This window comes from Ruegeria sp. HKCCD3925 (assembly GCF_057221175.1).
The window spans coordinates 57,100-166,843 of record NZ_JBWVBI010000010.1; the positions used below are offsets into that span (position 1 = coordinate 57,100).

Genomic DNA, 109,744 nt, shown 5'->3' on the forward strand with positions numbered 1-109,744 from the left:
TGAGCGTTTCGGGAGAGTAACTCCGCCAACAGGTTTACAGACGAACTTCGAAATGCCGCAGCCCCTGCGGCCTTTCGTGCGATTGATTGACATTGTAATCAGCGCCACTTTGGGGAAAACCGGTAAGGCCATGTGCACCGGAGATCGCCAACAGGAGACGACAGATGGGAATCTTGATCCCGGCTTGGGTTGAGGGCGAACTGACACCCGTCGACAAGCTGGAGGCGCATGAAAAGGGGCTGCGACACAAGGCTGTGTCCGTGTTTGCCGTGCGCGGGACCGAGATATTGCTGCAACGCCGGGCGATGGGCAAATACCACACGCCGGGTCTATGGGCGAATACCTGTTGTACGCATCCGGATTGGGACGAAAGCGCTTCGCATTGTGCCGTCCGGCGCCTGCGCGAAGAATTGGGCATCACCGGGCTCTATCCCGAATACCGGCATCGATTAGAGTATCATGCCGATGTCGGCAACGGAATGGTCGAGAACGAGGTGGTCGATGTCTTTCTGGCCCATGTGCGTGGGGCCCTGAAAATCGAGCCTAACCCGGAAGAAGTGATGGATATCCGCTGGGTCGATTACCACGATCTGCTGGCCGAGGTGAAACGGCATCCCGACCGTTTTACCCCGTGGCTCAAGATTTATCTGCACAATCACGCTGACACGATATTTGGACCTGACCTGATAATCTCGGCCAATTCGTAACCCTGCCTTGCAAGGCGGACGCAAGCGGCATACATCAACGCGCCATGGCCAAGCAGAAGCAGAACACTGACCCGAATTACAAAGTGATCGCCGAAAACCGGCGTGCGCGCTTCGATTATGCGATCGAAGACGATCTCGAATGCGGTATTGTCCTGGAAGGGTCCGAGGTCAAATCCATGCGTGCCGGTGGGTCGAACATTGCTGAAAGCTATGCGTCGGTTGATGACGGAGAGCTATGGCTAATCAACAGCTATATCGCGCCCTATGAGCAGGCCAAGGTCTTCAAACATGAAGAACGCCGCCGCCGTAAACTGCTGGTGTCACGCAAGGAACTGTCGAACCTGTGGAACGCGACCCAACGCAAAGGCATGACGCTGGTGCCGCTGGTGCTTTATTTTAATCACAAGGGTCGGGCGAAGCTGAAGATCGGCATCGCCAAAGGTAAGAAGCTGCACGACAAGCGCGAAACGCAGGCCAAGCGCGACTGGTCACGGCAGAAACAGCGCTTGATGAAGGACCACAGTTAGAACGCCATGGCCGCCTGAACCGCGCGTTGCCAGCGTGCATAGGCCGCGTCTCGGTCAGCTACGGGTTTTGCAGGCTCAAACCGCCGGTCCAGATCCCAGGTTTCGGCGAATCCGGCCTGATCCGGGTAGACACCCGCTTTCATGCCCGCCAGCCATGCGGCACCAAGCGCGGTGGTTTCCTGCATCACCGGGCGGTCGACCGGGGCGCCCAGAATGTCGGAAAGCCCCTGCATGGCCCAGTCCGAGGCGCTCATTCCGCCGTCGACGCGCAGGATCACGTCAGTCTCTGCGCCCCAATCGCCCTGCATGGCGTGCCACAGGTCGCGGGTCTGGAACGCGATGCTTTCCAGCGTGGCGCGCGTGATTTCGGCGCGGCCTGAATTGCGAGTCAGGCCAAAGATTGCGCCCCGGCAATCGGGTTTCCAATAAGGCGCGCCCAGCCCAGTAAAGGCAGGGACGAGAACAACGTGCTGGTTCGGATCAGCTTTGGCGGCCAGTTCACCGCTTTGCGGTGCGGTTTCGATGATTTGCAACGCATCGCGCAGCCATTGCACCGCCGCACCGGCAATGAAAATCGAGCCTTCAAGCGCATAGGTTTTCTGCCCGTCCAACTGATAGGCAATTGTCGTTAGCAGCCGGTTTTTCGATTCAACTGGCTGCGTACCGGTGTTGAGTAGTGCGAAACAGCCCGTGCCATAGGTGGATTTCATCATGCCCGGCTGGAAACAGGCCTGTCCGATGGTGGCAGCTTGCTGATCCCCCGCCACGCCGAGAATTGGAATATTACCGCTAAACAGGGAGGTCGATCCGAAGTCAGCGGCGCAATCGCGCACGTCGGGCAACAAAGCTTGGGGGATGTCCAGCAAGTCGCAGATCTCGGTACTCCATTCCCCTTTGTGAATATCGAATAGCAATGTGCGGGCCGCATTGGTGGCGTCGGTGGCGTGCACGCGCCCTTCTGTCAGTCGCCAGATCAGGAAGGTATCGATTGTGCCGAACAGCAGCTCTCCGGCGGCGGCACGGTCGCGTGCGCCGGGGACGGTATCAAGCAACCATTTGACCTTGGTGCCTGAAAAATAAGGATCTAGCAGCAGACCGGTCTGGGCAGTTACGTCATCCTCGCATCCCGCTTTGCGAAGACGCTCGCAAATCTCAGCGGTGCGACGGTCCTGCCAGACGATTGCGTTGTGAATGGGGCCCCCAGTTGCGCGATCCCAGATGACAGTGGTTTCGCGTTGGTTGGTAATCCCGATACCAGCGATCTGTGCCGCGGATACACCTGTCGTTTGCATCACTTCACGGCAAACCGTCAGAACGCTGTCCCATATCTCCTCGGCATCATGCTCAACCCAGCCTTCCTGTGGGAAATGCTGTGTAAACTCGTGCTGCGCAGTGCCGACGCGCTGCATTTGCGCGTCGAACAGGATTGCACGAGACGATGTGGTGCCCTGATCGATTGCCAGAATATAGGTCATTCCTGCGCCCCTCCCGCTTTGGTTTTGCAGGACTTTAGCGCAAACACAACCAAACGTGCCAGAGGAGAAATCAGACCGGAGACACCGGTAGATTGTCGATCAGCCGCACGCCGTCGACCAAGGCTGCCGCAAACAGTCGTGCGGGTCGTTTGGCATGGGTCATAGGCTCCAGCGTTTCAGCGCAGCGTAGTTGCAGATACTCCACTTCGTTGAAACCGGCGGCCAAAAGATCGGCCTGTGCCTGAGAAGCCAAAGCTTCAAATTCTTCGCCTTTTTCCAGCGCCTGAACGACTGCACGCATGATGCGATGTTTTTCGGCTGCGATGGCCAGACCATCCTCGGATAGCCTTTGATTGCGCGAAGACATTGCGAGGCCCGAAGGTTCACGCACCGTGGGGCAACCAATCACCTCGATAGGGATATCGAGGTCGCGGGCCATCCGGCGGACGATCATAAGCTGCTGATAGTCTTTTTCCCCGAAATAGGCTCGATCCGCTTGCGTTTGCAGGAACAGCTTGGCGACAACTGTTGCCACACCATCGAAATGACCCGGGCGGAATTCTCCCTCCATCGCGTCGGTCAGACCCGAGACCGAGACTGTGGTGGCGAAGCCATCTGGGTAAATCTCATCCGGGTCGGGCGTGTAGATCGCATCGACGTTGTAAGGCGTGAGTTTATTTGCGTCTTCTTGTTCGGTGCGCGGATAGTTGGCGAGGTCTTCGGGGTTGTTGAACTGCTTGGGGTTTACAAAGATCGTCACGATCACCCGGTCGCAAGCCGTCTTCGCGGCTTCGGCCAGCGACAGATGCCCCTGGTGCAGCGCACCCATGGTGGGGACAACTCCGATCACCTCACCATTCAGATGCCAATCACGGGTCAGAGCGCGCAAGTCTGCCAGTCGACGCAGAATAGGCGCGGTCATGACTTGGGTCCTTTGACGGGTACGGCATCGGCAAAGACATGTTCGTCTGCCGGGAAGCTTCGCGCACGAACCTCGGCTGCGTATTCAGCAATGGCGGCTTCGGCCAACGGGCCAAGATCAGCATAGCGTTTGACGAATTTCGGTTTGAAGGCGGTGAAAAAGCCAAGCATATCGTCCACCACCAGAATTTGCCCGTCACACCCGGCCGAGGCACCAATGCCGATTGTGGGGATCGCAATCTCAGCGGTAATCCGGTTGGCCAAACCCTGCGGAACTTTCTCTAACACGACCGAGAACGCGCCTGCTTCGGCGACGGCCTGGGCGTCGGCCAATACGGCATCGGCCTGTTCGTCGCGCCCTTGTACCTTATAGCCACCCAAAGTGTTTATCGACTGCGGTGTCAGGCCAATATGTGCCATCACCGGGATCCCGCGTTTGACCAGAAACCGGATGGTTTCAGCCATCTCGACGCCACCTTCCAGCTTAACCGCCCCAGCTCCTGTTTCCGACATCAGCCGGGCTGCGTTGCGGAATGCCTGAGCCGGATCATGCTCGTAGCTGGCGAAAGGCATGTCGATCACCATCATTGCCTTGTCCAGACCACGGGCAACGGCCTGACCGTGCATGATCATCATCTCCATCGTCACACCAAGAGTCGACGTCAACCCGTGCAACACCATGCCGACGCTGTCACCGACCAGAACGAAGTCACAATGCGCATCCATCAACTGCGCCATCGGTGTTGTGTAGGCGGTCAACGAGACCAGAGGATCAGTACCTTTCCGGGCGCGGATATCCTCGGCGTTCGGGGCTTTCTTGCGGGCGGTGGCGCTCATGCTCGCTCCTCGCAGGGTTCATGTTGCAGCGCGGCATAGCAGATGCGGCAGGCGCAAAGAAACCCCGGTTGCGCCAACAATTCCTTGATTGACCTCGGGTTTGCGAGGACATTGGTCGCAGATCGGCCCGAAAAAAGCAGGGCTAGCCAATTTCAGTGGGGAGAGATTTTCATGACAAAGCAGCGCTTTCGCTCGTTCGCGTCGGCCCTGGTCCTTGGCGCGGGCCTGTTTGCCACGCAGGCCATGGCCAAATCTGACATCACCATCGCCATGCAGCTTGAGCCACCGCATCTGGACCCGACCAGCGCTGCGGCGCAGGCTATCGATTCGGTTGTCTACACCAATATCTTCGAAGGCCTGACCCGGTTCATGGGGGATGGCTCGGTGGTGCCGGGGCTGGCCGAAAGCTGGGAAATCTCGGATGACGGTACCGTTTACACATTCAAGCTGCGCGACGGTGTGACATTTCACGATGGCACAACGATGGATGCCGAGGACGTCAAGTTCACCCTTGATCGCGCCACGGCAGAAGACAGCGCCAATGCGCAGAAGGCTTTGTTTGCGGGCATTAAAAGTGTCGAGGTGGTGGACCCCCTGACCGTTCAGGTGACGTTGAATGAGCCGAACGGGAACTTCCTTTTCAATCTCGCCTGGGGTGACGCGGTGATCGTTGCGCCCGAAAGCATCGAGAATATCAAGACCAATCCGGTTGGCACGGGGGCCTTCACCTTCTCTGACTGGCTGCAGGGTGACAGCATCATCCTGAATCGCAACCCCGACTATTGGGGCGAACAGCCCGCGTTAGAGACCGCAACGTTTAAGTTCATCTCGGATCCGACCGCCGCCTTTGCCGCCATGATGGCCGAGGATGTGGACGTGTTCGACAACTTCCCCGCACCCGAGAATCTGCCGCAGTTCGAGGCTGATCCGCGCTTTCAGGTTCTTGTCGGCTCGACCGAGGGGGAAACCATTCTGTCGACCAACAACAAACAAGCCCCGTTTGATGACATATTGGTCCGACAGGCATTGGCCCACGCGATTGACAGGCAGGCAATCATTGATGGGGCTATGTTCGGCTATGGCACACCCATCGGTACGCATTTTGCTCCGCATAATCCGGCTTACGTCGATCTGACCGGCAATTCGGCCTATGACACGGAAAAAGCCAAGGCGCTGCTGGCCGAGGCCGGGTATCCCGATGGGTTCGAGACCACGCTGCACTTGCCGCCGCCTTCCTACGCCCGACGCGGGGGTGAAATTATCGCTGCCCAACTGGCCGATATTGGCATCACCGCCGAGATCATCAATGTGGAATGGGCGCAATGGCTGGAAAGCGTGTTCAAGGGCAAGGAGTTTGGCCTGACCATCGTCAGCCATACCGAGCCGATGGATATCGGTATTTATGCCCGGCCCGACTATTACTTCCAATATGACAGCACCGACTTTCAGGCATTGATGGACACGCTGAATTCGACCACGGACCCTGATGAGCGCACACGTTTGCTGGGTGAGGCTCAGCGCTTGATTTCGACCGATTACGTCAACGGGTATCTGTTTCAACTTGCCAAGCTTGGCGTGGCCAAGGCCGGTGTTGAGGGGCTATGGGAAAACGCACCCACGGCAGCGATCGATCTGACCGGGATCAGTTGGTCCGAATAGAAGAACAGAGTTGGACCGGGGCAATGGCCAGCGCCCCGGCGCGAACTGTTGCACCATGAAACCCACAAGGATTCTGGTTTGGCGGGTTTCTTTTTGTCTATCTTCTCGTGCCTTAGGCGCTGGACCCACACGGGATGTGACCCTAACGTTTCCAAATGCTCCGCTACGCCCTCAAACGTCTGCTGTCGCTGATCCTGAGCCTGGCCGTCGCCTCGGTTGTCATCTTTGCAGTGATCGAGGTCGCGCCCGGTGATCCGGCGTCGTTCATGCTGGGCGTGAACGCGCAGGCCGATACATTGACTGCGCTGAGAGCTGAACTGGGCCTCGATGTCTCGAAGATCGAGCGGTACTTTAACTGGGTCGGCGGGATGCTGGTTGGGGATTTTGGTACGTCCTACACCTATCGCACACCCGTGTCGCAGATGATCGCAGATCGATTGTGGGTGTCATTGCCGCTGGCTTTATACGCGCTGACCCTGTCCACGCTGATTGCTTTCCCCGCCGGTATCTACGCAGCCTCACGGCGGGGCAAACCGGGTGATCTGACCGTGATGGGTGCGACTCAGCTTGGTATCGCGGTGCCGAATTTCTGGTTCGCGATGATGCTGGTGCTGGTCTTTGCCATCAATTTGCGCTGGTTCAATGCCGGCGGTTTCGCGGGTTGGGAGAACGGCATTTGGACCGGTCTACATTCGCTGACCCTTCCAGCCATTGCATTGGCCCTGCCGCAAGCGGCGATCCTTGCGCGGGTTATGCGCTCGGCTCTGTTGGATATTCTGGCCGAGGATTTTATGCGCACCGCACGTGCCAAGGGCCTTTCGCGTCGGCAGGCGCTTTGGCGACACGGAGTGCGGAATGCTCTGATCCCGGTACTGACGATCATTGGACTCCAATTTTCCTTCCTGCTGGCGGGTTCGATCATCATCGAACAGGTGTTTTATCTACCCGGCCTCGGGCGGCTGGTTTTTCAGGCCATATCGGCGCGCGATCTGATTGTCGTGGAATCGGTCGTTATGCTGCTGGTCTTTGCCGTCATCATGGTGAACTTTTTTGTCGATCTGGCCTATGCCGCAGTCGATCCAAGGCTGAGGAGCAGGACATGAGCCGCAACCTGATCCTTGGCGCGACGCTGTCCTCACTGGTGGTGCTGGCAGCGCTGGTGTCCTTTGTCTGGACCCCATACGACCACGCCGCGCTGAACATTCCCGCCAAGCTGGAGCCACCCAGCGCGCAGTACTGGTTCGGTACCGATCATTTCGGACGCGACATGTTCTCGATGATCATGGTTGGTGCGCGCACCTCGATTGCGGTGGCGCTGGTCGCGGTCGGGATTGGCATGGCGCTGGGCGTTCCCTTGGGTCTGGCCGCCGCTGCGCGCAGTGGATCGTGGCTAGATGAATTCATCATGCGCGGCAATGATCTGGTCTTTGCATTCCCCTCTCTCGTCATCGCCATTCTGATCACCGCCGTCTTTGGTGCCGGGGCCATAAACGCGATCATCGCCATCGGTATCTTCAACATCCCCGTTTTTGCCCGCATCACCCGAGGCGCAGCTTTGTCTCTTTGGGAGCGCGAGTTTATCCTTGCCGCCCGCGTGTCAGGCAAAGGCGCGGCACGGATATCGGCTGAACATATCCTGCCCAATGTCGCCAATCTGCTGATCGTTCAGGGAACAATCCAGTTCTCACTTGGCATTCTGGCCGAGGCTGGGCTGTCCTATGTCGGTCTTGGTGCGCAACCGCCTACGCCAAGCTGGGGCAGAATGCTGGCCGATGCGCAGACGATGGTTAGTTTTGCCCCGCATTTGGCTCTGATTCCGGGTCTTGCCATCATCGTGACGGTTTTGGGCCTGAACCTTCTGGGTGATGGCTTGCGCGATTGGCTGGACCCTCGGATACGGGTGGCCCGCGCATGAGTCTTTTGCAGATCAAGGACCTCTCGTTGGCTATCCATGGCACGCCGATTTTAAAGAAGATCAACCTGTCGATTGCCCCTGGGCAGATCGTGGCTGTGACCGGCGAAAGCGGTTCGGGCAAATCAATGACAGCCTTTGCCGTGATGCAGTTGCTGCCAAACGATGCCGAAGTAGATGGGGTGCTAGAGTTAGAGGGCCAGAACCTGCTGAACCGGTCTGAGGCCGAGATTTGTGCGTTGCGGGGCGCTGCGATCGGAATGGTTTTCCAAGAGCCGATGACTGCCCTGAACCCGGTGAAGACCATCGGCGATCAAGTTATGGAGACTATCCTGATCCACAAGGCCATGCCCCCGGCCAAAGCGCGCGCTCGGGCCGAAGAGGTTCTAGCCCGGGTTGGATTGCCAACCGACAGGTTTCCGTTGAAGCGTTATCCTCACGAACTGTCAGGCGGTCAGCGCCAGCGAGTGGTGATCGCCATGGCGATTGCACTGCGCCCCCGACTGTTGATCGCGGATGAGCCGACAACGGCGCTTGATGTGACCACGCAGGCGCAAATCCTTGATCTGCTTAAAGGGCTCGTGTCGGAGTATGGCATGGGTCTGCTGATGATCACGCATGATTTGGCGGTGGTTGCAGACATGGCGGATCAGATTGTGGTCATGCGGCGTGGGGAGGTTGTTGAAACGGGCGCAACAGATCATCTCCTGCGCCATATGCAGCACCCTTACACCCGTATGCTGTTCGAAGCTTCGGGGCATCAAGTCAACCTGCCGACCTCTCCTGCACCGCGAGCGTTGCTTGAGGTCGAGAACGTGGTGCGGGACTACCGTCTGCCCCGAACGCGCCTGTTTGCCACGCCCGGTCATCATCGGGCCGTCGATCAGGTCAGCTTTACCCTGAATCGGGGGGAGCGTTTAGGGCTAGTCGGAGAGTCCGGTTGTGGAAAATCGACCCTAACACGAGCCATTTTAGGCTTAGAGGAGGTGCAGCAAGGCCGCATTTCCCTTGATGGCCAGCCTGTTTTCACCGGCCACAAACCCAATCTGGCAGTGCGACGCAAGATGCAGGTGGTGTTTCAGGACCCCTATGGCAGCTTCAATCCTCGCCACCGGGTCGCGCGCCTGATCACCGAGCCATTTCATTTGCTGGACACCCCGCCAACCGGTTCTGAACGGCAGGATCGCGTCGCTGAGATGCTTACCGCCGTTGGCCTAAGCCCCGATGATGCGGGCCGCTACATTCACGAATTCTCGGGTGGGCAGCGGCAACGTATCGCTATTGCGCGCGCTTTGATTATTCGACCCGAGTTGATCTTGTTTGATGAGGCTGTCTCGGCGCTGGATGTCTCGGTCCGCGCCCAAGTTCTCGACCTGCTGGCCGAGCTTTGTGCGGCTTACGATCTGACTTACCTGTTCATCAGCCATGACCTGAGCGTGGTTCGAACCATCACCGACCGTGTGCTGGTGATGCAGGCCGGCAAGATTGTGGAACAGGGTGAAACCGAGCAAGTCTTCACAGAGCCTCAGCATCCTTACACACGAACTCTGATCAATGCGGCACCGAAATTGCCGGAGACTGGACGAGGCGCTGCATGAAAAACCCTTGTATAGAGCTTGATATTGGAGCTTCCGATGACTAACCCCCTCTGGTTCGATCCCAACCTTTGCCTGATCGGCGGAGAATGGAAAATGCCCGCGTCAGGTCAAACCTTGCCGCTGGTGAATCCCTCGGACGGTTCCGAAATTTGCCAGATCGCTCGAGGTGGCGAAACCGATATCGACGCTGCGGTGCAGGCCGCCCGATCCGCGTGCGATGGCGATTGGGGTCGCATGACGGCCCTGGAGCGTGGGCGTATTCTCACCCGACTGGGGCAACTGGTTCTGGACCGAGTGGATGAACTGGCACAGCTAGAGGCGATGGATGTCGGCAAACCGCTGACCCAAGCGCGGGCAGATGCGGTAGCATTGGCGCGGTATTGCGAATTTTATGGTGGTGCTGCGGATAAAGTGATGGGCGAGACCATTCCCTATCTGGATGGCTATACCGTCTACACGTTTCGCGAGCCGCATGGTGTGACCGGCCACATTGTGCCGTGGAATTATCCGATGCAGATCATTGGCCGTTCTGTCGGGGCGGCGCTGGCAATGGGTAACGCCTGTGTTCTGAAACCGGCGGAAGAGGCCTGCCTGACCGCACTGGCCTTCGCGCATCTGGCGATACAGGCGGGCCTTCCGCTTGGTGCCCTGAATGTGGTGCCCGGCCTGGGGGCTGAGGCGGGCGCGGCCCTGTCGGCACACCCGGGTGTGGATCACATTTCATTCACCGGTTCGGTCGCGACAGGCGCGTTGGTTCAGCAGGCGGCGGGACGAAACGTTGTTCCGGTGACACTGGAACTGGGCGGCAAGTCGCCGCAACTGGTTTTCGATGACGCCGATCTGGATGCCGCGCTGCCGTATCTGGTGAATGCGGGTATACAGAATGCGGGCCAGACCTGCTCGGCCTCTTCGCGCATTCTGGTGCAGCGCGGTGTTTATGATGCGGTGAAATCCCGTATGGCGACTGCCTATCAAGAACTCACCGTTGGTCCGGCGGTCCGGGATTTGCGCGTCGGTCCGCTGATCTCAACACGGCAAAAAGAAATCGTGACCGGTTTCCTTCACCAAGGCTCGGACTTGGCGATTGCCGCCGAGGGCCAGATTGCGGCTGGCGCACCCGAATCCGGCGCATATGTCCGGCCCACATTGTTCTCGGATGTGCCGCCCGATCATGCCTTGGCGCGGGATGAGATCTTTGGCCCCGTACAGGTTCTGATCCCGTTTGACACCGAAGAACAGGCTCTAACCATAGCAAATAGCACCGAATATGGCCTTGTTGCCAGCGTCTGGACCCGAGATGGTGGGCGGCAGATGCGGCTGGCCAAGGGTTTGCGTTCGGGGCAGGTGTTCATTAACAACTACGGCGCGGGCGGAGGTGTCGAGCTGCCTTTTGGCGGCGTTGGAAAATCCGGCCATGGCCGCGAAAAAGGGTTCGAGGCGCTTTATGGGTTCTCACAACTGAAAACGGTTGCGGCCTACCACGGCTAAACGATCACTTCGATCGGCTCCTGCGCTCCAACGCCAAAGACGCGCTTGTACCGCTCAATCTGCTCGGCGGGTCCCATCGCCTTTTCCGGGTTGTCAGATAGTTTGACCGTCGGGTAGCCATTGGCCGAGACCGCCTTGCAGACTAGCGAAAAGGGAGCCAATGCGTCATTCGGTACAAGTTCGCGGAAGTCATTGGTCAGCAACGTACCCCAGCCGAACGAGACATTGGTTTGATCCGCGAACTGAGCGTGCAATTCGCGTATCTTGTCCACATCTAACCCGTCCGAGAAAATAACCCGCTTCTGCGTCGGGTCTTCGCCGCGTGATTTCCACCAGTCTATTGCGATTTTTGCGCCGGTTGCGGGGTCGCCGCTGTCAACGCGAATGCCGGTCCAGCCTGCCAGCCAGTCAGGCGCGCGGTCCAGAAACCCTTTGGTGCCATACGTGTCGGGCAGAATGATGCGCAGATTTCCATCATGTTCCTCGTGCCAGTCGCTGAGGACGTCATAGGGCGCCTGCGCAAGCGCGGCGTCGTCTTCGGCGAGCGCAGAATACACCATAGGTAGTTCATGTGCGTTGGTGCCAATAGCCTCAACTTCGCGTCGCATTGCGATCAGACAGTTGGACGTTCCGGTAAAGGACGAGCCCAAACCTTCAATCATGGCCTGCACACACCAGTCCTGCCAAAGGAAGGAATGCCGCCGCCGCGTACCGAAATCCGCGATCCCAAGCCCCTCAATAGTGCGAAGCTGGGCTATCTTTTCCCATACGCGTGTCATTGCACGGGCATAGAGCACCTGTAGTTCGAACCGGCGCATATCGTTCAGAACCGCGCGTGAGCGTAATTCCATCAGTACGGCCAGCGCCGGGATCTCCCATAGCATGACCTCGTGCCACTTACCCTCAAAGGTCAGCTCATACTGATCACCCTTACGCTCCAGATGGTAAGGGGGCAGGCGCAGGTTCTCGAACCATTCCATGAAATCCGGGCGGAACATCTGACGCTTGCCGTAGAATGTATTGCCCCGCAACCACGTGCTTTCCCCACGACTCAGACTTAGCGAGCGGATGTGATCCAACTGCTCGCGCAGCTCGCCTTCATCGATCAAACGGGCCAATGGCACGTGATTCGACCGGTTGATCAGCGAAAACACCACATCGGTTTGGGGCTTATTTCGAAACACTGACTGGCACATCAGCAGTTTGTAGAAATCTGTGTCGATCAATGACCGGATAATCGGGTCAATCTTCCATTTATGATTGTAGACCCGCGTCGCGATATCGACCATGGGGACCTCCTGCAATTTCCGTTGTTAGATCAATCGGAGCACGAAATGGCAAGAGTCGCGGAATTGGGAACAATGCCCACGACAGAACACATTACGGGCTTATTGTGGGTTTCCTTCACGCTTTAGTGAGGGGTGGGGATGGAACTGAAGGTTGAAGTTAGTGAATGAGTCTCGAGTACGATTTTGACATTGTTGCAATAGCTCCGGATGAGGTTGATCCTGAGCATGGGCAAACATCGATAACTGGGCGGCCCCCGGTGCGGGCGCGGTTCAGGGATATCAAGACGGCAGACGCTTTGCGCGCTGCATCGCCCAAGATTCGCAGAATATTTCTGGAATCAGGATTTAGCCTGAACGAGTCGGATGGGCATCTTGCCCGCGGTTATTTTCGACCAGAAGACGCTGAAGATCGCCTCCTGATCCTAAAGCGGCTTTTTGCGAATATCCGGAATATGGGTGTCCAGGGAGAGTATAGTGGTGAGTTCGATTTCCATCACTTCTTGGGCCATATCAGGTCCGCAAAGCCCGGGACCGTGAACCGGAAAATGCCCGAGCGACCATTGCAAGCGCCACGCCCAAGACCAGTGCGTCCAAAGCGTCGCACGGTTTCTGGGCGTATCGGTTTCGCGTTAGGTCTTGCCGTGATCCTGTTTGTGTTTCTGAAACTGCTGGCCGAGCATGGTGCCGCGCTTTGATCCTCAGGCCAGTGTCACACCTGCTGCGCGCATTGCCTGCTCTGCGACAGCCAAAGATCCGTCCATATCAATGGCGCGGCACAAGTTGCTTAAGACAGTGACATCAAACCCCAGCTGTGCCGCATCTACCGCCGAATAATGCACGCAGAAATCTGTTGCCAAACCGACCATGGTCAGCTGCGTGATCCCGCGCGTCTCAAGATAGCCTTTTAGACCAGTGGGCGTGGAATGGTCGTTTTCGAAGAACGCGCTATAGCTATCGATAGCGCTGCGAAATCCCTTGCGGATGATCAGATCGCCATCTGTTCGCAAATCCGGATGGAAGTTCGCGCCTGCGCTGCTCTGAACACAGTGATCGGGCCACAAGACCTGAGGGCCATAAGGCATGTCGATCATCTCGAACGGCGCTTTGCCAGTATGAGAACTGGCGAATGAAGAATGCCCCGCCGGGTGCCAATCCTGTGTCAGGATCACCGTATCGAAGGTATCCATGATCGCATTGATCGGTGCGACGATCTCGTCCCCTCCGGCTACGGCAAGCGCGCCGCCGGGGCAGAAGTCATTCTGAACATCGATAACGAGCAGGGCGTGGGACATGCTGGCCTCCTAAAGTCGTGTTATCGGTATGGTGCGCAGCGGGTATCGTCAATCCGGTCTCTTGTGTGTTTTTGCCAAGGGCATTAGATCGCCCACATGTACACAATCGCTGCCCTATATCATTTCACGCGTTTTCCCGACCCAGATGCGCTGCGCCCAGCTTTGCACGAGCTTTGCCGCGCGCAGTCGGTGAAAGGCACCCTGCTGCTGGCGCAAGAAGGGATCAATGGCACCATCGCCGGACCCCGCGCAGGTATCGATGCGGTTCTGGCGCATATCCGTGCGTTGCCAGGATGCAGTGATCTTGAGTGGAAAGAGGCGACTTCGGACCACCCGCCCTTCGGCAAGATGAAGGTGCGGTTGAAGAAAGAGATCGTGACGATGGGCCAGCCCGATGTCGATCCCCGCGCAAATGTCGGGCATTACGTCGAGCCTGAGGACTGGAACGCGCTGATCCGTTCAGATGATGTGGTGGTGATCGATACCCGCAACGATTACGAGGTGGCGATTGGCACATTCGAGGGTGCAATAGACCCTAATACAGCCAGTTTTCGCGATTTCCCGGCGTGGTGGGAACAGAACAAGGAGCGCTTTCACAACAAACGCGTTGCCATGTTCTGCACCGGTGGCATCCGGTGCGAAAAATCCACCAATTATCTGCTGGGGCAAGGGGTCGAGGATGTCTATCACCTGAAAGGTGGCATCCTGCGGTATCTGGAAGAAACGCCACCCGAAGACAGCACTTGGCAGGGTGAGTGTTTTGTCTTCGACAACCGCGTCTCAGTTGGTCATGGTCTGGTCGAAGGCCCACACAAGCTGTGCCATGGTTGCCGTCGCCCGATCCTGCCCGAAGATGTGAAACGCCCTGCATACGAGCATGGCGTATCCTGCCATCGGTGTATCAATGAGACTTCAGAACAGGACAAGGCGCGGTTTCGCGAGCGGCAAAAGCAGATACAGCTGGCCCGCGCGCGGGGCGAGGAACATCTGGGCTCTGACTGAAATCAGCTTGCAGGCTGCGTTTGAAATCGGATGATTGTGCGCAAGCCCAACCGACGGAGCGCTCATGACCCACGAACCCAGAACCCTGGAAGAATGGAAATCAACTTTGCTGGCGGCGCTTGGACTTGTCTTGGCAAGCTTTCTTGCGTGGTACGGTCTGTCGCGCCTGAACGAAGCTACTGCAGGCGACACCATTGGCACGCTTTCCTCGGTAGGCCTTCTGATCTGGATCGCCTCGCAGTCCTGGTACTACATGACCCAGGTGAGATCCCCCCGGAGGTTGTTGTTCCTGATGGGGGTGTCCTTCATCCAGGTCGTGCCATTCCTTTTCGCAGCCGTCTACGGCGCGTTTGGATATAACGACCATTGTGTGATCGGCGCCGAAGGGCCAGCCGATATTCTATATTTCTCATACGTCACCTTCACAACGGTCGGATATGGGGACATGTCCCCAACCGGCTTTTGCCGTGGGCTGGCTGTGGCCGAGGCTGTGACGGGTTACATCCTGTTGGGCATGTTTGTGGCCGCCGCCGTCGCGCTATACGCGCGCAACCACGGCAAATAGAGCGATTTATTTATTATGATCGATCCAGCGCGACATCATTTGTTTGTCGCGGAAACACTCGGACGGGATCGGGCGGCGCTTGCTGCGCGAGATACGTTCGGCAAAAGCAACCTGCTTACCTGTTGGGTAGTTTGCAAAGGGCGACGGATCATGCGGCTTATGGGCTGAAATCCAGTCCGACAGGGATTTGCGGTCACGCTGGGCCTCGACCGGAATCTCAAGCGCTGATTGTTGCGCGATGGCGCGGGCAAAGCGCATCTGCCGATCTGTAACTGGCAGCAGGTGATAGTCGTTTGTCGGGCCGCTCAGGGCGGAATTTCGCATGTTCTGGGCCATCGGGTAATCCTCTGACTATGTAGAACATAAATAGAACATTAACCTTTCGTTTCAAGGGAAGACCCTTTGGGTTAGGCGAGAACCTGCCAATTTGCGGCTTGATTGACTGATCAGTCAATAATCGATAATTCGATCCTCAACGCACGCGATCTCTTTGCTTAAAGAGATTTCTGAACACAGAGGGAACCGGCATGAAGTTTCAACCTAAGGCCAGCCATTTCATCGATGGCGAGTATGTCGAGGACACCAATGGCGCGCCCATCGACGTTATCTACCCCGCCACCGGAGAGGTCATCGCACGGCTACATTCCGCCACGCCTGAGATTGTTGAAAAGGCTCTAAACAGCGCAAAATCGGCCCAAGCGGCTTGGGCTGCCCTATCGGGCACCGAGCGAGGCCGTGTGCTGCGACGCGCGGCCGACATCATGCGGGATCGCAATCGTGACTTATCGATCATCGAAACCCATGATACCGGCAAACCTCTGCAGGAAACGCTGGTGGCCGACGCTACCAGCGGCGCGGATGCGCTGGAGTATTTTGGCGGTCTGGCGGCCTCGCTGACCGGCGAACATATCCCTCTGGCAGACGGGGATTTTGTCTATACCGTCCGCGAGGCGCTGGGCGTTTGTGTGGGCATTGGGGCATGGAACTACCCGACGCAGATCGCTTGCTGGAAGGGTGCCCCGGCGTTGGTGTGCGGAAACACAATGATCTTCAAGCCTTCCGAGACTACTCCGCTGTCGGCATTGCAAGTAGCCGAGATTTTGATCGAGGCAGGTGCACCCAAAGGCGTCTATAACGTTGTTCAGGGCTACGGTGATGTAGGCGCCAGCCTGGTGACCGACCCCCGAGTGGCCAAGGTCTCGCTAACAGGGTCGGTTCCAACGGGCCGCAAGGTGTACGCTGCTGCCGCCGATGGCATGAAACATGTCACCATGGAATTGGGTGGCAAGTCCCCGATGATCGTGTTCGACGACGCCGACATCGAAAATGCCGTGTCAGGCGCCATTCTGGGAAATTTCTACTCCTCGGGACAGGTCTGTTCCAACGGCACTCGAGTTTTTGTGCAAAAGGGAGTCAAGGAAGCGTTCCTTAAGCGCCTGTCTGAACGCCTTGCTACGGCGAAAATCGGCGACCCGATGGATGAAGAGGTCAACTTTGGCCCGATGGTCAGCGAAAACCAGATGAATATCGCGCTTGGCTATGTCGAAAAGGGGAGGGCCGAAGGCGCGCGGCTGATCTATGGCGGCGAACGGGTCCAAGGCGATGGTTTCTACATGCAGCCCACGGTTTTTGCCGATGTTAAGGACGATATGACAATCGCGCGCGAAGAGATTTTCGGCCCCGTGATGTCGGTGCTGGACTTCGACACCGAAGAAGAGGTTTTGGCCCGTGCCAATGACACCGAATTCGGTCTGGCCGCCGGCGTCTTCACCAACGACCTAACCCGCGCCCACCGCATCGTGGCAGGTTTTGAGGCGGGGACTTGTTACATCAACACTTATAACCTGGCCCCGGTAGAGGCGCCTTTCGGCGGCTCCAAGATGTCGGGCGTCGGTCGCGAGAACTCGAAACTGGCAATCAACCACTTCAGCGAGATGAAGACAGTTTACGTCTCGATGAATGATGTGGAGGCCCCATACTGAATAAATCCGGTTGAATAGTCTCTGTTCTTGATGGTTCACGTCGGGGACAGAGCACATGCCGGTTCGTACATATGACTAAATTCCTCAAGACGCCTCCTCCGCAAACCGGAGATCAGCCTGTGAAAACACACGCCCAAGCTTTTGTGATCGGTGCAGTTTGATCCTTTATCATCTGGCCAAGTTTGGTTGGATTGACGTAGCGATGCTGGAAAGGGCGAGCTATCTTGGGGCCAACCCAAGACCATGTCCCCGGCACAATACGCAATGCCAATTGTAGCGATTGTTTTGGCGATGCATGTTCGCATCTGGGCTGAACACATTTCTGGGGCGGGTCTGCCGGATCCCGATGTGGCAACCGTAATGCCCTGGAATACGGTTTCAGAAAGTCTGAGTCACTCGGCCTGGTTTACCAAGGGCAGATGTGGTGATCGTAATTTCAGATAGAGTTGTCCAAGAACCAGCACACTTGAACGCGTGCGGTGGTCCTGAATGATCATTGAGCCAGCTGTAGATCTTCGACACGTACACTGAGTTTACCGCCACTGTCCTATGGGCATCATGGATTGGTGCACAGGAAGGCCAAATGAATTCAATACCTTTGTTAGAGGCTGATTTTGGCGTCTATCAGCCTACAGGTCAAAGCAGTTACGACTGTCTCTGCAAGAACAGACATCCAAGGTTCAGTTCGGGTCGATTGTGCGCACTGTCTCAAGCATTTCAATGATCTGCGCGCGTGCGATGGTGCTGTCCTGTAATAGCATTGCGGCGTCCGACAACGGCTTGTCCGGCTGCCGCGCAACGGGCTTGATCAGGGACGTTCGGATGCGGGACAAATCGGTGAAGGTGTTTGACCTCTCTTCATCCGCACCGCCGGAGCCCGCCAACCAGTTGTATCGATCGGCCATCTCGTGCTTCCCGCCTGCCTGCAATGCGCGCGCGGCGGCATCGAAATCCTGTGTTTGCATCATGGCCTGGGCGCGCAACTCTTGCGCGGTGTCCGAGGAATCGTCCGCGATTTCCAGCAGCGCCTGACGGGGGCGGTTGCCCATCAGAGCCGCCTTTGCCCGAAGCCGAGCACGATCACGGCTGCGTTCCCGATCTTGCGGTCGGTTTGCCAGCGCGTAAGCCTGCGCTGAAAACCCAAGGTCAGCCAATCGCTCTGCCATGGACACGGCAGTTTCGACCGCCAGCGCGTTGCGTCGCTTGTCCTTCAATTCCATCACATGGCGCAGGAAAGTGATGTCGTCCGCCCGCTCCGCCAGCAATTGGAACACCTGATCTCGTGTCCTCTGCCATTCGTCGGAATCCGAGACATCCTCAAAACTGGCAAGAGCTCCGGTAAAATCCTGCGACAAAGCCATCGCCAAAGCGTGTGCACGCGCCAACATCGGGCCAAGATCGGACTTCCGAAGCTCGCGCGCATAACTTGCAGCTAAATCGAGGTCGCGGGGCGAGACCGTACCCCGGTCCGACCACCGCTTTTCGATCAACCGCGCAAGTGCCAACGGCGCATCGGTCGCGGCATCGGGCGCCGATATGATCTCGGTCAACAGCGTTTCTGCGGTATCGGTATCCCCTGCAGCATCCGCGATTTTGGCTTGGGCAAAGGTTACATCAGCGGGTTCGTCCTCTAAGATCCGTTCGACCGCACGCAAGATCCGGCGCGATGCTTCAAGCCGGCCTGCCGAGACAAACATCTCGGCGATATCCGGGCCGAGATGTTGCCTGAGATGCCACGGCAACCGACCAAAACTGCGTTCGATCGCTTTCACATGCGCATCGGATTGAAGTTTACCCTCACTCAAAAGCGCCCAGAGTGCGGCGGTACCATCGCATCTTTGCTGCCCTGCCAAAGGGTTCGGCGTCGGTGCAGGCAACCCGTCCATCACTGATGCGATGGCCGCTACTCTGCGCTGCTCAACCGAGGTCTCCGACAACAAAGACAGGGCTTGGTGCGCTTCTACACCGAACCCGAAATACGTATAGAGCTTCGCCAAATCCATTGCATAAGCCTGGTCGACACGATCGAATTCCTGAAATAGCCCGACCCGCAATTCGGCCACATCCTCGGAAAATGATCGAGCGCCCGACCATGTCTCAAAACCCAGTTCGCTGTTCGTGATACATTCCGGTTTGCTATCAATCTGAGGAACTGCCAGATTGCCCAGCCCCGAAACCTCATCGAGCACCGAAGACAGTCGCAGATTTGGCACCAGCTTTTCCGAAGATCGCAGCGGACCAAAACTGGACGATTCCCTGCGTCCGACACCTGCCAGTTCAAGATCAACAACCTCTCGATCAGCGCTTTGCAATATACGTGATGCCAACTGCTCCTCGAAATTTCGTTGATTTAATTGCAGCAAAGGCAAGGCCAGTTCGGTGGCTGGAATATCAGTAGGTAAGGGTTTTTGGGCCGTGATACTCGCAGTCCTGGGAAGTGCCTCTGGCTCTACCGGGTCACTTGCAGGTGTACCCTGGCCGGGTGCGATATCTATGACAACCATAGTTTGGCGATGCAGAAATGCCGTTGCCACGCAGTCGCACCCAAATGTCATCTCCAACGCTGCACCTGGCCCGGCCTGTTGAAGCGATTGCAGACGGTTCCCCGACAGGCGGTCGAAGACAGCTGCAGTGTTGAATGTCGCATTATCGATGCCAATGCTCAGCCGCGCGCCGTTCTCGACCGGATCCAACATCCAACCGGTGCCAGAGGGGACCTGTACCACCAGTCGCGTGTACCCCTCATGCTCGCCCGATCGCACGGTCAAAGCCTGTGCTGACGCGCTTGTGCCCCATGCGAGCAAGACCAAAGACAATGCGCGGATCATGCTGCAGCCTGCTTGAGTTCCTTAAGCGCGTCTTCAAGTTCCGAGAAACCGGGCCGGTTGTGGGTCGGTGTGTTCTGGCGGCCGACCTCAATACACATGGCCGCGTTGTGGTTGTGAAGATTAGCCACCAGAACCTCTTTGATGAGTTGGTAAAAGTGATTGTCTTCTTCAACAACAGATTTCAGCTTGCCCGCGAAAGGACCCACCAATCCATAAGCCAGAAAAACCCCCAGAAACGTCCCAACCAACGCGCCGCCGATCAGCTTACCTAGGACTTCCGGTGGTTGGTCGATTGATCCCATCGTCTTGATCACACCCAGAACGGCGGCCACGATCCCCAGAGCGGGCAACCCGTCAGCAACGGTTTGCAGCGCGTGGCTTGAATGCATGGCATGGTGGAAGTTCGCCTCCATCCGCTTCTCCAGCACCTCCTCAACCTGGTGCGGGTCGTCATAGTTCATCGCCGCCGAGCGCATGGTGTCACAGATCAGGTCCACCGCTTCTTTGTCGGCTTGAATCTTGGGATATGCGGAAAATAGCGATGAGCTTCCTGGCTCTTCAATGTGCTGCTCTACCTCGACCGGGTTCGCGCGTGCGATCCGGATCAGAGAGAATAACAAGCATAACAGATCGCGATAATCCTCGGGCTTCCATTTGGGTCCTTTAAAAACTTTCACGATATCCTTGGCAGTGTGTTTTACGCCGCCGATATCATTGCTGATCAGAAATGCGCCGACTGCGGCCCCTCCGATCATCATCATCTCGAAGGGCAGTGATTTCATAATGATGGCCATCTTGCCGCCTGCGGCAAGGTAGCCGCCGAATACCATGACAAAGATGACGGCAATTCCGATGAGCCCGATCATGAAAGGTCTCCAGCGTTGAGGGTGCAGATAGATATGGCCATGAGGGTCATTCCTGTGGGGCACGTGCATTGCGTCCGGCCATGATCACGCTGATGGTGTAAGCAGCCTCGGGGCTGAGACCGGCCATAACTTCAGCGGCAGCTTCCGGTGGCATGCGAGACAGGAAGCCAGCGGCGAATACCGCGTCCATCGTTTCGAACAACGCGGCGGCATCTTTGGGCTTCATGCTCTGATACACGTCAGTCAGTTGTGTCAGATCGTTTTCGGCGGCCTTTTCGGCAATCGCCACCGTTTCACGCAGAGCGTTCTCGGCGTCCTCCAGCATGGAGAGCCGGGTTTCGATGGCCTGATCGGCAATGTCGAGCGCCCGTTCCCGGTCCAAAATCGTGCTTTCACGCTGGTTTAGAGTCTTTTCACGGCGTAATAGTTCCGTAAGCAGCAATTGTAGATCTGCCGCATTCGCCTCTTTGCGTTCACCACCGACGGGCGAGGCCATGTTTGGTTCCGCGCCGCGGGCAAGTGCAGGCCCGGCCTCAAGCCCGATGCGAATAATCGCAGAGCCGACCATCAGCAAGGAAATGACGGTCAGAACACCGCCGCGCGCTCGGCGATCAGGCGCTTTTGCCCGGTTGCGACTCATTTCGCTGCTCCGCCAGATGGAGCGGCGTGCCGAAAGAACATCAGGCCTTCTGGTTTCTTTGCGGGCGGCTCTGGTGGTGCTTCCGATGGCTCAGTCGAGACCTCAGTTGGTTCACCAGACGGATCGGATGCAGTTTCTTGTGCTTCGCCGGGCTGCTCAGACCTGTCCTCAGCAGGTGCGTCATCTGGCTGATCCATGGGAACGTCCGGCTCAGAGGGCTCTTCCTGAACGACATCGTGCATCGAGGCCATCATAAGCTCCAACCGTTGTGCGACGGTTTCCGCCCGTTCGGTCAGCGTCTGCAACGCGGTGCCGGAATCATCCGAAGCCTGACGCGCGCTATCCAGCGATTTTCGCAACTCTTCTGCTTGCGAGGACAGCACGGAAACGGCGCCACCCACACCCTTCTCAAGATCGGTAAACCGCTTCAGGCGTCGCGACAGAACGAAACAATACAGACCAGCCCCAAGAGCGCCCGCAACCAGCAGAATATCGGCAATCAACTCCACCATCGCCTCCTAATTCAGTACAAATTCCATGACCAGAACGTCACGCACGCGGCCTTCGCCAACGACGATCCCAATGCGTCGTAGCAGGTGTCCGCGGATCCTCATCAAAGCCAGAGAATCTTCCAGATCGGTTAACTCAAGGGCGCGCAAATAGCTGTTCAGAACGTCCATGATTCGCGGCTGCATCTTTTCAACCTCGGCGGCGTAGCCCGCATTCACTTCAAGCTGCGCGTGAAATTTTAAATGTCGCGAATCATCTGACTTGACCGAGATGATCACCGGCGGAAGATCGACAAATTTCAAATCGGGAAGTGCCTTTACGGAAGCGTCTTCGCCTTTCTTTTTGGCCTCTTTCACCATCTCGGACCCACCTATGGGAAGCAGGCCGGATGCAGTTATGAAATAGCCACCAACACCGCCCGCGACAGCCAGAATCAGCCCAAGCAGAAGGCCTTTTTTCCCTGATTTTTTAGGGGCTTCCGCCTCATCTGCAGTTGCGTCGGTCATGCGGTCCTCATGAATCTGTTCGGCAACCGTCATAACCCCTCAGGGACTAACCGATTGTTAAGGGCAATCGTCCAAACAAGGGCAGAGCCGCACAGAATGTCGGTGAGTCGGAGGTAAGCGTGCAGCAGATCGGAACTGTCTGGGCTAGTTTGGACAGGCGCAAACAAATTATCGTGGCCGGTGCCGTGGCACTGGTGTTTCTGGGTGTGCTTGCGATGTCACGGATTGTGACAGTGCCGTCGATGACGCTGCTTTATGCGGGGCTCGAAAGCGGTGCAGCCGGGGATATCGTGCGGGCGCTGGACCAGCGTGGTGTGAATTATGAAATAAGGGGTGGCTCGATCTACGTCCCCGGCGTTCAGCGGGATGAGTTGCGGATGACTTTGGCCAGCGAGGGCCTGCCTGCGAACGGCAATCGCGGTTACGAACTGCTGGATTCGCTCAGCGGCTTTGGCACTACGTCGCAGATGTTTGATGCCGCCTATTGGCGCGCAAAAGAAGGAGAGCTGGCGCGCACGATTGTGGGCAGCCCGCATGTCAGCAAGGCCCGGGTGCACATCGCCAACAGCTCCTCCAACCCGTTTCAGCGCAGCATAGCACCAACCGCTTCGGTTTATCTGGTCCCGTCGGGTGCACCGATTAACGGAGATCAGGCAAAGGCGATCCGGTTTTTAGTGGCGTCGGCGGTTAGCGGGCTGGCACCGGAAAACGTCACTGTGATTGATTCAAACGGGGCCGTGATTGGCGCGCAGGACACGGCGGTGGCAGCCGATACTGCAGATGATAAGGCGCGCCAATTGCGTGAGAAAGTCCTGCGTCTGGTCGAAGCCCGGGTCGGGGCCGGCAACGCGGTGGTTGAGGTCAGCGTAGATACGGTGACCGAAACCGAGTCTATACGGGAACGTCGCTTTGACCCCAAAGGCCGTGTTGCGATCAGCACAGATGTTGAAGAACGGTCGGACAGTGCGCGTAATCAGTCAGCGGATGTGACAGTGGCGTCGAATCTGCCGGATGGCGACGGGGCAGGAGGCGATGAATCCAATTCGAATGCCACTCAGACCCGCGAACGGGTGAATTATGAGGTGTCAGAGACCGAGTTGGAAGTTCATCGCGCGCCAGGTGCGATCAAACGTCTGACTGTCGCGGTGCTGGTCAATGGTGTTCGAGCGGCAGGCACAGATGGCGTCGAGATTTTTGAACCCATGCCGCAGCCCGAGCTTGATGCACTGCAAGAGCTTGTGGCTTCTGCGGTCGGGTTTGATGCTGAACGCGGCGACGTCATCACACTGAAATCGCTCGACTTGCCCATGGTTGAACCCCAGGGCGAGTTGGTGTCCGGGTCGATCTGGCAGAACATGCATATCGACGCTATGTCGCTAATCCAGATGGTGGTTTTGGCGCTGGTTTCCCTTGTTTTGGGTCTGTTTGTGATACGGCCAATTCTGACGAAATCTGCGGCATCGGCGCTGCTGCCAGCAGGTGCACCGGTCGAGGTCGCCCCAGCGCCTTCCCTGACCGGGGAAATTGCGACCGCAGATGCGCCGGACTTTGCACCGCTCGCGGATGCGGCGCAGCCGAATGTTCCGGCGATTGCCGCTGCGCGAGGGGAAGATCCTGTCGACCGTTTGCGCGCCATGATCGGCGACAAGCAGGAAGAGACGGTAGAGATCCTGCGCAGCTGGCTCGAAGAAGGCGAGGAGAAGGTGTGATGTCGATCGCTCATCTTCTTGAAGACTTCACCGCCCCTGCGGCTGGGGTGGCCGTACATCTACTGGATGAAGACGCACTGGAAGAACAGCGGCTTGCTGCATTTGAACAAGGCTATGGGGCGGGCTGGGAAGATGCGGTTCAGGCGCAGGAACAGACTGGTACACAGCTAAGCTCCGATCTGTCGGCGACGTTATCCGACCTGTCTTTTACCTATCAAGAAGCATTGACCCGCATGACCCTGTCGCTGGAACCGATGTTCCAAAGCCTGGTTCAGACTATTCTGCCTGAGACGATCGAGCATGGCTTTGCGAAGCGATTGACCGAGCAGCTTTGCGACATGGCGCGTGAGCAGGTCGACCAGCCACTGCAGCTGACTGTTCCGGCGGGCACCTCGGATCAGGTCGAGGCGATGCTGCCGCAGGATATCTCGCCGCGTCCCCAGGTCATCGAGGATGTCTCGCTCCAGCCGGGACAGGCGCGATTGCAGGTGGGGATCGCCCAACGCGAGGTGGACTGCGCTGCCTTGCTCTCATCCATTGCTGCAACGTTCGACGCATATCTGTTTGAAGCAAAAGAGGCTTTGTCAAATGAGTGATCCTCAACCACCGAAACCCGAAAAACCCAACCCGTTCGAGACTGTTCCGATCGAAGTCACCGTCTCGGTCGGGCGTGCGCGGCCTTTGATCCGTGACCTGTTGAGCATGGGCGAAAATGCCGTACTGACACTGGACAAGCGGATCGAGGATCCGGTTGACCTCTATGTTGGGGACCAATTGGTCGCGCGCGGTCTGTTGGAAGAGATGGAGGGCGATCAGTCCGGGCAACTGGCTGTACGGCTGACCGAAATCTCGGATCTGCAGAACGGGATCGGATGATGCGCTACCTTTTTTGGCTGGCATTTTTGCTGGTCATACCCTCCGGTGGCGCGGCGCAAGAACTGTCGCTGTCCCTGGGCGAGGGCGGGTCGATCTCGGCCCGGACCATCCAGTTGATTTTGCTGATCACGGTGCTCAGCCTGGCACCGGGACTGGCGATCATGATCACCTGTTTCCCGTTTTTGATCACGGTTTTGGCGATCCTGCGGCAAGGAATCGGCTTGCAGCAGTCACCACCAAACATGTTGATCGTCAGTTTGGCGCTGTTTCTGACCTATTTCGTCATGGAGCCGGTTTTTACCGAGGCGTGGGAGACAGGGATTCAGCCGATGGTCGAGGAAACGCTTGACGTAGAGCCTGCGCTGGAACGCGCGCTGGTGCCGTTTCGCAGTTTTATGGCAGCGCGTATTGATGCCGACACGTTTCAGGCCATGGCAGACCTGCGCCCGGATGGTGCTGCGATTCAACTATCGCCCGAGGCCCCGTTATCCGTGCTGATGCCGTCCTTCATGTTGTCGGAAATCGCGCGGGCCTTTCAGATCGGGTTCCTGATTTTCCTGCCTTTCCTGATAATCGATCTCGTTGTCGCAGCGGTTTTGATGTCGATGGGAATGATGATGGTGCCCCCGGCTACGGTCTCGCTGCCTTTCAAATTGGCGTTTTTCGTCATCGCTGATGGCTGGGCCTTGATCGCCAGCGCCTTGGTGCGCAGCTATGCGCCATGACTATTGCCGGGTGATCTGAAGTCGGGCGCGCAGGCCCTGATCTCCGGCCTCGAAACTCAGCGTTCCGCCGTGTTGTTCGGCAACGGTGCTGACAATTGTCAGGCCCAATCCGAACCCATCCGAAGATCCGATGTTTGATCCGCGCTGGAACGGTGCCAGTAGCGCCTCGATATCCGCGACCGATAGGTCGGTGCCCTTGTCTTCGACGATGATCGTGGCGGTCTGAGCATCAGTTTCTAGTTCAACCTCGGCGTGACGACCGTATTTCAGGGCATTGTCGATCAGATTGGACAACGCTCGTTTCAATGCGATCGGTTGACCCGTCACCAGGATGCGCCGCGTTTCCGGTAGCGACGCATGCCCACGGCGTGACATGAAAACAGACGACGCACTTTCGACGACAACGGGATCAACGGCTTTCAACGACACAGGCCGGTCCATATCCTGATAATCGGCCACAAGCGATTCAACCAGCGAGGTCAACGATATCTGGCGCGGTTCCTCGACGCTGAGTTCCGATCGCGTGTAAGTAAGCACGCTTTCTATCATGCCGGTCATCTGGTCCACGTCGGCCTCGAGCTTTTCGCGCAACTCGCCATCGGGAATCAGCGCCGCACGCAGCCGGACGCGGGTTGCAGGGGTCCCCAGATCGTGGCTGACACCCGACAGTACAATGGCGCGTTTCTCAAGCTGCGCACGTTCGGCATCGAGGTGATCATTCACCGCAGTCACGATATCGCGCAGCTCTTCAGGCCCGTCCGCGTCATAGCTTTGCGGCCCGCCGCGACGTCGGCGGTCACCAAGTGCCTGAGCAAAGCGTGCGAAACTGTCAGAAACATTCCCGACCGAGGTCAGAAGCACCGCCAAGGACACAATGCCCAGCAATATTGCGGGCAAACGCAGATCAACCGGCGCAGCCTTACAGCCCCAGATTTCGGTGCCGTCGACTTGCTGCCAGACCCCGCGCCCGAATTGTGCGATCAGGATAGGTTCGCTGCAATATGTGGCCAACAGACGGGTCAGGTTCCCCATCTTCTCGGGGCCGGTCTGATCGCTGCCGGATACGATGTCTGAAACCGGATAGACCAGTCGATCCGATAACACCGCAAGCGTCAATTCGCGGCCACTCAGGGGGGCTGAACTGTCGGTCAGAATCGAAAGATTGGTGACAAAGCGGCGATCTGCAAAGCCGGGCATTTGCTGGAACGCTCCCCTGTCAGCAAGCGCGGCTGCCTCGGTTGGCAATGGGTTGATCAATAGGCCGGGTGGCGGCGCCATCCCCGTTCGCAAATCTTCGTATATGGTGAAACCAGCAACAAATGCTGCGGTCTGATACCGGTTCCAAGCCTGTGCCGAGGTGAACCACATCCCGGCAGCCACCAGCCCCGCGACAAAGGCGGACAGGGTCCAGAGCCACCCAAAACTGCGCAGGCGCAGGGTCATGCGTCCTCATCCACCATAACGTCAGCGGTAAACAGATAGCCAACACCGCGCTCGGTGCGCAGCATCTGGGGGTCTTTCGGGTTGGCCTCGATTTTCGACCGCAACCGCCCCACCAGCATATCTATGGCACGGCCTTGCGCCTCGGGCTTGTCGGCCTCACCGGTTACATCCAGTGCGGCGGCGATCTCATCACGGGTCAGCGGAATATGCGGGTTCGCCAGCAAAACCTTCAGCAGGGCGGTCTCCCGTTGGGACAGGGAAACCAGATAGCCTTCGGGCGAATGCACCTCGTCCCGTTTGCCGTCAAAGACCCAGCCGTCAAAGTGAAAGGTGCGCGTGCGGCGGCGGTATGCCAGCGAAGGCGTGCGTCGGGCGCGTTGCATCACCGCACGGACGCGGGCCAGCAACAGTTGCGGGTTGAATGGTTTGGCGATGTAATCGTCTGCTCCAACCTCATATCCTGCCATGCGCTGATGATCCGCCGACAGGGCCGAGACCAGAATGATCGGTACATCCTGTTCGGCCCGCAACCGGGCACAGATCTCGACGCCGTTTTCATCGCCCAGCATCACGTCCAACAGGATCAGGTCGATCCGCCCCGAGGTTAGATGCGTGCGTATTTCACTTTCGGAACTGGCAGGCAGAGCAATATACCCGTTCTGCTGAAAGAACTGGGTCATCATCGACCGCATCTCCGAATCGTCGTCCACCACCAGGAGCCGGGGAATGCCCACTCTGTTTCTCCTCCTCAGGGTTCTCCGTCGCCGCCAATTGTAACGAATGGAAACGGATTCAAGGCCAACGTAACACGGGGTAACAAAAGCGGTGAAAATTTCCACCTTGTCAGGATATTGCACTGCATTCTGCGTTGCCATGCAGCAATTCGTTAGCGCTATATCGCGTATGGCCGCCCTTGGGGTGGCACCGAATTCTCAGGGAGGAGAACAAAAAATGAAGCGTTTTGCATTTGCCACCGTGTCGACATTGGCCGTTGTGGCCGGGTCGGCTGTTGTGGCTGAACCAAAGGCCGAAGTTCTGCACTGGTGGACGTCCGGTGGTGAGGCGAAATCGGTCGCGGTTCTGCAGGAAGAGTTCGCCTCGAACGGCGGCACATGGACCGATATGCCGGTCGCAGGTGGCGGCGGCGATGCGGCCATGACTGCGCTGCGGGCCCGGGTTCTTGCGGGTAACGCGCCGACTGCCGTTCAGCTGAAAGGACCTGCCATTCAGGAATGGTATGAAGAAGGCGTTTTGGCTGACATTTCATCCGTGGCAGAAGCCGAAGGCTGGGCCGATGTGCTGCCAGCATCGATTGCAGGCCACATGATGTGCGAAGGTACGTGGTGCGCAGCACCTGTGAACGTGCACCGCATCGACTGGATTTGGGCCAATGCTGACGTTCTGGCCGCCAACGACATTGAAATGCCCACAACATGGGAAGAGTTCAACGCCGCTGCCGAAAAACTGCAGGCTGCCGGAGTGATCCCTTTGGCCCATGGTGGCCAGGCATGGCAAGACGCCACAGTGTTCGAAGCGGTTGCGCTGGGTCTGGGTGGCCCCGAATTCTATCAAAAAGCCTTTGTTGATCTGGACCCCGAGACGCTGACCTCGGACACCATGGTGCAGGTCTTTGATCAGATGCGCACCCTGCGCGGTTATGTGGATGAGAATTTCTCGGGCCGCGACTGGAACCTTGCCACCGCCATGGTGATGAATGGCGAAGCTGCGTTCCAGATCATGGGTGACTGGGCCAAGGGCGAATTCCTTGCGGCAGGTAAGAAACCCGGCGAAGATTTCTTGTGCGCCTCGACCCCCGGCGACGGATATCTGTACAACGTCGACAGCTTCGCCATGTTCGAAGTGGAAGGTGACGACAACCGCGCTGGTCAGGAATTGCTGGCCAAGCTGATCGTCGCGCCGAAATTCCAGGAAGTGTTCAACCTGAACAAGGGCTCGATCCCTGCGCGGACTGATGTAGCGCTGGATGCGTTCGACATCTGCGCGCAAATCTCGGCCGAAGACATGGGTTCGACCTCGGCAGGCGGTTCGCTGCTGCCGTCTTATGCCCATGGCATGGCGCTGCGCGGGTCGCAGGCCGGTGCGATTACGGATGTTGTAACCGCACATTTCAACTCGGATATGTCCTCGGCTGACGCGGTTCAGCAACTGGCGGACGCGGTAGCAAACAGCTACTGATCCAATACGCTCTGCCCCCTATAGTGAGGGGCAGAGCATCTTTCCCCGGAGGCTAAAATGTCCGAATGGCTGGAAAACCACCTGCCCAAGGTGGTGCTGGCACCGTCGTTCATCGCCGTATTGATCTTTGTCTACGGATTTATCGGATGGACCGCATGGGTGTCGCTAACCCGATCGAAACTACTGCCGAAATACGAGATCAAAGGCTTCATTCAGTACGAACGCCTGTTCGACTCACCCCGCTGGGATACGGCGATCAACAACCTGTATATCTTTGGCGCGCTGTTCATCGTGATCGCGATGGTACTGGGCCTGTTGCTGGCCATCCTGCTGGATCAGAAGATCCGCGTCGAAGGCGCGATCCGGACGATCTACTTGTACCCGATGGCGTTGTCGATGATCGTGACCGGTACGGCGTGGAAGTGGATTTTGAACCCGGGCCTGGGCATCGAATCCATGGTGCAGGGTTGGGGCTTTTCGAATTTCGAATTCGACTGGCTGGTGAACCCTGACTATGCGATCTACACTATCGTGATCGCCGCGATCTGGCAGAGTTCCGGCTTCGTCATGGCGTTGTTTTTGGCCGGTTTGCGTTCGGTCGATGGCGAGATCATCAAGGCCGCACAGGTCGATGGCATCCCCACGTGGCGCATTTATACGGCGATCATCATCCCTTCGATGGCACCGATCTTCCTGTCTGCTTTCATCGTGCTGGCGCACCTCGCAATCAAAAGCTTCGACCTTGTCATCGCCCTGACTGGTGGCGGTCCGGGCTACGCAACCGATCTGCCCGCTACTTACATGTACGCCATGGCGTTTTCGCGCGGCGATATTGGTCAAGCAGCCTCGTCCGCGATGATCATGATGCTGGTCGTCTTTGCCATCGTGGTTCCCTATCTTTACTCAGAGCTGAGGGCGAAAAATGACTGATCTGTCGATGCCCCAAACACAAACCCGCACCCAAAGCACTACGGGCAAGATTGCCCTGCGTTGGTTGCTTTATGTCCTGCTTGGCCTGTTTGCACTGTATTACCTAATGCCGCTCTTCGTGATGTTGACGACATCATTGAAAAGCCTTGAGGAAATCCGCACCGGCAGCCTGATTTCGCTGCCGCGAGAGGTCAGCTTTGACGCTTGGAAAACCGCATGGTCCGGCGCTTGTACCGGTATCCAGTGTGAAGGTTTGCGACCCTATTTCTGGAACTCGGTTCTGATCGCGGTGCCTGCGGTATTTTTGTCGACCCTGTTGGGTGCGCTGAACGGCTATGTCGTGGCGCAATGGCGGTTCAAAGGGGCCAATATCATCTTCTCGCTGATGCTATTCGGTTGCTTCATCCCGTTCCAAGTTGTTCTGCTGCCAATGGCACGTCTGCTGGGTATGATGGGGATTGCCGGGACCATTCCGGGCCTGATCTTTGTCCATGTGATCTACGGGCTGGGCTTCACCACGCTGTTCTTCCGCAACTACTATGTCACCATTCCGGCCGAGCTGACCAAGGCGGCGCGGGTTGATGGGGCTGGGTTCATGCGGATTTTCTGGTCGATCTTTCTGCCGCTGTCGCTGCCCATCATCGTGGTGACTGTGATCTGGCAGTTCACGCAGATCTGGAACGACTTCCTGTTTGGCGTGTCGTTCAGCCAGGCGGGGACACAGCCCGTGACTGTTGCGCTCAACAACATCGTAAACTCCACCACCGGCGTCAAAGAATACAACGTCGACATGGCTGCCGCGATCATCGCGGGGCTGCCGACGCTGCTCGTCTATGTCGTTGCCGGTAAGTATTTCATCCGCGGCCTGACCGCTGGCTCTGTGAAGGGATAAGACCCATGGCTCCCATCCTTGATATCAACAAACTCTACAAGAATTACGGCGCGACCGAGATTCTGAAAGACATCAACATCTCGATTGAACCGGGCGACTTCCTGGTGCTTGTCGGCCCCTCGGGCTGCGGTAAGTCTACGCTGCTGAACTGCATTGCGGGACTGGAAGAGATCACCGGTGGCACATTGTCCATCGGCGGCAACGATATGACCCATGTCAGCCCCAAGGATCGTGACATCGCGATGGTGTTCCAGTCTTACGCTTTGTACCCGACCATGTCCGTGGCCAAGAACATCACCTTCGGCATGAAAGTGCGTGGGGTTGATCAGGCCACGCAGGAAGCCAAGCTGAAAGACGTCGCCTCCTTGCTGCAGATCGAGCCATTGCTGAACCGCCGCCCCAGCCAACTGTCGGGTGGTCAGCGTCAGCGGGTCGCGATGGGCCGGGCGTTGGTGCGCGACCCCAAGCTGTTCCTGTTCGATGAACCGCTGTCGAACCTTGACGCCAAGCTGCGGGTCGAGATGCGGACCGAGATCAAGAAGCTGCACCAGACACTGGACGCCTCCATTGTTTATGTCACCCACGACCAGATCGAAGCGATGACGCTGGCCACCAAGATCGTGGTCCTGAAAGGCGGGGTCGTGCAGCAGATCGGTACTCCGGCCGAGATCTACAACAACCCGGCCAACCTGTTTGTGGCGGATTTCATGGGCTCACCTGCGATGAACCTGATCCCGGCACAGGCATCGAACAATGGCTCGGGAACGCAAATCTCTATTGCACGCGAATCCGGTGAAACGCTGGTTCTGAACGATGCACGCGACTTGTCTCTGCCGCAGGATGTCATCCTTGGTCTACGCCCTGAAGATATCGCCGAGGCGGGGTTCCGCGCTGGCGCAGGCGTGCAGGAAGCCGCCTGCATGGTCGATATGGTCGAACCCGCAGGGGCAGATACCTATGTGGTGTCGGAATTGGGTGGCAAGCAGGTCACGGCGCGGCTGCATGCTGAAACCAGCGCGCAGGCCGGTCAATTGCTGAACTTGGCGTTCGACATGAGCAAGGTTTCCTACTTTGCCAAGGAAACGGGTGAACGGCTGAACTAAGGGACCGTTGGCCCGCACCAACCCGGGGTGGGCCATAGCAATCACGGTCGGTTTTGGCCGGTTAATTTGAAATATGCTATCTTGGGACGTAGCGAAGGGAGGCGCGCTATGTCCGATCCGTATTCCGATCTGGCCGGGCAGGATATCTCGGTCCAAGAGCGTATCGCCGAAGCTATGGAAGCGCGGTGTCTGGAGCCAGCGCAGAAAGAGATCAGGGATAGCTATCTAAGTGATTTGATTGTCCCTGAGGGCGGGTTCGCGGTTGAGCTGGGTTCAGGCACCGGGCACATCACGCAAGAGCTGCTGTCTGTCGGCGGGGTGGAGCGCGCGCTCGGCATTGAGCCCTCACCGGTTATGGTCGAACGTGCGAGAAACAGCTTCGCCAGCGAGAGCAATCTTGTTTTTGAAACCGGCGATGCAAAGGCAACCAGGCTTGAAGATAGCTCAGCAGACCTTGTTCTGGCGCATACACTGTTGTGCCATGTACCCGGCCCCGAGGATGTGGTTTCCGAGGCCTTTCGGATACTGAAACCGGGCGGGATATTCGCGATTTGCGATGGGGACTACGATACCGCCACAGCGCAGATTGCCGATTTTGATCCTCTGGATCAACTCATTCGGTTCATGATCAATCAGAACGTCACAAACCTCTGGATCATGCGCCAGATTGGCGGTGCACTCTCTCAAGCAGGTTTTGAGTTGGGCCGTCGCCGGGGACACGGTTATGTGGCCGAAGGAGAGGCGACTTACTTTCTGACCGTTATCGACCGTGGCGCGGATCGAATGGCCGAGACCGGGTTGTTAGCACCTGAAACGGCACAGGCGCTGAAATCCGAGGCCCGGGCGCGTGTGTCCGCAAACACGTTTTTTGGCTACATGTCTTATGTCAGCCAGATCGCGTGCAAGCCTGCAAACTGAACAAAAAAAGCCACCGCGCGAACGGGTCGGGCGGTGGCTGGTGTAGGGCAATCCCTCAGATCAACCCGTCTTTTTCAGATCCTTGATCAGGCGATTCAGGTCGCCGCCGCGCGCATCCAGCATTGCGCCAATCTCTGTGCGCTCGGTCAGCAACAAATTTACACCTTCGATGAACATGTTGTAGAACTTGCCACGGCCCGATTTGTCGGACACCAGGAATGTCACTTCGAACGGGGATGAGCCGCGCAATTTGACCGAGGTTCTGACCTCGTATCCGGTCTTGATCTTGCGCGCGTTACGCACGGTGACCTCACCGCCGATGAACTCGCGGAACCGGCGACCATATTTGCGCGAAATATAGCCTTCGAACGCTTTGGTGAACTGACGCAGCTGTGCGGATGAGGCTGTGCGTGCATCCGCCCCCAGCGCATAGCGGGCCATGATCGGCACATCACCGTATTGCACAAAAATCTTCTGAAAATCACGCAGCATGGCATTTTCGGATTTACCCGAGTCAATGATACGCGTGATATCGGCCACAACGCTGTTGACCAGCTGTTTGGCCTGCGCTTCGGTCAGCGCGAACGCGGGCAGAGGCAATGCGGCAACTGTCATCCCGGTCAGGGCGGTGGCCACAAAACGGCGTCGGTTCAACAGGTTATTCGGCATAGGGGTCCTCGTACGGGTCAAGATAGGGGTCTCTGACAGGGTCGGTCCCGGTGGTGGCGTAGGGATCGTCATAAAGACCCAGATAGGCGTCTTCATCATCCCTTGCCAGTTCAAAGCGGCGATTTTGCAGGTAGATCGTGCGCGCTTGCGCGTAACTGTCTGCACTTTCGTACAGAATCGAATCAACTGTATCCGAGAACCGACCGCGATCTCCCATCCGCCGCACGACCTCGGCATAGACACCAATATTGTCGACCGGGCGGGTCGGGCTAAAGTTGATCGGATTCGAGAACAGGTTGACCACGACGCCGACCGCATCGCGCGCAGTGGACGGGCCATAGAAGGGCAGTTCCACATAAGCACCTTCGCCCACGCCCCAGACATGCAGGGTTTCGCCGAAATCAGTGTCAACAGGCGGCAGGTTCAGCTCATCCGCCGGGGCTGACAGGCCAAAGCCGCCCACGGTCGAGTTGATCAGAAAGCGCAGCAGCGCATTGCCGGACTGTTTCAGATTGCCTTGCAGCAGATAGTCCAGCGCCTGCCCGGGCATCGTCAGGTTTTCGGCAAAGTGATTGAAACTGGTAACCATCGGATCTGGTACGATCTTCACATAGCCTTTCGAGGCCGGTCGGAACAGGAATCGGTCCACACCCAGATTGAACTTGTGAATGCCCCGGTTGGTCCCTTCATAGGGGTCAAAAATCTCACCCCGCGCCGCTGCGTCCTGAGGCTGCGTCGCGCATGCCGATAGGACCGTCAGGATGGCGAATATGATCAGGTGCTTCAGACGAATGTAACTTGGCACTGTCTTCGTTACTCCGAAAATTGCCCAGCGGTATCCGGGCCTTCAATCAATACAGCCTTTGCACCCTTGGTGGCGCAATTGGTCTCACATAGAGGTTTCGCGCAGGATTTGAAACAACAACTCGCGTTTACCTCAGCCGATGGGGCGACGTAAAGTGACACGAATTCAACACTTCCTGAATAAGAGAAGACCTGCCCAGTTTGCAGGCAATGGGAAAAATCCCGCTTTCACGCTTTCGGAAACAGGTTTTCCCGGTTAGCGTCCGCGCGGAATCACTATGAGATGAGGATAATCCACATGAGCATCGCAGCAAAACTGGACAGCCTGGGTGTCAGCCTGTCGGACGCACCTGCTCCGGCAGCGAACTACGTTCCTTTCGTGCGCATCGGCAACATTGTCTACGTGTCGGGCCAGATCTCCAAGGCGGATGATCTGATCACTGGCAAGCTCGGTGATGATATGGATGTTGAGGCAGGCGCCGCTGCAGCCAAAGTCTGCGCCATCAACCTGTTGGCTCAGGTCAAAGCGGCTTGTGGTGGCGATATCGACAAGCTGGTGCGCGTGATCAAGCTGACCGGTTTTGTAAACTCGACCGCTGATTTCACAGAACAGCCGAAGGTGATCAACGGGGCCTCCGACTTCCTGGTCGAAGCGCTGGGCGATGCCGGTCGTCATTCGCGCTCGGCCGTCAGCGCAGCCTCATTGCCTTTGGGTGTTGCCGTCGAAATCGAGGGTATTTTCGAGGTTCAATGAAACCGTCCCTTCCGTCTGAGTTCCTGCAGCGCCCGATAGCACATCGCGCGCTGCATGACATTTCTGATCAGCGGCCCGAGAATAGCCGGGCCGCCATTCGTGCCGCAATTGACGCCGGTTATGGGGTCGAGATTGATCTGCAACGCACCCGTGACAATCGGGCCATGGTGTTTCACGACTATGACATGACACGTCTGACCGGGCAGCCCGGACCGATCCAACAGATCACCGAGACACAAGCGCGGGCCCAGACGCTTCTGCATTCTGCCGGTGAAGGTATCCCCTCGCTGGAAGAGGTGCTGGCCATTGTTGCAGGACGGGTGCCCTTGCTCATCGAGTTGAAGGATCAAGATGGTGCAATGGGCCCCGATATCGGTGCTTTGGAAGCAGATGTTGTAAGCGCACTGAAAGACTATGAAGGCCCGGTCGCGCTGATGTCGTTCAACCCGCATTCAGTCGCAGAGATTGCACGCCTTGCGCCACATTTGCCGCGCGGTCTCGTTACCAGCTCTTACGAGCCCAAAGTCGAGCTTCTGCCGCAAGCCGTCTGCGATCATCTGCGCAACATCCCGGATTTCGACCGCGTTGGAGCCAGCTTTATCAGCCATGAAGTCATCGATCTTGACCGCCCCCGGGTCGCTGAGTTGAAGGCACAGGGTGTGCCGATCCTGTGCTGGACCGTGCGTTCGCTTGAACAAGAAGCAGAGGCACGCAAGGTTGCCGATAATGTTACGTTCGAAGGCTATCTGGCCGAACATCCCGCTTGATCCCGGCGCGCGCGATCACAGATAAAGGTGTAGCGCGGAGGGGATATGGATCAGGCACAGATTGAGGTTCGGGTTCTGACATCGGTCTCGCAGATTTCCGCGAGCGACTGGGACAGTTGCGCCTGCCCCGAGGTTGCCGATGGCGGGCGACCGTTTGATCCGTTCACGACACATCGGTTTTTGCATGCCCTGGAAGAAAGCGGCTCGGTCGGGCGCGGTACTGGCTGGCAGCCGCAATACCTGACGGCCTATCTGGACGGGATGCTGATTGCGGCAGCCCCGATGTTTGCCAAGTCGCACTCCCAGGGTGAATACATCTTCGACCATAGCTGGGCTCATGCCTATGAAAGCGCGGGCGGGCGATATTATCCCAAGCTGCAGATCGCGGTGCCCTTCACACCCGCGACTGGCAGGCGTTTTTTGGTGCGACCCGGCTACGATGCTGTCGGGATCTCGGCGCTGGTGCAAGGAGCGGTGCAATTGGCCGCCGAGAATCGAATTTCATCGCTGCACGCTACGTTCTGCACCGAGGCCGAAGCGCTGGCAGGTGAGCAGATGGGCCTGATGGTCCGCCACTCGCAGCAGTTTCACTGGCTCAATGATGATTACGCCGATTTTGACGAGTTTCTGGCTGCGCTGTCCTCGCGCAAACGCAAGAATATCAAGAAGGAACGCACGCAGGCCTGTGATTTCGGTGGGCAGATTCGAACAATCACCGGCGATGATCTGCGACCCGAGCATTGGGACGCGTTCTGGCGGTTCTATCAGGATACCGGCGCACGAAAATGGGGCTCACCCTACCTGACGCGACAATTCTTTGATATCGCTCAGGAAACCATGACGGATGACATCGCCTTGGTGTTGGCCGAACGTAATGGATACCCCGTCGCCGGTGCGTTAAATTTTGTCGGGCGGGAAACGCTGTATGGCCGGTATTGGGGCTGTGTCGAACATCACCCCTGCCTGCATTTCGAACTGTGCTATTATAGGGCGATCGACTTTGCCATTGCGGAAGGTCTGGCGCGGGTTGAGGCCGGTGCGCAGGGCGAGCACAAGCTGGCGCGCGGCTATCTGCCAACCCGCACGCATAGCTTGCATTGGGTTGGCGATCCGGGTTTTGCTGATGCGGTTCAGAAATATCTGGACGCCGAGTCCCACGCAGTGGGAGAAGAGATCGAGATTCTGACGGATTATGGTCCGTTCAGGAAATCGAACCCGGAGGAACAGCAATGACCGAACTTCTGTCAACCGAGACCCGCGGCCCGCTGCTGGACCCGCTGTTCAGAAATGGCTGGACCATGGTCGAAGACCGCGATGCGATCACCAAGACCTTCATCTTCGATAATTTTGTCGCCGCCTTTGGCTGGATGACGCAGGTGGCGATCTGGGCCGAGAAATGGAACCACCACCCCGAATGGTCGAATGTATACCGCACGGTCGAGGTGGTCCTGTCGACCCATGATGTTGGCGGTCTGTCTGCACAAGACGCCAAGCTGGCGCGTAAGATGGACAGCCTGCTAACGGTCTCCGCGTGAACCCGTCCCACCGGCCAGCAATGTTGCCGTTCCCAGCTGCTTGAATTCTGCCGGGGTGATCGTGCCGTCGCTGACATTGATATTGCCCGGAATTCTGATCGTACGGGTGCCGACGGACCGCACGCTGCGGGCCGACGGATTGATGTCGAGACACCGATTTTCATAACAGGTCAGACCGCTGGTATTGATCTGAATCTGCACCTGACCATCAGGGCCGCTGATCACCGGGGATTGCTGTACGTCACATGCGGCCAAAGCCACCAGGCTACCGAGGCAGATCCATTTATTCATGACACGCTCCTGCCAACCAAGTTGGCGTTTAATCTAAGAGACCGTTGCCATCCTTATCCGCAGCGTCAAAATCGTTCTGCATCTGGCTGACATACTCTGCCTTTGAGATAAGACTGTCGCCATCCCGGTCAACGGCTTCGAACTGTTTGATATCCAAGAACGGTTTTGCTTCGCTCAGGCCCAGAGTGCCGTTCTTGTCTTCGTCCATTGCCTGAAATGCATAGTCCGAGAAGGCGTTGAATTCGTCCTTGGACAGGAAGCCGTCATTGTTGGTGTCGATGTTATTCAACTCGGCCTCGTGCAGTTCTGCGACAGTCTCTGCGTTTGCAGCAGCAGCCATCACGAATACGGTGGTGATAATCAATACTCGTTTCATCTCAAATCTCCTCAGCACGCGTAACGTTCGCCAGACACGCCACCCGCAGCGGCGCCCGCCGCCGTCAGGATGGTCTTGCCTGAACCACCGCCAAATTGATTGCCGATCACTCCACCGATCAGGGCGCCGCCTATGGTACCACTCAGGCAGGCGATCTCGTGCTGTCGCGCAGCCTGTTGTTGGGGTGTGGGTGCAGGTCCGCACGCCGCCAGGGCCCCGGCGGTGCCAAGAAACAATGTAAGAAATTTCAGTCGCATCAATGAACTCCCCAGTTGTATGGGCCAAGTATTGGCGCATCGGGGCGTTGCATCAAGTTAAATGCGTTTCACGTGGCCCCGGTCAAACCGGGGCCGACAGGGATCAGATACTATCAAGCAGGCCTTCACCAGCCGAGACCTCACAGACACCGGGGTTTTCTTCCAGATTCATCGCCACAACCTTGCCGTCTTCAACCAGCATTGCATAGCGTTTGGAGCGTGCAATCAGGCCTACGGGCGGGGCGTCGAAATCCATGCCGATGGCCTTGGTAAACTCGGACGCTGCATCGGCCAGCATGGTCAGCCCGGCCGCTGTTGCACCGGTGCTTTCTCCCCAGGCGCCCATCACGAAAGGGTCGTTGACCGAGATACAGATGATTTCCTCTACACCCTTGGCATCGAACTGGTCCTTGGTCCGCATGAAGCTTGGTACATGAGCGGTTGTGCAGGTTCCGGTGAACGCACCGGGTACAGCAAAGATCACAACCTTGCGCCCTTTGGTCTTGTCTGAAATCCGAACCTCCTCGGGGCCTTCGGCACCCATCTGGATCAGCGTGGCCTCGGGCAGCATGTCACCTGTTGCAATCATTTTTACGCTCCTGTCATTTGGATTTGCAGAGTCGGGCTTTGCCGCAATATAGGTGGTCGAAACAAAGTAACCACGTGAATTCTGCAGGGTGAGCGAAACATGAGCCATATTGTCGTGATCGGGGCAGGGCAGGCCGGTGCTTCTTTGGTAGCACGGCTGCGCAAGGACGGGTTCGAAGGTGACATCACCCTGATCGGAGCCGAGCCGCATTTGCCCTACCAACGCCCGCCCTTGTCCAAGGCTTACCTGTTGGGCGAGATGGAGCTGGAGCGCCTGTTCTTGCGGCCCGAGAGCTTCTATGCCGAAAACAATATCACCCTACGGTTGGGTCAACGTGTGACGGCGATTGATCCAAAGGCCAAGACGGTGACCCTCGGCGATGAGGTGATCACCTATGATGAACTGGCGCTGACCACTGGGTCCGACCCACGCCGCCTGCCCGCAGCGATCGGGGGCGATCTTGAGGGTGTCCATGTGGTGCGAGATCTCGCCCATATCGACGAGATGGAACCTCGGGTATCGGATGGCGCCCGCGCGCTGATCGTTGGTGGCGGCTATATCGGGCTTGAAGCCGCCGCCGTTTGTGCCAAGCGCGGGGTCAAGGTGACTTTGGTCGAGATGGCCGACCGCATCCTTCAGCGTGTCGCGGCCAAAGAGACAAGCGACTACTTTCGCACGCTGCACACCGAATACGGGGCCGACATTCGTGAGGGCGTCGGGTTGGATCGTCTGGTTGGTGAAAGTGGCAAGGTGACGGGCGCCGTCCTGACCGATGGCACCCAACTTGAGGTGGATTTTGTTGTCGTCGGCGTCGGCATCGCGCCGTCGACTCAACTGGCTGAAATGGCCGGGTTAGAGCTGGATAACGGCATCAAGACCGACGCCCATGGCCGCACCTCAGATCCGTCGATCTGGGCGGCGGGCGATTGCGCGTCGTTCCCGCATGGCGAAGGCCGTATCCGCCTGGAAAGCGTGCCGAACGCCATTGATCAGGCCGAGATCGTGGCCCAGAACATGTTGGGCGCGGCTAAGGATTACACTGCAACGCCATGGTTCTGGTCCGATCAGTATGACGTCAAGCTGCAGATCGCCGGGCTGAATACCGGCTATGACCGTGTGGTGACTCGCAAGGGTGAGGGCGCGACGGTGTCTTTCTGGTACTACAAGGGAGATCAGCTGATCGCGGTCGACGCGATGAATGACCCGCGCGCTTATATGGTTGGCAAACGCCTGATTGATGCCGGCAAGACCGCTGATCCGGCTGTTGTTGCCGACCCAGAAGCGGACCTGAAACCGCTGCTCAAAGCGTGAGGATCATCGCCGGAGACTTCCGGGGCCGGGCTCTGACTTCGGTTGGCAAAGGCGATGCCGGTGCGCATCTTCGGCCAACCACTGACCGGGTAAGGGAAAGCCTGTTCAACGTTTTGAATCATCAGATCGACTTCGACGGCTTGCAGGTTCTCGACCTTTTTGCGGGCACCGGTGCATTGGGACTAGAAGCGCTGTCTCGCGGCGCGTCCCACGTCACGTTTGTCGATGATGGGAGGGTCGCGCAGGGTCTGATCCGCAAGAATATCGCCCTGACCGGAAGCGCCAGCCAGACCACTTTGATCCGGCGGGATGCGACCCGTTTGGGCGAAAACCCGGGCACTGTTTGTGATCTGGTTTTTCTGGATCCGCCTTACGGAAAAGCTCTGGGTCAAAGGGCACTGGCCGCGGCTACCCAAGGTGGTTGGTTGTCTGATGACGCTCTGATCGTCTGGGAAGAAAGCACCCCCATGCTCGCGCCCGAGGGCTTCACGCTGCACGACGCGCGGAAATATGGCGACACGCATATCTCGCTGATGTGGCGCACAGGGGGCTGAGATGCACGATCTGGTTATCTTTGATTGCGACGGCGTTCTGGTCGATAGCGAGGTTTTGTCCAATCAGGTCATGGTCGACAATCTCGCTGGCCATGGTCTGCACTTGTCCTTAGCCGAATGCATGTCCCTGTTTGTTGGCGGCACCATGACCGGTGTGCGCGACAAGGCGCGCGAGCTGGGGGCTGATCTGCCGGATGACTGGACTGATCAAATCTATGCGGAAATCTACGAGACGCTGAAAGCAGGCACGCCTCTGGTCGCGGGTATCCGTGAATTGCTGGCGCAACTGGATGCAAGCGACATTCCCTACTGTGTCGCCTCAAATGGGCGGCCTGAGAAAATGAAGATCACTTTGGGCCAGAATGGTCTTTGGGAGCGTTTTCAAGATGTGATGTTTTCGGCGCAGGTGCTTGGAACGGGCAAGCCCGACCCGACCCTGTTCCTGACCGCTGCACAGCATTTCGGCGCAACGGTGCCGGTTGTGATCGAAGACAGCGAAAACGGTGTCACCGCAGCAATCCGCGCCAATATGCGCTGCCTGGGCTACGCGGCCCATGATGATGGTGTGCGATTGGAAGAACTAGGGGCCGAAGTGTTCTCCGACATGTTACATGCGCCCAAGCTTTTGGGACTTTGAGCCATAAACGTGTTATGCTTGGTCCATGGACCGCGCTATCACACCTCCGCTCTGGGCTTTTTCGAAAGACGCCGACACCACAACTGGGCCTCCGCCCAAACCGATGCGCGCGTCGGTGTTCATTCACGACGCGGTCATCCCGTGGCGGGATGAAACCTTGCTGCTGAAGCTATTACGCGATCAGGCGACCGATCAGGACGAATAGGTCGGGTGATATTTGCCGCCCGGTGACAAGGTGAAAATCTCAACCCCATCTGCGGTCACACCGACCGAATGCTCGAACTGCGCCGACAGCGATTTGTCGCGGGTCACGGCAGTCCAGTCATCGGACAGTGTCTTGGTTTCAGGACGCCCCAGATTGACCATCGGCTCGATGGTAAAGAACATGCCCTCTTCCAACACAGCTCCGGTACCCGGACGACCATAGTGCAGGACATTTGGTGGCGCGTGGAACACCCTGCCCAGACCGTGGCCGCAGAAATCGCGTACAACGCTCATCCGATGCGCCTCGACATAGGCCTGAATGGCGTGGCCGATATCGCCGAAGGTATTGCCCGGCTTGACCATCTCGATACCCTTGAACAGCGCGTCGTGGGTCACCTGAATCAGCCGTTCGGCCTTGCGCGGCAATTTACCCGCCACATACATGCGCGACGTATCACCGAACCAGCCATCAACGATGACGGTCACGTCGATATTCAGAATGTCGCCATCCTTCAGCTTTTTGTCACCCGGAATGCCGTGACAGACCACGTGGTTCACGCTGATGCAGCTGGCGTGCTGATAACCCTTGTAACCAATGGTTGCCGATTCCGCGCCTGCATCCTCGACCATCTGAGTGATCAGCCCGTCAATCGCACCGGTGGTCTGGCCGACAAAAACATGTTCAGCAATGTCATCCAATATCCGCGCAGCCAGCGCCCCTGCCGCATGCATGCCGGCAAAGTCACTCTGTTCATAGATGCGGATACCGTCTTTGGTCAGACGGCCACGATGTTCTTTCATCGGTGCGGGACTCCAAATATTTCACGCAGCACTTCTTTTACGCTGCTTGTGCAGAAAGTACCAGAGGGCTCGGTTTTCAACTAGTAAATAGGGTCTATCAAAGAAGTTTCTAGCCCGCGCCCCATTGCCGAGCGGGCTCAACCCAGACGCCTTCGGGCGTGATCCGAGTTCCAACGACAAAGCGTTCAACCCCTATCGCTGCCTCAAACGCCGCCGCATAGGCTGGGTCAATATCATCGGCCAGTGCAAACCGATCGCAATCGGTCCTTTGCACCAGATAAAGCATGATCGCCCGATGGCCCTGTACGGCCATCTTTGCCAGTTCGCCCAAATGTTTGGTGCCGCGTGCGGTGACGCTGTCGGGAAACTCGGCGAGGCCCGCTTGGCGTGAGAGGGTGACGCTTTTGACCTCGACATAAGCATCGGGTAGGCCCGGCCCGGTCAGTAGGAAATCGATACGGCTGTTTTCACCGTATTTGACCTCGGGGCGCACGGTTTCATAGGCGGCCAGCTCGGGGATTTCACGCGCCTCGAGCGCCAACCGAAGCGCCTTGTTGGGGACTGATGTGTCGACCCCTGTGAAATGCCCGTTCTCATGATCGACCAGCCGCCAGCCGTATTTCAGCTTTTTCTTCGGATCGTCGTTGGGCTCCAGCCAGATTTTCTCACCCGGTTCTGCCAGCCCCATCATTGAGCCCGGATTGGCGCAATGGGCTGTCACCTCGCGCCCGTCTTCCAGCCTGCAGTCTGCCAGAAAGCGTTTGTAGCGGCGGATCAGTCGAGCGGGGACAAGGGGGGTTTCAAATCGCATGGCCAAGGGCCTATACCTGCCCTAACGGTCGATCAAGAGGGAGGGCGCGTCATGGCCAATCCAACCGCTGCAATGTTGGTGATCGGGGATGAGATCCTTTCGGGCCGCACCCGCGATGCCAATATGCATTATCTGGCTGGAGAGCTGACCAAACACGGCATTGACCTGAAAGAGGTGCGCATTGTCAGCGATGATGCACCCGCGATTGAGGCAGCCGTAAGGGCGCTATCAGAGGCCCATGACCATGTGTTTACCAGTGGTGGTATTGGTCCGACCCATGACGACATCACCGCTGACTGCATCGCCCGTGCCTTTGGCGTGCATATCGATGTTCGCGACGACGCGCGTGCATTGCTTGAGGCGCATTACGAGAAATCCGGGCTGGAGCTGAACGACGCTCGCCTGCGCATGGCGCGTATTCCGGAAGGGGCCGAATTGATCGACAACCCGGTCTCGACCGCGCCCGGCTTTACCATCAACAACGTCCATGTCATGGCCGGGGTGCCTTTGGTTTTTCAGGCCATGGTTGCGAGTGTTCTGCCTTCGCTCATCGGAGGTAGCCCGCTTTTGTCGCAGACGCTGCGTGTGGATCGGGGTGAAGGCGATATTGCAGCAACTTTGGCCGCACTGGCCAAAGACTTCGGCGATCTTTCGATCGGCTGTTATCCGTTTCAGACGAATGGCGTCTTCGGAGCCAACGTCGTCGTGCGCGGCACCGAGGGTGGACGGATCGATGCCGCCATGACCCGCCTTGCGAAAGAGATCGAGCTTTGAATCCCGATTGGGCCGCCGTTGTCGATGGCACATGGCCTGCCGCCGGCTATCAAACGCAAGGCCCATTTCGACTGCGGCAAGGACAGGGCGGAGGTTCACGCGTTTCTGCCGCCAATCGCACCGGGGACGTCACCAGCGCCGATATCGATGCGGCCGAAAGCGCCATGCAGGCGATGGGTCAAAAACGCATCTTCTGCCTGCGTCCGGGGGATGAGGCGCTGGATGCAATGCTTGCGCAACGCGGCTACGACATCCTTGATCCGGTCAATATTTATTCCTGCCCGGCGCAGCAGTTGACCGATATCCCGATCCCGCGCGTGACTGTTTTCAACATCTGGGAACCGCTGGCCATCATGCGTGAGATCTGGACGCAGGGCGGTATCGGCCCCGAACGGATTGCGATCATGTACCGGGCACCGGGCCCAAAGACCGGCCTTTTGTTGCGCCACAGCGATCAGCCCGCAGGAACAGGCTTCGTGGCTATCCATGAAGGTATCGCAATGGTTCACGCGCTGGAAATCCTACCGGATCACCGCCGCAAGGGGTTGGGCCAGTGGGCCATGCGCGCCGCGGCCTTTTGGGCGCTGGACAATGGCGCGCAGACGCTTAGCGTGATCTGTACCAAGGCGAACGCGGGGGCCAATGGCCTCTACCACTCGCTTGGGATGAAGATCGTCGGAGAATACCACTATCGCCAGCGCGTCTGAGGAGGACGAATTGACCAAACAGGACATGCCCACTGCCCTGGATCTGCCAATGGTGGACCCACTACCGTCAGAGACGCAGAAATACTTTGATATCTGTGTTGAGAAACTGGGAATGGTGCCGAATGTCCTGCGCGCCTATGCCTTCGATATCGACAAGCTGAATGCCTTCACTTCGATGTATAATGATCTGATGCTGGCCGATAGCGGGCTGACCAAGCTGGAACGCGAGATGATTGCGGTCGTGGTGTCCTCGATCAACAAATGCTTCTACTGCCTCGTGGCTCATGGCGCAGCGGTGCGGCAGCTTTCGGGCGATCCGCAGCTGGGTGAGATGCTGGTCATGAACTACCGCGTCGCCAAATTGGACGCGCGCCAACGTGCAATGCTGGATTTCGCAGCCAAGATGACTACCGCCAGCACCACAATCGAAGAGCCCGATCGCCAGCTTTTACGTGATGTCGGGTTTTCGGATCGCGATATCTGGGACATTGCCAATGTCACCGGTTTCTTCAATATGACCAACCGCGTGGCCAGTGCCACTGCCATGGTCCCGAACCCAGAGTATCACGCGCAGTTCCGATGATCCGTTTCCTGTTCCTTAGCCTCCTTTTGGCTGTGCCTGTGCAGGCGCAGGAACTGACGTTGCCCGCCAGCGCCCGGCAGATTTCGGATCGCACCAGTGCATTGGACAGCTACGACCTGCCAACCGGCGTGTTTGCCGACGGCGCGGTTCCATCCCGCACTGTCGAAGGGCGTGTCGAGCGGCTAACATGGCGTCTGCAGGCCGGGTCCAGCACGACGCTGCAAATTCTTGCACCGCTTCGGGATCAGCTTCAGGCGCAAGGTTTCGAGATCGCGTTTGAATGCGAGGCACGCAATTGTGGCGGGTTCGATTTCCGCTTTGGCACCGAAGTGGTGCCGACGCCTGACATGTATGTGGCGATCCACGATTACCGTTTTCTATCCGCTTCCCGCGGTGACGAAGTGCTGAGCCTGCTGGTCAGCCGCAACCCGCCGGATGGCTATGTGCAGATGATCCGGGTGACCCCGCAAGGTACGCAGCTTGCGCAGCCACTTGTGATCGAGGAAACCGTTGAGGGCCCTGCCGGGTTGCTAAACGATCTCAGCAGTACCGGACATGTCATCCTTGATGACCTGCACTTTCGCACCGGCGAAGTCGCGCTGGGCGAAGGGCCGTTTGCCTCGCTGGCGCTGCTTGCGGGCTATTTGGCCGACAATACTTCGACCCGTTTGGCGCTGGTAGGACACACGGATGATACGGGCGCATTGCAGGCCAATATTGCGGTCAGCACCAAACGGGCGGAAGCCGTGCGTGCGCGCCTGATCGAAGCGCACGGTGTTGCCGCCGACCGGATCGAGGCGCAGGGCGTAGGCTATCTTGCGCCCATTACCTCTAACGCTACGCCCGAGGGCCGCGATCTCAATCGACGGGTCGAGGCGGTGTTGCTGGTCAACTAACAGGCGCGAGCACCGCGGACGCCCTGTGTCCCCCTTGCCCTGATGGCGCGGCCTGATGCACACTTGCAGCTAATCGGTGCGTCTGTCTTGCCATCAGGCCTGTTGGCAGGCAGTCCCACCAGTCACCATGCTTTGGGAGGAATGCGTCATGGCATCCAAAACCGAAGATACCACTCCGCCGGATAACACGGTCCCACAGCAATCCATGCCCGAGGTTAACAGGCTGACGGCCGAGGATATTACCGCATCGCTGAAGGCCGGGTTTTCCGACTTCCTCGCACACCCGGTCATGAGCGGCTTTTTCGGCCTGTTCTACGCGGTTTTCGGCATCCTGTTCGTTTGGTGCCTGGTCGGGCTTGGCAAGATCTGGATGATCATTCCTGCCGCCGTAGGCTTTCCGCTGGTCGCCCCATTTGCGGCCGCCGGGCTTTATGAAATGTCCCGTAGGATGCAGAAAGGGGAAAGCTTCGGCTGGTCCGAAATCCTCAGCGTGATGGCCCATCAACGCAAGCGCGAGATGGGTTGGATGGCCTTTGTCACCCTGTTCATTTTCTGGGTATGGACCTACCAAATCCGCCTTTGGCTGGCGATCATCCTGCAAAAGGCGTCCTTCTCGGATTTCGAAGGGTTCATGAACACCGTCTTCTTCACACCGCAAGGCTGGACCTTTCTGGCGGTCGGCACCTGTATCGGCGCTTTTTTGTCGGCGGTCCTGTTCTCGGTGACTGTGGTGGCCATGCCCATGCTTCTGGATCGGGAAACCAACTTTGTTTCCGCCATGCTCACGTCCATTCGCGTTGTAGCTGAAAGCCCGGTGGTAATGCTCAGTTGGGCGGCGATCATCTCGGTCACCATGCTGTTGTCGCTGGTTCCGGCGTTTCTGGGGCTGATTTTCACACTGCCGATCCTGGGCCACACCACGTGGCATCTGTATCAGCGGGCCGTATCACCAGAGACTAACTGATGCATCGCTAGACAAAAAAAGACCCGTGCCATTCAGCACGGGCCGTTTAGGTGCCACAGGGAGAATTCTACCAATCCATCGGACCCTTTTCAGCAAAGGACTCGACAAGAAAATCAATGAACGCCCGCACCTTGGGCTGGGTGAACCGGCCCGGCGGGTAGACCGCATAGACGCCCTGAACCTCATCCGGTAGCGATGGCATGGCGTCTACCACCTCGCCCGATTTCAGTGCTTCGGCATATAGATAGCTGGGCAGATGCGCGATCCCAAGCCCCGAGATTGCGGCGTTCAGCAGCGACTGCCCGTCATTCACGCTCAGCCAGCCAGCAGTGCGGACCTGACGCTTCTCGCCCGAAGGCGCCGTCAGCTTCCACACGCTGCCCGAGGATTGGCTGGAGTAATGCAGCAGTTTGTGTTCGTTCAGATCGTCGATCTTCTGCGGGCGTCCGAACTGCTCGATATATCTCGGCGACGCGACCATGCGTTTCACTGTTTCGGTCAGCTTGCGGGCGCGCAGCGTGCTGTCTTCCAGCTCGCCAATGCGCACGGCCACGTCAAAGCCTTCGGAAATCAGCTCAACATAGCGGTTATTCAGAACCATGTTCACGGTGATGTCCGGATAGGCCGACAGGAAGTCCGACAGGACCGGCGACAGGTGATTGACGCCAAAATCTGTCGCCACAGAGATCCGCAGCAGACCAGAAGGCGCAGATTGCATCGAAGTCACCAGCGCATCCGCTTCGCCTGCGTCGTTCAGCACGCGACGGGCGCGATCATAATAGGCCAACCCGATCTCGGTTGGCGAAACCCGGCGCGTTGTCCGGTTCAAAAGCCTTGCCCCCAACCGCGCCTCAAGGCTCGAGACGTGTTTAGACACGGCTGATTTGGAGATGCCCATTTTCTTGGCCGCGTCGGTGAAACCACCCTGGTCCACCACGTTGGAAAAGGCCTCCATTTCAGTTAGTCGATCCATTCTCGTTCCCCAGGTCTTCCGTTCGTTGTCTCTTTATCGCGATCAATCTGGGCAAGAACTGGGCAGACATGGGATAATATCAGGGTTTTGAATCGGATCGTTTGCAACTAGGAAACGCCCGGACCTATATGCCGCGGACCATGCCTTTCGATACAAAACCCCGTTTTCTGGACTTTTTTCCAATCGTGCTATGATGAGAATGGCATTTTTGTGACCACGGAGGAGACTATGAAAGCCCTATTTGCTATCATTACCCTGTGTCTGACCGCCAGCCTCGTGTGGGCCGGGGGGGAAACACCATCGAATCCAGATGCGAAGGTCTATTTCGTGAACTTGTCTGACGGGGACACCGTGCAATCACCTGTGACCGTAGTCTTTGGCCTCAGCGGCATGGGCGTTGCCCCTGCAGGAACCGAGAAGGAAAATACAGGGCACCATCACCTCCTGATTGATCGCCCACCACTTGGGCAGGGAGAAGACGGTGCGGACGAACTGTCATACGGTCTGCCCGCAGACGACAATCACATTCATTTCGGTGGCGGTCAGACTGAGGTGACTTTGGAACTTGCTCCGGGTGAGCATACTTTGCAGCTGGTGCTTGGGGATGCAGGCCACGTCCCTCATGCGACGCCCATTGTGTCCGAGGTGATTACGATCACAGTGGAGTAACAATTCACCTCCGCCGCAAAACGCGATTATGCGGCGGCAGGCAGCAGGAATATATCGCGGGCAAGCTGCGTGTTGAGACGGTCCGCAGAATACCATTGGTTGAGTACTGACTTGGCCATCAGGTCGGAATTTTCCTGTGCGAAACTCTTAAAGTCAGTAGCTTGCGTGTTGGCCAGCCGCTCTGCGATCAGGCTCATGAATGCGTAGGTGATTGTCAGATTGAACTTGTTCGGTGCGCCTGCGTTCGCTGCTAACGTGCGAATTCCCTTGGCGTAGATCGCTGCGGCATCGATGAAATCATACTTGCGTAGCAGGTCATAAGCGACTTGCACATGTTCGGCGTGTCCGAACGTTGCGTTGTCGATTGCGTGTGCTTCAAATGCGATGGTGACGTCGGCGTATCGCGATGCGCTCATTCTTCATCCTCCTTGAAACGGTGGCTGTCTTCAGCTGTCCAATCGAAGTCGTAGACACTTTTGAGTTGTTTGATCTTCTTCAGCGTCTCTTCAGAGAAGGCTGGCTTGTTCTCAAAGCTGTGCAGCGCGATGCCCTCAATCAGGTCGCCAAGGGTCATGTCCAGCGATTCTGCCAGCCCTTTGAGAACTTTCAGAAGCCGCTTCTCGATTCGAATTCCTGTTTGGGTGCGTTCTATTTTCTGACTCATGTGGTACATATGTATATTGATAACAGTTGAGTCAAGGAAAACGAAAAAAGCCGCCTCTTCCGGGGCGGCTTTCTCCAGCGCACTGGCATTACAACGTCAGAACGCTGCCGCCAGACGTGTGCCCTGATTGATCGCACGTTTGGCGTCCAGCTCGGCTGCCACATCTGCGCCACCAATCACATGCGGGGTCATTCCACGTTCGATCAGCTCATCCGCCAGCGACCGGTCCGAGACCTGCCCGGCACATAGGACGATCGACTCGGCTGCGATCACGGTTGGATCATCGCGGGTTTCGCCAAAGCTGACATGCAGGCCGTCCTCGTCGATGCGCTCATAATTCACACCACCAACGAAACTGACGTCCTTCATCTTTAATGTCGCGCGGTGGATCCAGCCCGTTGTCTTTCCCAGCCCCTTGCCGTGACGCTGTGCCTTGCGCTGCAGCAGCGTGACCTGCCGTGCTGGTGCTTCGGGCTGCGGGCCCTCGGGGGCCAGGCCCGAGCGGTGTTCTGCGGGGTCGGTCACGCCCCATTCCTTCATCCACAATGGAAGGTCCGTGGTTGGGCTGTGACCGTCTTCCAGCAGGAATTCGGAGACATCGAACCCGATGCCTCCGGCCCCGATCACGGCGACAGTGCTGCCGACCTCGGCCTTGTCGCGCAGCACGTCGATGTAGCTGAGCACATTGTCCCGATCCTGGCCGGGAATCTGTGGATCACGAGGAGTGACACCGGTGGCGATGACCACCTCATCATAACCGGTCAGATCATCCGCGCTGACCTCGCGGTTCAGTTCGACCGTCACGCCTAGGTCGTCCATCATGGTGCGATACCAGTCAACCAGTCCCCAGAACTCTTCTTTCCCTGGCACCTGTTTGGCCATGTTCAATTGCCCGCCTATCTCGGCGGCGCGATCAAACAGGGTTACATCATGGCCGCGCTGGGCAGCTGTCATCGCGGTGGACAAACCTGCAGGGCCAGCGCCGACAATGGCCACGGTCTTACGTGTCTCGGCCTTGCCGATCACCAATTCAGTCTCATGACAGGCGCGCGGATTCACCAGGCATGAGGTCAGCTTACCGCTGAAAGTGTGGTCCAGACAGGCCTGATTGCATGCGATGCACGGGGCGATCTTCGCGGCTTCATCTGCAATCGCCTTGTTCACGAAATCCGCATCGGCCAGCATCGGCCGCGCCAGAGACACCATATCGGCGCAACCGGTCGATAGAACTTCTTCGGCAACCTCAGGCGTGTTGATCCGGTTCGAGGTGATCACCGGAATCCCGACTTTACCCATCAGCTTCTTGGTAACCCACGCAAATGCAGCACGGGGAACGCTGGTGGCAATCGTTGGAATCCGCGCCTCGTGCCAGCCGATACCGGTGTTGATGATCGTTGCCCCGGCCTGCTCAATCCGCTGCGCAAGTTCAACGACTTCGTCATGGGTCGACCCATTGGGCACAAGATCAATCATCGAAAGGCGATAGATGATGATGAAATCGCTCCCCACGGCTTCCCGCGTGCGGCGCACCACCTCAATGGGCAGACGCATCCGGTTCTCGTATGACCCACCCCAGCGATCCTCGCGCTTGTTGGTGTGGGTCACGAGGAACTGGTTCAGGAAATACCCCTCGGAGCCCATGATCTCGACCCCGTCATAGCCCGCCTTCTGGGCCAGAACAGCCGCGTTGACGATATCGCCGATCTGCTTCTCGATGCCCTCTTCGTCCAGCTCATGCGGCGGAAACGGAGAAATTGGAGATTTCACCGGGCTGGGGGCGACGCATTTCGGCCCATAGGCGTACCGCCCCGCATGCAGGATTTGCATGGCGATCTTGCCGCCAGCCTCATGCACGCGTCGGGTGACGATGGAATGGTTCGCCACCTCTGTATCGTTGGTCATCATCGAAGCCCCCGGCAGCACCGAGCCTTCAAGGTTTGGGCCAATCCCACCGGTCACCATCAGCGCCACACCGCCGCGCGCCCGGTCTGCGTAGAATTCAGCAACCCGATTCCAATCGCCAGTCTCTTCCAGCCCGGTATGCATCGAGCCCATCAGCACGCGGTTCTTCAACGTGGTAAAGCCCAGATCCAGCGGGGCCAGCATATTTGGGTACGCAGTCATGGCAAACTCTCCCTCCCGACTTCGACCGTCAGATTGACCTTCGCGTCACCTTTGTCACGCGAAACCTAACGTCATTCCCTTTGCCTTTACCGCGGCGCTTGCTAGAGACGCAGCAAAGCTTAATCACGAGGCCGCGCATGACCCCTGATGAAATCGCCAAACTGCCCTATCGCCCCTGCGTGGGACTGATGTTGATGAATGCCGAGGGTCTGATCTTTGTCGGCCAACGCAATGATCGTCACAAGGACGCCTGGCAGATGCCTCAGGGCGGCGTGGACAAGGGCGAAGACCCGCGCGATGCGGCCCTGCGCGAGCTTTGGGAAGAAACTGGTGTAACCAGCGATCTGGTCGACATCATTGCCGAGACCGACGGCTGGCTGCCCTATGACCTACCGCATGACATTGTGCCGAAAATCTGGAAGGGCCGGTATCGCGGGCAGGAGCAGAAATGGTACCTGATGCGGTTTCTGGGCCGGGATGATCAGATCGACATCGCCACCGAGCACCCCGAGTTCACCCATTGGAAATGGCAGACCACGACGCGGCTGGTCGATGAGATCGTGCCGTTCAAAAAGGACGTCTACCAGCAGGTGCTTTCTGCGTTTCAGCCGCATCTCGGGTAGTTCGGGTTAGGAACCAAGCGCCGTAATCACCGCTTTGGCCAGCGGCAGCGGGGAATAACCGGTATCGGACGGTGTAAGCCCCATTCGCACGATCACCAGATCACGCGAAGGGAATATCCCGACCGATTGCCCATCGTGTCCGGCCATCCAGACCGCATCTTCGAACGGGGGTTCTCCACCCGGCACGTCGCGCCACAAGTGACCTTTGGCATATGCCCCGCCCGAGACAGCAACCGGTTCGAACATCCAGTCAGTGAACCCTTCGGGCAGAATTTGCTGCCCGTCCCATGTGCCGCCCTGCAGCAGGAATTGCCCATATCGTGCCCAATCCCGCGCTGTGGCGTACATATAGCTTGAGCCGACAAAGGTGTCAGAAACATCAGTTTCAAGTATGGCCGAGGTCATGCCCAGTGGCAGCAGGAGTGCGCGCTGCGGATAGGACAAGCTGTCATCTTTGACCTGATCCTGCCAGACCCGCGCCAAGACGGTGGATGTGCCCGACGAATAGTTGAATTCAGTATTTGGCTCAGCCTCGGCCTCAAGCGAAGTGACAAACCCCGCCATGTCGTCGCTCAGATATAACATCCGAGTCACGTCCGAGACGTCACCATAGCCTTCGTTCCATCGCAGGCCGCTGGACATGGTCAACATATCCTCGACGGTAATGTGCTGCCGGTTGTCCTCTGCCCAATCGGGAAATGAATCGACCAGTGTATCCGTCAACTTCATCTGACCGGATTTTATCAGCGTTCCAATCAATCCAGAGGTTATGGTTTTGGTCATTGACCAGCCCAGAAGAGGGGTATTTTCGTCGAATCCATCCGCATAAGCCTCACCAATGATCCGGCCATCATGCACCACAACTACGGCGCGGAAGCCCTTTCCCAGAATGGTCGGGTCCGACAGAACCATTGCCAATTTGGAGTTCTGCGCTGGAGCCACGGTGGTGCCTTCCGGCCAAAGTGCATCAGACAGCGCGGGCAGAGTGTTTAGCTGGGCGTTGACCGGTTGGGCCTCATGCGTATTCGCACATCCAAGCCCCTCGCGATATTGGCTGGTCGCAGGGGCGAAGATCCCGAGTAGCTTTGCGGATACTGATTGCGCCTCGGGGTCTACCGAGACCGAGACGTGTTTCAGCAACGGATGCCCGGGCGCCTGCACATCAACCGCCAGTACTTCCTGCGCATCCCGCCTGGCGATGAACACGTTAGAACAGACGATCTTGGCAGAATAGTTGGTCCCGACTCGCAACAGGTCGGGCGGAGAGATCAGCAGGTACCCAACGCCGGCCACAAGCCCCAACGCCAATGTTCCTGCGGTGATCCTGAGTGCTCTGCCCAACATGAATTGGCTCCCCCCTTACATCCAAAAAAAGGGTAGCCATTCCGAAATGTGACGCACCAGCGTTACGTTGCGTTTCGCGGGATCAGAGCAATCCCTCAGCCTGCAGCAACTCCTGCATGTTCGCCTCAGGGCGCGGGCCGATATGGCTGATCACCTCGCGGGCACAGACATTGCCGATCCGCGCACAGGTCTCGTAATCGCGGCCTGTTGCCATGCCATAAAGGAACCCGGCGGCGAATTGATCGCCCGCGCCGGTCGCGTCCACGGGGACGATCTTTTCAACTGGTACGTCGATGCGCGCGTCGCCGTTCAGAACGGTCACCCCGTCGCCAGACCGGGTGCAGACGACCAGAGGGCAAATCTCGGCGGTTTTGGCCAGCGCCTCCTCAAGATCGTCGGTTTCGAACAGCGATTTGATTTCGGCCTCGTTGCCGATTACAAAATCCAGCTCATTCTCGATCAGCAGCAGGAAATCGACCCGGTGCCGTTCTACACAGAACGGGTCAGAAATGGCGATGCCCGCCTTGCCGCCACCCTTGTGGCAGTTGCGCGCGGCCTCCAGGAATGCCGCCTTGCCCTTTTCCTTGTCGAACAGATAGCCCTCGAGGAACATGATCTGGCTGTTGCCCGCGACGTCTTCCGAGACATCCCGAGAAGACAGCTCGGACGAAATACCCAGATAGGTGTTCATCGACCGCTCGCCATCTGGTGAGACAAAGATCATTGAACGCGAGGTCGGCAGCTCGCCCCCCGGCACCGGCGGGTTCACGAAATCCACCCCGTCTTCGTTCATCGCATCCGCATAGAACCGCCCCAGCGCATCATCATGCACCCGCCCGATAAACGCCGAATCCAGACCCAGTGCACCCGCACCCGCGATGGTGTTGGCAACCGAGCCGCCCGGCGTCTGTACCCGGCCTTCCATAGAGGCATACAGTACCTCGCCGCGCTCCTGTTCGATCAGCTGCATGATGCCCTTTTCGATGCCCATCAGCTCAAGGAAACTGTCATCGGCTTGGGAAATCACGTCCACAACGGCGTTTCCGATGCCGGTCAGTTGGTAGGTTTTCATTCGGTTTTGTCCTCAAATTCGCAGAGATCGCGGATGATACAGGTAGGGCACTGCGGTTTGCGTGCCTTGCAGTGATAGCGGCCATGCAGGATCAGCCAGTGATGCGCATGCAGCTGAAAGTCGGTCGGTATGTTGTCTTCGATGGCGCGTTCGACGGCGTCCACATTCTTGCCCGGGCAGATGCCGGTGCGGTTGCCGACGCGAAAGATATGCGTGTCCACGGCCTGCGCCGGATATCGCCACCACATGTTTAGGACAACATTGGCTGTCTTGCGCCCCACACCCGGTAGCGATTGAAGCGCCGCGCGGGAGTTGGGCACCTCACCGCCATAGTCTTCGACCAGAATGCGACTCAGCTTGATTACGTTCTTGGCCTTCTGGCGGAACAGGCCGATGGTCTTGATGTGTTCGATCAGACCTTCTTCGCCCAGATCCAGCATCTTCTGCGGCGTGTCGGCGATCTTGAATAGCGCGCGCGTAGCCTTGTTGACGCCGGCATCGGTCGCCTGCGCTGACAGTGCGACGGCAACGACCAGAGTATAGACGTTTACATGCTCCAACTCGCCCTTGGGTTCAGGGTCGGCGTCGTGAAAACGCGTAAAGATCTCGCGGATCTTGTGGTATCCGAGTTGTTTGGCCATCCGAGCCTTAATGCCCTGCCAGACAAGCGGTCGCAATTGAAAAGGTGCGTTTTGGTTTTGCCTAGGCGCGGGTCTTGGTCGATTTATCCCTATGCCTCACTTCTGCAGTCGGAAATCCACCCCCGCCGTTGCAAGTTGATCCCTGATCCCCTGCCACCGGTTCGGATCAGCCGCCAGAACGGCTGCCGAATTGATCTGAACCCGGTATCCTCGATTGAGCGCGCCCTGCGCGGTCTTATTCACGCAATGACACCCGTCCAACCCTGTCAGAACCAGCGTTCCGATCCGTTTGTCTTGCAGGAACCGTTCAAAGCCCGGCGAAGAAAAGGCGTCACCTACGGATTTTACAAACTCGGCATCGGGATTCAGCGCAAGACGCGGATCCAACCCAACTCCGTCGGAACCTGCGTTGCCGCGCCCCTGATTGAACCACCCGTTCAGCAAGTTCGCCAGCCGTCCCTTGAATTCATGACGGATGGCAATCACGGACCAGTCAGACTGGCGGGCGCTGTCCGTCGTTGACCGGATCGTCGACAAGGCACCCTCAATTTGTGCGTCATCCCAGGTGGGTATCGAGGTAAAATCTGTTTGCATATCGATCACCAGCAGCGCCGTTTCAGGCCGCGATGCCAGGTCTATTTTGGCTCCGGTTGTCGGAGTGCCAATCTTTCGGATTTGCAAGAGGATGTACAACACGGCGATCATGATGCTTGCCGCCATTATCCAAAGGACGGTCATGTCAGGCCTCCTTGGCGAGTTCTGCGAAATAGCGGGTCAGGGCCAGCTGAACCTTGTGATAGGCGACAAGCTCTGACGCAGAAAAATCCTGTGCAAAGCGTGTCAGCTTGGCCATCTCATCCGCTCTGATTGCCGTGATCGTCTCTTCGCCCGCAGGGCTCAGCCGGTAGCAGTAGGTGCCTGCACGTTTGGGATTGGGCTGGCTTTCGATCAGCTGTGCGCCCATCAGCTCTTTTAAGATGCGCGAGACATATTGTCGTTTCAGCTGCAACTCGGCGCACAGCAACGGGGCTGTCGCGCCGGGAGATAGCGACAGACCTTCCAAAAGGGCACGTTGCCCGACGGTCACGCCTTTGCGCTGGCTGCCCTGCTCAACCGCTGCCGTGATGTTCCGCAGCAAAGGCCGGGTGGCCTGAACTGCCTGATAAAGCTGATCCAACCTGTGTCCCATACCTGAATGGTAGGAGAAATCGATTTGATTCGTCAACTCAGTTGACAAGATAAAGCGCAGGTTCCGGGTCGCAAGATCGACAGGGGCAAGTTACTGTTCCTGTAACTGATGAGGTGACCGATGAACGTCCAGACAGCAGAAAGCGGATATCATTATAACGTCATGCGGCGCGCGATCGAATTGATCGATCAAGGCGGAGAGAGTCTCAGTCTTGATGAGTTGGCTCGCCAGATGGATATGAGCCCTGCCCATTTTCAGCGTCTGTTCTCACGCTGGACCGGGGTCTCTCCGAAGCGATACCAGCAATACCTGACCCTTGGCCATGCCAAAGCTCTGTTGCACGAGCGTTTCACCACGCTGGAAACCGCTCATAATGTGGGGCTGTCCGGCAGTGGGCGGCTTCATGACCTGTTCCTGAAATGGGAATCCATGAGCCCCGGTGAATATGCCCGCAAAGGCGCAGGTCTCACGATCTACTGGGGCTGGTTCGAATGCCCCTTTGGCCCTGCGCTGGTTATGGGAACTGACAAGGGAATCTGTGGAATCGCCTTTGGGGCCGAGACAGGCGAGGAGGCGGCGATGGAAGACATGATCTCTCGTTGGCCCAATGCTGATTTTGTCGAGGACCCGATGCGCCTGCGGCCTTGGGTGCTCAGCGCCTTCGGTGCGGCCAGCGACCGGTTGGAGCCGACCCCACTCTACCTGATCGGCTCACCACTGCAGATCAAGGTATGGGAAGCGCTGATGCACATCCCTTCGGGGCAGGTCACCACCTATTCCGAGATCGCGCAGCGGGTCGGCTCACCCCAAGCGGTGCGCGCCGTGGGCACCGCAGTTGGGCGCAACCCGGTCAGTTGGCTGATCCCCTGCCACCGTGCCCTACGCAAATCGGGCGGCCTGGGTGGCTACCACTGGGGACTGCCCGTCAAGCGCGCCATGCTGGCCTATGAGGCGGCGCAGGCCGACGCCTGATTGACATTCTGGCGCGTCGTTGCCATATGCACGGCAGGTTCGGGTACCCTGCCGTTCGCGGCCTTAGGCTTTGGTGAAACCCGATTGAATCACATCTGTTGCCCTTTCCAGGCGCGCGGATGGCAATGCGAACCCCGTCCAGATTTCGCGCCCGTTTCAGGAAACGAGGCACACCATGACACATATTCAGAACATCGCTCCGGTTGCGGAGCTGAAAGAGCAGGCAAAACGCCTGCGCAAACGCCTGCAGGACGCCGGAGTGAAGCTATCACATAGCGAGGCGCTGGAACTGTTGGCGCATCAACTCGGTGCGCGGGATTGGAACACGTTGCACGCGATGGCAGGAAATCGAGTGCAGCTGCGCGTTGGTGACCGGGTTGAGGGCCGATATCTGGGTCAGCCCTTCACCGCCGAAATCCGCGGTCTGACCATGATTGGGGATGGCGGACATCGCCGGGTGACCCTTCAGTTCGACGTGCCCGTAGATGTGGTCCGGTTCGACAGTTTTTCGTCCCTTCGCCAGCGGGTGACAGGTGAGATTGGCTGGGATGGTCGATCCACCCGTCACACGTCGGACGGAGAGCCGCAGCTTATCGTCCGACCTGCCTAAGAAACAAAGCGAGGCACCCTTAGGGTGCCTCACATTTTGATACCACCAAAACCGGGTTATTCGGCGGCCCAACCGCCAACGGCTTTGACTTCAAGGAAGTCCTCCAAGCCCCAAACCCCGCCTTCGCGGCCATTGCCGGACTGTTTCATCCCACCAAACGGGGACCCAGCGCTGCGCGACTGGCCGTTCATCTCAACCATGCCCGACCGCAAGACGCGAGCCATTCGGTTGGCGCGTGCACCGTCTTGGGTCTGAACATAATTGGTCAGCCCGTAAGGTGTGTCATTGGCAATCTCGATGGCTTCTTCTTCGGTATCGAAGGGGATCATGGTCAGAACCGGGCCAAAAATCTCCTCGCGCGCGATGGTCATCTGGTTGTTGGCATCTGCAAAGACCGTAGGACGCACATAGTAGCCCTTGTTCAGTCCTTCAGGGCGACCGGTACCGCCGGCCACCAGACGCGCGCCGTCATCAATTCCTTTCTGGATCAGGTCCTGAATTTTGGTCCACTGCACTTCGTTCACCACCGGTCCGATATGTCGGCCTTCCTCGGTGGCACTGCCGACGGTGACCTTGTTTGCCACTTCGGCGGCTGTCTCAACCGCCTGATCATAGATCGGACGCTGCACCAGCATCCGGCTGGGCGCGTTACAGCTTTGACCGGTGTTGTTCATCATGTGCAGGACGCCGCGTTTCACCGCCTTTTCGTCGGCATCGGCGAAGACCACATTGGCCCCTTTGCCGCCCAGTTCCAGATGCACTTTCTTCAGTGTATCCGCCGCATTCTTGGAAATCGCCGTGCCCGCGCGGGTCGAACCGGTGAAGCTGACCATATCAACATCTGCGTGCCCCGAGAGCTGAGAGCCCACGCCCACGCCATCGCCATTTACCAGGTTGAAAACACCAGCCGGGAAGCCAGCCTCATCCATCATCTCAGCAAAGATCATCGCGTTCAGCGGGCTTTGCTCGGACGGTTTCAGCACCATCGTGCAGCCCGCAATCGCCGCCGCGCCGACCTTGAGCGTGACCTGATTCATCGGCCAATTCCATGGGGTGATCAGGGCTGCCACACCCACCGCTTCATAGATGATCCGGTCATTCGGCGCATGATCGCCCAACGGACGTTCGAATTGGAACGCCTTGGCGGCACGGATGAAGTTTTTCAGGTGATAGATCCCCGCGCCCGATTGCTGGCTGCGCGCCATATCGATCGGTGCACCCATCTCCATCGACATCGCCTGGGCCAGATCCTCTGAGCGGATGGCGTAAATATCGACCAGTTTCTCGACCAAAGCGATGCGCTCGTCCACCGGGGTTGCCATCCAACCAGGCAGAGCAGCTTTGGCCGCGGCGACCGCTGCGTTAGTGTCAGCCTCTGACCCTAGCGAGATCACCGCGCATGGTTCTTCGGTCGACGGGTCGATCACTTCGAAATCATTCGGCTCTGATGGGGCGACCCATTTGCCGTTGATATAGAAATCGCGTTTTTCGATCATGGCTCATCCTCCGGATCAGGAATCAATCGACCGAACGGTCGGTTTTCATTCGCACTCTGTCACCCACCCGGGTGTCGGGCAAGGGTAAAACATAATTTGATCAAATTATCTACCTACTGAATCTTCTGACAGCGCAACATGAATGGTTTAACCTCTGCGCAAAGTGATTAGGTTGGCAGCAATCGACTCGCGATTTTTCACAGGAAAGGAGTTTCCCAATGGGTTTGCGCATCAATGATACGGTCCCGAATTTCACCGCAGAGACAGATCAGGGCACCGTCCAGTTTCATGACTGGATTGGCGATAGCTGGGCCATCCTGTTCTCACACCCCAAGGACTTCACTCCTGTTTGCACGACCGAGTTTTCGGCAGTTGCGCAGCTGAACGATGAATGGGCGGCGCGGAACACCAAAGTGATCGGCGTGTCGGTCGATGGTGTCGAAGATCATAAGAAGTGGAAAAAAGATATCGAGGCCTATGGAAACGCCAACCCCGGCTTCCCGATCATCGCCGATGACGGTCTGGCTGTTTCCAAAGCCTTCGACATGCTGCCGGCCGAGGCCTATATGCCCGACGGCCGCACGCCTGCCGACAGCGCAACTGTACGCTCTGTCTTTATCATCGGACCCGATAAGCAGTTGAAACTGTCCATGACCTACCCGATGACCGTGGGCCGCAACTTTGCCGAGATTCTACGTGCGCTGGATGGCCTGCAGATGAGCGCCAAGGGCGTGGCAACCCCCGCAAATTGGGTGCCGGGTGAGGATGTGATCATTCCACCTGCGGTCTCCAACGATGAGGCAAAAGAGAAGTTCGGCGAGTTCGAGACGATCTTCCCCTATCTGCGCAAAACCAAAGCGCCGTCGTAATCGGATCAACGGGCAGGGGGCGAAAGCCCCCGCCTTCTTCTAATGCGCAAACGCCGAGGTTGCGCCGCAAGGGGCAGATAGCTCCGGGCGCAGCATCTGCACTTCGTACGGTTTCAGAACCGGCAGCACCGTATCACCATAGCCGCCTGTATCGGAATGAAGCTCAGGGAACAGCTCGAATAGTTCCTCCTTCACTGCACTGCTCATCGCGTCCAGCGTATATCCGCCGGGATAAAACGATTCCGACCACAATCCTTCGACATTCACCAGCTCATGCTGGTCGAATAGAATGTGAATGTACTCGACGCCCCCGCTTGGCGGTACTTGCGTGATAGACTTGCCGTTGAGCAGAGACTTGGCCGTCGCCAACATCAGCGGGTGACTATGATGCAATTCCAATGCAGGTGAGGACACGACAACCCGATGCTGAGGTGACAGCAGCAGATCTCGCGATGGTGTCTGCGGCCCAAGACTGCCCGCACTGATCCGGATCGGGCAATGCTTAGGGGTCTGTCTCAGATCCGCCTCACTCAGCCGTCGCCGACCCACCCAGCGCACGGCCCGACCGGTGCCATCTGCGGTGATCACATGATCGCCTGCTTTTACTTCTTCGATCAGACGCTGGCCCGACGGTGTCAGAATATGTGACCCCGAAGTAAAGCAGACAAAGCTGGGAAGGTTATCATATTCGACCGCAGGTGCAGTACTCTGGGCCAGTGAGTTGCCTGTCAGTACATCATTAACAGCAACGTTTCCCGAGGTCACAACGATGTATTGCGTACCCGAGAATTGCAGCAGTGTGTAGGTGACCGGTGCACCTCCGACCGTCGCGCTGTAGCCTTCAAATATCTGAAAGCTGCCGGAGTTGCTCAGCCCGGGGATTGGGAGGGTATCGAACTGTTGGCTGCCGTTGTTGTCCGGATTTTCGAGAAAATTATCATCATCAGTAATGGTGACCTGAAACCCCTGGGTCACCGTCACACTGGGGTTGCCAAACGGATCTCCGTCGATCTCAAAGATGGTGATAGAGGCCAAAGCGCGGCGACGTCCCAGATGATTTGGATTTCCTTAACTTTGAGCTAACTCAACTTAGAAGTGTTAACATATCGTTTACCGTGACGCGCAGGGCTCGAAAGCGGCACTGATCGAAAAAGGCAGATTGGCTATGGTTGGATCGACTGTGTGCACGCCCGCCGAGGCGGTGGTTGGGATCGGATACGTCAGTTGAACGCGGTCTCGCTGCCAAAGGATTGTAGCTTCTGATGGAAACTGAAAGCCGCGCTGACTGCGCTGACCAGGCGAAACATTGCCTTGATGTTCGATACCACAGAGCTGCGTATCTCGAGGCGATCAACTGGGATCCGATTTTGGACGTCGAAAGGTTGCGTTGAAGGCAACCGTGACGCGGCTTTCTTTACTTTGGTTTGGGTGGACCCAATGGGTCAGATAGGATGGAAAAAGGATCATTTCGCCGGCTGCCGGGCGCAGCTTCTTTTTGTTCCGAAACGCACTCGCCTGAAGTATGCGCCAGTGAGGCAACTCGTTTCGAGGGTCGAGAAACTCAATCATTCCAGACGAACCTTCTTCGATCTCGGGTTGAGAAACATAGTACACTCCAGACCAATGCGCGCCGGGATGAGTATGCGGCGCATTGTACCCGCCGGAAGGATTGTCGTTTATCCACCCGAACAGTTTCAGGCGAAGTTTATCCAGTTCAACCTTGTCTGAGACCTTTCGCGTTATTTGAAACACCGCATCTTCGGCCGCGTCTCGCAAATTCTGAATAGCGGGCGTATCGCGATCAAAGAGGTTTCCGTTTGAGTGCCATCCGCCGCGATTGGATTTTGAGGCACCCTCGTCTTCCTCACGCATCTTTTCGGCCTCAAACAGAATCGCCGCATTAAGCGCTGCACTGTTAGGCACCACAAATCGCATCATTGGAGTAGAGAAGAGCTTTTCGAATTTCTTGGCTTCGGGCATATCCTCGGTGTCACCTTCAAAAACTACATGGCTGTAAATTCAGATCGGTCCGAGATCAAATTCAGGAATTTGCTCCTGAAAAATTTTTCGGCGCTCTCCAAATCCACGTTCCCGCACATTGCGCGCATTACCCAGTACCGTTGAGGATATAGTTCTTTGGTTCAAGTCTGGCCTAACCAACCTAAGTTATATTCCCATCGCAAAGCGCCGATGTTTTAGTTCAATTGGCAATTCCTTTGAGGATGGGAACATGAACAAGAAAACTATCGGTCTGACATCAACTTTCGTTCTGATGGCCACCACGGCGCTTTCGCAAACCACCAAGCAAGACATCATCGACGAACTCACAGAACAAGGTTTCCAACGAATCGAAATAACCAACACGCTGTTTGGGAATCTTCGCTTTGAAGCGACTGGACCTGGAATCGAGAGAGAAGTGGTGCTGGGGAAAGACGGAACCATCGTTCGGGATCGTTCAGAGCGAGACGATGAGTTCGACGATGAGGAAGATGACGACGAAGATTTTGATGACGAAGATGACGACGAAGATGACGACGAAGGATTTGATGACGAAGGTGACGATGACGAAGGCGATGGGGAAAACGATAGCGAAGGTGACGATGGCGAGCGCGACAGCGAAGGTGACGATGGCGAGCGCGATAGCGAAGGCGACGATGGCGAACGCGATAGCGAAGGCGATGACGGCGAACGCGATAGCGAAGGCGACGATGGCGAGCGCGACGGTGAAGGTGACGATGGCGAAGGGGATGACGAAGGCGACGATGATTAATTCAGCTTCCAACTTGAGCCCAAGCGAGATTGGGGTTTGAACAAATGGTTTAAAAAAGAAGCCATGTTCAAAGCGGGGATCGCTGTATATGCGATCTCTGCTTTGACGTTTGTGATCGAATTGATTGGCGAAATAACAGGGTACTACATTTTTTCCGCGAGTTGGGTGGTCCATGAAATCACGGCTCTCATCACCCTATTTGGGTTTATTCTTGGGGGGCTTTTGATTTGGCAAAGCCACAGGCTGTTTTTGCGACGTCACCAAGAAGTCAAACAGAACCTGCGGAAGGCTCAAGGCGAGTTTTTTCGAATGCTGGAACTACAGTTCGACCGTTGGGGCCTTAGTGCTGCGGAACGAGATGTTGCACTTCTCACCGTAAAGGGCCTGTCCCTCGCAGAAATAGCTAAACTGCGCGAGACCAGCGAGGGAACAATCAAGTCCCAGAACAATTCAATCTACAAAAAAGCCAAGGTCAAATCGAGGACGCAACTGTTAGGCGCGCTCATAGAAGAGCTTTTGATCGAAGAAAAGAAATAAACCAAGAAACGATCGGATATCGTCGTAAATTCATTCATTTATCGGCAATGAGTAGAAAAGAATGCCCAAGTAGATGCCCCGGGCCTGTAAAGCCAACGTTATAAGTGGTTGCGAGGCTCTGTTTCAGGGCAATGCACTCAACAATCAGAATTGTAGCCTCATCAAAATTGAAGCCTACCCCAGCAAGCAGATGGTCGGCACATTCCACAGCATCGCTACGGCACTCGTCATTCGCCCAAAGAAAAAGGCCCCGGCGGATTACCGGGGCCTTCGTTCTTGCAAAAGAGGCAGATTACTCTGCGCTTTCCTCTTTCTTTTCTTTCTTCTCGGGAACGATCTCTTCGCCGGTTTCCTGATCGACAACTTTCATCGACAGGCGCACCTTGCCGCGATCGTCAAAGCCCAGCAGCTTGACCTTTACTTCCTGACCTTCTTTCAGAACATCCGACGGATGGTTCAGGCGTCGGTTTTCGATCTGGGACACGTGCACCAGACCGTCGCGCTTGCCAAAGAAGTTCACGAAGGCACCGAAGTCGACGATCTTGACCACTTTACCGGTGTAGATCTGGCCTTCTTCCGGCTCAGCCACGATCGAGTGGATCATCTCATAGGCCTTCTTGATCGATTCACCGTCGGGCGACGCGATCTTGATGACGCCGTCGTCATTGATGTCAACCTTGGCGCCCGAAACCTCGACGATCTCGCGGATGACCTTACCGCCCGAGCCGATCACTTCGCGGATCTTGTCGGTGGGGATGTTCATGGTCTCGATGCGCGGCGCGTGGACCGAGAATTCGTTGGTTTCGGACAGGGCTTTGCCCATCTCACCCAGAATGTGCATCCGGCCGTCCTTGGCTTGCGCCAGGGCTTTCTCCATGATCTCAGGCGTGATGCCCGCAACCTTGATGTCCATCTGCAGCGAGGTGATGCCGTTTTCGGTACCCGCAACCTTGAAGTCCATGTCGCCCAGGTGATCTTCGTCACCCAGAATGTCCGACAGGATGGCGTATTCGCCGTCATCTTCCAGGATCAGACCCATGGCCACACCGGCAACCGGTGCTTTGAGCGGAACGCCCGCATCCATCATCGACAGCGAACCGCCGCAGACCGACGCCATTGAGCTGGAGCCGTTGGATTCCGTGATCTCCGACACGATGCGGATCGTGTAGGGGAAGTCGGTCGCCGCAGGCAGAACCGCCTGCAGGGCACGCCATGCCAGCTTGCCGTGGCCGATCTCACGACGGCCCGGACCACCCACGCGGCCAACTTCGCCAACCGAGTAGGGAGGGAAGTTGTAGTGCAGCAGGAAGTTCGATTTGAAGTTGCCGTGTAGCGCGTCGATGAACTGTTCGTCGTCACCGGTGCCCAGCGTGGTCACGGCCAATGCCTGAGTCTCACCACGGGTGAAAAGGGCAGAACCGTGTGTACGCGGCAGCATCGAGGTTTCTGCGACGATCGAACGGATATCGGTGGTCGAACGACCGTCGATACGCTTGCCGCCTTTGACGACGTCACCGCGCAGAATGCCAGCTTCCAGCTTCTTCATAGCGGAACCGAGATTGCCGTCTTCTAGTTGCTCTTCGGTCAGCGCTTCCTTGATCGCTTCACGGGCCGCGGCGACAGCGGCGGTGCGCTCTTGCTTGTCGGTGATCGCGAACGCGGCGCGCATCTTCTCTTCACCGGCAGCCGAAACAGCGGCGGACAGCTCCGAGTAATCGGGGGCGACGAATTCGAACGGCTCTTTCGCGGCTTCTTCGGCCAGCGAGATGATCAGGTCGATCACGGGCTGAATTTGCTCATGCGCGAAGTTTACCGCGCCCAGCATTTCCGCCTCGGACAGTTCGTAAGCTTCCGATTCCACCATCATCACGGCGTCTTTGGTACCGGCAACAACCAGGTCCAGACGCTGTTCAGGGTTCAGGCGCAGGTCCTGCATGTCGTCGACGGTCGGGTTCAGAACGTATTCGCCATCCTCGAAACCAACGCGGGCACCGGCGATCGGACCCATGAACGGCGCGCCGGAAATGGTCAGAGCAGCGGATGCCGCGATCATCGCAACGATGTCGGGGTCGTTGACCAGATCGTGGGACAGCACGGTGCACATCACCAGAACTTCGTTTTTGAAGCCGTCAACAAACAGCGGGCGGATCGGACGGTCGATCAGACGCGCGGTCAGCGTCTCTTTCTCGGTCGGGCGTGCTTCGCGCTTGAAGAAGCCACCCGGAACCTTACCGGCGGCATAGTATTTTTCTTGATAGTGTACGGTCAGCGGGAAAAAATCCTGACCGGGCTTTTGAGCACGGGCAAAGGTCACGTTTGCCATCACGCTGGTTTCGCCCAGCGTGGCAATCACGCTGCCGTCGGCCTGACGGGCAACCTTGCCGGTTTCCAGTGTCAGCGTCTCTTCGCCCCACTGAATCGATTTCTTTGTTACATCAAACATATGCGTATCCTAGAACGGAGCACTCCCGCCCCTGCGGGTCTCCGGTTTGCATGGCGGCCCCATTGCCGCCGACCCCACTTTATCTTCCATTCGAGTGCCGGGGTCAGGGCACAACGTCTCAGATGACAGGCCCATACATCAGTTTGCAAGCTTTGGAAAGTCGGGAGTTTTTGGGGGGCAGGGGATTGCCTAACCCCCGCCCAAGCTGGGCAGGGGCCGATGTATCAAAGGATAGCGTGCGCCAATATCATCACCACGCCGCAGCCCAGCGCATATCCGGTGTCGACTGCGATGGCGAAGCCGCTTTTCTGCGCCCATGCCCCGACCGATGCGGCCTGAGCAGCCACTGCGAGGATCGCCAGCACCGCAACGCCAAGGCTGTTGTTGGTCTCGGTCACCGCGATCACAGCGGCTAGCAGGATCAGGAAAACGATCTGGGCCGCCATCTGCGGCAGGGGTGGAGATTCGGGCGGGGTGGGGTCGATCCGTGTTCCCTCGGCCCAGCGTTTCTGAAAGCCGACGGGTCCGTAGACCAGCCAGCCCAGCAGAAAGGCGGCGATCACACCCACGCCAAGGGCGAGCCAGTTGATCACAGCGCACCCTCCAGCGTCTCAAGGATTCGGGTCCAGCCACCTTCGTGATTGTTGCGGCTTTCTTGCGAAGGGAAACGGATGTGATGCAGGCGCAATTCCGTGCCCTTATCGGTTGGAGTGAAATCCAGCGTCACGGTGGAATCGTCCTGACTGTAAGGAGAGTTCCAAGTGAATTGCAGCCGATTGGGCCGGTCGATCACTTTGTATTCGCCCTCATGCGGCAGGTCCCCGGCCTCGGGCGCGCGCATGATGATCTTGAACCGGCCCCCTACCTTGGCGTCAGAATAAGCTTCGGGCACTGACATGTTGGGACCGGGCAGCATGAACTTGGCCAGCATTTCCGGGTCTAGCCAAGCATCAAACACCTTTTCCGGCGGGTGCGGAATGGCGCGGGTTATTTCAAGGGACAGTTCCGTCATCTTCTGGGTCCTCCAAAGCAGTTTCCAAGGCGTCCAGCCGAAGCGCCCAGATCGAACGCAGCCCGGCGAACCAGTCATCCACGGCTGACAAGGGGGCCATCTGCACCTCGATCAGATGCTCGCGCCATTCCGTCCGACGCCGCACCAGCCCGGCATTCTCGAGCACCTTGATGTGCTTGGACACCGAGTTGAGGCTCATATCGAATTGCCGTGCAATATCCGTCACCCGCAAGGGGCCCTGCTGCGCGAGCATCGTTAGGATGACGCGGCGGGTTGGGTCGGACGCGGCCTTCAATATAGCGCTTAGGTCATAGCGATTCTCTCGTTCAACCATTTGGATGAATTACATGCCTTTTCTGCTTCAGTCAACCATTTGGTTGAATAACAGGATATTTGCAGCTCTGAAAGCTAATTCGGTCGCTCCCACCGCCTAACTATTCGCGAAATCGAATATATTTGGTGAAAATTTAGTATCCGTATAGGCTGAAACCACCATACCTGCGGTCGAAACGACGGAAACGCGCCAAGGGAATACGAATATCACCTCCGTCCGCCGGTCGAATACCTTGGCGTTTGCACGTAGCGAACAGAAGGGCAGACGCATGGCACAAACCAAGAAAATGCTGGATCCGGATCCCCGGATTTATGACTTTGAGACCGAATATGAGCTTGGACAGGACAATGTCCGGCCTTTCGGTCTGGACATCCATAACCCGGTCTTTTTGATCTCTAGTATCCTGATCTTTGCGTTCGTCCTGATCGCGCTGGCGAATCAGGAATCCGCAGCCACGTTCTTTGGCTGGCTCCGGCCATGGCTGACCAGCACGTTTGACTGGTTTCTGGTGCTGTCGGTTGACGCAATCACCCTGTTCTGTCTGGTGTTGATCATCTTGCCGGTGGGCAAGGTGCGGATCGGCGGCAAGGACGCCAAACCCGACTATTCCTACGCCGGATGGATCGCGATGATGTTCGCGGCCGGGATCGGCATCGGGCTGTTGTTCTTCGGCGTGATGGAGCCGGTCTATTACAACTTTGCAGAAGACGGCAACGCCCGCCCACTGGGCATCGATATCGCTGTGCCGGGTAACGAATATATCGGCATTGTCGGCACGATCCATCATTGGGGTCTCGAAGGCTGGGCGGTATATGCGGCCGTTGGTCTGGCGCTTGCAATCTTCAGCTATAATCTCGGGCTACCATTGACCCTGCGTTCGGCTTTTTATCCGATCCTGGGCGAGCGCGTCTGGGGCTGGTGGGGCCACATCATCGATACTCTGGCAGTATTCGCGACCCTCTTCGGCCTGACCACATCATTGGGTTTGGGCGCACAACAGGTGGCCGCCGGGCTGTATGAGGTCTTTGGCATCGAACCCAGCCCCACCGTCACCGTCCTGCTGATCATAGGCATTACGATGATCGCACTGGGCTCGGTCCTGATGGGCATGGATGCAGGTGTCAAACGGTTGAGTGAGATCAACATGATCATGGCCGTAGGACTGTTCATCTTCGTCATTGTAGTTACCGGTGTCGGCACCGCCATTGCACGGTACTTCAACGTGATGGTGGATTACGTGACGCACCTGCCTGCTCTATCCAATCCGTTCGGTCGGGAAGACACCAGTTACTTCCACGGCTGGACAACCTTCTACTGGGCCTGGTGGATTGCGTGGTCACCTTTCGTGGGCATGTTCATCGCCCGCATTTCCAAAGGTCGTACGGTGCGTGAGTTCGTGATCTGCGCCTTGCTGGCACCCACTGCGGTATGTGCCTTGTGGATGTCGACCTTTGGCGGCGCAGCCATCGACATGCTGAACGCAGGCGGAGCAGAGGGCGTCCGCGCCACAGTGATCGAAAGCTATGCCCCCGAGGGCGCGCTGTTCGGCTTCCTGAAAGAGCTGCCGCTTTACGGCATCATTGCCCCGATCGCTCTGATCCTGATCGTTGTGTTCTTTGTCACATCGTCGGACTCAGGCTCGCTGGTGATCGACACGATCACGGCAGGCGGAAAGATGGACGCACCGGTTGTGCAACGCGTGTTCTGGTGCACGCTTGAAGGCCTCGTCGCAATCGCACTGCTGCTGGGCGGAGGTCTCTCTGCCTTGCAAGGGGCAGCGGTGTCGACTGGAATTCCGTTTACCTTGGTGGTTCTGATCATGTGCTACTGCCTGTGGCTGGCGCTTAAATCAGAAAAGGCCAAGATGTAACTGGGATTATCCTGAGAAAACCGAAACGCCCGCCAATTCGGCGGGCGTTTTTGGTCCGGAGCGGCCCCTGTAGCGCGTACCCATGCAGCAGTCGTCGGGAGCGTACCAAACGGCGGTCAGTGCAGCGAATCCTCGCGTTTGCCTTGGGTTGGATATTCCATCTTTTCATCTTCTAGGATCCCGCGAAGAACCGCCGCTGTCTCAACCTTCGAAATTGCCTTCTTATGGTCGTAGGGATTATTCAAAATCGACCGCGCATTTGTGGCGTTGGACGTCTCAGACATCTTGGTTGCAAACACCCGGCTCAGAATTGTCTTCAATGGCATCATTCAACTCCCGCAACATATGGTCATCAAATCCTTGCCGCTGCGGGTCAGGTCCAAGCCACTTGAGGGAAGGGCTCAAAGACCAACTTCCGTGAGTGTGAACCCGCAGCGACACCGTCCATGTAAGAAAAATGGGGTGCCGAGAAAGGGGGAAGAAATCTGCTGTTTGCATCATTTTTTTGACCGCTTGGAAAAAAATCACGGCACTGCTTACGCTTACGTCAACCTTCTAACCTAGGGCCCGGCTTTCGCGACGCGGCGTCACAATTCGAAACCCAAGGTCAGCCCCCCGGATACCGCCCGTCGCCGCGCCAAATTGGACAGAAAACAAAACAGCCCATACCCTGACTCCGGGCAAATCTTGGCGCAGCGCGTGATTCTTGTGATGTGGCCGGCCCCCTCGACGTTTTGAAATTGGATTATTCCGGGACCGTAACGAGGATGCTGTTATGAACCTTTCACGATTGTCTCTGTTGCTGGTCGTTTTCATTGACGTGATGGGTTTTGGATTGATCGTGCCGATTTTCAACACGATCCTGCTGGATCCACACCAAGCTTTCCTCGCACATGGAACAGCGACGAATATCCGCCAGCTCGACTATACGATTCTGATTGTCGTCTTCTTTCTGTTCTACTTTTTCGGGGCGGCCTTTATCGCTAAGTTGTCGGATTATATCGGGCGTAAAGCAGGCATCATGATCTGCCTTACCGGTGCACTGATCGGCTATGTTCTGACTGTGGCCGCGATCATGACGTCCAGCTATTGGCTGTTACTTTTGGGGCGCGCCATTTCCGGGTTTACGACGGCCAACCAACCCATTGCGCAGGCCGCATTGATCGACATCAGCCATGACGATCAGGAGAAATCAAAAAACCTCGGGATGATTGTTGCGGCATCCGCGCTGGGCCTGCTCGGGGGGCCACTGATTTCAGGATTGCTCAGCGACCAAAACCTGATGGGGTCATTCGCGTCACTGGAGCTGCCTTTCTACGTCGCCATTGCCCTGATCCTGATCAACATGGCACTGATTCTGTTCTTCTTCTCCGAACCCGGATTCAAAAGACAAAAAATTGACTTCGGGCTTTTAGATGTTGTTTTGAACCTGTGGAAAGTCTTCTCGCACCCGGTCGTTTTGCGGCTTTCGGTCGTCATGTTGTTCTCGCTGATGTGCCTGAATGCGTTTTTCTTCTTCATCGACACGTATCTGCTGACCCGGTTCAAGTTCAGTACGCTTCAAAACAGCATGGCCCTCGCCGTGTTCGGAGGCTCCATGGCCTTTGGCAGTGCCTACCTCACCGCACCGCTGCACGAGCGCTATAAAAAGTTCCCGATTCTATATGTTTCCATTGCCGCAATGGCGCTTGGGATATTGGCCTTCATGCTGAACCCCATGGCCGATCTGTCCTATGTCCTGATTGTTCCGATAACCATCGCGTTCGCGATCATGTACCCGACCATGCTTTCGTTGTTTTCCGCGAGCGTCGGCCCAACCGAGCAAGGTTGGGTCATGGGTGTGACAGTCGCTATCTACGCGTTGGGCTCCGGGACCATTGCGGCCCTCAGCGGGTCCCTCATGGCTATCAATTTGCGGATGCCTTTCGTGCTCGCGGTCATCTGCGGTGTACTGGCATTGATTGCGATGGCGAAACTGTTTCGCCATCCCGGCGTTCAGGCGCTTGATACCAAGGGCAAGTAGCTTTCATCAGTGTGTCCCGAACGAAAATGGGCGCGCCCGATACAGGCACGCCCAGTAAAAAAGGGAGGACTATGAAAAACCTGACGCTCGAAACAAAAGAAGCGCCTACTCACTAACATCCTCAGAATGGCGCAATCTTTGACCGCGTTCAGTGAAGTGGTTCACAGGAAGTTAAAAAAAGTTTGCGCTTCTTTGCGTAGCGGTAAGGTTTGGGCCGCAGGTATGTGTGTGCCGTCTCTCATGAACATGGCGGGAAATTCGCGCGCCGCACAGTTCACTAGATTAGACAGTGACCAAAACAAATACGCCCACCAAATGGCGGGCGTACAAGATGTACAATTTGTACGAACAGGGCCTCAGCGCCTGTACAACATGAACAAAACGCGTTTAGCGGCGGATGCCCAGCTTTTTGATCAGGTCCTGATAGCGTGCTTCTTCTTTGCCCTTCAGATAGTCCAGCAGCTTACGGCGCTGAGCAACCATCTTCAGCAGACCACGACGACCGTGGTTGTCTTTCTTGTGGGTTTTGAAGTGCTCGGTCAGGGTGTTGATGCGCGAGGTCAGGATAGCAACCTGGACTTCAGGCGAACCAGTGTCGCCGTCCTTGGTTGCGAATTCTTTCATGACGCGTGCTTTATCAGCGGCAGTAATCGACATCGGGGTCTCCTTTAAAGGTTAGAGTTGATGGCGCAGGCCGGGATGTCGTCCAGCACAGGCCCATGGAGAAAACCGCACCGATTCCGATGCGGATGGGCGCGTATAGGCGCATTCACCGCAAATGACAAATGGATTCTGCAGGCTCAACTGGTGAAGGCGTACTGCTCCAACTGGGCTTCGGTCACGAACTGAATATCTTCAACAGTCAGACCCTCTGCGCCAAAAAGCTGAGCGACGTCTTCGCCATTGACCCGAACATGGGTCAAGCTGTTGTTTTCACTGTCCTGTTCGATCGTCAATTCCGGTTCTTCCGGGTTGTCCCAGGTGATCAGAAGCTTGTCGTGACCGATCTGGAAATCCATGATTGTCGTGGCTTCCTGCTCGGGGTCGGACTGCACAACGATCTCGTCCTCACCCTCTCCACCTGTGACCACATCGCCGTCTTCGGCAAGAATGACGTCGTCCCCAGAGCCCCCGTTTAGGAAGTCGCGCGCAGGCTCGTCCGGGCCATCTTCTCCGGACAAGATGTCATCACCATCTCCGCCAAACAGGGCGTCTTCACCGGCACCCCCAACAAGGTAGTCGTCGCCATCTCCGCCTTGTAGCGCGTCGTCGCCGTCATCGCCGCTTAACGTGTCATCGCCCTGACCACCAAAAAGCCGGTCATTCCCATCACCGCCGCTCAGATCATCTGTTCCGAAATGACCATACAGGTCGTCATTTCCTGACATTCCGTCCAGCGCGTCGTCACCATATTCACCATGGAGCACATCATTCCCGAGGTTGCCAAACAGGACGTCCCCGCCACCACCGCCATACAACACGTCGTTGCCGGCGCCGCCGTCGATCCAGTCGTCCCCGCCATATCCGTTGATCTGATCGTTGCCTTCCTGCCCGGTCAGAACATCCGCATCCTCATCGCCCGCAATGACCAGATCGCCTTCATACTCGGACACAATCTCAGCAGTGTCAGAGTCGGTTTCCTCGGTAGAGCTGGGCTCGTCGACATTCTCGTCCGCGTCAAGCAAATTGCCTTCCGACAGGTCGTCGTCGGTCGTTTCCTCGATGCGATCGTCTTCCTCCTCGTCATCGCCTTTGTCTTCTGGCACAAGTACGTCGCTGATTGCGTAGGCCGCACCACCCATGGCGGCCATTCCGAATAATCCGATCAGAAACATATCTACCCTCCGCAAGCACAATGGCTCCGAGTGTAAAACCTCTCATGCAAACAATGGCTTGGTCAAAGCGAAGCTGAGAGCTTGGTTAACCCTTTATCACCAGGCTTCGGGCTGCTGAGTGTACGCAATGTAGAGAGGATGCTTCGGATGTCCGTCCTTGGTCAGCCCAAGGTGGAACAAGGGCTGGCCCGTGCCGCGCAGCAATTCCTCAACTGCGGGGCCGCGTTCCAGATGTGCGCCATGGGTGCCCCAGGCGGCGATGACCTGATCCGCCCATTCCACGCCGTCCAGGATGGCTGCGTCATTCTCAGGCCCCACCGGATCTGAAGATGCACGCATCTTGCGCGGATCAGTGTCGCGCCAGGCAAAGATATTGGTGACCTGAAAAGCTCCGAAACCCAGTGTGCGTGCGCGACGCTCGCAACGTTCCACCGTGGGGTCGTTCTGCACCTCGGTCGCCGTCGACGGATTCAGCATCACAAACAACGCCTTGCGGCCCGCCGGGTTCCAGATACGGGTCAGGCTATAGCGGTATTTTTCGCAATCGGAGTAGATGGCAGTCGAGGGCGCGTCGCCCTTGGTGTGAGAACGGGTGATCATGCAGTCGGGTTTGGCTGGAATTAGGCCCGTTTACAAGGGGCGATGTCCTGATCCTTAACTTGTGCTATACCTGCCTTCATTTGAACGGCTTATTCTGGGGGGAAGACATGACATTCGAGACATTGGATCCGGCGGATTGGGAGCAGACCCGCAAATTAGCACATGAGATGTTGGATATGGCGTTGGATCATACGCGTGATGTGCGTGATAGGTCGATATGGAAAGATATGCCGACTGCGATACGCAACGGGTTCGAAACGCCTGCACCTCAGCAGGGTATGCCGTTGGGTGATTTGATGGATGATGTCCAATCTCAGGTCATGCAGTATCCGATGGGTAATATCCATCCCCGGTTTTGGGGCTGGTATATGGGCGCGAGCAATTTCACAGGCGCGATGGCAGATTTTCTGGCTGCGGTTCAGGGTTCGAACCTTGGGGGTGGGAATCATGCGGCAGCCCTGATCGACCGACAAGTCGTCGACTGGCTACGCGAGATGATCGGTCTGCCGGAGGGGGCCAGTGGGACATTGGTCAGCGGCGGCAGCGTGGCAAACTTGATCGGGCTGACGGTGGCCCGCAACGTCAAATCCGGGATCGACATGCGCGAAGAGGGCATCGCCGCCATGGATAAGCCGATGCGGTATTACGGATCGGATCAGATGCACAGTTGTCACCAAAAGTCGCTCGAAACACTGGGTCTGGGCAACAAGGCGCTGCGGCGTGTTCCTACGCAAGACGATTTGACGATGGATCTTGAAGCGCTTGCCGGCATGGTCGCGCAGGATCGCGCAGACGGCCTTAACCCCGCTTGTGTGATTGCTACCGCCGGAACCGTGAACACAGGCGCCATCGACGACTTGTCGGCGATTGCCGATTTCTGCCGCGAGGAAGGCCTGTGGTTTCATGTTGACGGCTGTATCGGTGCGTTAATTGCAATCGCCCATGATAACAGTTGGCGAGTGTCCGGCATCAAACGCGCGGATTCCGTCGCGCTCGACCCACACAAATGGTTACATGCGCCTTTCGAAGTGGGTTGCGCGTTGGTGCGAAGCCATGATGCCCACCACGCGACATTTACTCTGACCCCGGAATACCTGGAACCGCAATCCCGAGGCGTCGCCGGGGCGGCGTTTTTGCACGATTACGGCATTCAGACTTCGCGTGGGTTTCGAGCGCTCAAGGTCTGGATGTCCTTGAAGGAGCACGGCGTTCAGAAATTCGGCAGGCTCATTGATCAGGATATCGAAAAGGCGCGTTATCTGACTTCGCTGATCGAGGCAGAGGATGACCTCACCTTGATGTTCCCCACCAATATAAACATCGTTTGTTTCCGCTATGACCCGGGCGGTCTCAGCCCCGAAACTCTGCGTGCGATTAACAGCGAAATCATGTTGTGCCTGCAAGAGGAAGGCACTGCGGTTTTGTCGGATACAACGGTTCAGGGGGCGCATTGCCTACGGGTGGCGGTCAACAATCACCGCACGCAAAAGCAGGATCTGGATCTACTGGTGTCCGAGATACTTCGACTGGGTCACAAATTGCGTATCGCCGCCTGAACAGTCGTCAGTTGGCGGCAAAGACGCGGCTTGGGTGCAATTCGCCCGACTTGTAAATTCCTACGGCCACGGCCTTGCCATCCAGCGAGGCCCAGGCCTCGTCGCCGTATTCCACGTCAGAGGCGAGCACCATGCCCGGATTGCCATTCCGCAGACGGGTGGCTCCTTCAGAGGTGCATTTCAGCTCGGGTAGGTCCGACAAGCCGGTTTCCAGCGGATGCAGATAATCATCCAGAGCGGTGGTTTTGGCCATCTCGTCGATCTGTTCGATGGTCAGGCCATCCTCGGCCTCAAACGGGCCGGACCAGATGCGGCGCAGTTTTTTCACGTGGCCGTGGCAGCCGAGCGCCTCACCCAGATCACGCGCAATGGAACGGACATAGCCACCTTTGCCACAGGTCATCTCCAGCACGACGTGGTCTTCGTCGGGGCGGTCGATCAGCACCAGTTCCTCTACCCAAAGAGGGCGGGCGGTCAGTTCTACATCCTCGCCATCGCGGGCCAGCTTATAGGCGCGTTGACCGTCGATTTTCACGGCCGAGAACTTGGGCGGCACCTGTTTGATATCGCCCAGAAACGGGCCGAGCGCTTGTTTGATATCCTCATCCGAGGGGCGCGCAATGCTCTCAGCGATGACTTCACCCTCAGCATCATCGGTGTTGGTGGCCTGCCCCAGCCGCACGGTGAAGGTGTAGGCCTTCAGCGCATCGGTTATGTAGGGGACGGTTTTGGTTGCCTCACCCAGCGCAACGGCCAGAACGCCGGTCGCCTCGGGGTCCAGCGTGCCCGCATGGCCGGCTTTCTTGGCGTCCATCGCCCAACGCACCTTGTTGACCACCGCGGTCGAAGTCATGCCAGCGGGCTTGTCCACCACCAGCCAACCGGAAATGTCGCGGCCCTTGCGTTTGCGTCCCATTCTACACCTTGAGTCTTGCTGAGGCGCGCGAGTTAGCGGATCGTTTCGATGCTGTCAATTTGCCGGAACGTCCTCGACGACACCCACGATGGGTCCCAGCGAAAACCCGATATCCGACCGGTTGCTGGCGCGATCATACATGCGGGAAATGTTGCCATCCAGAAACAGCGCATTCGGTGTTTTTAAGACATCGCGGAATAGGCTGCCGAATTCGTGGAAAGTGACGTAATCGTCCGAGATCGCAAACACCGCACGCGTGCCATCGGCGCTGGTGCCCACCCCGTTTCGGGTGTAGCGCGAGGTAGAATCAGGCAGAAAGCGAGGGTGTAACTCTCCGTTGATCACCAGCATAGGGCCCGATTGTGTCGCAAAGCGGCACTGCGGCGCCTGATCGACGAAATCCAAAGTCTCGAACACATCGGCACGGTTTTCACGGATGCAGAACACACCGTTGGGCAGCAGGCCGAAATTGCCGGGTCCGGCATTCGGTATCACGCGCATCTGCTCTTGCCCGTCTTCGACATAGTGGCCGACGGGCGAGCGGTCGTCATGGTACATGCCCGCATTCATCGCAAAGACGAGCCTTTTCCCCTGAGGCTCCAACGCCTCATTCACCGAAGAGAAATGACCCAGCAGATCGCCATTTTCATCGTTCAGAAACAGGCGCAAATCTTCCGAGGTATCCACCTCGCAAACCGTATATCGCTTGTCCTCATGAGTCAGCTTCTCGCAAGTGACTGCAGAGACTTGCGCGGCCCAAAGGACCGCACACAGCGTGACAAGGGTACGGATCACTCGTCCAGATCGCGGCGTACCGCGTCCTGATTAAACATACGGCGGGTGTCGTCCAGGCGATCAAACGTGTCGTCCAAACGGAACCGCAGGTCGGGTGAGAATTTCAGGCCCACCTTCTTGCCCACTGCGCGCCGAAGCTCACCCTTGTTTCGAGCGAGCAGTTCGATCACGTCCTCCTGCCCCTTGCCGCCCAAGGGCAGCACATAGGCGGTGGCGATCTTCAGATCGGGCGAGGTGCGCACCTCACCCACGGTGATCGACATGCGGTTCAGGTCGGGGTCGTGGACATCTCCGCGCGCCAGAACCTCGGACAGGGTGCGGCGGATCAGTTCGCCGACGCGCAGCTGTCGTTGGGAAGGGCCGGGGCCATCGTGGAATTTGTTCTTTGCCATGCCCCCCGATCTAAGCCCAAAGCGGGGCTTTGCCAAGCGGGCGCGAACGGGTTAGGAGGCTTTGAGCCGACTTTAGAAAGGACCAGCGCAATGACCCATATTCCGGGGATCGTCATCACAGGGGCTTCGGGCCGTATGGGGCAGATGCTGATCAAGACCGTGTCTGAGAGCGATCAGGCGCGTCTGGTTGGTGTGGTCGAGCGTAAGGGCCATGACTGGATCGGTCAGGATGTGGGTCAGGCAATGGGCGGGCAGGCGCTCGGTGTTACCGTTACTGACGATCCGCTGGAGGCATTTGCACAGGCGCAGGCCGTCATCGACTTTACTGCGCCCGAAGCGACACTGGAATTTGCCGCACTGGCCGCGCAGGCGCGGTGCGTTCACGTAATTGGCACTACCGGCATGAGTGACGAACAGAGCGCCGCGCTGGAACCTGCCGCGCGCCATGCTGTGATTGTGCGGGCCGGGAATATGAGCCTTGGGGTCAATCTGTTGGTGCAGCTCACCAAAAAGGTTGCCGCCGCGCTGGATGAGGATTTCGATATCGAGGTCATCGAGGGGCATCACCATCACAAGGTCGATGCGCCTTCAGGCACGGCTTTGATGCTGGGCGAAGCCGCCGCAGAAGGGCGCGGTGTCAAGTTGGCGGATGTGGCCGATCGGGGTCGCGACGGTATTACCGGTGCGCGAAAACGCGGCGATATCGGCTTCCACGCGATTCGTGGCGGAGACATCGTCGGCGAACACGATGTCCTGTTCGCGGCACCCGGTGAGCGTATCGTGTTGCGCCATCTGGCTACTGACCGTGCGATCTTTGCCCGTGGGGCGCTCAAAGCCGCGTTGTGGGGTCAAGGCAAGGCGCCGGGCCAGTATGACATGGTGGATGTTCTGGGGCTGTAGGCTTCAGGATCAAGAGCCAAGAAAATTCGACGAATTTTCTTGGCTCTATCGATCGGGCGGATGAAAGCTGTCTCAGCTTGCCTGAATGTGCCGGTCGACCATCCGTTGTACCATCGGTGCGAAATGGGCGAAATCCGGGGTCTCCATATCAGCGCGTTTTCCCGCTTCGTCCAGATAACGGACCTGAATGATCTCTTTCAGGTTCGGATTTGCCTCGAACTCGGCTATCTCCTTGGCACTCATCGGACCACCCTGCAGTTCCAGCGTATGGACCGAGGCTGCGGACAGGCGATTGAAATACTCCGGCTTGGTGGCGCAGAGATACCGCTTGGCTGCAACGTGATACCGGCAGCAATCGGTGATGACCGACGGAAAGAACTGCTCCAACACCTCTGCACCTGCATCTTCATGATATCGGTCCTCGGTATCGTCCGGATGGTAAGTGCCGAATTCCGACGTAAAATGGCCAATGTCGTGCAACAGCGCACCGACGATGATTTCTTCAGACTGTCCGTTCTGTTCCGCAATCGTGGCACCCTGCAGCATGTGCTGGGCCATGGTGACGGGTTCCCCCAGATATTCCTCACCCCCCCGACGATCGAAGATGTCACCGATAAAGGCCACGATATTGTCCCGGTTTAAGGTCGAGAAATCGGGTTTCATTCCGCCGCCTCCGGTTGTGTCATCTGCATGGCGGCCAGTGTCGAAAGCAGCCCATCCTTGTCAGCATAGCATCCCTGCAACCAGCGAGACCCGGCCCCGGAATAGCCCAGCCGTGCATGCATTACGCGAGTGTTGTCGACGATGAAACTTTCGCCCGGTTCCAGCTTGAAAGACACGCCCATAGCGGGATCGTCAATGATCTCGCCCAGCTGGCGATAGGCTGCATAGTAGGCTTCCATCTTGTCAAAGGGTACATCCACGAACGGCGCAGACGAGCGGTTGTTGAAGCGAATGCCGATCAACTCGCCATCGGGGGAAAGCTCGATCATCGGGCGACGTGACCGCAAACAGACCCCGTCCGAACCTTTATACTCGAACCGTGCCGGATAGCCTGCAAGCAAGGCGAAGCCCTCGGGGTTCAGATCGCGCAGACGCTCAGCCGCGCGGAAACCATCGACAACGATGGAATCGCCGCCTTCGGCCGAATTCTCAAGGCAGTAGAGGATTTGCAGTGTCGGTACCGGGTCGCGATAAGGGTTGTCGGTATGGGCCTGCAACCCCAACCCGGTATAGGCGAGGTTGGTCGGGTTCACCTCGGTCCGAACCTCGAAATAGGGGCCATAATTTGTCTGGCGCACGTAGCCGAACAGATCGGCCACTTTCAGCAGCGATTCCGGCTCGGTCGGGCCACCTGTCAGCTTGGCAAAGCCGTACTCCGCGACGGCAGCCAGCCAGCTGCGCTTGGCCTCCGGGTCGGTGTGCACCATTTCCCAGTCACCGCTGGGGGCGCTGATACCACGCTCCCATGTGGTGACGCCGGATGCGGTGCGGCCAACGTCTTGCGCCTGTTCGCGGTCATAAACGTGATCGGCCAGCCAATCGGCAGGGAACATCACGGATTTGTTTTCGGGCTGAAAGGTAACACTCAGATCGCCATTTCGGATCTCGGCAGCGCTGACCGAGATATTGGAGGGGATATCGCCGATTGTGATCAGGCGCTGCCCGTTGCCGGGGGCGCGGGTCTCGGGGTCCAGCGCATTGTCGCGCAGCCAAATGGCGTGGAAGCGGGCCTCGGTACCATCGGAAAACGCGATAGTGACCACAGATGGGTCGAAAGTGGCTGAGCGCAGCATGGGGTCTCTCCTGTTCGGCGCGGGCTTTGCTTGAGGAGATATGCGCTTCGTGACATTACTACAATTAAACCTTATTGCCTCTGAGACTTGGAAAATCTTATGGATAAGAAGAAGATTGGACTACCTCCATTGGACTGGCTGCGTGTGTTCGAAGCCGCCGGGCGGCTGGGTGGTTTTTCTGCTGCTGCGCGCGAATTTGGTTTGACGCAGGCGGCGGTCAGTCAACGGATAGGCAATCTTGAGGCTTGGCTGGGCCGGTCATTGTTTGTGCGCGAAGCCCGCGGTGTTTCGCTGACCATCGAAGGCGAAAGCTATCTGCCATTGGTGCAGGACAGCCTGCAAGCACTGGAACGCAATACTGAGGATCTTTTCGGCAAAACCCCGCGCGAGCTTCGGGTCGCGGGACTTTCGTCGCACATCCACGCGCTGGTTCTGCCAGCCTTGCCCACGTTCCTTGAGGCGCAGCCCAATGTGCGTGTGATGACAGATTCCATGGCGCGCCGGGCCTCATTGGAGGAAGAGCGTACCTGGCTGCAGATCCGCTATGGCAGAGGCGTTTGGCCTGGACGAAAGGCAAAGCTTATTGCGCCTGAAGTTCTGGCACCGATGGCCGCATCTGGCATCAAGTGGGGTGCGCCGCTGATTGATTTGCGCGGAGAACGCCCCGGTTGGAAGGACTGGGCGCAGGTAGCGGGGGTTGATGAATTACCGGCTGGCCGGATCAGTTTTGACTCGGTAGGTCACGCGATCACGGCGGCGCGTCAGGGCATGGGGATCGCGTTGGGTTCACTACCGTTGGCTTCGGGCAGCTTAAAGACTGGTCAATTACACAGATTGGATATGCCCGAGCTTAGGACAAAGGATGGCTATTGGCTGACATGGCCCGAGGATCGGGCAAGGTCGAAACGGCAAAGGGCGTTGATAGACGACTTTCTGCAAGCGCTGCGGGGCGGGGCCTGATCAGAAGTCGATGGCGATGCCCTTTTTCTCCCAATCGCCATAGCGGGCCGGATCAGGACCGTCGCGCCCACCCAGTTCCTTGGGCTGCGCCTTGGCTTCCGCTTCGGCCTTTTTGCGACGTTCCTCAGCCTCGGCCAATGCGCGCTGAGCGGCGGGGGGCAGGTCTTTGCGCTCGTCACTCATGACATCGGGTTCCTTTCTGTTCAGGGCCTTGATATACGCCCTCGTCCGCCCAAGGCAATGCGGCAAAGGTCACGAGAGGCACTCAGCATCATGTCAAACTCTGCAACCGCCGCGCGGCGCAGTGCAATCTATCTGCTGGATCAGATATTGGGCGAGGGGCGGCTGTTACCTGAATGTCTGGCGGCGGGCGCATTGGATCGTCTGGTACCCGAGGATCGCGCGCGCGCGCAGCGGTTGACGATTGAAACCCTGCGAGGGCTTGAGCGTGCCGACCGGCTGTTGGCCGATCACCTGCGGCAGACACCAGCGCTAACGGTGCATAACGCACTGCGGCTTGGAACGGTCGAGCTGTGTCAGGGCGAGGCCGCGCATGGCGTGGTCAATTCGATGGTCGAGATCGTGGGACGCTCGCGCAAGCATGGGCGGCTCAAGGGGTTGGTGAATGCAGTCTTGCGCAAGATTGCCGCCGATGGACCGGATGCTTGGCCCAAGATGCGCGTGCCCCGTCTGCCCGACTGGCTGCGCGATCCTCTGATCATGGCGTGGGGCGATGACGCAGTAAAGGGTATGGAACAGGCCCATTTCAATGGTGCACCGCTGGACGTGACGCTGAAACCGGGCGCTGAGGCGCCGGGCGGAGAAGCCCTGCCCACCGGCTCAGTCCGTTTGCAGGATGCGGGGCAGGTGTCGGCTTTGCCGGGCTACAAGCGTGGAAACTGGTGGGTTCAGGATGCGGCAGCGGCGCTGCCTGTGCGCGTGCTGGCCCCGAAAGCCGGGGAAAAGGTATTGGACCTTTGCGCCGCGCCCGGTGGCAAGACGTTGCAATTGGCTGTGGTAGCGGCAGAGGTCACGGCGCTGGATATCTCCGAAACACGGTTGGAGCGGGTGCGCGAGAACCTGAAACGGACAGGTTTGAAGGCCAAGGTGATCGCTGGTGATGCGCTGGACCATCAGGGCCAGTATGATGCCATCCTGCTCGACGCGCCGTGTTCGGCCACGGGCACGATTCGCCGCCATCCTGATTTACCCTTCGCCAAGGATGGCTCGGAATTCGGGGGATTGATCGAACTACAGGCCCGGATGCTGGCCCATGCCTGGACCCTGCTCAAACCCGGAGGCCGATTGGTATATTGCACCTGTTCCTTGTTGCCGGACGAAGGAGAGGTGCAGATCGAAGAGGCGCTGGATCAATACCCGGATATGCAGATTGACCGTGCGGCGCTTGAGATTGCGGGCGTTGAACCAGACTGGATTACAGAAGAAGGTGGCTTGCGTTTGCGCCCGGATTTCTGGGCGGACAAGGGTGGCATGGACGGGTTCTATATCGCCTGTCTGAACAAATCCGCTTGAGGCGACGCTTTTCGATGACTTGACGCGCGGACCGGTCTATCGTGTGTTCAAGCGCCCGCAGAGCGCAAGGGGCAGAGTCGCAAGCGTCATGTCAGAATCGGACACAATGGCCAATCGCTGGATGCGGTTTCAGAACCGCCTTTACGCGCGCCTGAGCCAAAGGCGGAAGGCGGTTTCGGGATTCGTCAGCCAGCCTGAGCCGCGCACCGTCGGTTCGTTTGCACGCGGGCGACAACTGGTGGCCGGGAATCTCCTTTTCGCTGGATATCTGGTCGAGGCGGATGACACCGATCTCTGGGATGTTGCTGCGCCCAGTCCGGATTTTGATGATGAACGCCACGGTTTCATCTGGCTGGATGATCTGGCAGCCGTCGGCGATATGCGCGCCCGTGAAAAGGCGCAGCGATGGGTCTGGGGCTGGATCACCGCACATGGGCGCGGGAAGGGGCCCGGCTGGGCGCCGGACCTGACCGGGCGCCGGGTGATGCGCTGGATCAACCACGCGCAATTTCTGCTACGCGGCGCTGACGGAGCGCAAAGCAGAGCTTTCTTCCGCTCCTTGGCACAACAAACATGGTTTCTTTCCAAACGCTGGACAGCAGCAACACCAGGATTGCCGAGATTCGAAGCGCTCGCAGGGCTGGTTCAGGCTGGATTGGCCCTGGAGGGGTTGGAGCAACTGGCTGATCCCGCATTGCGCGCACTGGCCCGGGAATGCGACCGCCAGATCGATGCCGAGGGCGGCATTCTCACCCGCAACCCTGAGGAATTGCTGGAGGTCTTCACTCTGCTGGCCTGGACCTCTGCTGCACTTGGTGAAGTTGGCCGGGGCACGCCTGCCTCTCAGACCGGGGCGATCAAGCGCATTGCACCTACTCTGCGAAATCTGCGTCATGCAGATGGATCTCTGGCCAGATTTCACGGGGGCGGGCGTGGGCTTGAAGGGCGGCTGGATCAGGCACTGGCACAAAGCGGTGTCAAGCCGCAGCAGCATTCGGACCTGTCAATGGGTTATGCACGATTGGCCGCCTCGAGAACCACGGTTCTGGTGGATGCCAGCGCGCCCCCCAAAGGTGCAGCGTCATACAACGCCCACGCGTCCTCGCTTGCATTTGAGCTGACCTCAGGCCGCCGTCCTCTGATCGTGAACTGTGGATCAGGCGGCAGTTTTGGGCAGGATTGGCGCAGGGCAGGGCGCGCGACCCCGTCGCATTCGACCCTATGCGTCGAAGGGTATTCCAGCGCCCGGCTTGCAGAAGGCGCAAATGGGTCGTCGCAGGAAGCATTGGTGGATGGCCCGCAGGATGTGCCCGTGGATTTCGAGGATGCATTCGAAGGCACCCGCTTCATGGTGGGTCATGACGGCTACGCCAAAGTGTTTGGCCTGACCCATGCCCGCACGCTTGAACTGCGCTTTGACGGGCGTGAGCTGGTGGGCGAGGATATTCTGCTGACCGCAACCGACAAAGCCAAACGGCAGTTCGATCGCGCGATGGACGGGGCAGGTCTGCAGGGGATAGCCTTTGACATCCGGTTTCACCTGCATCCTGACGTTGATGCGGCACTTGATCTGGGTGGCGCTGCGGTGTCGATGGCGCTCAAAAGCGGTGAGATATGGGTTTTCCGCCATGATGGCGTTGGAAAGTTGTCAGTTGAACCAAGCGTTTACCTTGAAAAAGGCCGTTTGAAGCCACGCGCGACAAAACAGATCGTTCTATCTGGGCGCGCAATGGAGTATGCGACGCGCATCCGGTGGACGCTCAGCAAGGCTCAGGATACAGCCTATGCCGTGCGGGATACGCACCGGGACGAGCCCGTTTTCGACTGACGCCAAAAGGACCTTTGGACCCATGACCGACCTTCACCCCGTGCGCCGCGCGTTGCTTTCCGTTTCCGACAAAACCGGGCTGATCGAGCTGGGAACGGCGTTGGCCGAACGCGGGGTTGAACTGCTTTCGACCGGCGGTACCGCGAAGGCGCTACGCGATGCGGGGTTGGAGGTGAAAGATGTCAGCGAGATCACCGGCTTCCCTGAGATGATGGATGGCCGGGTCAAAACGCTGCACCCGATGGTCCATGGCGGGCTGCTGGCTCTGCGCGATAATGACACCCATGTCGCCGCGATGAACGAACATGGTATCGGCGCAATCGATCTGCTTGTGGTAAATCTCTACCCATTTGAAGCGACCGTGGCCAAGGGCGCTGCCTATGATGAGTGTATCGAGAACATCGATATCGGCGGCCCAGCCATGATCCGTGCCGCATCGAAGAACCATGCTTTTGTAAACGTGGTTGTGGATGTCGAAGACTACTCGTCGCTGCTGGATCAGCTGGAAGAGAATTACGGTAAGACTTCTCTGGGCTTCCGTCAGTGGTTGGCGCAAAAGGCCTATGCCCGCACTGCCGCTTATGACACAGCCGTGTCCAACTGGATGGCCGATGCGCTGGAGCTTGAGGCGCCCAAACGCCGCGCCTTTGCCGGTGAGCTGAAACAGACCTTACGATATGGCGAGAATAGCCACCAGTCGGCAGCGTTCTATGTAGATGGCTCGGGTCGTCCGGGCGTGGCGACGGCGGTACAGCATCAGGGCAAGGAACTGAGCTATAACAACATCAACGATACCGATGCCGCCTTTGAGCTGGTCGCTGAGTTCGACCCGGCCGAAGGGGCAGCTTGTGCGATTATCAAGCATGCCAATCCGTGTGGTGTAGCGAAAGGTGCGACGTTGCTTGAGGCCTATAAAGCCGCGTTCGACTGCGACAGGACGTCGGCATTCGGCGGTATCGTGGCGTTGAATCAACCGCTGGACGCGGAAACCGCGCAGGAGATCACGGGGATTTTCACCGAGGTTGTGATCGCTCCGGGGGCGTCAGACGAGGCCAAGGCGATCTTCGCCGCCAAGAAGAACCTGCGCCTGCTGACGACCGAAGCTCTGCCGGATGTGACCGCCGGTGGTAAAACTGTGCGACAGGTGGCCGGTGGCCTGCTGGTGCAGGACAAGGATAACGGCTTTGTTGGTATGGATGATTTGAAGGTGGTCACCAAAAAAGCGCCATCTGAGGAGCAGATGCGCGACCTGCTGTTCGCGTGGAAAGTGGCGAAACATGTCAAATCCAACGCCATCGTCTATGTCAAAGACGGCGCGACCGTAGGTGTCGGCGCGGGGCAGATGAGCCGCGTTGACTCGGCACTGATCGCGGCAAAGAAAGCCGAGCGTATGGCTGATGCGCTGGGCTTGCCCCAGCCGCTGACCATCGGTTCGGCCGTAGCTTCTGATGCATTCTTCCCCTTCCCCGATGGGCTTATGGAGGCCGCCGAGGCAGGCGCAACATGCGTTATTCAGCCCGGCGGTTCGATGCGTGATGATGAAGTGATCGCGGCGGCGGATGAAGCCGGTCTGGCCATGGTCTTCACCGGCATGCGGCATTTCCGTCACTGATGCGCGGTTCGTTCATCCTATGGGCCGGATTGGCGGCGTTTTTGATCGACCAGATCAGTAAGTATCTGGTCGTCCACGTAATGCGCGTGGCGCAGGGCGATATCGACGTGCTGCCACCGCTTCTGGTTTTCAGATACGGCGAGAATCGCGGCATCAATTTTGGCCTATTTCAGGGCGACGGTGACGCCGCCCGCTGGGTGCTGATCGGGGTTTCCGTGGCGATCTGCCTGGGCGTCCTGATCTGGCTGGGCCGCATCGCTCCTACGAAGCTTCAACAATTCTGCGGCGGTCTTCTGATCGGCGGGGCGCTGGGAAATGTCGTGGACCGGGTGCTTTACGGCTATGTTCTGGACTTTTTGAACATGTCCTGCTGCGGGATCAGCAACCCTTTTGTGTTCAATCTGGCGGATGTGTTCATATTTGCGGGAGCTTTGGGATTGGTCCTGTTCGATGGCAAAAAGCCCTCGTGACCTGCCGGACGATATGCGATAAAAGCGCCTGAAACTGGCTGGAGACACTGATGCGTATGCCACGCGCCATTCTTGTTCTGACACTCGCCGTTGTCGTTGCGGGCTGTTCCGATATTGGTTTGCGCAATCTTGATCCGCCCGGAGCGGGGCCGGATGAATTTTCGGTATTGCCCGTCAAGCCGCTGACCCAGCCCAAGGACTACGCCTTTCTTCCAGCGCCGACCCCCGGCGGTGCAAACCTGACCGATCCTAACCCCAAAGCGGATGCCGTTGTGGCGCTGGGTGGTAGTGAGGCAGCGCTGAACCCGAATACCTCAATACCGGCCAGCGATGCCGCGCTGGTGACGGCCTCAAGCAGATATGGCGTTCCTGCCAATACGCGTCAGGTAACGGCCGAAGAGGATGCGGCTTTCCGTAAAAATCGCGGTCGCTGGACCCGCCTGCGCCTGTTCCCGGTTGATCGGTACTCGCAGGTCTATGAACGTCAGTCAATCGATGCGAACGCGACCAATGAAGCGGCGCGTCGTCGTGGGATCGAAACGCCGTCGGCCCCGCCGCTGGAATGAATTCTTCTTAACTTTCCGTCATTGGCCTTGAACCCCGGCGGCACCACCGTAGTTTGAATATCAGAAATGAAACGGAGGATGCCCCATGGTTCGGGCCTTGGCATTGTCGGCTGCCCTGATCGCCGCCACCCCCTTGTTCGCGAAAGAGGGTCAAGAGGCTGTCACCACATTTACCCTGGAAAACGGCATGGACGTCGTAGTGGTCGAGGATCATCGCGCTCCTGTTGTGCAGCATATGGTCTGGTACCGGGCCGGATCCGCCGATGAACCGATCGGATCCTCTGGCGTTGCACATTTCCTGGAACATCTGCTGTTCAAAGCCACCGACACAATGGAAGCGGGCGAGTTGTCAGCCACTGTCGCGGCCAATGGCGGCAATGACAACGCTTTCACTTCTTACGACTACACCGCCTATTTTCAGCGTGTCGCCGCTGACCGGTTGGAACTGATGATGCGGATGGAGGCAGATCGCATGCGCAACATCCGCCTGACTGAGAATGATATCACCACCGAACGCGATGTGGTTCTGGAAGAGCGTAATCAGCGGACCGAAAACAATCCACGCGCTCTGTTCGGAGAACAGATGAATGCAGCGCAATATTTGAACCACCGTTACGGAGCGCCGATTATCGGCTGGCGCCACGAGATGGAGGCGTTGGATATGGACGACGCCCTGTCCTTCTACCAGACCCATTATGCACCCAATAACGCCATATTGGTCGTCACCGGAGATGTTGACCCCGACGAAGTCAGGGCGTTGGCCGATCAGTACTACGGTGTTATCCCAGCCAACCCTGATTTGCCCGAGCGGATACGCTCGCAAGAACCACCCCAGACTGCCGAACGTCGCCTGACCTTCAAGGATGCGCGTGTCGCACAACCCTACGTGCAGCGCAGCTATCTGGCCCCTGAACGGGACGCCGGTGAGCAGGAGAAGGCCGCTGCCCTGTTTCTTTTGGCGGAATTGCTGGGAGGAAGCACAACCTCATATCTGAATGAAAAGCTGCAATTCGAGCAGCAGAAGGTGGTCTATACCGGTGCGTTCTACAAGGGGGTCTCATTGGATGACACGACCTTTGATCTGATCGTTGTGCCGGCTGAGGGCGTTTCACTTCAGGATGCGGAGGATGCCATGGATCAGGCCGTTGCGGATTTCATCGCGGAAGGTGTCAAGGATGAAGACCTGGAGCGCATTAAGATGCAGCTCCGCGCCGCGCAGACCTATGCGCGCGATAACGTGGACGGTATTGGAAACCGCTATGGTCGTGCGTTGACCAGCGGGTTGACGGTCGAAGATGTGCAGGCCTGGCCCGACATCCTGCAGGCTGTGACGGGTGACGAGATCATCGCGGCTGCCCGTGAGGTGCTGCAACCTGAAACCTCGGTCACTGGCTGGTTGATGCGTGACGATGAGGTGACACAATGAAACGGTTTGCCGCAACGCTGATTGCGCTGATCATTGCCCTTCCCGCCTGGGCCGAGATTAAGATCAAAGAGGTAACCTCGCCCGGTGGTATTACCGCTTGGCTGGTCCAAGATCATTCGATCCCCTTCACTGCGCTGGAACTGCGGTTTCGTGGAGGAACGTCGCTGGATGATCCCGATAAACGCGGCGCGGTTTATCTGATGAGCGGCCTGATTGAGGAAGGCGCCGGCGACATGGATGCCCGCACCTATGCACGCGAACTTGAATCTCTGGCTGCATCCTTCAGCTACAGGGCAACAGATGATACGGTCTCCATTTCGGCGCGGTTCCTGACTGAGAACCGGGATGAAGTGATTGATTTGCTGCAGACCACAATTCATGAACCGCGTTTCGATGAGGATGCGATCGATCGGGTGCGCGCTCAGGTGATTTCGGGTCTGAAGTCCGACCAGACTGATCCAAGCGATATTGCCGGACGCAGCTTTGCTGAAATGGCATATGGGGATCATCCTTATGCGTCGGACGGTAAAGGTACGATTGAAAGCGTTTCAAGCCTGACCCGCGACGATATCGTCGCTGCCTACGACAATGTCTTTGCCAAGGACAGACTGTATGTTGGGGCTGTTGGCGACATCACGGCAGAAGAGCTGGGCGTTCTGTTGGACAAATTGCTGTTGGATCTGCCAGCAACCGGGAAACCCATTCCAGACAAGGCGAAGGTCACCATTGACGGCGGTGTCAGCGTAGTGGACTTCAACACTCCGCAATCCGTCGCCCTGTTCGGGCAAAGTGGCATTGATCGTGACGATCCCGATTTCTTTGCGGCCTATATCCTGAATCACATTCTGGGCGGCGGCGGATTCGAAAGTCGCCTGATGCAGGAAGTACGTGAGAAACGTGGCCTGACCTACGGTGTGGCGACCTATCTGGTGCCCAAGGATCTGGCGTCGGTGTATCTGGGCTCGGTCTCATCTGCCAATGACCGTATCGCCGAAGCGGTCGAGGTGATCCGACAGGAATGGGCGCGCGCGGCTGCGGAAGGTGTGACGCAGAAAGAATTGGATGACGCCAAGACCTATTTGACCGGGGCCTATCCGCTGCGTTTTGACGGCAATGGCCAGATTGCCGGAATCATGGTCGGGATGCAGATGGAAAATCTGCCTATCGACTACATTGCGACTCGCAACGACAAGGTGAATGCAGTGACCTTGGAGGATGTGAACCGGGTGGCGTCTGAACTGCTGGACCCCGAGAGTCTGCATTTCACCATCGTCGGCAAACCGGAAGGGGTGGACGGCTGACGTCGTCCATCTACCCGCTGCCGAACAGGATTATTCGTTGTTATTGAATAATTTTTCTTGGAATTGACGGCAGTGGGTGATGCGAACCACTGGCGAAAACAACGAGTTTGTGACCTCTTGCAGGGCGCAGCGCCAGACAGAAGATCGGCAATTCTCCGCCTTAAGTAATCGTTAACTCGCCTTGGCCATACTTTGGCCAGAAATGTCGAGAATTCTATGTTAGTCGGGAGCGGAGATGGGGTTCAGAAGATCAACATCTCCTGAGACGAGGCTTGGGACGGATAGCGGCACCATGATAGTTGCGATAATGGGATTGGGAATACTTGCAGGGTTGTTAACCTTTGCTGCCGCTTTGATTGTCGGTCAATCTCTGCTCAGCGCTTTCGCACTTTACGTGGTGGCCGGTACGCTGACATCGCTTTTGTTAGCAGCGGGTATCTATTTCAGAAGCTCTTGAATTTGGTAGGTTGGAAATAAAGCCCAGCGACTGAAAAGTTTGCCACCAATCGGATTCCTGTGTTCTAACCTAAGCCTGGCCCTTTTTCGCTGCGCGCAGCATCTGACCCATCATCTGGCCAAACTTGCCCGAGCCGCGCTGATACAAAGCCCCGTCAACGGCCATGACTGTTCCGCTGATATAGCTCGCCATATCAGAGCTAAGGAATAGGCAGGCATTTGCCACATCCTGGGGTTGACCCCAGCGACCCAGCGGGACGTCCCGACGCAGCTCTTCATGGGCGTTTTCGGTAGGGGCCAGCCGTTTTGCGCCTTCGGTTCCTTCGATAAAACCCGGAACGACCGAATTCACGCGAATCCCTTCGACGCCCCATTCCATTGAAAGGGTTCGGGTGATTTGATCAACGCCCGCCTTGGCGGCGCAAACATGAGCCTGCCCTTCGTAAGGCAGATAGGATTGCGGGGCCGAAATGTTGATAATGCTGGCACCGGGACGTTTGAGATAGGGGTAGGCCCCTTTCATGACGTGGATCGTGCCCATCAGATCGATATCTATGACCGCCTTGAATGCATTGACCGACATTTCAGATGCCAGCGCTGGAAAGTTGCCGGCAGCACCAGAAATCAGGACATCGAAATCTCCAAAAGCGTCGTGGAATTGCTTAAGGCCTTCGGCTACGGCCTCTGGATTGCGAACGTCGAACGCCGCGCCGATGGCGTCGGATGCGCCTGCTGCTTTCAACGCAGCCACGGTATCATCGACCTTTTCCTGCGACCGGCTGGCGACAGCCAGATTAGCACCCGAGGCCGCAAAGGCCTCGGCAATGCCGCGATTGATACCGCTGGTGCCACCAATGACGATGATGGTCTTACCTGAAAAATCCATTTAGGCCTCCGGTGGTACGGGGGCCTTACTCTCCGTAGGGCACCCAGATGTTTTTCACTTCGGTCGCAGCCTGCAGGAAGCGGCGCGAATGGTCCACGCTCCAGTCAAATGCCGTCGCGTTATTGACCCAAGTCCGCTTCAGATTTCCGGCCGAGACGACCTCGATATCTTTAGACAGATCGGTGGACGAGAACGACCAGACCGCATCCACGTTCAGATGCGAGGCCAGCGGCTTTGCCAGCTCTGCGTGGCTGCCGGTCAGGATGTTGACCACACCGGCTGGCACGTCCGAGGTTTCTAGGATCTGGTAAAAATCCGTTGCTGCCAGCGGGTAGGGCTCACTTGCCGCCAGAACCACCCGGTTGCCCATCGCAATCGCTGGCGCCATGGCCGAAACTAGACCCAACAGGGGTGCTTCATCCGCACACAGGGTGCCGATCACGCCAACCGGCTCTTTCATGGCAATGGCGACGCCCCGGATCGGAACACCATGTACTTGACCATCATACTTGTCCGCCCAAGCGGCGGCGGTGAACAGTCGCTGGATCGAGGCCTCAACCTCTTTCGCGCCTTCTTTCTTACCGATCATCGCATCAATACGAGCAGCGAACTCGCCCGCACGTGCCGAGAGGTTTTCACCGATGTAATACAGGATCTGAGCCCGCAGATGGCCGGTGGTCTTGGACCAGCCTTTTGCACCCGCTGCAGCCTCAACCGCGTTGCGCACGTCCTTACGGTTGGCCAGACCCACATGGCCAAGTAGGCCGGATTTGCCCCAGACGGGTTTCGAATAGCCGCCATCGGGCCGCGCCTGCTTACCGCCGACATACATCTTGGCGGTGCGGTCAATAGGATCGACTGGAGCGCCTTCGCCCATTGCCGCCTCAATCTTCGTCAGCGGTTTGGCCTTGGCTTTGGGCTTGGTATAAGCCGTCAGCCCTTCCCAACCGCCTTCACGGCCAAAGCCGCTTTCGCGTACACCGCCGAACCCGGCAGCAGCGTCGAACAGGTTAGTTGCGTTCACCCAGACCACGCCCGCAACCAGCTTGGGCGCGATATCCAGCGCGAGGTTCACGTTCTCGGTCCACACAGTCGCGGCCAGCCCGTAGCGGGTGTTGTTGGCCAACTCGACCGCTTCTTCCGGGGTGCGGAAGGTCGAAGAAACCAGAACCGGGCCAAAGATTTCTTCCTGCATCAGCGGATCGGAGGTTTCGAGTCCTGAAATCAAAGTTGGTGGATAGTAGCAGCCATTCGAGGGCAGCTCACAGGCCGCCTGATGAACATGCCCAACCGTGTTGCTTTCGATCATGCCCTTGATGGTCTGTAACTGCACGGGGTCCACAACCGCACCCACGTCGATGCACTTGTCCAGCGGATCGCCGATGCGCAGCTTGTCCATACGGGCACGCAATTTGTCGTGGAAGCGATCAGCGATACCCTCCTGCACCAGAAGGCGCGAGCCCGCACAGCAGACCTGGCCCTGGTTGAACCAGATCGCGTCGACCAAGCCTTCGATCGCTGAATCAATATCGGCGTCGTCAAAGACGATGTAGGCGGACTTGCCGCCCAGTTCCAACGTCAGTTCCTTGCCAGAGCCAGCGGTCGCTTCACGGATGCGACGGCCCACGACGGTCGAGCCGGTAAAGGCGATTTTGTCGACGTCCGAAGACACGATCATCTCACCAACGGCACCATCACCTGTGACGATGTTGACCACACCTTTCGGCAACCCGGCCTGCATGCAGATGTCGGCAAACAGCAGCGCGGTCAACGAGGTGTACTCGGCCGGCTTCAGAACCACCGTGTTGCCCATTGCGATTGCAGGCGCGATCTTCCACGCCATCATCAGCAGCGGGAAGTTCCACGGGATGATCTGGCCGCAAACACCCAGTGCTTCGGCATCGGGCAATTCGCTTTCCATCAACTGCGCCATGCCCGCGTGATAGTAGAAATGCCGCTGTGCCAGAGGGATGTCGATGTCGCGGGATTCTCGGATCGGCTTACCGTTGTCGAGGCTTTCGAGCACAGCAAACAAACGCGAGTGCTTCTGCAGCAGGCGCGCAATCGCGTAGAGGTAGCGCGCACGACCGGCACCGCCCAGCTTCTCCCATTTCGGTTGCGCTTTACGCGCTGCAGAAACGGCGGCGTCTACGTCAGCCTGTTTGGCTTGTGTCAGCTTGGCCAGCACCTCTCCGGTTGCTGGGTTGCGGCTGTCGAACCCTTTGCCGGGTTTGGTGAACGCGCCATCGATGTAGTGGCCGAACTTGTCGCCCTGATCGACCAGCCAGGCCAGTGCCTCGGCTGCGCTTTCGGGGGCAGGGCCGTAGTCCATGGTCTCGAAAATCTCTTTGACTGTCATTGTTTTTGTCCTCAGCCCATCGAGTGACGGTAACCGGCAGAGTAAGCGCCGGTGACATAGTGTTCCAACTGCCGCTCAATGTCGCCCAGCAGTGATGAGGCGCCAAAGCGGAACAGATCCGGCTCCAGCCAGCGGTCGCCCAGCTCGTCCTTGATCAGCGACAGATAGACCAGCGCATCCTTGGCTTTCGAAATCCCCCCCGCAGGCTTGTAGCCTACGCGATAGCCGGTGCGGTCATAATAGTCGCGAATAGCTCGGATCATCACCAGCGACACAGGCAAGGTGGCGTTGACGCTTTCTTTGCCGGTCGAGGTCTTGATGAAATCGGCGCCCGCCATCATGCACACCAGCGAAGCACGCGCGACGTTGCGCAGGCTGCCCAGCTCGCCGGTCGCCAAAATGGCTTTGACATGTGCATCGCCGCAGGCGACGCGGAAGGCCTTCATCTCATCATACAGGGCCTGCCAGTCGCCAGACAGCACATGACGGCGCGAGATGACGATGTCGATCTCCTCGGCTCCAGCCTTCACGCTTTCTTCGATCTCTGCCACACGCAGATGAAACGGAGAGAGCCCGGCCGGGAAGCCAGTGGATACAGCCGCAACCGGAATAGCAGTGCCTTCCAATGCGTCCACAGCCGTTTCGATCATGTCATGGTAGACGCAGACCGCTCCAGTTGTGATTGGCGGCATATCCAGCGCCTGTAGAACTGAAGACGCGATAGGCTGACGAGCCTTTGCGCACAGGCGACGAACCCGCCCAACCGTGTCATCGCCCGATAGCGTGGTCAGGTCGATCATTGTGATCGCCTTGAGCAGCCATGCGGCCTGGTATTCTTTTTTCACTGACCGCCGACCGGGCAGCGTCGCTGCGCGGCGCTCGATGGCCGAAGTGTTGGCCTGCACGGCCCGCACCCAATCCAGATCCAGATCCATTCCTGGGTTCCGGGGCTCGGTCACTTGCGGCAGATGCGGGGTGCGCACGGTGCTTTCTGAGCTCTGCGTTTCCATTATTCCGTCCTTTTGGAGGTTCGCGTCAAAATCGCATGGGTCGCAGCGAAAGGGAAGGTGTGCCAGCGTCGTAAGGGGCAAATTTTTGACCAAATGGACAAATATAGTCGCTTTCTTGCGAGTAATTCGCATTTGCATTGACTTAGTTGCGAATGGTTCTCATATTTTGACTTAACAGGATAACCGTTCGGAGTCTGAAATGATTCGTCGATCGCTAATTACGGCATTGGCTCTCGTGCTTGTGTGGCCCGTCGCCGCAATCGCTCAAGCGCCGCTGAAAGTCGTCGCCACCACCGGGATGATTGCAGACGCTGCGCGCCAGGTCGGCGGTGAACAGGTCGACGTGAAAGGCTTGATGGGACCCGGTGTCGACCCGCACGCCTATCGCCAGACCCGCACCGATATTGTTGCGATGACCCGCGCTGATCTGGTGCTGTGGCACGGCCTCTATCTAGAGGCTCAGATGGAAGGTTTCTTTGACGATCTGGGCCGCAAGCGGACAGTGGTTGCCGTGGCGGATGGCATCGACACATCGAAACTGCGCGCTCATGACAATTACGCTGACAAATTTGACCCGCATGTCTGGATGAGCCCGGTTCTGTGGCGCGATGTCGTGATCGAAGTGCAGGAAGCTCTGACCGAAGCCCGACCCGAAGCGGCAGATGAGTTCGCAGCCAACGCACAAGTTTTTCTGGCCGAGATCGATCTGCTGGCCGCCTATGGAAAGCAGGTTTTGGCGGCCGTTCCCGAAAACAACCGCGTGTTGGTGACTGCGCATGATGCATTTGGCTATTTCGGTGATGAATATGGCTATGAGGTGCTGGGTATTCAGGGCATCTCGACCCAATCCGAGGCAGGGTTGAACCGGATCGGTGAGTTGGTCGAAACTCTGGTAGAGCGCCAGCTGAACGCCGTGTTTGTGGAGAGTTCCGTTTCAGATCGATCCATGCGTGCCTTGATCGAGGGTGCTTCGGCCGAAGGTCACAAAGTGGGTGTCGGCGGAGAGCTTTATTCCGACGCCATGGGCGAGCCGGGCACTTATGAGGGCACCTATATCGGTATGCTCGATCACAACATTACCGTGATTGCCGGCGCGTTGGGGGCGGATGTGCCCGAACGCGGCATGAACGGAAAACTGTCGGCGGGGTTTTGAGCCATGATTGAACTCGCCACAGTTCAAGGGGTTTCTATCGAAGGGCAGGACATTGATCTCTGTCCTCTCGCCATACGGGGTTTGACCGTCTCGTACGGTCAGAAACCCGCAGTCTTCTCGGTGGATATGACGGTACAGCCCGGCGCGATGACGGCGATCATCGGGCCGAACGGGGCTGGCAAATCAACCTTGCTTAAGGCCGCGTTGGGGATTGTGTCGCCTCTGTCGGGTCAGGTGACCGTTTTTGGTCAACCGCTTGAAGATCAGCGTGCGCGCATCGCCTATGTACCGCAACGCGCCAGCGTGGACTGGGATTTCCCGACGCGCGTGATTGATGTGGTGCTGATGGGCTTGTCGCGTCAATTGGGCCTGCTGGGTCGGGTTCGTGCCCGCCATACCGCCCGTGCCATGGACTGTCTGCACCGTGTCGGTATGCGGGAATTTGCCGACCGTCAGATCGGGCAGCTTTCTGGTGGTCAGCAACAGAGGGTCTTTCTTGCGCGCGCATTGGCACAGGATGCCGACATGTATTTGTTGGACGAACCTTTTGCAGGCGTGGACGCCGCGACTGAAAAGGCGATCATCGCCGTGCTGAAATCGTTGAAAGAGGCTGGCAAGACCGTTGTTGTAGTGCATCACGATCTGGCCACGGTCACCGACTATTTCGATCATGTGTTCCTGATCAACACCCGCAAAGTGGCCGAGGGACCGGTGGAGCAGGCCTTTACCGCTGAAACGCTGCAAGCCGCTTATGGCGGACGTCTTGCAACGGCCCAGATCGATCAGATTTCGCGCGCGCTGGGGTAAGCATGCTTTGGGAGGCTTTGACCTTACAGCTTGGCTATAACGCCACGCTGGTTGCCATTGGTGCGACGTTACTGGGCGTTTCGGCAGGTGTGACGGGCACGTTCTTATTCCTGCGTAAACGCGCGCTGGTTAGCGATGCCATCAGCCACGCGACCCTACCGGGCGTTTGCCTTGCCTTCATGGTGCTGGTGGCTTTCGGTGGTGATGGGCGTAACTTGATCGGACTGCTTGCAGGTTCGGCAATATCCGCATGGGTTGGTTTGCTCTGTATGAACTGGCTGACCAGTCGCACACGTTTGGCAGAAGATGCAGCGATCGGCGCAGTGTTATCGGTGTTCTTCGGTTTTGGTGTCGTACTGCTGACCGTTATTCAAACCATGGGGGTTGGACGCCAGGCAGGATTGGAAGGATTCTTGCTGGGTTCTACTGCGGGGATGCTGTGGGCGGATGCTCTGGTCATCGCGATCGGGGGCGCTGCAACTTTGGTGCTGGTGATGATCATCCGCCGCCCGATGACGATGGTCGCCTTCGATCCTGAATATGCCGCCGCGCGCGGGTTGCCCGTGCATCGGATTGATCTGGCGATGATGGGGCTCGTGATGGCGGTGACCGTGGTCGGGCTAAAGATCGTTGGTCTGATCCTGATTGTTGCTCTGCTGATCATCCCACCTGTGACAGCGCGGTTCTGGACGGAGCGATCCGACCGCGTGGTCGTTCTGGCCGGTTTGGCCGGAGGTCTTGCAGGGTATCTGGGGGCAGGTATTTCGGCCTCGGCTCCGAACCTGCCGACCGGACCGATCATCGTTCTGGTCAGTTTTGGGTTCTTTGCCCTGTCGCTCCTGTTCGCGCCGGTTCGGGGCGTGTTGGCAGCTATTCTCAGCCACCTTCGGTTCCAGCGTCGAGTGCACATTCGGCAGGGACTGCTGGCACTGGCGCAGGGGCAGCAAATCTATGAACCCCTAACCATTCGCCTGTTACGCCGCACCGGCCTTGTGCGCGCCGATGGAGTTGCAACAGAGGAAGGGAGGGCGCGTGCGGCCAAGGCCCTACGAGACGAAAAGCGGTGGGAGATCGTCCGCGCGGATCAGGCGCATGAGGCCACTGCGGCGCTGTACGATGGGCTGCGCGATATCGAGACCGTGCTGACTCGCGATCAGATCGCCGAGATTGATCGTCGTGTCGGCGGCCCGCAGGAGGTCACGCCATGAGCGGAGAAGAGTTCGTACCCCTGTCGCTGACGCCTTTGTTGATTGGGACATTCGCGGCCATCGCATGCGCTCTGCCCGGCAACTTTCTGGTGCTGCGCAAACAGGCGCTGATTGGCGACGCGATCAGCCATGTGGTGTTGCCCGGTATTGTCGTCGCGTTTCTGCTGACAGGCGCAATTTCAACATGGCCGATGATGCTTGGCGCAGCAGGGGCTGCTGTGGTCGCCGTGGTTATGATCGAAGCGATCCGGCGATTGGGTCAGATCGAGCCGGGGGCAGCGATGGGTGTCGTATTCACGACCATGTTCGCCGGTGGTGTCCTACTGCTTGAGCAGACTGACACTTCGACCGTCCATTTGGACGTTGAACATGCGCTTTACGGCAATCTGGAAAGCTTGATCTGGCTGGATGCAACGGACTGGTCGTCGCTGCTGGATTTACAGGCATTGGCAGGGTTGCCACCTGAATTGCCGCGCATTGCGCTGACACTGACGGGGGTCTTGCTGTTCACGTGGTTGTTCTGGCGACCGCTCAAGATATCAACCTTCGATGAAGGCTTTGCGCGCACAATTGGTATCCGCACTGGTGCGTTAGGGATGGCGCTGGTGATCATAGCTGCGATTGCTGCTGTCGCGGCATTTGATGCAGTGGGGTCGATCATCGTGATTGCAATGTTCATCTGCCCGCCAGCTGCGGCACGGATGATGACCAACCGGTTGGAAGTCCAGATCGTCTGGAGTGTCCTGTTCGCAACCCTTTCCGCCGTGTCCGGTTATGTTTTGGCAGGCTATGGCCCATTGTGGTTGGGGGCTGCGGATGCTGTCAGCGCCGCAGGAATGATCGCCACGATATCAGGCCTGATTCTGGCGCTGACCGCTGCTTTTGGCCCATGCCGAACCCGCAGCGGAGCGCCCAGTCAGGCTTGACTTGGCGTATTCACGCCAACGCCCATCACGCAGTTTCGGCTGAACTTCGCCAAGTGGAAACAATCACGAATTCTTAACAAGATTTATTCCATTTTCGGTGATACCAAACTTTCAATTGGAAACCACAAGACCACCACTCACTCTGGTATATCCGGCCAGTTCTGACCTTAGTCGCTACCCCCTTAACGGCGCGGTCAAACTGGCCGGATACCTCGTTTAAAGCCCGCTCTTCACAATTCAAACCAGTGGTCGAATCGCGTGCGCCTATGCTAGGTCTAGCGGTATGGTGTATGCGAACCCCAATATCAGCGACAATCAACCGGTCATCCGGCAGCTTGATGACGCAGCGATCAACCGGATTGCAGCGGGTGAAGTCGTGGAACGGCCTGCTTCTGCCGTCAAGGAACTGGTCGAAAACGCCATCGATGCCGGGGCCACACGCATCGCTATTGAGGTCGCGGATGGCGGCAAGACCCTGATTCGTGTCACCGATGATGGGTGTGGGATCGCAGCGGGGGATTTGCCTCTGGCGCTGTCGCGCCATGCGACATCGAAGATCGACGGGTCAGATCTGTTGAATATCCACACATTTGGATTTCGCGGTGAAGCACTGCCCTCGCTGGGGGCGGTCGGGCGTTTGACCATCACCAGCCGTGTCTCGGGTGCTGATGCGGCCTCGATCCAGGTGTCCGGTGGCAAAATGGATGCAGTGAAGCCAGCAGCCTTGCGCGCTGGGACTGTGGTTGAGTTGCGAGACCTGTTTTACGCCACCCCGGCACGGCTGAAGTTCATGCGCACGGACCGGGCCGAGGCGCAGGCGATTTCAGACATTGTGAAACGTTTGGCGATGGCCGAGCCTTCGGTCGCGTTCACCCTGCGCGATGTCTCGGGTGGGGGAGAGGGCCGCGTGACCTTTCGTGCCGACCGCGAGAATGGCGATCTGTTTGATGCGCTGCATGCCCGATTGGCGCGCGTTCTTGGCCGTGAGTTCGCCGAGAACGCTTTGCAGATCGATGCCACACGCGAAGGGCTCAGGCTTTATGGCTATGCCGCGCTGCCGACCTATTCGCGCGGGGCTGCAGTGGCGCAGTATCTGTTCGTCAATGGGCGACCCGTACGGGACAAGATGCTGACCGGTGCGCTGCGAGCGGCCTATTTCGATTTCCTCAGCCGCGACCGGCATCCGGCGGCGGCGCTGTTCATAGATTGCGATCCAACGCTGGTGGATGTGAATGTACATCCGGCAAAATCCGAGGTTCGGTTCCGCGACCCCGGCCTCGCGCGTGGCTTGATCGTGTCCAGCCTGCGTCACGCGTTGGCCGAGGCCGGGCACCGGGCATCTTCGACCGTGGCCAACGCAACCTTGGGTGCGATGCGGCCCGAGCCCGCACCCGCAACCCCGGCGCGGGTGTATCAAATGGATCGCCCGTCACCCGCGGCGCGTCAGGCGGCCTATCGGGCGCAATCTCCGGGTTTTGCGGAACTGTCTCAGGACTATAGTGGACGCATCGTGGAACCGGTGCCCGAAACTGCACCGGAGGATGAGCCGCAAGACCTGCCCTTGGGGGCGGCGCGCGGGCAGGTGCACGAGAATTACATCATCGCCCAAACGGCAGACGGCATGGTGATCGTGGATCAACACGCCGCACATGAACGGCTGGTGTACGAAAAGCTCAAGGCTCAGATGGCCGAAAATGGCGTTGCCGCACAAGCGTTGTTGATCCCCGAAATCGTCGAACTGACAGACGGTGACTGCGCACGTCTGATGGCCGTTGCAGAGGACCTGTCGCGCTTTGGATTGACCATCGAATCCTTTGGTGGCGGAGCAATCGCCGTGCGCGAAACTCCGGCCATTCTTGGCGAGGTCGATGCCCGCGCGATGATCCTCGATATCCTTGATGAGCTCTCCGATCAGGGCGAAAGCCAGATGGTGCAAGCGCGGATCGAGGCGATCCTGAGCCGCGTGGCCTGCCATGGCTCGGTTCGGTCTGGCCGTCGGATGCGGGCCGAAGAGATGAATGCCCTGCTGCGTGAGATGGAGGCGACGCCCCATTCCGGGCAGTGCAACCACGGGCGGCCAACTTATGTGGAACTGAAGCTGAGCGATATCGAACGCCTGTTCGGCCGCAGTTGATCCGCTGGCCCGCTCGGGCTATGAAGAATAAAACAAGAACATCTGAGGCGATATGATCGAGATTGCTGGCACCCAATATGCATTGAATGACCCTATCATCCTGATTGCAGGCGGGGTGGTGGTGTTGATTCTGCTGCTTCTGTTTCTGTCACTTCGAGCGTCACAGCGTTCAGCTCGGATGGCGGAGCCGCTGGCCCGGCAGATGGCGCACCTTGGGCAGCATGTGCAGCAACTGGGCCAGGGGCAGGAACAACTGCGGGGTGGCCTACAGCATGTCTCGGACACGCAAGCCAACGCGCAGGTGCAGGTGATCCAGACCGTTGAATCCCGCCTGTCATCGGTGCAACAGCAGATGAATGACCGGCTGGCCGATAACGCGATGAAATCGGCGCGCGCTCTGGCTGAGATGCAGGAGCGGATGAAGGAATCGCTGCATGGTTCGTCGAAACAGACGGCGACCTCGCTGACGCAATTGCAGGAACGTCTGGCAGCCATCGACAAGGCGCAGGACAATATCACCAAGCTTTCAGGCGACGTGCTGTCGCTGCAAGATATCCTGTCGAACAAGCAGACGCGCGGGGCATTCGGGGAAATCCAGCTGAACGATATCGTTTCAAAGGCGCTGCCATCAGATAGTTTTCAGCTGCAGGCCACGTTATCGAACGGACGGCGCGCTGATTGCCTGATCAACCTGCCGAACCCTCCCGGACCGATCGTGATCGACAGTAAGTTCCCGCTGGAAGCCTATGAGGCGCTGATCGGATCGACCAACGACATGGAGCTGAAAGCAGCGGTACAGATGTTCCGCAGTACCGTGCGCAAGCACATCAACGATATTGCCGAGAAGTACATTCTGGACGGTGAAACTGCAGATGGTGCGCTGATGTTTCTACCCTCTGAGGCAGTCTATGCCGAGCTGCACGCCAAGTTCCCTGAATTGGTGCAAGAGAGTTTCTCGAAACGCGTTTGGATCGTTTCACCCACAACTTGCATGGCGACGCTGAACACCATGCGGGCGATCCTTAAAGATGCGCGTATGCGCGAACAGGCCGGTGCGATCCGCAAGGAATTGGGGCTGCTGCATAAGGATGTGGAACGTTTAGGCGACCGGGTGTCGAACCTCGACCGTCATTTCGGGCAGGCTGCAAAGGATATCTCGGAAATCAAGATCAGCGCGGAAAAGGCGGGTCGCCGGGCGCAACGGTTGGACAATTTCGATTTCGAAGAGCTTGCGCCGGATGACCAAACAAACGTCGTGCCGCTGGGCAAAACCGAAGGGTAAGCGTTATTGGATCGACAGGTCCAAATTGTAACCAACCGTCTTGCCTGTGTCGCGATCGTTACCCATCAGATAAACACGTATGGTGTAGTCGCCATCATCGGGAAGCTCGATCCGGGCGGTATTTCCATCGATTGAGCCGTTGTAAACTGCGACGCCGTCGCTATCCGGCGGCAAGATGTTGAAATAGATCACGCCGTTGCCATTGGTGTCACTGACCTTAAGGTCGGCGAACATCTCCTGTCCCGCTTTGGCGCCCAGTTTATAGTCGAAATATTCGTCGCCGGTGACAGTGCCGTTCACCATCGTGCCGAAATTGCCCGGTTGGAATTTAACGTCTGCGGACATCTGTGCAGAAACGCTGGCTCCAAAAGTCAGCAAAAGCGCTGTGACTGCCATCCTTAAGAACATTTAAAACCCCGATTTAGTTAGCGTCGATAAACAACCCTACCACGACGGATCAGATTCGAAGGAATGGCTGGAACAGGCGCGGCATCAGCTTGCTGAACTTCAGTGGAGCATCAGTGACGGCCAGGCAAATGCAGTCTTCAGAGATATCTGCCGTAGGGGTATGATGGATAGACTGGTCAGCGATTTCGACATCGCCGCGGTCGAAGCGGTCGATCTCGTCAGAGAATGCACCCTGCAGGACCATCGTCAGTTCTATGCCATTATGGCTGTGATCCGGCACTGCTGCCCCGGCGGGGATAAACAACAACCGGGCGGTGGCTTCGCTGGTCGTGGGCAGGATTGCCTGTTTGACACCCATGCCGACGGGCTTCCATTTGATCGCGTTCACGTCGCCACCGACATAGTCCTGCAGCGGTGTCGGAAGAACTGCACAAGACGGGTGCGCGGGTTTCACCTTTGGTGCGCCCTGAGCAATCAATGCCATTGTTGCCGCCAGTGAACCGTCACTCATGCTTGCTGACGCATCTTGTTCCTGCAAAACGCATCCGCCAACTGCGTCAAAGCTTTCAGCGCGGGCGCGGCAGTGGTCGCACAGAGACAGATGCGTTGCGACCATCAGGTCGAACGCTTCGGGCAGATTGCCTGCGGCATAGGCCATCAGCAGGTCGTCTGTCAGGTGATGTTTAATCTCGTTTTTCATGCTCGTCATCTCAGTTCATCGCGTGGCGCAAGCGGTCCAGCGCCAGCCGTATCCGTGATTTGATCGTTCCCAAGGGCAACCCGGTCTGAGATGCGATTTCTCGATGGCTCAGATCTCCGAAGTAGGCCTTCTCGATCAGCTGTCTTTGCGCCTCAGGTAATGCCGCCATGGCATCACGCAGCTGCGCGGTTTCCTGTTGCAGCGCTAGAACGTCTTCCTGTTCCGGCTCCGCCTCCGGCCCCCACCCGAGGTCTTCGGGTTCGGGGCGGCGTTGCTTGCGCAATACGTCAATGCGCTTGTTCCTTGCGATCGTGAACACCCAGGTCGCAACCGTTGCCCTTGTCGGGTCAAACAGATGCGCTTTGTGCCACAAGGTCGCCATGACTTCCTGCGCGCATTCTTCAGCCAGGGCGGCATCCGAACCGGACTTGATCAGGAACGCCTTGATACGAGGCGCGAAATGCTGAAACAGTTCGGCGAAGGCCGCCTGATCCTGAGCGTCTCGGATTCGACGGACGTGTTCCACCCAATCCTTTCTGGCGCCGCAAGTATTATTCTGTCCGTTCACCGAGTTGCCCTTAAAACGCTTAGGTCCGCGCCAAACAATTCTTCCAGCAGCTTCTGCCGCCGGTTCGTCCAATGTCGCGGTGTCAGTCTCGGTAAACATAACCACAATACGTGGGGACACCCAAGGTGGATCAGTCGGTTGGATAAATTTCATCCAAAACCGGCTGAATATCGTATTGTGAGATACCAGATATGCGGAAATGCATGTCAATTGAATGATTTGCGGGCAGGACGGGAAATCTGTTTTATGAACAGAATTGACTATATCGCGGGCCATACCTTTCACGGGCGCAAAGGTGCGGTCGAGAATGCGTTTCGCTATTCCGTCGATTACATCTTGCTAGACCCCGAGGCCCACCCCAAGACCCCATCCCTGTTTTCGATCAATGGCGCGAACCTGACAAGCTGGCAAGATTGCGATCATGGGGGTGAACCTGGTCAGGGTCGCGGGGCGATCTGGCTGCGTGAATGCTTTGAGGCGCAAGATATTCCACAACCGGACAGGATGACCTTGCTGACACAACCCCGTGTGTTGGGGCATGTGTTCAATCCGGTCAGTTTCTGGTTCTGTTTTGATAAAGATAACCAGCTTTATGCTGTGGTGGCCGAGGTGACCAACACTTATGGCACACGCCATAGCTACTTGTGCCACAAACCCGATCTTTCATCGATTGCACCTACCGATCGGATACTTGCGGACAAGCTGATGCATGTCTCTCCGTTTCAGAAGATCGAGGGCACCTATACCTTCCGCTTTGACTATCAGGACGAACGTGTTGGTGTCTGGATCGATTATGGGCGTGCCCGAGGCGGTTTGATTGCCACGCTGACCGGTCCGCGCCAGCCGTACAGCAACCGGATCATTTTTCAGTCTCTCTGGCGGCGTCCGTTCGGCGCGCGTCGGGCGGTGTTTCTGATCCACTGGCAGGCGGTGAAGCTGTGGATCAAACGGGCGCGGTTCAGCCCGTTTCGTACCGCGCCGGTTCCCGATCAGCCTGTATCCCGGTCGCGGCACTAAAGCCCTCCGCTTTGCGCAAGATCAAAGACGGTCACCTGCGGGATCGTGCAGAAATGCCTGGACCGCGAACACGAGGAGTTGAGACAGATGTTGGAAATCTCGGCAAGAAAGATCGCCCAGGTCGCCATGATGGGGCGTGAACTGGACCGGGCCGAGGGCGAATTGCGCGCATTCATCGACCGTATGGGTGAGGATGAGCAAGCAGAGCTGGTAGCCGTCATGTGGATCGGTCGAGAAAGCTTTTTTGCCGAGGATTTGGCCGAAGCGATTGCGACGGCTAAGTCCGAAGCCTCGACGCCTTGCGCGGATTATCTGATCGGAACACCGCATTTGTCGGACCATCTGGAAAACGGTTTGGATGCGCTGGGAATTTCAGCCGAGGACGTTGAAAACGATCTGATGTAGTCGGTGATCTGGCGACGGGTCAGCTTATCCTAGCGTATGAAGCAAAATTAATGCGGCCTTCCGTCGGGGTTAATGTCGAGTTCTTTGATCAGGTTCATCAAACACAGCGATGAATCTAGGAGGAACCGTCATGGCACATGTCAATGCAACCGGAGCAGATCATCGGGATCTGCTTTTTGGCCAACTTGTGAACCAAACAGTGCCAAAGTCAGGATGGCAGCGCCGCAAGGTCTACAAGAACACGATCCGGGCGCTTGAAGAACTCAGCGATCGTCAGCTTTTTGATATCGGCATTCCGCGTGGTGAGATCAGGCGGCGCGTATATCGGAACGTCTATCAGAACATACCCTATCTGAACGGCGTTTAAGCCTTTCCGGCGCTGAACGGAAATCGGTCCATTTTAAATTTTGCTGAGGTAACAAGTATGCTGGATGCCAACCCAATCCCGAAACAACCCCCTTCAAAAAGCGCATTGATGCTGTTTGACCGGGCGATGAGAATACACGCGATCAGGGCGGATATCGTTTGTGCCGCCCAGGAACTGAACCGGCTTTCTGATTCCGATCTGTCAGAACTGGGCATCAATCGCTGTGATGTTGAAGCGGTGATTGCGCAATACATCTGACGATAGCGGGTTAAGCCGCATTAAGAACGCAGCCGCTCCGAAGGTACCGGAGCGGCTGTTTGTGATTTAGGCCGTGTGGTCCACGATCTGCAGGTGCTGTGCCAGCGTGTCGATCTCGCGCATCCAGTCCTGCACCAGCTTCGGGTCGCTGGGTGCAGCGTGAACTCCTGCGGGAATAGCGCGGTTCAGCACGGCCTCGACGGCCAGTGAAACCGGGATCGAAACCAGCCGCGCCATCGCCGTCCCGCGCGCGTCGCCCCAGGCATCCATGACATAGGTTTTGTGCCAAACTTCAACGCCGTCCTTTTCCGCCTTCAGGCCCACACATAAAACCACGCGGTCAGGCTCGCCCTCGTCATAGGCGTTCTCGGCCCAGAACTGATCCGACATCTCTTTCAAGCGCGCATCGCCTTCGGGGCCGGACAGCGTTTCGATTTCGGTGAACACATCCGACCACGCCTCAGCCCAGCCGTTCAGGCGCAGGGTGCCACGGACAAATTGCTTGACCGGCCAGTGATCCTCGAACTGGTACTCGGCCTTGAAGGGGATCGAGTCGCGGTTCGGGTAGACTTCGAAGCTTTCCGGAGTGGGCAGCGGTGCGATGTAGCTGGTGATCGCGTCCCAAGGTCGGGCGACATCCAGCGGCGCGTAGTCCCGGATTGACTTGGAAGGAGAGCGCAGCGCTTTGAGCACACCCAGAGGTGACCAGCTGAATTTGTAGCGGAACGGGTTGGGATTCTTGGGAACGCCTCCGCAATAAGAGATAAAGCTCAGGTGGTTTTGGGGATCAAACGCGTCCGAGGCGCGGTAATCGGCAACCAGCGCATGCGCCATCAGATGGTCGATGCCCGGGTCCAACCCAACTTCGTTAACCAGTGCAACCCCGGCCTCGCGGGCCTTGCCGTCCAGCGCGCGCATCTCAGGTGCGATATATGAGGAAGAGACAAAGTTGGCTTCTTTCGAGATTGCCAATTCTGCCAAAGGTACATGCCAGTCACCAGGCAGCATCGATACGATGGCATCACCTTTTTCCAGCACCGCACCCAATGCGTCGATGTCGAAGGCGCGGATGTCGTCGGTGAGGTCACCGACCTCTGTCTTGGCCTTCTCAATGGTCCGGTTCCAGACAGTGACTTTGTGCCCGCCTTCAATAAGACGGCGCAGGCCGGGGATGGCCGACAGGCCGGTGCCGCACCAGTGAATCGTCATCGCTCAGATCCCTTCAATATGAGTTTTGTAAGTTGCTTCTGCCCGGCCCCAGACGCCGCTATCCAGATCGGTGAGGGTCAACAACGACGGAAGTAATTGCGCCGCGTAGTCCTCGGAACTTTCGACAGGCAGCATCGACGGCAGGTTGTCGATCGCCATAACATCCATCACCGGATCGGTGGCCACGCGCAAGGCGGGGGCATCCCATGTGGTCGCGCGGTCATAGACCGGCACTGGGTTGTAATCGCTATCCGGGTCGCAGGCCACATCGCCGATAGCTGTAAGGTTCCGCGAGGTGGTCAGCGCTGACCGTGGGACAAAGACCGGTGTGCCGGGACGAGCGAAGATACAGTTCAAGAACAGGTCGTGATCGAGGATTTCTGGGAATGGTCCGCCGCGGGCGGTTTCGGCCATGTCCCACTTGGTAACGCTGACGCCCATTGCCTCGCAGAGATCAGCCGCGCCTGTGCCAACACGGCCCAACGCACCGATGACGATGGCGCGGGGACGGTCGGCGCCGGTGGAGTCCAGCTCGGCCAGCAATTCGGCGTTCAACGTGTCTTTGTTCTTATAAACACCAACCGGCGGGCATTCTTCATTTCGTTGCTGGGCCGCCCATGTCTTGAGCGTCACGGCAGCCCCCGCGTACCCAGCCCAATAGCCGAAAGCGGCAACCCGGCGGCCGTTTTCCTCGACCAGATACTCCAGATCATAAAGTGTGCCGCCGCCAGCCTTGAACCGCTGCAAAAGCGCGCGTCCTGCATGTTGTCCCTTATAGGCATGGCCGAACATGATATGGCGGTGGGGCAGGGGCGTGCCGTCCTCGGGCAGCTCCTTGAGGCCAAAGATGATCGCGTCCAGCGGGGCATTGGGCCAGGAATTCTCAGCCGCGATTTCACAGCCCGCGTCCTTGTAGCCATCAATTGCGATGGCGCGGACGGAACTTTCCTCGACCGTCACGCGGATGCCTGCCGCGATCAACGCGGCAGTGCCTTCGGGGGTCAGCCCGACCCGTTCCTCGTTCGGGCGCTGTTCTGCCCGGACCCAGAGATGTGTCATTCCAATTCCTTTTGTCAGAGCATACCGGCAGCGCGTACCGCCTGTACCGAGGGACGCGCCTCCATCGCTTCGCGGAAGGCGATGATCTTTGGAAAGGCCGAGACGTCAACACCGTCGCCCTCCAGCCAGCTGCAAACCACGTACAGGTACGCGTCGGCCAGCGAGAACGCCTCGCCCAAAACAAACGGCCCACGCAACCCGTTCGACGAGATATATGCGCAGGACTCAGTCATGTTTTGCGCGACTTTGTCCTTCATGTCTTTCCAGCTGGATTTCTTGTCTGCCCAACGGGGCCCGCGCATCTTGTGGGCATGGTTCACATGCATGGTCGAGGCGAGATAAAACATCACCTCTCGCATCCGCGCCGCCATAACCGAATCTGATGGCACCAATCCCGCCTCGGGCGCTTTAGCGGCAATGTATTCCAACAACGCTCCGGTTTCGGTCAGAATGCCGCCATCCACAACCAGTGCCGGGACCCGACCTTTTGGATTGATCTGCTTATAGGCGGGTTTGGTTTGCTCACCTCCGGCAAAGTCCAGTTGGATGGCCTCATACTCAAGCCCGGCCTCTTCCAGCGCAATTGCCACGGCGACCGAGATTGTGCGGGGGGCATAATAAAGTTGCATTGTAGCCTCCTTACAGATGGGTCTGCGCGTATTGTCGGTCTGGCGCTTCCAGATGAGGCACCGCGTTGAACAGAACCGGGCTTAGTTGCGCACCAATCGGATGCAGACGATGCATCGACGTATTCATGATGGCAAGCGCGACCCGTGCCATCGATGGAATATCCAAGCCCATCGCCTGCCGCACAACCATCGAAATCAGCCCGCCCGACGTTACGATGATCGCAGGGCCACCTTCGGTGCCAATATCATGCAGAGCGCCAGAGACGCGCGCTTCAAACTCTTCGAAACTTTCCGGGGTGTCCTCGATCTCGCCCCGGGACCATGCGGCGAAGGTGCGGGGCAGATGTTCGACAAAACCTTCGCGGTCGGTTGGAACTTTGACCCCATGCTGCTGCTCGAACAACTGGGCGAGTGTGAAATACTCTATTTCATTTAGGCGCGCGTCTTGGATTGGCTCGGGTAGCCCCATGCTGGTTGCGGTCTCCACATGCCTGTTCAACGT

Annotated in this window: 120 protein-coding genes (2 of these 120 running past the window's edge); 63 read left to right on the forward strand and 57 right to left on the reverse strand. The window is 57.7% G+C overall.

The window, feature by feature from the left end; genetic code table 11:
• The 3 genes from AC2TEM_RS20060 to smpB all read left to right on the forward strand — a co-directional run.
• Window positions 1-20, forward strand: the end of a protein-coding gene (locus AC2TEM_RS20060; RefSeq protein ID WP_170394920.1) for a c-type cytochrome. It extends 394 nt beyond the left edge of the window; the window shows 20 of its 414 coding nt (coding positions 395-414); its start codon lies beyond the left edge, outside the window; the stop codon is at window positions 18-20.
• A 144-nt stretch (window positions 21-164) separates the two neighbouring features.
• A complete protein-coding gene (idi, locus tag AC2TEM_RS20065) occupies window positions 165-707 on the forward strand; it encodes an isopentenyl-diphosphate Delta-isomerase (protein WP_170394917.1) in 543 nt (180 codons plus the stop codon).
• 44 nt (window positions 708-751) lie between these two features.
• Window positions 752-1,234: an SsrA-binding protein SmpB gene (gene smpB, locus AC2TEM_RS20070; RefSeq protein WP_170426049.1), complete on the forward strand. Its 483-nt coding sequence runs from the start codon at window positions 752-754 to the stop codon at window positions 1,232-1,234.
• On the opposite strand, the gene glpK is transcribed toward smpB, so the two are convergent.
• The 3 genes from glpK to panB all read right to left on the reverse strand — a co-directional run bounded on the left by glpK (window position 1,231) and on the right by panB (window position 4,467).
• The gene (gene glpK, locus AC2TEM_RS20075) at window positions 1,231-2,709 is read right to left on the reverse strand and encodes a glycerol kinase GlpK (RefSeq protein WP_170426051.1); all 1,479 of its coding nucleotides are present in this window, start codon (window positions 2,707-2,709) and stop codon (window positions 1,231-1,233) included. The genes smpB and glpK overlap by 4 nt on opposite strands.
• A 70-nt stretch (window positions 2,710-2,779) precedes the next feature.
• Entirely contained in the window at window positions 2,780-3,631 is an 852-nt protein-coding gene (gene panC, locus AC2TEM_RS20080) for a pantoate--beta-alanine ligase (RefSeq protein WP_170426053.1), read from the reverse strand.
• Window positions 3,628-4,467, reverse strand: coding sequence for a 3-methyl-2-oxobutanoate hydroxymethyltransferase (gene panB, locus AC2TEM_RS20085; RefSeq protein WP_170426055.1), 840 nt, complete (start codon window positions 4,465-4,467; stop codon window positions 3,628-3,630). Before panB ends, panC begins: the two co-directional genes overlap by 4 nt.
• Before the next feature lie 171 nt (window positions 4,468-4,638).
• Between panB and AC2TEM_RS20090 the strand changes: the two genes are divergently transcribed.
• The 5 genes from AC2TEM_RS20090 (at window position 4,639) to AC2TEM_RS20110 (ending at window position 11,124) form a co-directional block, all read left to right on the forward strand.
• Complete coding sequence (locus tag AC2TEM_RS20090) at window positions 4,639-6,126, forward strand: ABC transporter substrate-binding protein (protein WP_170466674.1); 1,488 nt, start codon at window positions 4,639-4,641, stop codon at window positions 6,124-6,126.
• A 155-nt stretch (window positions 6,127-6,281) separates the two neighbouring features.
• Complete coding sequence (locus tag AC2TEM_RS20095; protein ID WP_170426057.1) at window positions 6,282-7,229, forward strand: ABC transporter permease; 948 nt, start codon at window positions 6,282-6,284, stop codon at window positions 7,227-7,229.
• Entirely contained in the window at window positions 7,226-8,041 is an 816-nt protein-coding gene (locus AC2TEM_RS20100) for an ABC transporter permease (protein ID WP_170426059.1), read from the forward strand. The genes AC2TEM_RS20095 and AC2TEM_RS20100 overlap by 4 nt, the downstream gene beginning before the upstream one ends.
• Entirely contained in the window at window positions 8,038-9,636 is a 1,599-nt protein-coding gene (locus AC2TEM_RS20105; RefSeq protein ID WP_170426062.1) for a dipeptide ABC transporter ATP-binding protein, read from the forward strand. The genes AC2TEM_RS20100 and AC2TEM_RS20105 overlap by 4 nt, the downstream gene beginning before the upstream one ends.
• A gap of 36 nt (window positions 9,637-9,672) precedes the next feature.
• Window positions 9,673-11,124 carry an aldehyde dehydrogenase family protein gene (locus AC2TEM_RS20110; protein WP_170426064.1) on the forward strand — a complete coding sequence of 484 codons (1,452 nt, stop codon included), beginning with the start codon at window positions 9,673-9,675 and terminating at the stop codon, window positions 11,122-11,124.
• On the opposite strand, the gene pncB is transcribed toward AC2TEM_RS20110, so the two are convergent.
• A complete protein-coding gene (gene pncB / locus AC2TEM_RS20115; RefSeq protein ID WP_170394888.1) occupies window positions 11,121-12,413 on the reverse strand; it encodes a nicotinate phosphoribosyltransferase in 1,293 nt (430 codons plus the stop codon). The genes AC2TEM_RS20110 and pncB overlap by 4 nt on opposite strands.
• A 164-nt stretch (window positions 12,414-12,577) precedes the next feature.
• Here pncB and AC2TEM_RS20120 point away from each other — a divergent pair, with 164 nt between their 5' ends.
• Entirely contained in the window at window positions 12,578-13,108 is a 531-nt protein-coding gene (locus AC2TEM_RS20120; RefSeq protein WP_170426066.1) for a hypothetical protein, read from the forward strand.
• Window positions 13,109-13,111: 3 nt separating this feature from the next.
• Here AC2TEM_RS20120 and pncA read toward each other — a convergent pair whose 3' ends face one another.
• Window positions 13,112-13,705 carry a bifunctional nicotinamidase/pyrazinamidase gene (gene pncA, locus AC2TEM_RS20125; protein ID WP_170408552.1) on the reverse strand — a complete coding sequence of 198 codons (594 nt, stop codon included), beginning with the start codon at window positions 13,703-13,705 and terminating at the stop codon, window positions 13,112-13,114.
• 96 nt (window positions 13,706-13,801) lie between these two features.
• Between pncA and trhO the strand changes: the two genes are divergently transcribed.
• Window positions 13,802-14,707, forward strand: a complete 906-nt coding sequence (trhO, locus tag AC2TEM_RS20130) for an oxygen-dependent tRNA uridine(34) hydroxylase TrhO (RefSeq protein ID WP_170426068.1) — start codon at window positions 13,802-13,804, stop codon at window positions 14,705-14,707.
• A 64-nt stretch (window positions 14,708-14,771) separates the two neighbouring features.
• Window positions 14,772-15,272 carry a potassium channel family protein gene (locus AC2TEM_RS20135; RefSeq protein WP_170426070.1) on the forward strand — a complete coding sequence of 167 codons (501 nt, stop codon included), beginning with the start codon at window positions 14,772-14,774 and terminating at the stop codon, window positions 15,270-15,272.
• 6 nt (window positions 15,273-15,278) lie between these two features.
• Here AC2TEM_RS20135 and AC2TEM_RS20140 read toward each other — a convergent pair whose 3' ends face one another.
• Entirely contained in the window at window positions 15,279-15,608 is a 330-nt protein-coding gene (locus tag AC2TEM_RS20140) for a hypothetical protein (protein WP_170394874.1), read from the reverse strand.
• 191 nt (window positions 15,609-15,799) lie between these two features.
• On the opposite strand from AC2TEM_RS20140, the gene betB reads away from it, so the two are divergent.
• Window positions 15,800-17,254, forward strand: a complete 1,455-nt coding sequence (gene betB / locus AC2TEM_RS20145) for a betaine-aldehyde dehydrogenase (RefSeq protein ID WP_170426072.1) — start codon at window positions 15,800-15,802, stop codon at window positions 17,252-17,254.
• Window positions 17,255-17,934: 680 nt separating this feature from the next.
• Here betB and AC2TEM_RS20150 read toward each other — a convergent pair.
• Genes AC2TEM_RS20150 through AC2TEM_RS20170 form a run of 5 tightly spaced genes read right to left on the reverse strand, consistent with a single transcriptional unit; the run spans window position 17,935 to window position 22,604 of the window.
• Window positions 17,935-20,082, reverse strand: coding sequence for a hypothetical protein (locus AC2TEM_RS20150; protein WP_170426074.1), 2,148 nt, complete (start codon window positions 20,080-20,082; stop codon window positions 17,935-17,937).
• Window positions 20,079-20,948, reverse strand: coding sequence for a flagellar motor stator protein MotA (gene motA / locus AC2TEM_RS20155; protein ID WP_170426076.1), 870 nt, complete (start codon window positions 20,946-20,948; stop codon window positions 20,079-20,081). Before motA ends, AC2TEM_RS20150 begins: the two co-directional genes overlap by 4 nt.
• A gap of 46 nt (window positions 20,949-20,994) precedes the next feature.
• Window positions 20,995-21,588, reverse strand: a complete 594-nt coding sequence (locus AC2TEM_RS20160; RefSeq protein ID WP_170426078.1) for a MotE family protein — start codon at window positions 21,586-21,588, stop codon at window positions 20,995-20,997.
• Window positions 21,585-22,097, reverse strand: coding sequence for a DUF6468 domain-containing protein (locus AC2TEM_RS20165; RefSeq protein WP_170426080.1), 513 nt, complete (start codon window positions 22,095-22,097; stop codon window positions 21,585-21,587). The genes AC2TEM_RS20160 and AC2TEM_RS20165 overlap by 4 nt, the downstream gene beginning before the upstream one ends.
• Window positions 22,098-22,106: 9 nt before the next feature.
• Window positions 22,107-22,604: a flagellar basal body-associated FliL family protein gene (locus AC2TEM_RS20170; protein ID WP_170426082.1), complete on the reverse strand. Its 498-nt coding sequence runs from the start codon at window positions 22,602-22,604 to the stop codon at window positions 22,107-22,109.
• 119 nt (window positions 22,605-22,723) lie between these two features.
• Here AC2TEM_RS20170 and fliF point away from each other — a divergent pair, with 119 nt between their 5' ends.
• Genes fliF through fliP form a run of 4 tightly spaced genes read left to right on the forward strand, consistent with a single transcriptional unit; the run spans window position 22,724 to window position 25,914 of the window.
• A complete protein-coding gene (gene fliF, locus AC2TEM_RS20175; protein ID WP_170426084.1) occupies window positions 22,724-24,313 on the forward strand; it encodes a flagellar basal-body MS-ring/collar protein FliF in 1,590 nt (529 codons plus the stop codon).
• Complete coding sequence (locus tag AC2TEM_RS20180) at window positions 24,313-24,909, forward strand: ABC transporter ATP-binding protein (protein ID WP_170426086.1); 597 nt, start codon at window positions 24,313-24,315, stop codon at window positions 24,907-24,909. The genes fliF and AC2TEM_RS20180 overlap by 1 nt, the downstream gene beginning before the upstream one ends.
• Window positions 24,902-25,189 (forward strand): FliM/FliN family flagellar motor switch protein, encoded by a 288-nt coding sequence (locus AC2TEM_RS20185; RefSeq protein ID WP_170394848.1) that lies wholly within the window; start codon window positions 24,902-24,904, stop codon window positions 25,187-25,189. The genes AC2TEM_RS20180 and AC2TEM_RS20185 overlap by 8 nt, the downstream gene beginning before the upstream one ends.
• The gene (gene fliP / locus AC2TEM_RS20190; RefSeq protein WP_170426088.1) at window positions 25,186-25,914 is read left to right on the forward strand and encodes a flagellar type III secretion system pore protein FliP; all 729 of its coding nucleotides are present in this window, start codon (window positions 25,186-25,188) and stop codon (window positions 25,912-25,914) included. The genes AC2TEM_RS20185 and fliP overlap by 4 nt, the downstream gene beginning before the upstream one ends.
• Here fliP and AC2TEM_RS20195 read toward each other — a convergent pair whose 3' ends face one another.
• Together AC2TEM_RS20195 and AC2TEM_RS20200 are read right to left on the reverse strand one after the other, a co-directional pair.
• Window positions 25,915-27,357: a sensor histidine kinase gene (locus AC2TEM_RS20195; protein ID WP_170426090.1), complete on the reverse strand. Its 1,443-nt coding sequence runs from the start codon at window positions 27,355-27,357 to the stop codon at window positions 25,915-25,917. It lies immediately after the preceding gene.
• A complete protein-coding gene (locus tag AC2TEM_RS20200; protein ID WP_170408540.1) occupies window positions 27,354-28,091 on the reverse strand; it encodes a response regulator transcription factor in 738 nt (245 codons plus the stop codon). The genes AC2TEM_RS20195 and AC2TEM_RS20200 overlap by 4 nt, the downstream gene beginning before the upstream one ends.
• A gap of 217 nt (window positions 28,092-28,308) precedes the next feature.
• On the opposite strand from AC2TEM_RS20200, the gene AC2TEM_RS20205 reads away from it, so the two are divergent.
• The 5 genes from AC2TEM_RS20205 (at window position 28,309) to AC2TEM_RS20225 (ending at window position 33,396) form a co-directional block, all read left to right on the forward strand.
• A complete protein-coding gene (locus tag AC2TEM_RS20205; protein ID WP_170426092.1) occupies window positions 28,309-29,553 on the forward strand; it encodes an ABC transporter substrate-binding protein in 1,245 nt (414 codons plus the stop codon).
• A 57-nt stretch (window positions 29,554-29,610) separates the two neighbouring features.
• A complete protein-coding gene (locus AC2TEM_RS20210; RefSeq protein WP_170426093.1) occupies window positions 29,611-30,483 on the forward strand; it encodes a carbohydrate ABC transporter permease in 873 nt (290 codons plus the stop codon).
• Entirely contained in the window at window positions 30,476-31,375 is a 900-nt protein-coding gene (locus AC2TEM_RS20215; protein WP_170426095.1) for a carbohydrate ABC transporter permease, read from the forward strand. Before AC2TEM_RS20210 ends, AC2TEM_RS20215 begins: the two co-directional genes overlap by 8 nt.
• Window positions 31,376-31,380: 5 nt before the next feature.
• The gene (locus AC2TEM_RS20220) at window positions 31,381-32,478 is read left to right on the forward strand and encodes an ABC transporter ATP-binding protein (protein WP_170408536.1); all 1,098 of its coding nucleotides are present in this window, start codon (window positions 31,381-31,383) and stop codon (window positions 32,476-32,478) included.
• 108 nt (window positions 32,479-32,586) lie between these two features.
• Window positions 32,587-33,396 (forward strand): methyltransferase domain-containing protein, encoded by an 810-nt coding sequence (locus AC2TEM_RS20225; protein WP_170426097.1) that lies wholly within the window; start codon window positions 32,587-32,589, stop codon window positions 33,394-33,396.
• A 60-nt stretch (window positions 33,397-33,456) separates the two neighbouring features.
• Here AC2TEM_RS20225 and AC2TEM_RS20230 read toward each other — a convergent pair whose 3' ends face one another.
• Complete coding sequence (locus AC2TEM_RS20230; RefSeq protein ID WP_170408534.1) at window positions 33,457-34,065, reverse strand: MlaC/ttg2D family ABC transporter substrate-binding protein; 609 nt, start codon at window positions 34,063-34,065, stop codon at window positions 33,457-33,459.
• Window positions 34,055-34,870: an MlaA family lipoprotein gene (locus tag AC2TEM_RS20235; RefSeq protein ID WP_170394822.1), complete on the reverse strand. Its 816-nt coding sequence runs from the start codon at window positions 34,868-34,870 to the stop codon at window positions 34,055-34,057. Before AC2TEM_RS20235 ends, AC2TEM_RS20230 begins: the two co-directional genes overlap by 11 nt.
• Before the next feature lie 297 nt (window positions 34,871-35,167).
• Between AC2TEM_RS20235 and AC2TEM_RS20240 the strand changes: the two genes are divergently transcribed.
• Genes AC2TEM_RS20240 through AC2TEM_RS20255 form a run of 4 tightly spaced genes read left to right on the forward strand, consistent with a single transcriptional unit; the run spans window position 35,168 to window position 37,925 of the window.
• Entirely contained in the window at window positions 35,168-35,623 is a 456-nt protein-coding gene (locus AC2TEM_RS20240) for a RidA family protein (RefSeq protein ID WP_170394820.1), read from the forward strand.
• Complete coding sequence (locus AC2TEM_RS20245; protein ID WP_170426099.1) at window positions 35,620-36,390, forward strand: glycerophosphodiester phosphodiesterase family protein; 771 nt, start codon at window positions 35,620-35,622, stop codon at window positions 36,388-36,390. Before AC2TEM_RS20240 ends, AC2TEM_RS20245 begins: the two co-directional genes overlap by 4 nt.
• Window positions 36,391-36,435: 45 nt before the next feature.
• Window positions 36,436-37,623, forward strand: a complete 1,188-nt coding sequence (locus tag AC2TEM_RS20250; RefSeq protein WP_170394814.1) for a GNAT family N-acetyltransferase — start codon at window positions 36,436-36,438, stop codon at window positions 37,621-37,623.
• Complete coding sequence (locus AC2TEM_RS20255; RefSeq protein WP_170394812.1) at window positions 37,620-37,925, forward strand: 4a-hydroxytetrahydrobiopterin dehydratase; 306 nt, start codon at window positions 37,620-37,622, stop codon at window positions 37,923-37,925. Before AC2TEM_RS20250 ends, AC2TEM_RS20255 begins: the two co-directional genes overlap by 4 nt.
• On the opposite strand, the gene AC2TEM_RS20260 is transcribed toward AC2TEM_RS20255, so the two are convergent.
• The 4 genes from AC2TEM_RS20260 to AC2TEM_RS20275 form a co-directional block, all read right to left on the reverse strand.
• A complete protein-coding gene (locus AC2TEM_RS20260) occupies window positions 37,908-38,216 on the reverse strand; it encodes a hypothetical protein (RefSeq protein ID WP_170394808.1) in 309 nt (102 codons plus the stop codon). The genes AC2TEM_RS20255 and AC2TEM_RS20260 overlap by 18 nt on opposite strands.
• A gap of 28 nt (window positions 38,217-38,244) precedes the next feature.
• A complete protein-coding gene (locus tag AC2TEM_RS20265) occupies window positions 38,245-38,592 on the reverse strand; it encodes a penta-EF hand family protein (protein WP_170626752.1) in 348 nt (115 codons plus the stop codon).
• Between the two features lie 11 nt (window positions 38,593-38,603).
• A complete protein-coding gene (locus AC2TEM_RS20270; RefSeq protein WP_170466621.1) occupies window positions 38,604-38,849 on the reverse strand; it encodes a glycine zipper 2TM domain-containing protein in 246 nt (81 codons plus the stop codon).
• Between the two features lie 103 nt (window positions 38,850-38,952).
• Window positions 38,953-39,438: a peroxiredoxin family protein gene (locus AC2TEM_RS20275; RefSeq protein WP_170408529.1), complete on the reverse strand. Its 486-nt coding sequence runs from the start codon at window positions 39,436-39,438 to the stop codon at window positions 38,953-38,955.
• 99 nt (window positions 39,439-39,537) lie between these two features.
• Here AC2TEM_RS20275 and AC2TEM_RS20280 point away from each other — a divergent pair, with 99 nt between their 5' ends.
• The 4 genes from AC2TEM_RS20280 to AC2TEM_RS20295 are packed head-to-tail and all read left to right on the forward strand — an operon-like array spanning window position 39,538 to window position 42,145.
• Window positions 39,538-40,749: an FAD-dependent oxidoreductase gene (locus tag AC2TEM_RS20280; RefSeq protein WP_170819193.1), complete on the forward strand. Its 1,212-nt coding sequence runs from the start codon at window positions 39,538-39,540 to the stop codon at window positions 40,747-40,749.
• Window positions 40,746-41,303 (forward strand): 16S rRNA (guanine(966)-N(2))-methyltransferase RsmD, encoded by a 558-nt coding sequence (gene rsmD, locus AC2TEM_RS20285; protein ID WP_170394794.1) that lies wholly within the window; start codon window positions 40,746-40,748, stop codon window positions 41,301-41,303. The genes AC2TEM_RS20280 and rsmD overlap by 4 nt, the downstream gene beginning before the upstream one ends.
• A 1-nt stretch (window position 41,304) precedes the next feature.
• A complete protein-coding gene (locus tag AC2TEM_RS20290; protein ID WP_170514060.1) occupies window positions 41,305-41,940 on the forward strand; it encodes an HAD family hydrolase in 636 nt (211 codons plus the stop codon).
• A gap of 25 nt (window positions 41,941-41,965) precedes the next feature.
• Entirely contained in the window at window positions 41,966-42,145 is a 180-nt protein-coding gene (locus tag AC2TEM_RS20295) for a hypothetical protein (protein ID WP_170426105.1), read from the forward strand.
• Here AC2TEM_RS20295 and map read toward each other — a convergent pair.
• Window positions 42,133-42,945 (reverse strand): type I methionyl aminopeptidase, encoded by an 813-nt coding sequence (map, locus tag AC2TEM_RS20300; RefSeq protein WP_170394785.1) that lies wholly within the window; start codon window positions 42,943-42,945, stop codon window positions 42,133-42,135. The genes AC2TEM_RS20295 and map overlap by 13 nt on opposite strands.
• Before the next feature lie 109 nt (window positions 42,946-43,054).
• Entirely contained in the window at window positions 43,055-43,756 is a 702-nt protein-coding gene (sfsA, locus tag AC2TEM_RS20305; protein WP_170426107.1) for a DNA/RNA nuclease SfsA, read from the reverse strand.
• Between the two features lie 51 nt (window positions 43,757-43,807).
• Here sfsA and AC2TEM_RS20310 point away from each other — a divergent pair, with 51 nt between their 5' ends.
• The 5 genes from AC2TEM_RS20310 (at window position 43,808) to AC2TEM_RS20330 (ending at window position 47,680) form a co-directional block, all read left to right on the forward strand.
• Window positions 43,808-44,530: a molybdopterin-binding protein gene (locus AC2TEM_RS20310; protein ID WP_170394779.1), complete on the forward strand. Its 723-nt coding sequence runs from the start codon at window positions 43,808-43,810 to the stop codon at window positions 44,528-44,530.
• On the forward strand, window positions 44,527-45,237 hold the full coding sequence (locus AC2TEM_RS20315) for a GNAT family N-acetyltransferase (protein ID WP_170426109.1): 711 nt from the start codon (window positions 44,527-44,529) through the stop codon (window positions 45,235-45,237). Before AC2TEM_RS20310 ends, AC2TEM_RS20315 begins: the two co-directional genes overlap by 4 nt.
• 10 nt (window positions 45,238-45,247) lie before the next feature.
• A complete protein-coding gene (locus AC2TEM_RS20320; protein WP_170394773.1) occupies window positions 45,248-45,820 on the forward strand; it encodes a peroxidase-related enzyme in 573 nt (190 codons plus the stop codon).
• Window positions 45,817-46,716: an OmpA family protein gene (locus AC2TEM_RS20325; RefSeq protein ID WP_170426111.1), complete on the forward strand. Its 900-nt coding sequence runs from the start codon at window positions 45,817-45,819 to the stop codon at window positions 46,714-46,716. Before AC2TEM_RS20320 ends, AC2TEM_RS20325 begins: the two co-directional genes overlap by 4 nt.
• 148 nt (window positions 46,717-46,864) lie before the next feature.
• On the forward strand, window positions 46,865-47,680 hold the full coding sequence (locus AC2TEM_RS20330) for a DUF2189 domain-containing protein (RefSeq protein ID WP_170426113.1): 816 nt from the start codon (window positions 46,865-46,867) through the stop codon (window positions 47,678-47,680).
• A gap of 67 nt (window positions 47,681-47,747) precedes the next feature.
• On the opposite strand, the gene AC2TEM_RS20335 is transcribed toward AC2TEM_RS20330, so the two are convergent.
• Window positions 47,748-48,653 carry a LysR family transcriptional regulator gene (locus tag AC2TEM_RS20335; protein ID WP_170394766.1) on the reverse strand — a complete coding sequence of 302 codons (906 nt, stop codon included), beginning with the start codon at window positions 48,651-48,653 and terminating at the stop codon, window positions 47,748-47,750.
• A gap of 228 nt (window positions 48,654-48,881) precedes the next feature.
• Between AC2TEM_RS20335 and AC2TEM_RS20340 the strand changes: the two genes are divergently transcribed.
• A complete protein-coding gene (locus tag AC2TEM_RS20340; RefSeq protein ID WP_170426115.1) occupies window positions 48,882-49,322 on the forward strand; it encodes a DUF4399 domain-containing protein in 441 nt (146 codons plus the stop codon).
• Between the two features lie 26 nt (window positions 49,323-49,348).
• Here AC2TEM_RS20340 and AC2TEM_RS20345 read toward each other — a convergent pair whose 3' ends face one another.
• The 3 genes from AC2TEM_RS20345 to AC2TEM_RS20355 form a co-directional block, all read right to left on the reverse strand.
• The gene (locus tag AC2TEM_RS20345; RefSeq protein ID WP_170426117.1) at window positions 49,349-49,738 is read right to left on the reverse strand and encodes a hypothetical protein; all 390 of its coding nucleotides are present in this window, start codon (window positions 49,736-49,738) and stop codon (window positions 49,349-49,351) included.
• The gene (locus tag AC2TEM_RS20350; protein WP_170394756.1) at window positions 49,735-49,986 is read right to left on the reverse strand and encodes a hypothetical protein; all 252 of its coding nucleotides are present in this window, start codon (window positions 49,984-49,986) and stop codon (window positions 49,735-49,737) included. Before AC2TEM_RS20350 ends, AC2TEM_RS20345 begins: the two co-directional genes overlap by 4 nt.
• A 96-nt stretch (window positions 49,987-50,082) precedes the next feature.
• Window positions 50,083-52,110, reverse strand: coding sequence for an NADPH-dependent 2,4-dienoyl-CoA reductase (locus AC2TEM_RS20355; protein WP_170426119.1), 2,028 nt, complete (start codon window positions 52,108-52,110; stop codon window positions 50,083-50,085).
• 137 nt (window positions 52,111-52,247) lie between these two features.
• Between AC2TEM_RS20355 and AC2TEM_RS20360 the strand changes: the two genes are divergently transcribed.
• Entirely contained in the window at window positions 52,248-52,733 is a 486-nt protein-coding gene (locus AC2TEM_RS20360; RefSeq protein ID WP_170426121.1) for an RNA pyrophosphohydrolase, read from the forward strand.
• 6 nt (window positions 52,734-52,739) lie between these two features.
• Here the strand turns inward: AC2TEM_RS20360 and AC2TEM_RS20365 are convergent, their stop codons facing one another.
• From AC2TEM_RS20365 to AC2TEM_RS20385, 5 genes are all read right to left on the reverse strand, one after another.
• Window positions 52,740-54,077, reverse strand: a complete 1,338-nt coding sequence (locus tag AC2TEM_RS20365; protein WP_170426123.1) for a serine hydrolase domain-containing protein — start codon at window positions 54,075-54,077, stop codon at window positions 52,740-52,742.
• 82 nt (window positions 54,078-54,159) lie between these two features.
• Window positions 54,160-55,149 carry an adenosine kinase gene (locus tag AC2TEM_RS20370; protein ID WP_170426125.1) on the reverse strand — a complete coding sequence of 330 codons (990 nt, stop codon included), beginning with the start codon at window positions 55,147-55,149 and terminating at the stop codon, window positions 54,160-54,162.
• On the reverse strand, window positions 55,146-55,790 hold the full coding sequence (nth, locus tag AC2TEM_RS20375; RefSeq protein WP_170426127.1) for an endonuclease III: 645 nt from the start codon (window positions 55,788-55,790) through the stop codon (window positions 55,146-55,148). Before nth ends, AC2TEM_RS20370 begins: the two co-directional genes overlap by 4 nt.
• A gap of 96 nt (window positions 55,791-55,886) precedes the next feature.
• Window positions 55,887-56,528 (reverse strand): cysteine hydrolase family protein, encoded by a 642-nt coding sequence (locus AC2TEM_RS20380; protein WP_170426129.1) that lies wholly within the window; start codon window positions 56,526-56,528, stop codon window positions 55,887-55,889.
• Window position 56,529: 1 nt separating this feature from the next.
• Window positions 56,530-56,979, reverse strand: a complete 450-nt coding sequence (locus AC2TEM_RS20385; protein WP_170426131.1) for a MarR family winged helix-turn-helix transcriptional regulator — start codon at window positions 56,977-56,979, stop codon at window positions 56,530-56,532.
• Between the two features lie 120 nt (window positions 56,980-57,099).
• On the opposite strand from AC2TEM_RS20385, the gene AC2TEM_RS20390 reads away from it, so the two are divergent.
• On the forward strand, window positions 57,100-57,951 hold the full coding sequence (locus AC2TEM_RS20390) for a bifunctional helix-turn-helix domain-containing protein/methylated-DNA--[protein]-cysteine S-methyltransferase (protein ID WP_170394731.1): 852 nt from the start codon (window positions 57,100-57,102) through the stop codon (window positions 57,949-57,951).
• Between the two features lie 175 nt (window positions 57,952-58,126).
• Window positions 58,127-58,561, forward strand: coding sequence for a glyoxalase superfamily protein (locus AC2TEM_RS20395; RefSeq protein ID WP_170426134.1), 435 nt, complete (start codon window positions 58,127-58,129; stop codon window positions 58,559-58,561).
• 56 nt (window positions 58,562-58,617) lie between these two features.
• Here the strand turns inward: AC2TEM_RS20395 and AC2TEM_RS20400 are convergent, their stop codons facing one another.
• Window positions 58,618-60,057 carry an aldehyde dehydrogenase family protein gene (locus AC2TEM_RS20400; protein ID WP_170426136.1) on the reverse strand — a complete coding sequence of 480 codons (1,440 nt, stop codon included), beginning with the start codon at window positions 60,055-60,057 and terminating at the stop codon, window positions 58,618-58,620.
• A 218-nt stretch (window positions 60,058-60,275) separates the two neighbouring features.
• Here AC2TEM_RS20400 and AC2TEM_RS20405 point away from each other — a divergent pair, with 218 nt between their 5' ends.
• Window positions 60,276-60,926, forward strand: a complete 651-nt coding sequence (locus AC2TEM_RS20405) for a peroxiredoxin (RefSeq protein ID WP_170426138.1) — start codon at window positions 60,276-60,278, stop codon at window positions 60,924-60,926.
• A gap of 39 nt (window positions 60,927-60,965) precedes the next feature.
• Here the strand turns inward: AC2TEM_RS20405 and AC2TEM_RS20410 are convergent, their stop codons facing one another.
• Together AC2TEM_RS20410 and AC2TEM_RS20415 are read right to left on the reverse strand one after the other, a co-directional pair.
• A complete protein-coding gene (locus AC2TEM_RS20410; protein ID WP_170426140.1) occupies window positions 60,966-61,961 on the reverse strand; it encodes a Hint domain-containing protein in 996 nt (331 codons plus the stop codon).
• Window positions 61,962-62,276: 315 nt separating this feature from the next.
• Complete coding sequence (locus AC2TEM_RS20415) at window positions 62,277-62,906, reverse strand: TIGR02466 family protein (protein WP_170426142.1); 630 nt, start codon at window positions 62,904-62,906, stop codon at window positions 62,277-62,279.
• Between the two features lie 250 nt (window positions 62,907-63,156).
• Between AC2TEM_RS20415 and AC2TEM_RS20420 the strand changes: the two genes are divergently transcribed.
• Window positions 63,157-63,696 carry a hypothetical protein gene (locus AC2TEM_RS20420; RefSeq protein WP_170408505.1) on the forward strand — a complete coding sequence of 180 codons (540 nt, stop codon included), beginning with the start codon at window positions 63,157-63,159 and terminating at the stop codon, window positions 63,694-63,696.
• Window positions 63,697-63,732: 36 nt separating this feature from the next.
• Window positions 63,733-64,233, forward strand: a complete 501-nt coding sequence (locus AC2TEM_RS20425; RefSeq protein ID WP_170394711.1) for a helix-turn-helix transcriptional regulator — start codon at window positions 63,733-63,735, stop codon at window positions 64,231-64,233.
• Between the two features lie 292 nt (window positions 64,234-64,525).
• Here the strand turns inward: AC2TEM_RS20425 and pnp are convergent, their stop codons facing one another.
• The 4 genes from pnp to AC2TEM_RS20445 all read right to left on the reverse strand — a co-directional run bounded on the left by pnp (window position 64,526) and on the right by AC2TEM_RS20445 (window position 68,022).
• Window positions 64,526-66,676 carry a polyribonucleotide nucleotidyltransferase gene (gene pnp / locus AC2TEM_RS20430; protein ID WP_170394709.1) on the reverse strand — a complete coding sequence of 717 codons (2,151 nt, stop codon included), beginning with the start codon at window positions 66,674-66,676 and terminating at the stop codon, window positions 64,526-64,528.
• A 224-nt stretch (window positions 66,677-66,900) separates the two neighbouring features.
• Window positions 66,901-67,269 carry a DUF1761 family protein gene (locus tag AC2TEM_RS20435; RefSeq protein ID WP_170513987.1) on the reverse strand — a complete coding sequence of 123 codons (369 nt, stop codon included), beginning with the start codon at window positions 67,267-67,269 and terminating at the stop codon, window positions 66,901-66,903.
• Window positions 67,266-67,688, reverse strand: coding sequence for an SRPBCC family protein (locus AC2TEM_RS20440; RefSeq protein WP_170566946.1), 423 nt, complete (start codon window positions 67,686-67,688; stop codon window positions 67,266-67,268). Before AC2TEM_RS20440 ends, AC2TEM_RS20435 begins: the two co-directional genes overlap by 4 nt.
• A complete protein-coding gene (locus tag AC2TEM_RS20445; protein WP_170426150.1) occupies window positions 67,669-68,022 on the reverse strand; it encodes an ArsR/SmtB family transcription factor in 354 nt (117 codons plus the stop codon). Before AC2TEM_RS20445 ends, AC2TEM_RS20440 begins: the two co-directional genes overlap by 20 nt.
• A 268-nt stretch (window positions 68,023-68,290) precedes the next feature.
• On the opposite strand from AC2TEM_RS20445, the gene AC2TEM_RS20450 reads away from it, so the two are divergent.
• On the forward strand, window positions 68,291-69,892 hold the full coding sequence (locus AC2TEM_RS20450) for a BCCT family transporter (protein ID WP_170394697.1): 1,602 nt from the start codon (window positions 68,291-68,293) through the stop codon (window positions 69,890-69,892).
• Window positions 69,893-70,008: 116 nt separating this feature from the next.
• Here the strand turns inward: AC2TEM_RS20450 and AC2TEM_RS20455 are convergent, their stop codons facing one another.
• Window positions 70,009-70,218: a hypothetical protein gene (locus AC2TEM_RS20455; RefSeq protein ID WP_170408501.1), complete on the reverse strand. Its 210-nt coding sequence runs from the start codon at window positions 70,216-70,218 to the stop codon at window positions 70,009-70,011.
• Window positions 70,219-70,667: 449 nt separating this feature from the next.
• Here AC2TEM_RS20455 and AC2TEM_RS20460 point away from each other — a divergent pair, with 449 nt between their 5' ends.
• Window positions 70,668-71,915, forward strand: a complete 1,248-nt coding sequence (locus AC2TEM_RS20460; RefSeq protein ID WP_170608923.1) for an MFS transporter — start codon at window positions 70,668-70,670, stop codon at window positions 71,913-71,915.
• Between the two features lie 387 nt (window positions 71,916-72,302).
• Here AC2TEM_RS20460 and rpsO read toward each other — a convergent pair whose 3' ends face one another.
• The 3 genes from rpsO to AC2TEM_RS20475 all read right to left on the reverse strand — a co-directional run bounded on the left by rpsO (window position 72,303) and on the right by AC2TEM_RS20475 (window position 74,350).
• On the reverse strand, window positions 72,303-72,572 hold the full coding sequence (rpsO, locus tag AC2TEM_RS20465; protein WP_050605082.1) for a 30S ribosomal protein S15: 270 nt from the start codon (window positions 72,570-72,572) through the stop codon (window positions 72,303-72,305).
• Between the two features lie 143 nt (window positions 72,573-72,715).
• The gene (locus tag AC2TEM_RS20470) at window positions 72,716-73,750 is read right to left on the reverse strand and encodes a calcium-binding protein (protein ID WP_170608925.1); all 1,035 of its coding nucleotides are present in this window, start codon (window positions 73,748-73,750) and stop codon (window positions 72,716-72,718) included.
• A 96-nt stretch (window positions 73,751-73,846) separates the two neighbouring features.
• Window positions 73,847-74,350 carry a DUF1643 domain-containing protein gene (locus tag AC2TEM_RS20475; protein WP_170426157.1) on the reverse strand — a complete coding sequence of 168 codons (504 nt, stop codon included), beginning with the start codon at window positions 74,348-74,350 and terminating at the stop codon, window positions 73,847-73,849.
• 107 nt (window positions 74,351-74,457) lie between these two features.
• Between AC2TEM_RS20475 and AC2TEM_RS20480 the strand changes: the two genes are divergently transcribed.
• Complete coding sequence (locus tag AC2TEM_RS20480; protein WP_170426159.1) at window positions 74,458-75,906, forward strand: pyridoxal-dependent decarboxylase; 1,449 nt, start codon at window positions 74,458-74,460, stop codon at window positions 75,904-75,906.
• Window positions 75,907-75,913: 7 nt separating this feature from the next.
• Here the strand turns inward: AC2TEM_RS20480 and truB are convergent, their stop codons facing one another.
• From truB to rbfA, 3 genes are read right to left on the reverse strand one after another with little or no spacing between them, the layout of a single operon-like run.
• The gene (gene truB, locus AC2TEM_RS20485; RefSeq protein WP_170426161.1) at window positions 75,914-76,822 is read right to left on the reverse strand and encodes a tRNA pseudouridine(55) synthase TruB; all 909 of its coding nucleotides are present in this window, start codon (window positions 76,820-76,822) and stop codon (window positions 75,914-75,916) included.
• Window positions 76,823-76,876: 54 nt separating this feature from the next.
• Window positions 76,877-77,617: a phosphodiester glycosidase family protein gene (locus AC2TEM_RS20490; protein ID WP_170608927.1), complete on the reverse strand. Its 741-nt coding sequence runs from the start codon at window positions 77,615-77,617 to the stop codon at window positions 76,877-76,879.
• Window positions 77,614-78,009, reverse strand: coding sequence for a 30S ribosome-binding factor RbfA (gene rbfA / locus AC2TEM_RS20495; protein WP_170408494.1), 396 nt, complete (start codon window positions 78,007-78,009; stop codon window positions 77,614-77,616). Before rbfA ends, AC2TEM_RS20490 begins: the two co-directional genes overlap by 4 nt.
• A 90-nt stretch (window positions 78,010-78,099) precedes the next feature.
• On the opposite strand from rbfA, the gene dapB reads away from it, so the two are divergent.
• Entirely contained in the window at window positions 78,100-78,909 is an 810-nt protein-coding gene (gene dapB / locus AC2TEM_RS20500) for a 4-hydroxy-tetrahydrodipicolinate reductase (RefSeq protein WP_170426165.1), read from the forward strand.
• 72 nt (window positions 78,910-78,981) lie between these two features.
• Here dapB and tmpB read toward each other — a convergent pair whose 3' ends face one another.
• Both tmpB and tmpA read right to left on the reverse strand, forming a co-directional pair.
• On the reverse strand, window positions 78,982-79,572 hold the full coding sequence (tmpB, locus tag AC2TEM_RS20505; RefSeq protein WP_170426167.1) for a (R)-1-hydroxy-2-trimethylaminoethylphosphonate oxygenase: 591 nt from the start codon (window positions 79,570-79,572) through the stop codon (window positions 78,982-78,984).
• Complete coding sequence (gene tmpA / locus AC2TEM_RS20510; RefSeq protein WP_170598413.1) at window positions 79,569-80,705, reverse strand: 2-trimethylaminoethylphosphonate dioxygenase; 1,137 nt, start codon at window positions 80,703-80,705, stop codon at window positions 79,569-79,571. The genes tmpB and tmpA overlap by 4 nt, the downstream gene beginning before the upstream one ends.
• 99 nt (window positions 80,706-80,804) lie before the next feature.
• On the opposite strand from tmpA, the gene AC2TEM_RS20515 reads away from it, so the two are divergent.
• The gene (locus AC2TEM_RS20515; protein WP_170426171.1) at window positions 80,805-81,665 is read left to right on the forward strand and encodes a LysR family transcriptional regulator; all 861 of its coding nucleotides are present in this window, start codon (window positions 80,805-80,807) and stop codon (window positions 81,663-81,665) included.
• Here the strand turns inward: AC2TEM_RS20515 and AC2TEM_RS20520 are convergent, their stop codons facing one another.
• Window positions 81,666-81,848, reverse strand: a complete 183-nt coding sequence (locus tag AC2TEM_RS20520; RefSeq protein ID WP_170394659.1) for a DUF1674 domain-containing protein — start codon at window positions 81,846-81,848, stop codon at window positions 81,666-81,668. It abuts the gene before it with no gap.
• A 90-nt stretch (window positions 81,849-81,938) separates the two neighbouring features.
• Here AC2TEM_RS20520 and AC2TEM_RS20525 point away from each other — a divergent pair, with 90 nt between their 5' ends.
• The 7 genes from AC2TEM_RS20525 (at window position 81,939) to AC2TEM_RS20555 (ending at window position 90,401) form a co-directional block, all read left to right on the forward strand.
• Complete coding sequence (locus AC2TEM_RS20525) at window positions 81,939-83,198, forward strand: RsmB/NOP family class I SAM-dependent RNA methyltransferase (RefSeq protein WP_170426173.1); 1,260 nt, start codon at window positions 81,939-81,941, stop codon at window positions 83,196-83,198.
• A gap of 88 nt (window positions 83,199-83,286) precedes the next feature.
• The gene (locus AC2TEM_RS20530; RefSeq protein WP_170426175.1) at window positions 83,287-85,026 is read left to right on the forward strand and encodes a heparinase II/III domain-containing protein; all 1,740 of its coding nucleotides are present in this window, start codon (window positions 83,287-83,289) and stop codon (window positions 85,024-85,026) included.
• Between the two features lie 22 nt (window positions 85,027-85,048).
• Complete coding sequence (purH, locus tag AC2TEM_RS20535) at window positions 85,049-86,638, forward strand: bifunctional phosphoribosylaminoimidazolecarboxamide formyltransferase/IMP cyclohydrolase (protein ID WP_170394650.1); 1,590 nt, start codon at window positions 85,049-85,051, stop codon at window positions 86,636-86,638.
• A complete protein-coding gene (gene lspA, locus AC2TEM_RS20540) occupies window positions 86,638-87,108 on the forward strand; it encodes a signal peptidase II (protein ID WP_170394647.1) in 471 nt (156 codons plus the stop codon). Before purH ends, lspA begins: the two co-directional genes overlap by 1 nt.
• A gap of 50 nt (window positions 87,109-87,158) precedes the next feature.
• Window positions 87,159-87,674, forward strand: coding sequence for a DUF3035 domain-containing protein (locus AC2TEM_RS20545; RefSeq protein WP_170408488.1), 516 nt, complete (start codon window positions 87,159-87,161; stop codon window positions 87,672-87,674).
• A gap of 85 nt (window positions 87,675-87,759) precedes the next feature.
• Window positions 87,760-89,100, forward strand: coding sequence for a M16 family metallopeptidase (locus AC2TEM_RS20550; RefSeq protein ID WP_170426177.1), 1,341 nt, complete (start codon window positions 87,760-87,762; stop codon window positions 89,098-89,100).
• Window positions 89,097-90,401: a M16 family metallopeptidase gene (locus AC2TEM_RS20555; RefSeq protein ID WP_170426179.1), complete on the forward strand. Its 1,305-nt coding sequence runs from the start codon at window positions 89,097-89,099 to the stop codon at window positions 90,399-90,401. Before AC2TEM_RS20550 ends, AC2TEM_RS20555 begins: the two co-directional genes overlap by 4 nt.
• A 526-nt stretch (window positions 90,402-90,927) precedes the next feature.
• Here AC2TEM_RS20555 and AC2TEM_RS20560 read toward each other — a convergent pair.
• Genes AC2TEM_RS20560 through deoC form a run of 3 tightly spaced genes read right to left on the reverse strand, consistent with a single transcriptional unit; the run spans window position 90,928 to window position 95,112 of the window.
• Window positions 90,928-91,743, reverse strand: coding sequence for an SDR family oxidoreductase (locus AC2TEM_RS20560; RefSeq protein ID WP_170426183.1), 816 nt, complete (start codon window positions 91,741-91,743; stop codon window positions 90,928-90,930).
• 25 nt (window positions 91,744-91,768) lie between these two features.
• Complete coding sequence (locus AC2TEM_RS20565; protein ID WP_170426185.1) at window positions 91,769-94,102, reverse strand: aldehyde dehydrogenase family protein; 2,334 nt, start codon at window positions 94,100-94,102, stop codon at window positions 91,769-91,771.
• A gap of 11 nt (window positions 94,103-94,113) precedes the next feature.
• A complete protein-coding gene (gene deoC / locus AC2TEM_RS20570; RefSeq protein WP_170426188.1) occupies window positions 94,114-95,112 on the reverse strand; it encodes a deoxyribose-phosphate aldolase in 999 nt (332 codons plus the stop codon).
• 199 nt (window positions 95,113-95,311) lie between these two features.
• Here deoC and AC2TEM_RS20575 point away from each other — a divergent pair, with 199 nt between their 5' ends.
• From AC2TEM_RS20575 to AC2TEM_RS20600, 6 genes are all read left to right on the forward strand, one after another.
• Entirely contained in the window at window positions 95,312-96,265 is a 954-nt protein-coding gene (locus AC2TEM_RS20575; protein WP_480856384.1) for a metal ABC transporter solute-binding protein, Zn/Mn family, read from the forward strand.
• Window positions 96,266-96,268: 3 nt separating this feature from the next.
• Window positions 96,269-97,072, forward strand: a complete 804-nt coding sequence (locus tag AC2TEM_RS20580; protein WP_170426192.1) for a metal ABC transporter ATP-binding protein — start codon at window positions 96,269-96,271, stop codon at window positions 97,070-97,072.
• Window positions 97,073-97,074: 2 nt separating this feature from the next.
• Window positions 97,075-98,280: a metal ABC transporter permease gene (locus AC2TEM_RS20585; protein ID WP_480856385.1), complete on the forward strand. Its 1,206-nt coding sequence runs from the start codon at window positions 97,075-97,077 to the stop codon at window positions 98,278-98,280.
• The gene (locus AC2TEM_RS20590; protein WP_170426196.1) at window positions 98,277-99,206 is read left to right on the forward strand and encodes a metal ABC transporter permease; all 930 of its coding nucleotides are present in this window, start codon (window positions 98,277-98,279) and stop codon (window positions 99,204-99,206) included. The genes AC2TEM_RS20585 and AC2TEM_RS20590 overlap by 4 nt, the downstream gene beginning before the upstream one ends.
• Window positions 99,207-99,489: 283 nt before the next feature.
• A complete protein-coding gene (mutL, locus tag AC2TEM_RS20595; protein WP_170426198.1) occupies window positions 99,490-101,340 on the forward strand; it encodes a DNA mismatch repair endonuclease MutL in 1,851 nt (616 codons plus the stop codon).
• Between the two features lie 52 nt (window positions 101,341-101,392).
• A complete protein-coding gene (locus tag AC2TEM_RS20600) occupies window positions 101,393-102,622 on the forward strand; it encodes a DNA recombination protein RmuC (RefSeq protein ID WP_170426200.1) in 1,230 nt (409 codons plus the stop codon).
• Window positions 102,623-102,625: 3 nt separating this feature from the next.
• Here AC2TEM_RS20600 and AC2TEM_RS20605 read toward each other — a convergent pair whose 3' ends face one another.
• The 3 genes from AC2TEM_RS20605 to AC2TEM_RS20615 form a co-directional block, all read right to left on the reverse strand.
• Window positions 102,626-102,967, reverse strand: a complete 342-nt coding sequence (locus AC2TEM_RS20605; protein WP_480856386.1) for a hypothetical protein — start codon at window positions 102,965-102,967, stop codon at window positions 102,626-102,628.
• Window positions 102,968-103,079: 112 nt separating this feature from the next.
• Window positions 103,080-103,730 carry a ChrR family anti-sigma-E factor gene (locus AC2TEM_RS20610; protein ID WP_170426202.1) on the reverse strand — a complete coding sequence of 217 codons (651 nt, stop codon included), beginning with the start codon at window positions 103,728-103,730 and terminating at the stop codon, window positions 103,080-103,082.
• A gap of 10 nt (window positions 103,731-103,740) precedes the next feature.
• On the reverse strand, window positions 103,741-104,397 hold the full coding sequence (locus AC2TEM_RS20615; RefSeq protein ID WP_170408600.1) for a sigma-70 family RNA polymerase sigma factor: 657 nt from the start codon (window positions 104,395-104,397) through the stop codon (window positions 103,741-103,743).
• Window positions 104,398-104,544: 147 nt separating this feature from the next.
• On the opposite strand from AC2TEM_RS20615, the gene AC2TEM_RS20620 reads away from it, so the two are divergent.
• From AC2TEM_RS20620 to AC2TEM_RS20635, 4 genes are all read left to right on the forward strand, one after another.
• Window positions 104,545-105,315, forward strand: coding sequence for a DUF1365 domain-containing protein (locus tag AC2TEM_RS20620; protein WP_170426204.1), 771 nt, complete (start codon window positions 104,545-104,547; stop codon window positions 105,313-105,315).
• A gap of 87 nt (window positions 105,316-105,402) precedes the next feature.
• Window positions 105,403-105,720 carry a DUF3775 domain-containing protein gene (locus AC2TEM_RS20625; RefSeq protein WP_170408475.1) on the forward strand — a complete coding sequence of 106 codons (318 nt, stop codon included), beginning with the start codon at window positions 105,403-105,405 and terminating at the stop codon, window positions 105,718-105,720.
• Window positions 105,721-105,850: 130 nt separating this feature from the next.
• Window positions 105,851-106,087 carry a DUF1127 domain-containing protein gene (locus AC2TEM_RS20630; protein WP_170394595.1) on the forward strand — a complete coding sequence of 79 codons (237 nt, stop codon included), beginning with the start codon at window positions 105,851-105,853 and terminating at the stop codon, window positions 106,085-106,087.
• A gap of 57 nt (window positions 106,088-106,144) precedes the next feature.
• Window positions 106,145-106,345 (forward strand): DUF1127 domain-containing protein, encoded by a 201-nt coding sequence (locus AC2TEM_RS20635; protein WP_480563455.1) that lies wholly within the window; start codon window positions 106,145-106,147, stop codon window positions 106,343-106,345.
• A 66-nt stretch (window positions 106,346-106,411) separates the two neighbouring features.
• Here AC2TEM_RS20635 and AC2TEM_RS20640 read toward each other — a convergent pair whose 3' ends face one another.
• The 4 genes in view from AC2TEM_RS20640 to AC2TEM_RS20655 are tightly spaced (at most 14 nt apart) and all read right to left on the reverse strand, a layout consistent with a single transcriptional unit that may run on beyond the window.
• The gene (locus tag AC2TEM_RS20640; RefSeq protein ID WP_170426206.1) at window positions 106,412-107,554 is read right to left on the reverse strand and encodes a saccharopine dehydrogenase C-terminal domain-containing protein; all 1,143 of its coding nucleotides are present in this window, start codon (window positions 107,552-107,554) and stop codon (window positions 106,412-106,414) included.
• Between the two features lie 3 nt (window positions 107,555-107,557).
• Complete coding sequence (locus AC2TEM_RS20645) at window positions 107,558-108,613, reverse strand: saccharopine dehydrogenase (protein ID WP_170408473.1); 1,056 nt, start codon at window positions 108,611-108,613, stop codon at window positions 107,558-107,560.
• Between the two features lie 14 nt (window positions 108,614-108,627).
• On the reverse strand, window positions 108,628-109,242 hold the full coding sequence (locus tag AC2TEM_RS20650; protein WP_170426208.1) for a glutathione S-transferase family protein: 615 nt from the start codon (window positions 109,240-109,242) through the stop codon (window positions 108,628-108,630).
• Window positions 109,243-109,252: 10 nt separating this feature from the next.
• Window positions 109,253-109,744, reverse strand: the 3' portion of a protein-coding gene (locus AC2TEM_RS20655; RefSeq protein ID WP_170426210.1) for a histidine phosphatase family protein. It continues 159 nt past the right edge of the window; the window shows 492 of its 651 coding nt (coding positions 160-651); its start codon lies beyond the right edge, outside the window; its stop codon occupies window positions 109,253-109,255.

Excerpts from the sequence above, each read along its gene's own strand:
- idi (WP_170394917.1), top strand. The coding sequence starts at position 165 with ATGGGAATCTTGATCCCGGCTTGGGTTGAGGGCGAACTGACACCCGTC.
- smpB (WP_170426049.1), top strand. The coding sequence starts at position 752 with ATGGCCAAGCAGAAGCAGAACACTGACCCGAATTACAAAGTGATCGCC.
- glpK (WP_170426051.1), bottom strand. The coding sequence starts at position 2,709 with ATGACCTATATTCTGGCAATCGATCAGGGCACCACATCGTCTCGTGCA.
- panC (WP_170426053.1), bottom strand. The coding sequence starts at position 3,631 with ATGACCGCGCCTATTCTGCGTCGACTGGCAGACTTGCGCGCTCTGACC.
- panB (WP_170426055.1), bottom strand. The coding sequence starts at position 4,467 with ATGAGCGCCACCGCCCGCAAGAAAGCCCCGAACGCCGAGGATATCCGC.
- AC2TEM_RS20090 (WP_170466674.1), top strand. The coding sequence starts at position 4,639 with ATGACAAAGCAGCGCTTTCGCTCGTTCGCGTCGGCCCTGGTCCTTGGC.
- AC2TEM_RS20095 (WP_170426057.1), top strand. The coding sequence starts at position 6,282 with ATGCTCCGCTACGCCCTCAAACGTCTGCTGTCGCTGATCCTGAGCCTG.
- AC2TEM_RS20100 (WP_170426059.1), top strand. The coding sequence starts at position 7,226 with ATGAGCCGCAACCTGATCCTTGGCGCGACGCTGTCCTCACTGGTGGTG.
- AC2TEM_RS20105 (WP_170426062.1), top strand. The coding sequence starts at position 8,038 with ATGAGTCTTTTGCAGATCAAGGACCTCTCGTTGGCTATCCATGGCACG.
- AC2TEM_RS20110 (WP_170426064.1), top strand. The coding sequence starts at position 9,673 with ATGACTAACCCCCTCTGGTTCGATCCCAACCTTTGCCTGATCGGCGGA.
- pncB (WP_170394888.1), bottom strand. The coding sequence starts at position 12,413 with ATGGTCGATATCGCGACGCGGGTCTACAATCATAAATGGAAGATTGAC.
- AC2TEM_RS20120 (WP_170426066.1), top strand. The coding sequence starts at position 12,578 with ATGAGTCTCGAGTACGATTTTGACATTGTTGCAATAGCTCCGGATGAG.
- pncA (WP_170408552.1), bottom strand. The coding sequence starts at position 13,705 with ATGTCCCACGCCCTGCTCGTTATCGATGTTCAGAATGACTTCTGCCCC.
- trhO (WP_170426068.1), top strand. The coding sequence starts at position 13,802 with ATGTACACAATCGCTGCCCTATATCATTTCACGCGTTTTCCCGACCCA.
- AC2TEM_RS20135 (WP_170426070.1), top strand. The coding sequence starts at position 14,772 with ATGACCCACGAACCCAGAACCCTGGAAGAATGGAAATCAACTTTGCTG.
- AC2TEM_RS20140 (WP_170394874.1), bottom strand. The coding sequence starts at position 15,608 with ATGGCCCAGAACATGCGAAATTCCGCCCTGAGCGGCCCGACAAACGAC.
- betB (WP_170426072.1), top strand. The coding sequence starts at position 15,800 with ATGAAGTTTCAACCTAAGGCCAGCCATTTCATCGATGGCGAGTATGTC.
- AC2TEM_RS20150 (WP_170426074.1), bottom strand. The coding sequence starts at position 20,082 with ATGATCCGCGCATTGTCTTTGGTCTTGCTCGCATGGGGCACAAGCGCG.
- motA (WP_170426076.1), bottom strand. The coding sequence starts at position 20,948 with ATGATCGGGCTCATCGGAATTGCCGTCATCTTTGTCATGGTATTCGGC.
- AC2TEM_RS20160 (WP_170426078.1), bottom strand. The coding sequence starts at position 21,588 with ATGAGTCGCAACCGGGCAAAAGCGCCTGATCGCCGAGCGCGCGGCGGT.
- AC2TEM_RS20170 (WP_170426082.1), bottom strand. The coding sequence starts at position 22,604 with ATGACCGACGCAACTGCAGATGAGGCGGAAGCCCCTAAAAAATCAGGG.
- AC2TEM_RS20180 (WP_170426086.1), top strand. The coding sequence starts at position 24,313 with ATGTCGATCGCTCATCTTCTTGAAGACTTCACCGCCCCTGCGGCTGGG.
- AC2TEM_RS20185 (WP_170394848.1), top strand. The coding sequence starts at position 24,902 with ATGAGTGATCCTCAACCACCGAAACCCGAAAAACCCAACCCGTTCGAG.
- fliP (WP_170426088.1), top strand. The coding sequence starts at position 25,186 with ATGATGCGCTACCTTTTTTGGCTGGCATTTTTGCTGGTCATACCCTCC.
- AC2TEM_RS20195 (WP_170426090.1), bottom strand. The coding sequence starts at position 27,357 with ATGACCCTGCGCCTGCGCAGTTTTGGGTGGCTCTGGACCCTGTCCGCC.
- AC2TEM_RS20205 (WP_170426092.1), top strand. The coding sequence starts at position 28,309 with ATGAAGCGTTTTGCATTTGCCACCGTGTCGACATTGGCCGTTGTGGCC.
- AC2TEM_RS20210 (WP_170426093.1), top strand. The coding sequence starts at position 29,611 with ATGTCCGAATGGCTGGAAAACCACCTGCCCAAGGTGGTGCTGGCACCG.
- AC2TEM_RS20215 (WP_170426095.1), top strand. The coding sequence starts at position 30,476 with ATGACTGATCTGTCGATGCCCCAAACACAAACCCGCACCCAAAGCACT.
- AC2TEM_RS20220 (WP_170408536.1), top strand. The coding sequence starts at position 31,381 with ATGGCTCCCATCCTTGATATCAACAAACTCTACAAGAATTACGGCGCG.
- AC2TEM_RS20225 (WP_170426097.1), top strand. The coding sequence starts at position 32,587 with ATGTCCGATCCGTATTCCGATCTGGCCGGGCAGGATATCTCGGTCCAA.
- AC2TEM_RS20230 (WP_170408534.1), bottom strand. The coding sequence starts at position 34,065 with ATGCCGAATAACCTGTTGAACCGACGCCGTTTTGTGGCCACCGCCCTG.
- AC2TEM_RS20240 (WP_170394820.1), top strand. The coding sequence starts at position 35,168 with ATGAGCATCGCAGCAAAACTGGACAGCCTGGGTGTCAGCCTGTCGGAC.
- AC2TEM_RS20245 (WP_170426099.1), top strand. The coding sequence starts at position 35,620 with ATGAAACCGTCCCTTCCGTCTGAGTTCCTGCAGCGCCCGATAGCACAT.
- AC2TEM_RS20250 (WP_170394814.1), top strand. The coding sequence starts at position 36,436 with ATGGATCAGGCACAGATTGAGGTTCGGGTTCTGACATCGGTCTCGCAG.
- AC2TEM_RS20255 (WP_170394812.1), top strand. The coding sequence starts at position 37,620 with ATGACCGAACTTCTGTCAACCGAGACCCGCGGCCCGCTGCTGGACCCG.
- AC2TEM_RS20260 (WP_170394808.1), bottom strand. The coding sequence starts at position 38,216 with ATGAATAAATGGATCTGCCTCGGTAGCCTGGTGGCTTTGGCCGCATGT.
- AC2TEM_RS20265 (WP_170626752.1), bottom strand. The coding sequence starts at position 38,592 with ATGAAACGAGTATTGATTATCACCACCGTATTCGTGATGGCTGCTGCT.
- AC2TEM_RS20270 (WP_170466621.1), bottom strand. The coding sequence starts at position 38,849 with ATGCGACTGAAATTTCTTACATTGTTTCTTGGCACCGCCGGGGCCCTG.
- AC2TEM_RS20275 (WP_170408529.1), bottom strand. The coding sequence starts at position 39,438 with ATGATTGCAACAGGTGACATGCTGCCCGAGGCCACGCTGATCCAGATG.
- AC2TEM_RS20280 (WP_170819193.1), top strand. The coding sequence starts at position 39,538 with ATGAGCCATATTGTCGTGATCGGGGCAGGGCAGGCCGGTGCTTCTTTG.
- AC2TEM_RS20290 (WP_170514060.1), top strand. The coding sequence starts at position 41,305 with ATGCACGATCTGGTTATCTTTGATTGCGACGGCGTTCTGGTCGATAGC.
- AC2TEM_RS20295 (WP_170426105.1), top strand. The coding sequence starts at position 41,966 with ATGGACCGCGCTATCACACCTCCGCTCTGGGCTTTTTCGAAAGACGCC.
- map (WP_170394785.1), bottom strand. The coding sequence starts at position 42,945 with ATGAAAGAACATCGTGGCCGTCTGACCAAAGACGGTATCCGCATCTAT.
- sfsA (WP_170426107.1), bottom strand. The coding sequence starts at position 43,756 with ATGCGATTTGAAACCCCCCTTGTCCCCGCTCGACTGATCCGCCGCTAC.
- AC2TEM_RS20310 (WP_170394779.1), top strand. The coding sequence starts at position 43,808 with ATGGCCAATCCAACCGCTGCAATGTTGGTGATCGGGGATGAGATCCTT.
- AC2TEM_RS20325 (WP_170426111.1), top strand. The coding sequence starts at position 45,817 with ATGATCCGTTTCCTGTTCCTTAGCCTCCTTTTGGCTGTGCCTGTGCAG.
- AC2TEM_RS20330 (WP_170426113.1), top strand. The coding sequence starts at position 46,865 with ATGGCATCCAAAACCGAAGATACCACTCCGCCGGATAACACGGTCCCA.
- AC2TEM_RS20335 (WP_170394766.1), bottom strand. The coding sequence starts at position 48,653 with ATGGATCGACTAACTGAAATGGAGGCCTTTTCCAACGTGGTGGACCAG.
- AC2TEM_RS20340 (WP_170426115.1), top strand. The coding sequence starts at position 48,882 with ATGAAAGCCCTATTTGCTATCATTACCCTGTGTCTGACCGCCAGCCTC.
- AC2TEM_RS20345 (WP_170426117.1), bottom strand. The coding sequence starts at position 49,738 with ATGAGCGCATCGCGATACGCCGACGTCACCATCGCATTTGAAGCACAC.
- AC2TEM_RS20350 (WP_170394756.1), bottom strand. The coding sequence starts at position 49,986 with ATGAGTCAGAAAATAGAACGCACCCAAACAGGAATTCGAATCGAGAAG.
- AC2TEM_RS20355 (WP_170426119.1), bottom strand. The coding sequence starts at position 52,110 with ATGACTGCGTACCCAAATATGCTGGCCCCGCTGGATCTGGGCTTTACC.
- AC2TEM_RS20360 (WP_170426121.1), top strand. The coding sequence starts at position 52,248 with ATGACCCCTGATGAAATCGCCAAACTGCCCTATCGCCCCTGCGTGGGA.
- AC2TEM_RS20365 (WP_170426123.1), bottom strand. The coding sequence starts at position 54,077 with ATGTTGGGCAGAGCACTCAGGATCACCGCAGGAACATTGGCGTTGGGG.
- AC2TEM_RS20370 (WP_170426125.1), bottom strand. The coding sequence starts at position 55,149 with ATGAAAACCTACCAACTGACCGGCATCGGAAACGCCGTTGTGGACGTG.
- nth (WP_170426127.1), bottom strand. The coding sequence starts at position 55,790 with ATGGCCAAACAACTCGGATACCACAAGATCCGCGAGATCTTTACGCGT.
- AC2TEM_RS20380 (WP_170426129.1), bottom strand. The coding sequence starts at position 56,528 with ATGACCGTCCTTTGGATAATGGCGGCAAGCATCATGATCGCCGTGTTG.
- AC2TEM_RS20385 (WP_170426131.1), bottom strand. The coding sequence starts at position 56,979 with ATGGGACACAGGTTGGATCAGCTTTATCAGGCAGTTCAGGCCACCCGG.
- AC2TEM_RS20390 (WP_170394731.1), top strand. The coding sequence starts at position 57,100 with ATGAACGTCCAGACAGCAGAAAGCGGATATCATTATAACGTCATGCGG.
- AC2TEM_RS20395 (WP_170426134.1), top strand. The coding sequence starts at position 58,127 with ATGACACATATTCAGAACATCGCTCCGGTTGCGGAGCTGAAAGAGCAG.
- AC2TEM_RS20400 (WP_170426136.1), bottom strand. The coding sequence starts at position 60,057 with ATGATCGAAAAACGCGATTTCTATATCAACGGCAAATGGGTCGCCCCA.
- AC2TEM_RS20405 (WP_170426138.1), top strand. The coding sequence starts at position 60,276 with ATGGGTTTGCGCATCAATGATACGGTCCCGAATTTCACCGCAGAGACA.
- AC2TEM_RS20415 (WP_170426142.1), bottom strand. The coding sequence starts at position 62,906 with ATGCCCGAAGCCAAGAAATTCGAAAAGCTCTTCTCTACTCCAATGATG.
- AC2TEM_RS20420 (WP_170408505.1), top strand. The coding sequence starts at position 63,157 with ATGAACAAGAAAACTATCGGTCTGACATCAACTTTCGTTCTGATGGCC.
- pnp (WP_170394709.1), bottom strand. The coding sequence starts at position 66,676 with ATGTTTGATGTAACAAAGAAATCGATTCAGTGGGGCGAAGAGACGCTG.
- AC2TEM_RS20440 (WP_170566946.1), bottom strand. The coding sequence starts at position 67,688 with ATGACGGAACTGTCCCTTGAAATAACCCGCGCCATTCCGCACCCGCCG.
- AC2TEM_RS20445 (WP_170426150.1), bottom strand. The coding sequence starts at position 68,022 with ATGGTTGAACGAGAGAATCGCTATGACCTAAGCGCTATATTGAAGGCC.
- AC2TEM_RS20450 (WP_170394697.1), top strand. The coding sequence starts at position 68,291 with ATGGCACAAACCAAGAAAATGCTGGATCCGGATCCCCGGATTTATGAC.
- AC2TEM_RS20455 (WP_170408501.1), bottom strand. The coding sequence starts at position 70,218 with ATGCCATTGAAGACAATTCTGAGCCGGGTGTTTGCAACCAAGATGTCT.
- AC2TEM_RS20460 (WP_170608923.1), top strand. The coding sequence starts at position 70,668 with ATGAACCTTTCACGATTGTCTCTGTTGCTGGTCGTTTTCATTGACGTG.
- rpsO (WP_050605082.1), bottom strand. The coding sequence starts at position 72,572 with ATGTCGATTACTGCCGCTGATAAAGCACGCGTCATGAAAGAATTCGCA.
- AC2TEM_RS20470 (WP_170608925.1), bottom strand. The coding sequence starts at position 73,750 with ATGTTTCTGATCGGATTATTCGGAATGGCCGCCATGGGTGGTGCGGCC.
- AC2TEM_RS20475 (WP_170426157.1), bottom strand. The coding sequence starts at position 74,350 with ATGATCACCCGTTCTCACACCAAGGGCGACGCGCCCTCGACTGCCATC.
- AC2TEM_RS20480 (WP_170426159.1), top strand. The coding sequence starts at position 74,458 with ATGACATTCGAGACATTGGATCCGGCGGATTGGGAGCAGACCCGCAAA.
- truB (WP_170426161.1), bottom strand. The coding sequence starts at position 76,822 with ATGGGACGCAAACGCAAGGGCCGCGACATTTCCGGTTGGCTGGTGGTG.
- rbfA (WP_170408494.1), bottom strand. The coding sequence starts at position 78,009 with ATGGCAAAGAACAAATTCCACGATGGCCCCGGCCCTTCCCAACGACAG.
- dapB (WP_170426165.1), top strand. The coding sequence starts at position 78,100 with ATGACCCATATTCCGGGGATCGTCATCACAGGGGCTTCGGGCCGTATG.
- tmpB (WP_170426167.1), bottom strand. The coding sequence starts at position 79,572 with ATGAAACCCGATTTCTCGACCTTAAACCGGGACAATATCGTGGCCTTT.
- tmpA (WP_170598413.1), bottom strand. The coding sequence starts at position 80,705 with ATGCTGCGCTCAGCCACTTTCGACCCATCTGTGGTCACTATCGCGTTT.
- AC2TEM_RS20515 (WP_170426171.1), top strand. The coding sequence starts at position 80,805 with ATGGATAAGAAGAAGATTGGACTACCTCCATTGGACTGGCTGCGTGTG.
- AC2TEM_RS20520 (WP_170394659.1), bottom strand. The coding sequence starts at position 81,848 with ATGAGTGACGAGCGCAAAGACCTGCCCCCCGCCGCTCAGCGCGCATTG.
- AC2TEM_RS20525 (WP_170426173.1), top strand. The coding sequence starts at position 81,939 with ATGTCAAACTCTGCAACCGCCGCGCGGCGCAGTGCAATCTATCTGCTG.
- AC2TEM_RS20530 (WP_170426175.1), top strand. The coding sequence starts at position 83,287 with ATGTCAGAATCGGACACAATGGCCAATCGCTGGATGCGGTTTCAGAAC.
- purH (WP_170394650.1), top strand. The coding sequence starts at position 85,049 with ATGACCGACCTTCACCCCGTGCGCCGCGCGTTGCTTTCCGTTTCCGAC.
- lspA (WP_170394647.1), top strand. The coding sequence starts at position 86,638 with ATGCGCGGTTCGTTCATCCTATGGGCCGGATTGGCGGCGTTTTTGATC.
- AC2TEM_RS20545 (WP_170408488.1), top strand. The coding sequence starts at position 87,159 with ATGCGTATGCCACGCGCCATTCTTGTTCTGACACTCGCCGTTGTCGTT.
- AC2TEM_RS20550 (WP_170426177.1), top strand. The coding sequence starts at position 87,760 with ATGGTTCGGGCCTTGGCATTGTCGGCTGCCCTGATCGCCGCCACCCCC.
- AC2TEM_RS20555 (WP_170426179.1), top strand. The coding sequence starts at position 89,097 with ATGAAACGGTTTGCCGCAACGCTGATTGCGCTGATCATTGCCCTTCCC.
- AC2TEM_RS20560 (WP_170426183.1), bottom strand. The coding sequence starts at position 91,743 with ATGGATTTTTCAGGTAAGACCATCATCGTCATTGGTGGCACCAGCGGT.
- AC2TEM_RS20565 (WP_170426185.1), bottom strand. The coding sequence starts at position 94,102 with ATGACAGTCAAAGAGATTTTCGAGACCATGGACTACGGCCCTGCCCCC.
- deoC (WP_170426188.1), bottom strand. The coding sequence starts at position 95,112 with ATGGAAACGCAGAGCTCAGAAAGCACCGTGCGCACCCCGCATCTGCCG.
- AC2TEM_RS20575 (WP_480856384.1), top strand. The coding sequence starts at position 95,312 with ATGATTCGTCGATCGCTAATTACGGCATTGGCTCTCGTGCTTGTGTGG.
- AC2TEM_RS20580 (WP_170426192.1), top strand. The coding sequence starts at position 96,269 with ATGATTGAACTCGCCACAGTTCAAGGGGTTTCTATCGAAGGGCAGGAC.
- AC2TEM_RS20585 (WP_480856385.1), top strand. The coding sequence starts at position 97,075 with ATGCTTTGGGAGGCTTTGACCTTACAGCTTGGCTATAACGCCACGCTG.
- AC2TEM_RS20590 (WP_170426196.1), top strand. The coding sequence starts at position 98,277 with ATGAGCGGAGAAGAGTTCGTACCCCTGTCGCTGACGCCTTTGTTGATT.
- mutL (WP_170426198.1), top strand. The coding sequence starts at position 99,490 with ATGGTGTATGCGAACCCCAATATCAGCGACAATCAACCGGTCATCCGG.
- AC2TEM_RS20600 (WP_170426200.1), top strand. The coding sequence starts at position 101,393 with ATGATCGAGATTGCTGGCACCCAATATGCATTGAATGACCCTATCATC.
- AC2TEM_RS20605 (WP_480856386.1), bottom strand. The coding sequence starts at position 102,967 with ATGTCCGCAGACGTTAAATTCCAACCGGGCAATTTCGGCACGATGGTG.
- AC2TEM_RS20610 (WP_170426202.1), bottom strand. The coding sequence starts at position 103,730 with ATGAAAAACGAGATTAAACATCACCTGACAGACGACCTGCTGATGGCC.
- AC2TEM_RS20615 (WP_170408600.1), bottom strand. The coding sequence starts at position 104,397 with ATGTTTACCGAGACTGACACCGCGACATTGGACGAACCGGCGGCAGAA.
- AC2TEM_RS20620 (WP_170426204.1), top strand. The coding sequence starts at position 104,545 with ATGAACAGAATTGACTATATCGCGGGCCATACCTTTCACGGGCGCAAA.
- AC2TEM_RS20625 (WP_170408475.1), top strand. The coding sequence starts at position 105,403 with ATGTTGGAAATCTCGGCAAGAAAGATCGCCCAGGTCGCCATGATGGGG.
- AC2TEM_RS20630 (WP_170394595.1), top strand. The coding sequence starts at position 105,851 with ATGGCACATGTCAATGCAACCGGAGCAGATCATCGGGATCTGCTTTTT.
- AC2TEM_RS20635 (WP_480563455.1), top strand. The coding sequence starts at position 106,145 with ATGCTGGATGCCAACCCAATCCCGAAACAACCCCCTTCAAAAAGCGCA.
- AC2TEM_RS20640 (WP_170426206.1), bottom strand. The coding sequence starts at position 107,554 with ATGACGATTCACTGGTGCGGCACCGGCCTGTCGGCCATCCCCGGCCTG.
- AC2TEM_RS20645 (WP_170408473.1), bottom strand. The coding sequence starts at position 108,613 with ATGACACATCTCTGGGTCCGGGCAGAACAGCGCCCGAACGAGGAACGG.
- AC2TEM_RS20650 (WP_170426208.1), bottom strand. The coding sequence starts at position 109,242 with ATGCAACTTTATTATGCCCCCCGCACAATCTCGGTCGCCGTGGCAATT.